The sequence below is a fragment of the Streptomyces sp. NPDC107521 genome (assembly GCF_055598485.1).
Genome location: NZ_JBVKAT010000028.1, coordinates 1 through 94684 on the forward strand (window position 1 = coordinate 1; position 94684 = coordinate 94684).

The 94684-nt window shown below is 74.8% G+C and carries 83 protein-coding genes, 3 pseudogenes and 1 riboswitch; of the genes and pseudogenes, 40 read left to right on the forward strand and 46 right to left on the reverse strand.

Going from position 1 to position 94684, the window contains the following annotated elements; genetic code table 11:
• Window positions 1-115 precede the first annotated feature (115 nt).
• Window positions 116-964 (reverse strand): RNA polymerase sigma factor SigF, encoded by an 849-nt coding sequence (locus ACZ7LB_RS29310; protein WP_471472284.1) that lies wholly within the window; start codon window positions 962-964, stop codon window positions 116-118.
• Window positions 965-1226: 262 nt separating this feature from the next.
• Here ACZ7LB_RS29310 and ACZ7LB_RS29315 point away from each other — a divergent pair, with 262 nt between their 5' ends.
• Window positions 1227-1583, forward strand: coding sequence for a PRC-barrel domain-containing protein (locus ACZ7LB_RS29315; RefSeq protein ID WP_471472286.1), 357 nt, complete (start codon window positions 1227-1229; stop codon window positions 1581-1583).
• Between the two features lie 39 nt (window positions 1584-1622).
• The gene (locus ACZ7LB_RS29320) at window positions 1623-1784 is read left to right on the forward strand and encodes a hypothetical protein (RefSeq protein ID WP_471472288.1); all 162 of its coding nucleotides are present in this window, start codon (window positions 1623-1625) and stop codon (window positions 1782-1784) included.
• 168 nt (window positions 1785-1952) lie between these two features.
• Here the strand turns inward: ACZ7LB_RS29320 and ACZ7LB_RS29325 are convergent, their stop codons facing one another.
• Window positions 1953-2516 carry a Dps family protein gene (locus ACZ7LB_RS29325; protein ID WP_471472290.1) on the reverse strand — a complete coding sequence of 188 codons (564 nt, stop codon included), beginning with the start codon at window positions 2514-2516 and terminating at the stop codon, window positions 1953-1955.
• Window positions 2517-2760: 244 nt separating this feature from the next.
• Between ACZ7LB_RS29325 and ACZ7LB_RS29330 the strand changes: the two genes are divergently transcribed.
• Window positions 2761-4233: an MFS transporter gene (locus tag ACZ7LB_RS29330; protein ID WP_471472292.1), complete on the forward strand. Its 1473-nt coding sequence runs from the start codon at window positions 2761-2763 to the stop codon at window positions 4231-4233.
• Between the two features lie 351 nt (window positions 4234-4584).
• Window positions 4585-5307, forward strand: a complete 723-nt coding sequence (locus tag ACZ7LB_RS29335; RefSeq protein ID WP_471472294.1) for an FAD binding domain-containing protein — start codon at window positions 4585-4587, stop codon at window positions 5305-5307.
• Between the two features lie 85 nt (window positions 5308-5392).
• Here ACZ7LB_RS29335 and ACZ7LB_RS29340 read toward each other — a convergent pair whose 3' ends face one another.
• Complete coding sequence (locus ACZ7LB_RS29340) at window positions 5393-6229, reverse strand: lysozyme (protein WP_471472296.1); 837 nt, start codon at window positions 6227-6229, stop codon at window positions 5393-5395.
• A 1026-nt stretch (window positions 6230-7255) separates the two neighbouring features.
• Here ACZ7LB_RS29340 and ACZ7LB_RS29345 point away from each other — a divergent pair.
• From ACZ7LB_RS29345 to ACZ7LB_RS29365, 5 genes are all read left to right on the forward strand, one after another.
• Window positions 7256-9109, forward strand: coding sequence for an ATP-binding protein (locus tag ACZ7LB_RS29345; RefSeq protein WP_471472298.1), 1854 nt, complete (start codon window positions 7256-7258; stop codon window positions 9107-9109).
• Between the two features lie 94 nt (window positions 9110-9203).
• A complete protein-coding gene (locus tag ACZ7LB_RS29350) occupies window positions 9204-9617 on the forward strand; it encodes a roadblock/LC7 domain-containing protein (protein ID WP_471472431.1) in 414 nt (137 codons plus the stop codon).
• Window positions 9614-9970, forward strand: a complete 357-nt coding sequence (locus tag ACZ7LB_RS29355) for a DUF742 domain-containing protein (RefSeq protein WP_471472301.1) — start codon at window positions 9614-9616, stop codon at window positions 9968-9970. The genes ACZ7LB_RS29350 and ACZ7LB_RS29355 overlap by 4 nt, the downstream gene beginning before the upstream one ends.
• A complete protein-coding gene (locus tag ACZ7LB_RS29360; protein WP_471472303.1) occupies window positions 9951-10577 on the forward strand; it encodes a GTP-binding protein in 627 nt (208 codons plus the stop codon). The genes ACZ7LB_RS29355 and ACZ7LB_RS29360 overlap by 20 nt, the downstream gene beginning before the upstream one ends.
• Window positions 10574-11839 carry a cytochrome P450 gene (locus ACZ7LB_RS29365; protein ID WP_471472305.1) on the forward strand — a complete coding sequence of 422 codons (1266 nt, stop codon included), beginning with the start codon at window positions 10574-10576 and terminating at the stop codon, window positions 11837-11839. The genes ACZ7LB_RS29360 and ACZ7LB_RS29365 overlap by 4 nt, the downstream gene beginning before the upstream one ends.
• Window positions 11840-11952: 113 nt before the next feature.
• On the opposite strand, the gene ACZ7LB_RS29370 is transcribed toward ACZ7LB_RS29365, so the two are convergent.
• On the reverse strand, window positions 11953-13182 hold the full coding sequence (locus tag ACZ7LB_RS29370; protein WP_471472307.1) for a cytochrome P450: 1230 nt from the start codon (window positions 13180-13182) through the stop codon (window positions 11953-11955).
• Window positions 13183-13618: 436 nt separating this feature from the next.
• Here ACZ7LB_RS29370 and ACZ7LB_RS29375 point away from each other — a divergent pair, with 436 nt between their 5' ends.
• On the forward strand, window positions 13619-13885 hold the full coding sequence (locus ACZ7LB_RS29375; protein WP_471472309.1) for a hypothetical protein: 267 nt from the start codon (window positions 13619-13621) through the stop codon (window positions 13883-13885).
• A 494-nt stretch (window positions 13886-14379) separates the two neighbouring features.
• Here the strand turns inward: ACZ7LB_RS29375 and ACZ7LB_RS29380 are convergent, their stop codons facing one another.
• A complete protein-coding gene (locus tag ACZ7LB_RS29380) occupies window positions 14380-14745 on the reverse strand; it encodes a CAP domain-containing protein (RefSeq protein ID WP_471472311.1) in 366 nt (121 codons plus the stop codon).
• 1013 nt (window positions 14746-15758) lie between these two features.
• On the opposite strand from ACZ7LB_RS29380, the gene ACZ7LB_RS29385 reads away from it, so the two are divergent.
• Complete coding sequence (locus ACZ7LB_RS29385) at window positions 15759-19133, forward strand: pyruvate carboxylase (protein WP_471472313.1); 3375 nt, start codon at window positions 15759-15761, stop codon at window positions 19131-19133.
• A 79-nt stretch (window positions 19134-19212) separates the two neighbouring features.
• Here the strand turns inward: ACZ7LB_RS29385 and ACZ7LB_RS29390 are convergent, their stop codons facing one another.
• The 10 genes from ACZ7LB_RS29390 to ACZ7LB_RS29435 all read right to left on the reverse strand — a co-directional run bounded on the left by ACZ7LB_RS29390 (window position 19213) and on the right by ACZ7LB_RS29435 (window position 30191).
• Window positions 19213-19530: an antibiotic biosynthesis monooxygenase family protein gene (locus ACZ7LB_RS29390; RefSeq protein WP_471472314.1), complete on the reverse strand. Its 318-nt coding sequence runs from the start codon at window positions 19528-19530 to the stop codon at window positions 19213-19215.
• A 15-nt stretch (window positions 19531-19545) separates the two neighbouring features.
• The gene (locus tag ACZ7LB_RS29395; protein WP_471472317.1) at window positions 19546-20391 is read right to left on the reverse strand and encodes an endo alpha-1,4 polygalactosaminidase; all 846 of its coding nucleotides are present in this window, start codon (window positions 20389-20391) and stop codon (window positions 19546-19548) included.
• Window positions 20391-21050: a spherulation-specific family 4 protein gene (locus ACZ7LB_RS29400; protein ID WP_471472319.1), complete on the reverse strand. Its 660-nt coding sequence runs from the start codon at window positions 21048-21050 to the stop codon at window positions 20391-20393. Before ACZ7LB_RS29400 ends, ACZ7LB_RS29395 begins: the two co-directional genes overlap by 1 nt.
• Window positions 21047-21973: an NAD-dependent epimerase/dehydratase family protein gene (locus tag ACZ7LB_RS29405; RefSeq protein WP_471472321.1), complete on the reverse strand. Its 927-nt coding sequence runs from the start codon at window positions 21971-21973 to the stop codon at window positions 21047-21049. The genes ACZ7LB_RS29400 and ACZ7LB_RS29405 overlap by 4 nt, the downstream gene beginning before the upstream one ends.
• A 7-nt stretch (window positions 21974-21980) precedes the next feature.
• Entirely contained in the window at window positions 21981-22694 is a 714-nt protein-coding gene (locus tag ACZ7LB_RS29410; RefSeq protein WP_161224308.1) for a nucleotidyltransferase family protein, read from the reverse strand.
• Window positions 22695-22725: 31 nt separating this feature from the next.
• A complete protein-coding gene (locus tag ACZ7LB_RS29415) occupies window positions 22726-23727 on the reverse strand; it encodes a GDP-mannose 4,6-dehydratase (protein WP_471472323.1) in 1002 nt (333 codons plus the stop codon).
• A 402-nt stretch (window positions 23728-24129) separates the two neighbouring features.
• Window positions 24130-25539: a hypothetical protein gene (locus tag ACZ7LB_RS29420; RefSeq protein ID WP_471472325.1), complete on the reverse strand. Its 1410-nt coding sequence runs from the start codon at window positions 25537-25539 to the stop codon at window positions 24130-24132.
• Complete coding sequence (gene pelF / locus ACZ7LB_RS29425; protein WP_471472327.1) at window positions 25536-27047, reverse strand: GT4 family glycosyltransferase PelF; 1512 nt, start codon at window positions 27045-27047, stop codon at window positions 25536-25538. Before pelF ends, ACZ7LB_RS29420 begins: the two co-directional genes overlap by 4 nt.
• Before the next feature lie 43 nt (window positions 27048-27090).
• A complete protein-coding gene (locus ACZ7LB_RS29430) occupies window positions 27091-29229 on the reverse strand; it encodes a hypothetical protein (RefSeq protein ID WP_471472329.1) in 2139 nt (712 codons plus the stop codon).
• 434 nt (window positions 29230-29663) lie between these two features.
• A complete protein-coding gene (locus ACZ7LB_RS29435; protein WP_471472331.1) occupies window positions 29664-30191 on the reverse strand; it encodes a hypothetical protein in 528 nt (175 codons plus the stop codon).
• Window positions 30192-30784: 593 nt separating this feature from the next.
• Here ACZ7LB_RS29435 and ACZ7LB_RS29440 point away from each other — a divergent pair.
• A complete protein-coding gene (locus ACZ7LB_RS29440; RefSeq protein ID WP_471472333.1) occupies window positions 30785-31216 on the forward strand; it encodes a hypothetical protein in 432 nt (143 codons plus the stop codon).
• A 109-nt stretch (window positions 31217-31325) separates the two neighbouring features.
• Here the strand turns inward: ACZ7LB_RS29440 and ACZ7LB_RS29445 are convergent, their stop codons facing one another.
• Window positions 31326-33134: a glycoside hydrolase family 35 protein gene (locus tag ACZ7LB_RS29445; RefSeq protein WP_471472335.1), complete on the reverse strand. Its 1809-nt coding sequence runs from the start codon at window positions 33132-33134 to the stop codon at window positions 31326-31328.
• Between the two features lie 200 nt (window positions 33135-33334).
• On the opposite strand from ACZ7LB_RS29445, the gene ACZ7LB_RS29450 reads away from it, so the two are divergent.
• A complete protein-coding gene (locus tag ACZ7LB_RS29450; RefSeq protein WP_471472337.1) occupies window positions 33335-34471 on the forward strand; it encodes a LacI family DNA-binding transcriptional regulator in 1137 nt (378 codons plus the stop codon).
• 219 nt (window positions 34472-34690) lie between these two features.
• Here ACZ7LB_RS29450 and ACZ7LB_RS29455 read toward each other — a convergent pair whose 3' ends face one another.
• Window positions 34691-35443, reverse strand: a complete 753-nt coding sequence (locus tag ACZ7LB_RS29455; protein ID WP_471472339.1) for a hypothetical protein — start codon at window positions 35441-35443, stop codon at window positions 34691-34693.
• Window positions 35444-35612: 169 nt separating this feature from the next.
• Here ACZ7LB_RS29455 and ACZ7LB_RS29460 point away from each other — a divergent pair, with 169 nt between their 5' ends.
• Both ACZ7LB_RS29460 and ACZ7LB_RS29465 read left to right on the forward strand, forming a co-directional pair.
• Window positions 35613-36056, forward strand: a complete 444-nt coding sequence (locus ACZ7LB_RS29460) for a DUF3093 family protein (protein WP_471472341.1) — start codon at window positions 35613-35615, stop codon at window positions 36054-36056.
• A gap of 114 nt (window positions 36057-36170) precedes the next feature.
• Entirely contained in the window at window positions 36171-37211 is a 1041-nt protein-coding gene (locus ACZ7LB_RS29465; protein WP_471472343.1) for a glycerophosphodiester phosphodiesterase, read from the forward strand.
• A 155-nt stretch (window positions 37212-37366) separates the two neighbouring features.
• Here ACZ7LB_RS29465 and ACZ7LB_RS29470 read toward each other — a convergent pair whose 3' ends face one another.
• From ACZ7LB_RS29470 to ACZ7LB_RS29480, 3 genes are all read right to left on the reverse strand, one after another.
• Window positions 37367-37867, reverse strand: coding sequence for a peptidylprolyl isomerase (locus tag ACZ7LB_RS29470; protein WP_265291814.1), 501 nt, complete (start codon window positions 37865-37867; stop codon window positions 37367-37369).
• An 82-nt stretch (window positions 37868-37949) separates the two neighbouring features.
• Entirely contained in the window at window positions 37950-38948 is a 999-nt protein-coding gene (gap, locus tag ACZ7LB_RS29475; protein ID WP_471472347.1) for a type I glyceraldehyde-3-phosphate dehydrogenase, read from the reverse strand.
• 185 nt (window positions 38949-39133) lie between these two features.
• Entirely contained in the window at window positions 39134-40090 is a 957-nt protein-coding gene (locus ACZ7LB_RS29480) for a GlxA family transcriptional regulator (RefSeq protein ID WP_471472349.1), read from the reverse strand.
• A gap of 370 nt (window positions 40091-40460) precedes the next feature.
• On the opposite strand from ACZ7LB_RS29480, the gene ACZ7LB_RS29485 reads away from it, so the two are divergent.
• Entirely contained in the window at window positions 40461-40988 is a 528-nt protein-coding gene (locus tag ACZ7LB_RS29485; RefSeq protein WP_471472351.1) for a DUF4303 domain-containing protein, read from the forward strand.
• A gap of 89 nt (window positions 40989-41077) precedes the next feature.
• Entirely contained in the window at window positions 41078-42979 is a 1902-nt protein-coding gene (gene htpG, locus ACZ7LB_RS29490) for a molecular chaperone HtpG (protein WP_471472353.1), read from the forward strand.
• A gap of 75 nt (window positions 42980-43054) precedes the next feature.
• Here htpG and ACZ7LB_RS29495 read toward each other — a convergent pair whose 3' ends face one another.
• Entirely contained in the window at window positions 43055-43663 is a 609-nt protein-coding gene (locus ACZ7LB_RS29495; RefSeq protein WP_471472355.1) for an imm11 family protein, read from the reverse strand.
• Entirely contained in the window at window positions 43660-44427 is a 768-nt protein-coding gene (locus tag ACZ7LB_RS29500; protein ID WP_471472433.1) for an aminoglycoside adenylyltransferase domain-containing protein, read from the reverse strand. Before ACZ7LB_RS29500 ends, ACZ7LB_RS29495 begins: the two co-directional genes overlap by 4 nt.
• 65 nt (window positions 44428-44492) lie before the next feature.
• Here ACZ7LB_RS29500 and ACZ7LB_RS29505 point away from each other — a divergent pair, with 65 nt between their 5' ends.
• Window positions 44493-44963, forward strand: coding sequence for a DUF4259 domain-containing protein (locus ACZ7LB_RS29505; RefSeq protein WP_471472358.1), 471 nt, complete (start codon window positions 44493-44495; stop codon window positions 44961-44963).
• Window positions 44964-45053: 90 nt separating this feature from the next.
• On the opposite strand, the gene ACZ7LB_RS29510 is transcribed toward ACZ7LB_RS29505, so the two are convergent.
• On the reverse strand, window positions 45054-46280 hold the full coding sequence (locus ACZ7LB_RS29510) for an erythromycin esterase family protein (RefSeq protein WP_471472360.1): 1227 nt from the start codon (window positions 46278-46280) through the stop codon (window positions 45054-45056).
• 125 nt (window positions 46281-46405) lie between these two features.
• On the opposite strand from ACZ7LB_RS29510, the gene ACZ7LB_RS29515 reads away from it, so the two are divergent.
• A complete protein-coding gene (locus tag ACZ7LB_RS29515; RefSeq protein ID WP_471472362.1) occupies window positions 46406-47125 on the forward strand; it encodes a MerR family transcriptional regulator in 720 nt (239 codons plus the stop codon).
• Window positions 47126-47393: 268 nt separating this feature from the next.
• On the opposite strand, the gene ACZ7LB_RS29520 is transcribed toward ACZ7LB_RS29515, so the two are convergent.
• Entirely contained in the window at window positions 47394-47762 is a 369-nt protein-coding gene (locus ACZ7LB_RS29520) for a hypothetical protein (protein ID WP_471472364.1), read from the reverse strand.
• Between the two features lie 289 nt (window positions 47763-48051).
• Here ACZ7LB_RS29520 and ACZ7LB_RS29525 point away from each other — a divergent pair, with 289 nt between their 5' ends.
• The gene (locus tag ACZ7LB_RS29525; protein ID WP_471472366.1) at window positions 48052-48288 is read left to right on the forward strand and encodes a hypothetical protein; all 237 of its coding nucleotides are present in this window, start codon (window positions 48052-48054) and stop codon (window positions 48286-48288) included.
• 51 nt (window positions 48289-48339) lie between these two features.
• Here ACZ7LB_RS29525 and metE read toward each other — a convergent pair whose 3' ends face one another.
• The 3 genes from metE to ACZ7LB_RS29540 form a co-directional block, all read right to left on the reverse strand.
• The gene (metE, locus tag ACZ7LB_RS29530) at window positions 48340-50661 is read right to left on the reverse strand and encodes a 5-methyltetrahydropteroyltriglutamate--homocysteine S-methyltransferase (RefSeq protein ID WP_471472368.1); all 2322 of its coding nucleotides are present in this window, start codon (window positions 50659-50661) and stop codon (window positions 48340-48342) included.
• Between the two features lie 159 nt (window positions 50662-50820).
• A riboswitch (cobalamin riboswitch) is annotated at window positions 50821-51041 on the reverse strand.
• A gap of 305 nt (window positions 51042-51346) precedes the next feature.
• Window positions 51347-51796 (reverse strand): spore-associated protein, encoded by a 450-nt coding sequence (locus tag ACZ7LB_RS29535; protein ID WP_471472370.1) that lies wholly within the window; start codon window positions 51794-51796, stop codon window positions 51347-51349.
• A gap of 127 nt (window positions 51797-51923) precedes the next feature.
• On the reverse strand, window positions 51924-52562 hold the full coding sequence (locus ACZ7LB_RS29540) for a TetR/AcrR family transcriptional regulator (RefSeq protein WP_471472372.1): 639 nt from the start codon (window positions 52560-52562) through the stop codon (window positions 51924-51926).
• Window positions 52563-52995: 433 nt separating this feature from the next.
• Between ACZ7LB_RS29540 and ACZ7LB_RS29545 the strand changes: the two are divergent.
• The 3 genes and pseudogenes from ACZ7LB_RS29545 to ACZ7LB_RS29555 all read left to right on the forward strand — a co-directional run.
• Window positions 52996-53277: pseudogene (locus ACZ7LB_RS29545) on the forward strand (transposase domain-containing protein); the annotation flags it as partial.
• Between the two features lie 190 nt (window positions 53278-53467).
• Window positions 53468-53692, forward strand: a complete 225-nt coding sequence (locus ACZ7LB_RS29550; RefSeq protein WP_471472374.1) for a hypothetical protein — start codon at window positions 53468-53470, stop codon at window positions 53690-53692.
• Between the two features lie 81 nt (window positions 53693-53773).
• Window positions 53774-54409, forward strand: a complete 636-nt coding sequence (locus ACZ7LB_RS29555) for a transposase (protein ID WP_471472376.1) — start codon at window positions 53774-53776, stop codon at window positions 54407-54409.
• Here ACZ7LB_RS29555 and ACZ7LB_RS29560 read toward each other — a convergent pair.
• Entirely contained in the window at window positions 54406-54975 is a 570-nt protein-coding gene (locus ACZ7LB_RS29560) for an SMI1/KNR4 family protein (protein WP_471472378.1), read from the reverse strand. The two genes, ACZ7LB_RS29555 and ACZ7LB_RS29560, sit on opposite strands and share 4 nt — an antisense overlap.
• A gap of 226 nt (window positions 54976-55201) precedes the next feature.
• On the opposite strand from ACZ7LB_RS29560, the pseudogene ACZ7LB_RS29565 reads away from it, so the two are divergent.
• Window positions 55202-56043, forward strand: a pseudogene (locus tag ACZ7LB_RS29565) (IS5 family transposase).
• A 43-nt stretch (window positions 56044-56086) separates the two neighbouring features.
• On the opposite strand, the gene ACZ7LB_RS29570 reads toward ACZ7LB_RS29565, so the two are convergent.
• Window positions 56087-56644 (reverse strand): GNAT family N-acetyltransferase, encoded by a 558-nt coding sequence (locus tag ACZ7LB_RS29570; RefSeq protein ID WP_471472380.1) that lies wholly within the window; start codon window positions 56642-56644, stop codon window positions 56087-56089.
• 185 nt (window positions 56645-56829) lie between these two features.
• Here ACZ7LB_RS29570 and ACZ7LB_RS29575 point away from each other — a divergent pair, with 185 nt between their 5' ends.
• The 5 genes from ACZ7LB_RS29575 (at window position 56830) to ACZ7LB_RS29595 (ending at window position 60509) form a co-directional block, all read left to right on the forward strand.
• A complete protein-coding gene (locus tag ACZ7LB_RS29575) occupies window positions 56830-57777 on the forward strand; it encodes an alpha/beta hydrolase family protein (protein ID WP_471472435.1) in 948 nt (315 codons plus the stop codon).
• A 151-nt stretch (window positions 57778-57928) separates the two neighbouring features.
• Window positions 57929-58597 carry a DUF5701 family protein gene (locus tag ACZ7LB_RS29580; protein ID WP_471472382.1) on the forward strand — a complete coding sequence of 223 codons (669 nt, stop codon included), beginning with the start codon at window positions 57929-57931 and terminating at the stop codon, window positions 58595-58597.
• 173 nt (window positions 58598-58770) lie between these two features.
• Complete coding sequence (locus ACZ7LB_RS29585) at window positions 58771-59346, forward strand: TerD family protein (protein ID WP_161224332.1); 576 nt, start codon at window positions 58771-58773, stop codon at window positions 59344-59346.
• A gap of 110 nt (window positions 59347-59456) precedes the next feature.
• Entirely contained in the window at window positions 59457-59720 is a 264-nt protein-coding gene (locus tag ACZ7LB_RS29590; protein ID WP_471472384.1) for a GlsB/YeaQ/YmgE family stress response membrane protein, read from the forward strand.
• A 204-nt stretch (window positions 59721-59924) separates the two neighbouring features.
• Window positions 59925-60509, forward strand: a complete 585-nt coding sequence (locus ACZ7LB_RS29595) for a TerD family protein (RefSeq protein WP_471472386.1) — start codon at window positions 59925-59927, stop codon at window positions 60507-60509.
• A 210-nt stretch (window positions 60510-60719) separates the two neighbouring features.
• On the opposite strand, the gene ACZ7LB_RS29600 is transcribed toward ACZ7LB_RS29595, so the two are convergent.
• Both ACZ7LB_RS29600 and ACZ7LB_RS29605 read right to left on the reverse strand, forming a co-directional pair.
• On the reverse strand, window positions 60720-61526 hold the full coding sequence (locus ACZ7LB_RS29600; protein WP_471472388.1) for a GNAT family N-acetyltransferase: 807 nt from the start codon (window positions 61524-61526) through the stop codon (window positions 60720-60722).
• A 120-nt stretch (window positions 61527-61646) separates the two neighbouring features.
• Entirely contained in the window at window positions 61647-61967 is a 321-nt protein-coding gene (locus tag ACZ7LB_RS29605) for a hypothetical protein (RefSeq protein ID WP_471472390.1), read from the reverse strand.
• A 1443-nt stretch (window positions 61968-63410) separates the two neighbouring features.
• Here ACZ7LB_RS29605 and ACZ7LB_RS29610 point away from each other — a divergent pair.
• Window positions 63411-63803 (forward strand): VOC family protein, encoded by a 393-nt coding sequence (locus tag ACZ7LB_RS29610; protein WP_161224338.1) that lies wholly within the window; start codon window positions 63411-63413, stop codon window positions 63801-63803.
• 158 nt (window positions 63804-63961) lie between these two features.
• Here ACZ7LB_RS29610 and ACZ7LB_RS29615 read toward each other — a convergent pair whose 3' ends face one another.
• The 6 genes from ACZ7LB_RS29615 to ACZ7LB_RS29640 form a co-directional block, all read right to left on the reverse strand.
• A complete protein-coding gene (locus ACZ7LB_RS29615) occupies window positions 63962-65038 on the reverse strand; it encodes a UbiA family prenyltransferase (protein ID WP_471472392.1) in 1077 nt (358 codons plus the stop codon).
• The gene (locus tag ACZ7LB_RS29620; protein WP_471472394.1) at window positions 65035-65910 is read right to left on the reverse strand and encodes a methyltransferase domain-containing protein; all 876 of its coding nucleotides are present in this window, start codon (window positions 65908-65910) and stop codon (window positions 65035-65037) included. The genes ACZ7LB_RS29615 and ACZ7LB_RS29620 overlap by 4 nt, the downstream gene beginning before the upstream one ends.
• 13 nt (window positions 65911-65923) lie before the next feature.
• Window positions 65924-67549: a class I adenylate-forming enzyme family protein gene (locus tag ACZ7LB_RS29625; protein ID WP_471472396.1), complete on the reverse strand. Its 1626-nt coding sequence runs from the start codon at window positions 67547-67549 to the stop codon at window positions 65924-65926.
• Complete coding sequence (locus ACZ7LB_RS29630) at window positions 67546-68898, reverse strand: protoporphyrinogen/coproporphyrinogen oxidase (RefSeq protein ID WP_471472398.1); 1353 nt, start codon at window positions 68896-68898, stop codon at window positions 67546-67548. The genes ACZ7LB_RS29625 and ACZ7LB_RS29630 overlap by 4 nt, the downstream gene beginning before the upstream one ends.
• 80 nt (window positions 68899-68978) lie before the next feature.
• Complete coding sequence (locus tag ACZ7LB_RS29635; RefSeq protein WP_471472400.1) at window positions 68979-70187, reverse strand: DegT/DnrJ/EryC1/StrS family aminotransferase; 1209 nt, start codon at window positions 70185-70187, stop codon at window positions 68979-68981.
• Window positions 70184-71341: a DegT/DnrJ/EryC1/StrS family aminotransferase gene (locus ACZ7LB_RS29640; protein ID WP_471472402.1), complete on the reverse strand. Its 1158-nt coding sequence runs from the start codon at window positions 71339-71341 to the stop codon at window positions 70184-70186. Before ACZ7LB_RS29640 ends, ACZ7LB_RS29635 begins: the two co-directional genes overlap by 4 nt.
• Before the next feature lie 314 nt (window positions 71342-71655).
• Between ACZ7LB_RS29640 and ACZ7LB_RS29645 the strand changes: the two genes are divergently transcribed.
• Genes ACZ7LB_RS29645 through ACZ7LB_RS29665 form a run of 5 tightly spaced genes read left to right on the forward strand, consistent with a single transcriptional unit; the run spans window position 71656 to window position 77422 of the window.
• On the forward strand, window positions 71656-72675 hold the full coding sequence (locus ACZ7LB_RS29645) for a Gfo/Idh/MocA family oxidoreductase (RefSeq protein WP_471472403.1): 1020 nt from the start codon (window positions 71656-71658) through the stop codon (window positions 72673-72675).
• Window positions 72662-74884, forward strand: coding sequence for a M20/M25/M40 family metallo-hydrolase (locus tag ACZ7LB_RS29650; protein WP_471472404.1), 2223 nt, complete (start codon window positions 72662-72664; stop codon window positions 74882-74884). Before ACZ7LB_RS29645 ends, ACZ7LB_RS29650 begins: the two co-directional genes overlap by 14 nt.
• Window positions 74881-75999 carry an Ldh family oxidoreductase gene (locus tag ACZ7LB_RS29655; protein WP_471472405.1) on the forward strand — a complete coding sequence of 373 codons (1119 nt, stop codon included), beginning with the start codon at window positions 74881-74883 and terminating at the stop codon, window positions 75997-75999. Before ACZ7LB_RS29650 ends, ACZ7LB_RS29655 begins: the two co-directional genes overlap by 4 nt.
• The gene (locus ACZ7LB_RS29660; RefSeq protein ID WP_471472406.1) at window positions 75996-76961 is read left to right on the forward strand and encodes a Gfo/Idh/MocA family protein; all 966 of its coding nucleotides are present in this window, start codon (window positions 75996-75998) and stop codon (window positions 76959-76961) included. The genes ACZ7LB_RS29655 and ACZ7LB_RS29660 overlap by 4 nt, the downstream gene beginning before the upstream one ends.
• The gene (locus ACZ7LB_RS29665; RefSeq protein ID WP_471472407.1) at window positions 76958-77422 is read left to right on the forward strand and encodes a DUF6917 domain-containing protein; all 465 of its coding nucleotides are present in this window, start codon (window positions 76958-76960) and stop codon (window positions 77420-77422) included. The genes ACZ7LB_RS29660 and ACZ7LB_RS29665 overlap by 4 nt, the downstream gene beginning before the upstream one ends.
• Window positions 77423-77583: 161 nt before the next feature.
• Here the strand turns inward: ACZ7LB_RS29665 and ACZ7LB_RS29670 are convergent, their stop codons facing one another.
• The 7 genes from ACZ7LB_RS29670 to ACZ7LB_RS29700 form a co-directional block, all read right to left on the reverse strand.
• On the reverse strand, window positions 77584-78126 hold the full coding sequence (locus tag ACZ7LB_RS29670; protein ID WP_471472408.1) for an EF-hand domain-containing protein: 543 nt from the start codon (window positions 78124-78126) through the stop codon (window positions 77584-77586).
• A 117-nt stretch (window positions 78127-78243) separates the two neighbouring features.
• Entirely contained in the window at window positions 78244-79500 is a 1257-nt protein-coding gene (locus tag ACZ7LB_RS29675; protein ID WP_471472410.1) for a nucleotide sugar dehydrogenase, read from the reverse strand.
• Between the two features lie 33 nt (window positions 79501-79533).
• A complete protein-coding gene (locus ACZ7LB_RS29680) occupies window positions 79534-79836 on the reverse strand; it encodes a hypothetical protein (RefSeq protein WP_471472412.1) in 303 nt (100 codons plus the stop codon).
• A 258-nt stretch (window positions 79837-80094) separates the two neighbouring features.
• Complete coding sequence (locus ACZ7LB_RS29685) at window positions 80095-81984, reverse strand: class I adenylate-forming enzyme family protein (protein WP_471472414.1); 1890 nt, start codon at window positions 81982-81984, stop codon at window positions 80095-80097.
• Window positions 81981-83783, reverse strand: coding sequence for a CoA transferase (locus ACZ7LB_RS29690; protein ID WP_471472416.1), 1803 nt, complete (start codon window positions 83781-83783; stop codon window positions 81981-81983). The genes ACZ7LB_RS29685 and ACZ7LB_RS29690 overlap by 4 nt, the downstream gene beginning before the upstream one ends.
• A gap of 633 nt (window positions 83784-84416) precedes the next feature.
• Window positions 84417-85337, reverse strand: coding sequence for an ion transporter (locus ACZ7LB_RS29695; RefSeq protein ID WP_471472418.1), 921 nt, complete (start codon window positions 85335-85337; stop codon window positions 84417-84419).
• 314 nt (window positions 85338-85651) lie between these two features.
• Window positions 85652-86155, reverse strand: a complete 504-nt coding sequence (locus ACZ7LB_RS29700) for a lamin tail domain-containing protein (RefSeq protein WP_471472420.1) — start codon at window positions 86153-86155, stop codon at window positions 85652-85654.
• 461 nt (window positions 86156-86616) lie between these two features.
• On the opposite strand from ACZ7LB_RS29700, the gene ctaD reads away from it, so the two are divergent.
• The 3 genes from ctaD to ACZ7LB_RS29715 all read left to right on the forward strand — a co-directional run bounded on the left by ctaD (window position 86617) and on the right by ACZ7LB_RS29715 (window position 89352).
• Entirely contained in the window at window positions 86617-88317 is a 1701-nt protein-coding gene (ctaD, locus tag ACZ7LB_RS29705) for an aa3-type cytochrome oxidase subunit I (RefSeq protein WP_471472422.1), read from the forward strand.
• Between the two features lie 3 nt (window positions 88318-88320).
• Entirely contained in the window at window positions 88321-88893 is a 573-nt protein-coding gene (locus ACZ7LB_RS29710) for a hypothetical protein (protein ID WP_471472424.1), read from the forward strand.
• Between the two features lie 108 nt (window positions 88894-89001).
• On the forward strand, window positions 89002-89352 hold the full coding sequence (locus ACZ7LB_RS29715; RefSeq protein ID WP_471472425.1) for an SCO0607 family lipoprotein: 351 nt from the start codon (window positions 89002-89004) through the stop codon (window positions 89350-89352).
• Between the two features lie 114 nt (window positions 89353-89466).
• Here the strand turns inward: ACZ7LB_RS29715 and ACZ7LB_RS29720 are convergent, their stop codons facing one another.
• Entirely contained in the window at window positions 89467-91371 is a 1905-nt protein-coding gene (locus ACZ7LB_RS29720) for a serine/threonine-protein kinase (RefSeq protein WP_471472427.1), read from the reverse strand.
• A 441-nt stretch (window positions 91372-91812) separates the two neighbouring features.
• Between ACZ7LB_RS29720 and ACZ7LB_RS29725 the strand changes: the two genes are divergently transcribed.
• Complete coding sequence (locus ACZ7LB_RS29725) at window positions 91813-93588, forward strand: phosphatidylglycerol lysyltransferase domain-containing protein (RefSeq protein WP_471472429.1); 1776 nt, start codon at window positions 91813-91815, stop codon at window positions 93586-93588.
• Window positions 93589-93772: 184 nt separating this feature from the next.
• Complete coding sequence (locus tag ACZ7LB_RS29730) at window positions 93773-94594, forward strand: hypothetical protein (RefSeq protein WP_471472437.1); 822 nt, start codon at window positions 93773-93775, stop codon at window positions 94592-94594.
• Here ACZ7LB_RS29730 and ACZ7LB_RS29735 read toward each other — a convergent pair.
• Window positions 94593-94684: pseudogene (locus ACZ7LB_RS29735) on the reverse strand (GntR family transcriptional regulator); the annotation flags it as partial. The gene ACZ7LB_RS29730 and the pseudogene ACZ7LB_RS29735 sit on opposite strands and share 2 nt — an antisense overlap.

Below are 94684 nucleotides of genomic sequence, written 5' to 3' on the forward strand. Positions count from 1 at the left end.
GGGTGGTGTTTCTACCCCCCCCCCGGTTTGTTGGGGGCGAAAATGGAAGGGGCCCAACACCCTTGCCCCCGCCCCCCCCGCCCGGGCGCCCGCCCCCCCGTCTCCCGCGGCGGGCTCAGCCCGTGGTCAGCATGCCCTCCCGCAGTCGGCCCAGCAGCCGGGAGATCAGCCGGGACACATGCATCTGGGAGACCCCGAGGCGCTCGCCGATCTCCTTCTGGGTGAGCTCCTCGACGAACCGCCAGTGGATGATCCGGCGGTCCCGTTCGTCCAGCTCCGCGATCATCGGGGCCAGGGCGTGGAAGTCGTCCACCAGCGCCAGCGCCGCGTCGTCGGTGCCGATGAAGTCCGCCAGCGCCGACTCGCCGTCCTCGCTGCCGTGGATGGCCGCGTCCAGGGAGGCCGAGTTGTAGCCGTTGGCCGCGACCCGGGCCTCCACGACCTCGTCCTCCGGCAGGCTCATCAGCTCGGACAGCTCCTTGGTGGTGGGGTTGCGGCCCAGCCGGCTGCGCAGCTCCTCCGAGGCGCGGGCGAGCTGGACCCGGGCCTCCTGGAGCCGCCGGGGCACGTGCACCGCCCAGGAGGTGTCACGGAAGAAGCGCTTGATCTCCCCCACGATGTACGGCACGGCGAACGAGGTGAACTCCACCTCACGGGTCAGCTCGAAGCGGTCGATGGCCTTGATCAGACCGATCATGCCGACCTGGACGATGTCCTCCATCTCCTCCGGCCCACGGCTGCGGAACCGGCCGGCCGCGAAGCGGACCAGGGACATGTTCATCTCGATCAGGGTGTTGCGCGCGTACTGGTGCTCGGGAGTGCCCTCCTCCAGGTTCGCCAGCCGGTCGAAGAAGACCCGCGACAACTCCCGTGCGTCCCTGGGCGCCACCTTGGACGGGTCCGCGATCTCCGGCATGCCGGTGCTGCGCCGGGTGTCCTCGGTAACCCGCACGGTCGTCGTCATCTGTTCCCTCCCGCGAATCCGGTCGGCCACGCCGCTTTCCTTCACCGGCCGACGCTCACCCGCCTACCCCGGCTCCCCGCCCGCATACCTGCCTCTTCCCGCCCGGCCGCCCGCTCCCCCTCCCGCCCTCCCCGTCCGGCCCCCGCGCCCCGCCCGTCCCACCGGCCGGGGACGGGCCGTGCGACACGGCCGAAGCGGGGAACCCGGCAGGGAAGCGGCGTCCCGGGACAGGGACGGACGGCGACGGAAGGGATGGCGGGACATGTTCGAAGCCGAGAACATCAGGGAATGGCGGGGGCACGACGTCGTCGACAGCGGCGGCCGCAAGATCGGCACCCTGGAATCCATCTACGTCGACACCGCCACCGACCGGCCGTCCTTCGCCGCGGTCACCGTCGGACTGCCGACGCGGCGGCGCCTGGTCTTCGTACCGGTGGAGAAGGCCACCGTCGGACCGGGCTACGTGAAGGTCACCTACGACCGGGGACTGGTCAAGGACGCGCCCGGCATCGATCCGGACGGCGAGCTGCTGGCCGAGGCCGAGAGCGACGTCTTCGCCCACTACGACCTGCCCTACCAGCAGGGCAGCCGGGGCGAGCGCCGGCTCGCGCGGCGCTGAGCCCGCCGCGAGGACGCGGAAGGGGAGACGGGGACGGCCGTGACCCTGTTCCCGCTGTCGCTGCTCGTCGCCGTGGCCCCGGGACTCGTCGGCGTCGTCGTCGAGGGGGCCCTCTGCCTCGTCGTCATCGGCGTCGTCGTCCTGGTGGCCGATCCGGTCCTGCCCGGCGCGCGCGTCGGCCGCCGGGGGCCCGCGCGTTGACCGGCCCGACCGGGCGGCGGCACGGTGGCCCCGGCTCCGGTGGGCGCCCGTACGCGGTGGCCCTCACCTGAAAAGGGGCCACCGCCCGTCGTGCACCGGAACGGGGGCCACCGCTCCGTGCGGGGTGACCACCCCGCACGACGGGCGGTCACCCGGTGCGCGGGGCGGTCAGGAGATCTCCGCGCCGCGCTCGGCGGCCTCCGTCTCGGAGGTGGCGCCGCCCGTCGCCAGGGCGCCGCCCGCGCTCTCCAGGTGCGCCCGCACAAACCACTGGAACTGCTCCAGGTCGCGCAACTGGCCGATCAGCAGGTCCTCCGTGGCCGTGTCGATGTCACCGGCCTCCTTCACCGCGGCGCGCATGCCCTCGACGACCCCCGTGTACACCAGGTCCAGCGCGCCGAGGTGGGCGATGGCGTCGGCCCGTCCGATGGAGTAGTCGTCCCAGGTCCGCTCGGAGACCAGCGCCCCCGGCGTGCCCTGGGCCACCCCGCCGAGCGCCGCGATGCGCTCCGCCACGTCGTCGGCCATCTCGCGGACGCTGTCGACCTGGGGGTCGATCATCTCGTGCACGGCGATGAAGTGCGGGCCGATCACGTTCCAGTGCACGTGCTTGAGGGTGAGGTGGAGGTCGTTGAAGGCGTGCAGCCGCATGCGCAGCACGCCGATCAGCCGCCCGGCGGCCTCGCGCGCGATGCCGGGGACCGTGTACTTCGGGGTCAGATCGTGGGTCATGTCGGACCTCAGCTCCTGATGCGTTGTGTGCGGGTTGTGCCTGTTCACGCGTGCCCCGGTTCGGCGCGGGCAGACATCCCGGCGGCACCGGACGGGCCGGATTTCGGCCATTGGGCGGACGGGCGCCGGGCCGCCGGGGCCCGACCCGCCGGTCACCGGTCCCCGCGGTCCCCGGGTGCCCGGGGCGGGCGCGCGTGGCCGGATCGGGGCGGACGGGGATCCGCGGAGCCTAGGGTGCTCGTTCATGACGGGCTCCCCTTCCCCCCGCGCCGGCTTCGGCGGCGGGGCACTCTGGCGCGACCACCGGTTCGTGCTGCTCTTCGGCGCGCGGGTCGTCTCCGTGCTCGGCAACGGTTTCGCACGCGTCGCGCTGGCCTTCGCGGTGCTCGCGCTGCCCGGGGCCGGTCCCGGCCGGCTGTCGCTGGTCCTCGGCTGCCAGGCGGTGCCGCAACTGCTGTTCATCCTGATCGGCGGAGTGATCGCCGACCGGATGTCCCGCTCGCGGCTGATGGTCCTGGCCGACGTGCTCGGCTGCGGGGCGTACGCGGGACTGGCCGCGATGGTGCTCACCGGCCACGCCCCGCTGCTGGCGATGTGCCTGCTGGCGGTGGCCGCGGGCACCGCGACGGCCCTGTTCGCCCCGGCGATGGAGGGGGTGCTGCCCTCGCTGGTCCCGGCCGACCGGCTCCAGCGGGCCAACGGCCTGCTGCGGATGGGCACCAACACCTCCCTGCTGCTCGGCCTGTCGCTGTCCGGAATCACCGTCGCCCTGGTCGGCGCGGGCTGGGCGCTCGCCCTCAACGCCGCCTCGTTCGCCGTCAGCGGCCTGCTCACCGCCCGGCTGCGGGTGGCGGCGGTGCCCAGGGCGGCGTCCTCGGGCTGGGCCGATCTGCGCGAGGGGCGCCGCGAGTTCTTCTCCCGGCAGTGGCTGTGGGTCGTGGTGGCGCAGTACGCCGTCGTCGTCGCGGCGCTCAACGCCAACGCCGGGGTGCTCGGCCCGCTCATGACCGAGCAGCACCTCGGCGGGGTACGGGCCTGGTCGGTGATTGTGGCCGCGCAGGCCGTCGGCGCCGTCGCCGGCGCGGGCCTCGCCGCGCGGGTGCGGGTGGACCGGCCGATCCTGGTGGCCGTCCTGTGCACCTTCCCGGCCGCCGTGCCGCCGGCCCTGCTCGGGCTCCGGGCCCCGGTCTGGACGATCGCGGCGGCCATGTTCTGCGCCGGGATCGCGGGCGACGTCTTCGGTGTCCTGTGGGCCACGACCGTCCAGCGACGCGTGCCCGAGGAGGCCCTGTCCCGGGTCAGCTCCTACGACCTCTTCGGCTCCCTCGCCCTCGCCCCGCTCGGTCTGCTCGTCGCCGGGCCGGTGGCGCAGGCGGTCGGCACGGCACCGGCTCTGCTCGGCTGCGCGGCCCTGGTCGTGCTGGCCACGGCCGCGGCCCTGCTCTCACCGCAGGTACGGGGCCTGCGCGCCGAGGCGGACCCGGCGCCGGGGGAGCCGCCCTCCGGCCCCGCACCCGCCGACGTCCCGCCGGCCGGCGTCGCGCTCACCGCCGCCCCGCCCGCGGCGGCCCCCCTCACGGCCACCGGGCCCGAGGACGCCGCCCGGACCGGCACGGAGTCCGTCGGGGCGGAGACCCCGGCGGGGGTGCCCCGGGCCCGCGGCGGTGCGGGGCCGGCGGAGCGGACGGAGGACCCGGAGCGTCCGGAGACCCGGTGACGGGGCGGACGACGGGGAGGCCGGGGGCGGGGCGGGACCGACCGATCCGGCCGGTCCGGTGAGAGCGGTGGGACCGGGAGGCACCGGCCTCGGGACGGGGCACTCCGCCGCTGCCGGACCCGCCGCGCGTGCGCCCGCCCCCGGAGCCCGGCCCGCGCTCCTCCGCCTCCGCCGCGCGGGCCCCGCGTCCCCCTGGCGGACGGCTCCGGCGCCCCAGGGCGCACGGTCCGGCGCGCATGAGCCCTGTACGCGCCCCCGGGGAGCCACGGACAATGCGCCGGACCGGGGACCACCCGTCCGGCGGCGGCCCCGGCGCCCCCACCGCCTCCAGGGAAAGGCAGGCCGATCACCGTGCTGCTGCGACTGCCCACGTCCGTGACCGAGGCGAGGGAATGCCTGGCCGACGGAGCCGTGCCCATCGGCGGGGCCACCCTCCTCTGGGCCGCCTGGCAGCGGGACGGCTTCCCCGAGTCGGCCATGTCCCTGCGCGACCTCCCGGAGGCGAACCGTGTCGAACCCGGGGCGCTGGGCGCGGCCGTGGTGCTGCACCGGATCGACGACCGGGTGCCCGACGTACTGCGCCTGGCGGCGGGCTCCGTGGGCACCGGGGCCGTACGGCGCACCGCGACGGTCGGCGGCAACATCGTGGGCAGCGCCCTGCGGTGCCTGCTCCCGGCGGCCCTCGTCCTCGACGCCACCGCCACCGTGCTCGGACCGGACGGCGCGTACGACACCGATCTCGCCGAGGTGGTCGCGAAGCGCGGGCTCCTGCTCGGCCTGCGCTGGAACACCCCCCTGGCCAGCGGCTACGCCAAGGCGTCCGCGGCGGCGGGCGGTCCGCCGCCGCTGGTCGTCGCCACCGCGGTGCACCCGGGGCCCGGGGGCGGGCGGCGGCTGCGGGTGGCCGTCCGGGACGGCTACGACGTGCTCGACGCCGGCGTCCCGTGCGACGGGGGAGCGGAGCGGGCCCTCGCCGCGCTGGACGGCACCGGCCTCGCGGCCCTGCCGTCCGGCGCCCGGGAGATGATGCGCCGGCGGGTCACCGACATCCTCGCGGAGCCGCCCGGACGGTGAGGGGGCCGCCGCGACGGCGGGCGGCCCCGGGGACGGTGACGGCGCGACCCCTCGGCCGCGCCGTCCGTACCGCCGCCCCTCCGGGTCAGCCGTTGGCCAGTTCCTTCACCCGGTCCAGCGAGCCGTTGAACTTGTCGTGGTCACCGACGGTCGGCCCGGACGACGTGTACTGCCACATCGTGTGGAACGACCACCCGGACGGCAGGGGTCCCACCGTCGCGGCGTACCGGGCGATCCACAGCGGGTTGACGGAGCCGAAGCCGCTGTAGTCGCCGGTGCACTGCGTCCACCAGTTGGTGGAGGTGTAGATCACGGCGTCCCGGCCGGTGCGTTCCCGGTAGCGGTCCAGGAAGGCGCGGATCCAGGAGACCATCTGACTCTGCGTCCGGCCGTAACAGGTCGCCCCGTACGGGTTGTACTCGATGTCGAGCACGCCCGGCAGGGTCCTGCCGTCCTTCGACCAGCCTCCGCCGCGGTCGACGAAGTAGTCGGCCTGGGCGGCGCCGCCGGCGGTGTCCGGTGTCGCGAAGTGGTACGCGCCGCGGATCATGCCCACGTCGTACGAGCCGTTGTACTGCTGGGTGTAGTACGGATTGCGGTAGGAGGTGCCCTCGGTGGCCTTCACGTAGGCCCACTTGACCCCGCTGTTCCAGAGGGTCGACCAGGCGACGTTGCCCTGATGGCTGGAGACGTCCACGCCCTCCGTCTGGGTGACCCGGGTCTCCACCGGGAGGCCCCGCACCCCCTCGTGGGCGAGGACGCCGCTGCCCATGTGGGCGGTACCTCGGACGGGGGTCCCGCCGGCATCGCCGGCCGACGCCGGAACGGCGCACAGGGACAACAGGAGTGACGGGGCGGCGAGCAGGGCGCTCGACATGAGGACACGGGAGTGGCGGGAAGCCACGGCTATGGGTTCGCGCATGCCCCCATCCGAGCCGCTGTCGGGCCCGTCCGCATCCGCACTCACCCGGACGGAGGCCCCCGCGCGCACCCGGCGGTGCCCGGAACCCGTCGCCGCGTCAGCGGTGGACGCGTCCGCTCCTGAGGAGGGGTCAGCCGCGTGCGACGGCCCCGGGGCGGTGATCGCGCCGACGGAGGAGGCGTCCGCGGCGACGCCCGCCCCGGACCGGGGAGCGGGGCGTCGCGGACGCCGGGCGGGCCCGGACGGCGACGGCGCGCGAGGCCCCGGCGGGCGTCCCGCACCCGGCCTGACCTGGACGGCCCCGGCCGCGCGCGCCGGTACGGCGGTACGGCCGGGGAGCCCGGCGGGGCGGGGCGGCCCGGCGGAGGCGGGCGCCCGTGGGCGGGGGCACCGCCGGCCGGGAGGGCACCCCGGAGAGCGGGGGAGGGGCGGCCACCGGGGTCCACCGGACTTCCGGCCGCGGGGCTCCGGGCGGGGTCCGGGCCGCGCCGGCGGCGGGGGCGGCACGGTGGTCACCCGGCCGCGCCGCGTATGACCCGGAAGGGTAACGCCACCGGCCCCACGCCTCCGCCGTCCGTTCCTCAGGTGCGCCGCACCGGGCCGCATGTGCCCCGCACCCGCCCGTCAGGTCCGGCGGGTCCGTCGGCGCCCCCGCGCACCCGCGGACCGTGTCCCGCACCCCGTCGCGGCCCCCGGTCGAGCCGCCCGGTCGGGCCGTCGTCGGCCCGGAGGCCACGTGACGGGTGCCCCGGGAACGCGGTGGGCGGGGCGACGCGGCCCCGGGAGCGCATGACCAGAACGCCTGTATCACACCGGTTCGTTCGAGTGCCGAAAATCCGGGGAAGTTCGCTCCTGCGCGGGGGCCTGGGGGCGATCCGGCCACGATGAGCATCCGTCTGACTACCATGAGCCACATCCCGCCGCCCGTGAGTGACCGGTCGCCCGGCGGGACCGCCCGAGCCGCCGCGACACATGCCGAGACGCATGCCGAACGGCCCCGCACTCCAGGACCCGAGGGACCGCGGAATGTCAGCCCCTGCACCCCCCAGCCCACCCCGGACCCGGCACTCCGGCCGCTCCGCGCCCACCCCGCTCCTCGTCGTGCTGCCGGCCGCCGCGGCCGCTGCCGGGGCCGCCTGGGCGGCGGCGCCCGGCGCCGCCAAGGGCTGGACGGCCACCCTCGCCGTGACGTCCTGGCTCTGCGTCGCCGTGGTCGTCGGCCTCAGCTCCCGCCTGATCCGCCGGGCCCACCGCACCGCCGCCGAGCGGACCGCGGAGAACGTCGCGCTCAAGGCACAGCTCGCCCACGAGAACGCCGGCTGCCTGCACCTCGCCAACGTCGTCCTGCCCGGGGTCACCCGGCGGCTGCGCGAGGGAGCGGGCGCCGACGAGGCCGTCGCGGGCGCCCCCGCCGTCCCCGGCCCCCATCTGCGCCAGGTGCTCCAGAGCTACGCCTCGCTCGCCGAGGACGCCGTACGCCGGACCGGGGAGGCCGACTCCCGCCACCGGACCGCCCGGCACGAGCTGACCCTGATCACCACGGAGCTGGACCACCTGACGGGCCGCACCCTGCCCGGGGCGGTGGCCCGCCTGCGCGACGGCACCTCGGCCCAGCACGTACTGGCCGATCTGGACTGGCCGCAGAGCGGCCGGCTGCGCGCCCTGTCCGATCTGTTCGTCCGGGAGCTGGCCCACAGCGAGCGGCGCACCGCCGCGGCGCAGGCCGCCTCCGCCAAGTCCCTCAGCCGCGTCCAGGCCAAGGCCGTCAGCATGCTCGCGGACCTCCGCGAGATGCAGGACCGGCACGGCGAGGACGTCCTCGGGGACCTGCTCCGCCTCGACCACAGCACCTCCCAGCTCGGCCTGATCACCGACCGCCTGGCGGTGCTGATGGGCGGCCGCGCCAGCCGGGCGTGGAACAAGCCGATCGTCATGGAGAACATCCTGCGCGGCGCCGTCGGACGCATCGCCGCCTACCGACGGGTCCGGATGCACTGCTCCACCCGCGCCGCGATCTCCGGGTACGCCGCCGAGGGCGTGATGCACCTGCTGGCCGAGCTGATGGACAACGCCGCCAACTTCTCGCCGCCCATCGACGAGGTCCACGTCTACGTGGAGGAACGTACCGCCGGAATCGTCGTCACCGTCGAGGACAGCGGCCTGCGGATGGCCGAGGCCGCCATGCACCACGCCGAGGAGGCCGTCTCCGGACGCTCCACCGACCTCGCGCAGCTCCAGGGCACCCGGCTCGGCCTCGCCGTGGTCGGACGGCTCGCCGCCAAGTACCGCATCGGCGTCAGCTACCGGCCCTCCTCGCGCGGCGGCACCGGCGTGGTCGTTCTGCTGCCCCCGCAACTCCTCGCCCAGCAGCGCGAACCGGTCCCCGTCGGCGCCGGACGCACCCCCGCCGCGGGCACCCCCACCGGCGCCCGCGGCCGGGGCACCGGTCCCGTCCCCGCCCCCGGGGCCTCCCCCGTGCCCGCCCCGGCCGCCGGGCACCTGCCCGTCATCCCCCGCCCGGCGGCACCGCCGGACAGCGCGCCGCACCCCCTGGACACCGTGCCCCCCGCCCGTCCGGTGCCGACCGGCCTGCCCGAACAGCAGGACCGGCACCACCGCCCCGCCACCCCCGGCGGCCTGCCCGTCCGCGCCCCCGGCCGCACCATGGCCGAGGCCGAGCGCGAACGCGGGCAGCAGCCCCCCGCCGGCTACGACCCCACGGCCCGGTCCCCCTACCCGGAACCGCACGACCGTGTCCCCGCGGTGCCCCGCGACGCGGGCTCCCGCTTCGGCGCCTACCACCGCGGTCGCCTCTCCGGTGCCGCCGGCTCCCCGCCCGGGGGAACCCCGCCGGCCACCGAACCGCCCGCCCCGGCCTGAGGGCCGTCCCCCGGCGCCCTCGCATCCTTCGCGCTCCTGAGAATGGAGGACCGGGCCGGTGACCGCCCCGCGCACCACCGTCCCACCACCCGTCATGCAGACCACCGACAACAGCCTCACCTGGCTCCTGCAGAACCTGCTCGACCGCACCCCCGACACCCGCCACGCCCTGGTCCTGTCCCGGGACGGCCTCAAACTCTGCTGGACCGAACACCTCGCCCTCGACCAGGCCGACCAGCTCTCCGCCATCTGCTCCGGCATCCAGGCCCTCGCCCAGGGCGCCTCCGTGGAGTTCGGCAACGGCACCGGCGGGGTCCGGCACTCCATGACCGAGTTCCACGGCGGACTGCTCTTCATCGTCGAGGCCGGACAGGGCGCGCACCTCGCCGTCATCGCCGCCGAGGACGCCGACCCCGGCGTCGTCGGCCACCAGATGACCGAACTGGTCGACCAGATCGGGGACCATCTGCGCGCCGAACCCCGCCATGCCCGGAGCGCCTCCTCGTGACCCGCAGACCCGTGGACACCGGCGAACCCCAGCGGCTCTACACGGTCACCGGCGGACGCAGCCGCGCCGACGACGCCTTCGACCTCGTCACCCTGGTGGTCAGCGAGTGCGCGCCCACGGCCGGCATGCAGTCCGAGCACACCGAGATCCTCGACCTGTGCCGCCATCCGACGGCCGTCGTCGAGGTCGCCGCCGAACTCGGACTGCCGATCACCGTCGTCCGCATCCTCCTCGGCGACCTGCTCGCCATGGGAACCATCACCGCCCGCCATCCACGCCTGGGGCAGTCCGTCGCGTCGCACCCCGATATCGACCTCCTCAAGGAAGTGCTCCATGGGCTCCGCAACCTCTGAGAACCGGGGAACCGCCGGCGGCCGCACGCCCCTCACCGACGCCGCCGAGACCGGACTGAAGATCGTCGTCGTGGGCGGCTTCGGCGTCGGCAAGACCACCCTGGTCCGCTCCGTCAGCGAGATCCGCCCCCTGAACACCGAGGAGGTGATGACCCAGGCCGGGATCGGCGTCGACGACACCGGCGGCCTCACCGCCAAGACCACCACCACCGTCGCCTTCGACTTCGGGCGCATCAGCCTCAACGACCGGATGGTGCTCTACCTCTTCGGCGCCCCCGGCCAGGAGCGCTTCTGGTTCCTGTGGGACCGGCTCTTCTCCGGCACCCTCGGCGCCGTCGTCCTCGTCGACACCCGCCGGATGGACGACTCCTGGTACGCGATAGACCGGCTGGAACACCACCGCACCCCGTTCGTCGTCGCGGTCAACCGCTTCGACGGGGACCTCGCCCGCCACCCCCTCGACGAGATCCGCCAAGCGCTCGCCCTGCCGGGCCACGTCCCCCTGATCGACTGCGACGCACGGGTGCGCGCCTCCGGCAAGAACGTCCTGGTCACCCTCGTGGACCACCTCTACCAACAGGCCCTCGCGCAGGAGAGCGCATCGTGACCGAGACCCGTCCCGCCCCCGCAGGTGCCCCCGCCCCGGGGTGCCCCGCCCACCGCGACGCCGTGCACCTCGCCGGACTGGAGTACCAGCAGACACCGTCCGAGCTGTACCGCGGCCTGCGCGCCCGGCACGGCACCGTCGCCCCCGTGCTCCTCGACGGCGGCATCCCCGCCTGGCTGGTCCTCGGCTACACCGAGGTCAGCTATGTCACCGGCCACGACGAGCTGTTCGCCCGCGACTCCCGCCGCTGGAACCAGTGGGACTCCATCCCCGCCGACTGGCCGCTCCTGCCCTACGTCGGCCACCAGCCGTCGGTGCTGTTCGCCGAGGGCGAGGAGCACCGGCGGCGGGCCGGCGTGATCACCGGCGCCCTCGCGGGCGTCGACCAGTTCGAGCTGGCCCGCGACTGCCGCCACCTGGCCGACCGGCTCATCGCCGCCTTCGCCGGCAGCGGGCAGGCCGAGCTGATGGGCTCCTACGCGCACGCCCTGCCGATGCGCGCCGCCGTCCGCATCTGCGGCATGCCGCACGGCGGCGCCGACACCCGGCAACTCGTCGACGACCTGCGGATCTCCCTGGACGCCGCCGACGGCGACGACCCCGTGGCCGCCTACACCCGCGTCGGCGAGCGCATCCACCGGCTGGTCCGGGAGAAGCGGGAGCGGCCCGGCCCCGACGTCACCTCCCGGATGCTGACCCACCCGGCGGGACTCACCGACGAGGAGATCGTCCAGGACCTCATCTCCGTGATCGCCGCCGCCCAGCAGCCCACCGCCAACTGGATCGGCAACACCCTGCGCCTCCTGCTCACCGACGAACGCTTCGCGCTCAACGTCTCGGGCGGCAGGCTCAGCGTCGGTGACGCCCTCAACGAGGTGCTGTGGCTGGACACCCCGACCCAGAACTTCATCGGCCGCTGGGCCGTGCACGACACCCAGCTCGGCGGGCGGCAGATCCGGGCGGGCGACTGCCTGGTCCTCGGGCTGGCCGCGGCCAACACCGATCCGCAGATCTGGCCCGAGGCGCACGTCGGCGCGGAGAACTCCTCCCACCTCTCCTTCAGCAACGGCGAGCACCGCTGCCCCTACCCGGCCCCGCTGCTCGCGGACGTCATCGCGCGCACCGCCGTCGAGACGCTGCTGGAGCGCCTGCCCGACCTGGTGCTGGCGGTGGAGCCGGGGGAGCTGACCTGGCGTCCCTCCATCTGGATGCGCGGTCTGGCGGCCCTGCCCGCCCGGTTCACCCCGTCGGTGGTCGCCTGACCCTCCGGCCCCCGCCGCCCGGTCCGGCGGCCCCCGTCCTCCGCCCCGGCGGCCCCGCCCGCCCGTCGCGGTGACGCGGCGCGCCCGGTGCGGGCTCGGGGGCCGGACCGGGTTCAGGCGGCGCGGGGGGTGAACCGCACAGGCAGGGTGTGCGGGCCCCGGGTGAACACCCCGCGCACCGTCACCGCCGCTCCCTCGGCGAGCCGTACGTCCGGCATCGCGTCCAGCAGATGGCCCACCCCCGTCTCCACCTCGGCCTTCGCCAGCAGCGCCCCGACGCAGAAGTGCCGCCCCAGGGCGAACGCCAGGTGGTCGGCGGCGGCCGAGAAGGCGGTCGTCGCGGTGAGGTCCTCCCGGAACACGTCGAAGCGGTCGGGCTCCCGGTAGCGGCGCTCGTCGCGGTTGGCCGCGCCGATCAGACAGGTGACGGTGGCACCGGCCGGGACGGTGCCCCCGGCGATCGACACCTCGGTCGCCGTCTGGCGCATGATCATGTGCACCGGCGGCGACCAGCGGAGCGTCTCGGCGAACGCCCGGGCTATCAGCGTCCGGTCGGCGCGCACCGCGGCCAGCTGGTCCGGGTGCGCCAGCAGATTGGCGAAGATGCCGGCGATGGCCTTGTCCGTCGTCTCGCCGCCCGCCGACAGCAGCAGGCTGCAGAACGCCTTGACCTCCTCGTCGCTCATCCGCACGCCGTCTATCTCGGCGGCGCACAGCGTCGAGAGCAGATCGTCCCCCGGGTTCCTCCGGCGCTCCTGGATGACGGGGATCATGTACTCGGCGAACTCCATCCGGGTGCGCAGCCCGGCCGCCGCGACCTCGGGGTCGCCGGAGAGGTTGCCGAGGAAGGCGACGATCGAGGTGTACCAGTGGTGGAACCGCTCGTACTCGCCCTTGTCCAGGCCCAGCATTTCGGCGATGACGTTGACCGGGAAGCGGGTCGCGTAGTCACCGACGAGGTCGGCCCGGCCGGTGTCCCGGAAGGCGTCTATCAGCTCCCGTGAGTTCCGCTCGATCACCGGCATGAACCGGTCCCGCAGCTCCGACCCCCGGAACGCGGGCGCGACCAGCGCGCGCCGCACCGCGTGCGCGCGCCCGCTCAACTGGAGGATCGTCCGGCCGTGCACGGGTTCAAGCTGCCAGTCGTAGTTCTCGGTGGTGAACTCGCCGTCCCGGTCCTTGAAGACGCGTTCCACGTCCTCGTAGCGCGAGACGATCCAGCTCCGGGTGGCTTCGTGCCAGAAGAGGGGGGCGCTGTCCCGCATCACGCGGTACGCCGGGTAGGGGTCGGCCCCGAACTCGGGGGAGAGGATGTCGATGGCCCGCCGCGTGGTGGTGGACATGGTGCTCCTCGGTCGACAACAGCCTGTACCGCACAGGGTATTGACGACCCGTCGGATCGGACAGACCGCGCGCGGCGCTCCGTGGCGCACGCCGGTGGCGCGGACGGCGCACGGGGCGGATGGGGCCGCGGCGGCGTCCGGGCCGTGCGACGGGCCGCCGTCGCGGGCCGGTCGGCCGGTCGGCGGCCCGCCTTCCGGGGCGCCTCCGGACCGGCCCGGAGGCGCCCCCTCCGCCGCCCCTGCGGGTGTCCGGGGCGGGGATCGGGGCCGGGGCGGCACTCGGTGCGGCCGGGAGGTGTGGGGCGGCGGTCGTCGGGTACTCGCCGTTTCGGATGGTGTGGGTACATGGCGGCACGGCAAGGGACGGCCGTGCCGCCACCCGCGCCCCGGCACCGGTCCGGAGGCGTTGTCAGTGGCGAGTGCGACGCTGGTCGGCATGGATGAGGCGGAGTTCATGCGGGGCCGGGTGTACGGCGCCGACCACGACGATCCGGGGCCACGGGCGGGGCGCAGCTACGCCCAGCTGATCGGCGGCCCGCTGGACGGCCTGCTCCTGGACATCACGCACACACCCGTGGAGGAACGGGGCCGAGGGGTGTCGCTGGTGACGGAACTGAGCCGCTACGGTCCGGGGGGCCGGGCCGCGTACGCTCCCCGGCCGGGCGACCCGGCCCGCTTCGACTGGCGCGGTGACACACCCTGACGCGCGCCGGCGGCACCTGACCGACGGTGGCTCCACGCCCTGCCGGGCGGCGGCCCGCAGGACGCCGGTGGAGGAACGGTGCTCCCCGCGCGCCGGCTTCCGCGACGAGGCCGGACACCGGGCTCCGCGATGGAGGCCCGGTGGGCCGTGGCCGCCCGCTGGGCGCCGAGGGGCGGCCGGGGAGCACGGTTCCGCTCCGCCCCGCTGCCCGCCGGTCGGTCCGCCCCGCTGCCCGCCGGTCGGTCCGCCCCGTTGCTCGCCGGTCCGCTGCGGCTGGACGTCGGCAGGAGGCGTGGCCGACCGCCGGGCCGGTACTGTCCCCCTCCGGAGGTGGCGCGTCGCCGCCCCTCGGCGTCAGGGTCCCGGACCGGCGATGTGCCCGCGCGGTGGGCTCACCGCAGCCGCAGCCGCAGCCGCAGCCGCAGCCGCAGCCGCAGCCGCAGCCGCAACCCGAGCCGGAGGCAGGGTGGAAGCAGGGCGCGGGCGGCCCGGTGTCAGCGGCCCGTGCCGAAGTTCTGGGTCCACCAGGGCCCGCCGTCCCCCGTGTGCACACCGACGCCCAGTTCCTCGAAGGCGCAGTTGAGGATGTTCGCGCGGTGGCCCGGGCTGTCCATCCAGGCCGCCATCACCGAGGCGGCGTCGGCCTGCCCCCGGGCTATGTTCTCGCCCAGCGCGGACCACGCGTAGCCGGCGGCCCCGACCCGGTCGGCCATGGTCGAGCCGTCGGGTCCGGTGTGGGACATCACGCCGCTCGCGGCCATCGCGTCGCTGTGGGCGTCGGCGGCCCGGGCCAGCCGTCCGTTCGCCGTGACCGGTGCGCAGCCGGCCCCGGCGCGTTCCTCGTTGACCAGGACCAGCACCCGTTCCTCCGTGCTGTCGGCCCCGTCCCGCGCTCCCGATCCGGTGCCGGAGTCCGTCCCCGATCCCCCCTCCGTCCCCTTCCCGGTACCCGCTCCGTCGGCGGCGCCCCCGTTCCCGCCTCCACCGCCGCTCGCCGGTGGAGCGGACGGCCGCCGGGCGGGCGGTGCGCCCGCGTCCGGCGGCGCGGCCCCGCCGGTGGCCGACGGGCCCGCCGCCGAGGTGCCGCCGGGTGTGCCGGTGGGAGAGGGCTTCGCGCCGGGGGAGGCGCCTCCGCCCGGTGAGCCCGCGCCGCCGTCGCCCTTGTCCTTCCTCCCGCTCGCGCTCCCGTCCGCGACGGACGCCGACGCGGACGGCCGCGGTGACGGCGGGACCGGGGCCGCCGTACCGTCCCGGCCGCCGGCGGGGCCCTGCGCCCCGGCGACCGCGTTCGTGGTGACCCGCTCCGCCGGACCGCCGTCCCCGTCCCGGGTCACGGCCAGGGTGAGCGCGGCGCCCGTCATGACGACGGCGGCGCCCAGGGCGAGCGCGGCCCCGCGCCGTCCCGGCCGCCGCCTCGGACGCGCGTGGGAACGGGACGGGCGGGCGGCTCTGCGGGAACCCATGCGACGGACACCTCGGCTCGACGGACGGCGGGGGGAGGGGGTGGGGACGGGAGGGAAGCGGGCGACGGGAGTGGGCGGAGGACGGCGCCGAGGAAGGGGGAGTACGGGCGGCGCGGCGGGGGGAGGCGGACGGGAGTCGGGAACGGGAGGGACGTGGGGGACCCCGGTGGACGCGGAAGCGCCCACCGGGACCGTGGGGGGTTGCCGAGAGCCTAGGGCGGGCACCGTGCCGATACGGCCTCCACGGGGCGTTCTTCAAGGAGCCTTAAGAAAGACGCCAAGGTCCGCTGAGGAACGCCGGGACAAAAGGGGGCACAGGTCACACCGGGCGAGTGGCCCGCCTCATATGGCGTACCGGCGGCCCCGACGACACCATGTCCTTGTCACCGGCAGGGCTGAAGGGATCGACAATGTTCCGCAAGGTGCTGGTCGCCAACCGCGGCGAGATCGCCATCCGCGCGTTCCGCGCGGGCTATGAGCTGGGCGCGCGCACCGTCGCCGTCTTCCCGCACGAGGACCGCAACTCCCTGCACCGGCTGAAGGCCGACGAGGCCTACCAGATCGGTGAGCCCGGCCATCCGGTGCGCGCCTACCTCTCCGTGGAGGAGATCGTCGCCGCCGCCCGCCGCGCCGGGGCCGACGCGGTCTACCCGGGGTACGGCTTCCTGTCCGAGAACCCGGAGCTGGCCAGGGCGTGCGAGGAGGCGGGCATCACCTTCGTCGGCCCCGGCGCGGACATCCTGGAGCTGACCGGCAACAAGGCCCGTGCCGTGGCCGCCGCCCGGGAGGCCGGGGTGCCCGTCCTGGGCTCCTCCGCGCCCTCCACCGACGTGGACGAACTCGTCCGGGCCGCCGACGGCATCGGCTTCCCCGTCTTCGTCAAGGCCGTCGCGGGCGGCGGCGGGCGCGGCATGCGCCGGGTCGAGGACCCCGCCCGGCTGCGCGAGTCCATCGAGGCGGCGTCCCGGGAGGCGGCCTCCGCCTTCGGCGACCCCACGGTGTTCCTGGAGAAGGCCGTCGTCGAGCCCCGCCACATCGAGGTGCAGATCCTCGCCGACGGCCGGGGCGACGTCATCCACCTCTTCGAGCGCGACTGCTCGGTGCAGCGCCGTCACCAGAAGGTGATCGAACTCGCCCCCGCCCCCAACCTCGACCCCGAGCTGCGCGACCGGATCTGCGCCGACGCCGTCGGGTTCGCCCGGCAGATCGGCTACCGCAACGCCGGGACCGTGGAGTTCCTCGTCGACCGCGAGGGCAACCACGTCTTCATCGAGATGAACCCGCGCATCCAGGTCGAGCACACGGTGACCGAGGAGGTCACCGACGTCGACCTCGTCCAGGCCCAGTTGCGGATCGCCGCCGGGGAGAGCCTGGCCGACCTCGGCCTCGCCCAGGAGAACATCACCCTGCGCGGCGCCGCCCTCCAGTGCCGGATCACCACCGAGGACCCGGCCAACGGCTTCCGCCCCGACACCGGCCGGATCAGCGCGTACCGCTCGCCCGGCGGCTCCGGCATCCGCCTCGACGGCGGGACCACCCACGCCGGGACGGAGATCAGCGCGCACTTCGACTCCATGCTGGTCAAGCTGTCCTGCCGGGGGAGGGACTTCACCACCGCGGTCAACCGGGCCCGGCGGGCCGTCGCCGAGTTCCGTATCCGCGGCGTCGCCACCAACATCCCCTTCCTCCAGGCGGTGCTGGACGACCCGGACTTCCAGGCGGGGCGCGCCACCACCTCGTTCATCGAACAGCGCCCCCATCTGCTCACCGCCCGCCAGTCCGCCGACCGCGGCACCAAGCTGCTGACCTACCTCGCGGACGTCACGGTCAACAAGCCGCACGGGGAACGCCCGGCGCTGATCGACCCGTTGACCAAGCTGCCGGCGCTGCCCGCCGGGGAGCCGCCGGCCGGTTCCCGGCAGCTCCTGGCGGAACTCGGCCCCGAGGGCTTCGCCCGGCGGCTGCGCGAGTCGCCGACCATCGGCGTCACCGACACCACGTTCCGCGACGCCCACCAGTCGCTCCTCGCCACCCGGGTCCGCACCCGGGACCTCCTCGCCGCCGCCCCGGCCGTCGCCCGCACCCTGCCCGAACTGCTCTCCCTGGAGTGCTGGGGCGGCGCCACCTACGACGTCGCCCTGCGCTTCCTCGCGGAGGACCCGTGGGAGCGGCTGGCCGCGCTGCGCGAGGCGGTGCCCAACATCTGCCTCCAGATGCTGCTGCGCGGCCGCAACACCGTCGGCTACACCCCCTACCCGACCGAGGTGACCGACGCCTTCGTCCAGGAGGCCGCCGCCACCGGCATCGACATCTTCCGCATCTTCGACGCCCTCAACGACGTCGACCAGATGCGGCCCGCCATCGACGCCGTACGGGAGACGGGAACGGCGGTCGCCGAGGTGGCCCTGTGCTACACGGCCGACCTGTCCGACCCCGGCGAACGCCTCTACACCCTGGACTACTACCTGCGCCTGGCCGAGCGCATCGTGGACGCCGGCGCCCATGTGCTGGCCGTCAAGGACATGGCGGGGCTGCTGCGGGCACCGGCCGCCGCCACCCTGGTCGGCGCCCTGCGCCGGGAGTTCGACCTGCCGGTGCACCTGCACACCCACGACACCGCCGGCGGCCAGCTCGCCACCTACCTGGCCGCGATCCAGGCCGGTGCCGACGCGGTGGACGGGGCGGTGGCCTCCATGGCGGGCACCACCTCGCAGCCCTCGCTGTCGGCCCTCGTCGCCGCCACCGACCACACGGCCCGGCCCACCGGCCTCGACCTCCAGGCCGTCGGTGACCTGGAGCCGTACTGGGAGGGCGTCCGCAGGGTCTACGCCCCCTTCGAGGCGGGGCTGGCCGCGCCCACCGGCCGCGTCTACCACCACGAGATCCCCGGCGGGCAGCTCTCCAACCTGCGCACCCAGGCCATCGCGCTGGGCCTCGGGGACCGCTTCGAGGACATCGAGGCGATGTACGCCGCCGCCGACCGGATGCTCGGCCGCCTGGTCAAGGTCACCCCGTCGTCCAAGGTCGTCGGGGACCTGGCCCTGCACCTGGTGGGCGCCGGGGTGGCGCCGGAGGACTTCGAGGAGTCGCCGGACCGCTTCGACATCCCCGACTCCGTCATCGGCTTCCTCCGCGGCGAGCTGGGCACGCCGCCCGGCGGCTGGCCGGAGCCGTTCCGCACCCGGGCGCTGCGCGGACGCGCCGGATCCCGCCCGGTGCCCGAGCTGGGCGAGGAGGACCGCACCGGACTCGCCAAGGACCGCCGGGCGACGCTCAACCGGCTGCTGTTCCCGGGCCCGGCCCGGGAGTTCGACACCCACCGCGCGGCCTACGGCGACACCAGCGTCCTCGACAGCAAGGACTTCTTCTACGGGCTGCGCCCCGGCACCGAGTACAGCGTCGACCTGGAACCCGGTGTGCGTCTGCTGATCGAGCTCAAGGCCATCGGCGACGCCGACGAGCGCGGGATGCGCACCGTGATGTCGACGCTCAACGGCCAGTTGCGGCCCATCGAGGTGCGCGACCGGGCGGCGGCCTCCGACATCCCGGTCACCGAGAAGGCCGACCGCTCGGACCCGGGCCATGTGGCGGCCCCGTTCGCCGGTGTGGTCACCCTCGCGGTCGCCGAGGGCGACGAGGTCGCCGCCGGTGACACCGTGGCCACCATCGAGGCGATGAAGATGGAGGCCGCCATCACCGCCCCGAAGTCCGGCACGGTGAGCAGGCTGGCCATCAACCGCGTCCAGCAGGTGGAGGGCGGCGACCTCCTCGTCCAGCTCGCCTGAGCGCGGCGGGGCCGCGCGGAGACGCAAGGAGGCGGTGGTCACCGGGCCCTCGGGCCGGTGACCACCGCCTCCTCCGCGTTCACTCGCCCTTCGGCGCCGCCTGCTGGGCCACCTCGAAGGACCACAGCGTGGAACCGGTCGCGGCGGGCGCGGGACGGTCGCCACCGCCCTGGTGCGCCTCCTTGCGGGGGCCCTCCATCCACGCCGTGAAGGACTCCTCGTCACGCCAGCGCGTGTACACGAGGTACTGGTCGGTGCCCTCGACCGGCCGGAGCAGTTCGAACCACTCGAAGCCGTCGGAGTTCTCCACGGAGTGGGCCCGGGCGGCGAAGCGCTGCTCCAGCAGCTCGCGCTGCTCGGCGGGGACGGTCAGCACATTGATCTTGACTACGCTCATGGCCTCATCCTGCCATCAGCACGGCTTGCGCCAGGGGTCCAGGTCGGGCTTCTTCAGCATCGAGGACAGCCCCAGGCTGCGCGCCTCGGGGCAGAACCCCCGGGTCGTGCCGGAGTACTCGACGTGGAACACGGCCTTCCCCGCCTCGATGAACGGGGTCAGCCGGTCGCACTCCCCGTACTCGGCGCACTGCTCGTTGACGGCGAAGTCGAACGACTTCACCAGCTCGGGGATCTGCGGCAGGTCGTTCTTGAGCCCCACCGACAGCCCGCGCTCATGAGCGATGTCGGCGATCATGCGGTTGTAGACCAACTGGTCGCGGGCGGTCAGCGGGAAGCCGGACTTGTTGCCGTAGGCCTCCACCAGATCGGGCTCGACCGCGTCGAAGCCCTTGTCCCGGCACATGTCGAAGCGGCGCTCCATGATCGGGCGGAGCACGGAGACCCGGCGGATGTCGAGCCAGCGCTCGCCCGCCCAGCCGTTGGTCCCGCCCAGCACCCGCTCCGGGAAGTCGTCGGCGTCCGGCCGGTAGTCCTCCCAGGCGCCGACGTTGATGTAACAGATCACCTTGCGTCCGGCCCGGTGCAGCCGGGCGACGTCGGCCGCCGAGTTCTCGAAGCCGTCGATGTCGTAGACCGGCACGTCGGCCGTCTCCTGGACCGGCCCGTTGAGCTGCCACTGCCAGGCCAGGCCCGGCCGGGGCTGCCACAGGGCGGACCGCTGGCCGGTCCCCGGCGCCGGGGTGTGCCCGGCGCGGTGGCTCTCCCTGCCGGTTCCGTCATCCGTTCCGGCGCATCCCGCCAGCACTAGGGCCGCCAGGGCGGCTCCCAGCGCCGTGCGTAACCAGATCCGGGGGTTCATCACTGCACTCCTGTCAGTACGGGGGTCAGTCGGGCCCAGGGGTTGGGCAGTTCCCCGGTCACGGGACCGGAGACGGCGGCACCGCGCTCGGCCGCCGTGCGCACGGCGAGCGGCGTCAGTGCCTCGGGCACGCCGTACACCAGATGGCAGAAGCGCTCCGGTGGGTGGCGCTGCGTCCAGTCCGGGCGGCTGAACGCCGATACGTACGTCGTCCACGAACCCTCGAAGGTGACGAGCAGATCCGCGAACCGGGCGTAGCCGGGCGCCGGGTGCACCCCCGGGTTCAGCACGACGGGGTCGGCGCCGTGCCGCCGCAGGGCCCGCACCAGCCGCCGGTACTCCGCCAGCCCCGACTCGGCCGCGCTGACCCGGTCGAGGAAGCAGCCGTCGGTCCCGTACCAGCGCTGGTGCCGGGCCAGGTCCTCCAGCACGTCGGGGGCCGGCCGGGTGCCGTAGTCGGTGTCGACGTAGCCCAGCAGCCGGGCGCCCGCCGCCCGCAGCGCCCCGGCCGCCGCGGTGAACGCCGGGTCGGGCGTGTCGCCCGGGCCGTCGGCCGGGTTGAGCACCACCGCGTAGGTGCGGTCCGCGGCGGTGATCAGCCGGTGCCAGGCGCCGGGGTCCTCGGCCGGATGGACGTACAGCGGGACGAGGAGACTCACGACGTCCGGCCCTCGTCCGCGGGTCCGGCGGCAGGCACGGGGCGGTGCGACCACAGCGCGTCCAGGGACTCGTCGAGCGTGTGCGCGGGCCGCCAGCCCAGGGCCTCGCGGGCGGCGCCGATGTCGGAGCACTGCCAGGACACCTGGTCCGAGCGGGACGAACCGGCGCCCCGCTCCTCGATCCGGCCCCGGAACCCGGCGATGTCCGCGAGCGTGTCCACCAGCCGGCGCACCCGGACCGCCCGTCCGCCGCCGACGTTCAGCACCCGCGGCAGCGGACCGTCGGCGGTCACCGCCCGCTCCACGGCGCCCGCGACGTCGCGGACGTCCACGAAGTCCCGGTACGCCGAGAGGTCGCCCAGTCTGAGCACCGCCTCCGGGCCGGAGCCCGCCTCGCGCAGCAGCCCGGCGACCCTGCCGGGCAGACCGCCCGCCGGGGCGCCCGGCCCCACCGGGTTGCCGACCCGCAGGACCACCGCGTCCAGCCCGGACACGGTCAGGACCACCGTGCCGGCCAGTTTGGTGGCGCCGTAGGCGGTGACGGGCCGGGTGGGCGCCGACTCGGCGGTCGGCACCCGCCCCTCGCCGGGCCCGTACTCGGCCGCCGAGCCGAGGTGCACCAGCCGCGCCCCGGGACGGGACCGGCGCAGCGCCGCGCAGAGCACGGCGGGGCCGCGGGCGTTGACCTCCGCGAGGGAGACCGGGTCACCGCTGACGGCGCCCGCGCAGTTGACGACGGCGTCGGGCGCCGCCGCCTCCAGCAGCGCGGCCAGCCGCTCCGCCGGGACGGTGGCGAGGTCGACGGGGACCTCGGCGTCGGGCGACCGGCCGCCGCCGAGCACCCGCGCGCCCGGCAGGGCGCGCAGCCGCTCGGTGACATGGGTGCCCAGGTAGCCGGTGGACCCCAGGACGAGAATGCGCATGCGGTGGTCAGGCTCCCTTGAGCAGCAGCGCCTTGCGGCTGGTGAACTCCGCGTTGGCCCGGTCGTAGTCGTCGGGACGGCCGATGTCGAGCCAGTAGCCGTCGAAATCGTAGGCGTGCGGCGGGTTGTCCGCGCGCAGCAGATCGAGCACCAACTCGTCGAAGCCCAGGGGCAGTCCGGCCGTGTAGCCGTCGAGCGTGGCCCGGGACAGACCGTACACGCCCATCGAGACCCGGTAGTCCATGCTGGGCTTCTCGGTGAAGCCGACCACTCTGCTGGCGTCGGTGGTGAGCACCCCGAAGTCGATGTGGACCTTGCGGGCGTAGGTGGCGATGGTCAGCGGGGCCCGCTCGGCGCGGTGCCGGCGCAGGACGTCGGCGTAGTCGAGGTCGGTCAGGATGTCCCCGTTCATCACGAGGAAGTGCTCGGGCAGCCGCTCGCGCATGGTGAGCAGCGGCCCCATGGTCCCCAGGGGGCTCTCCTCGGAGGAGTAGTCGACGGTCAGGCCCCACTGGGAGCCGTCACCGACGTAGGCGCGGATGATCTCGCCCAGATGGCCGATGGCGATGGTGCAGCCGGTGAAGCCGGCCCCGGCCAGTTGGCGCAGCACGATCTCCAGGATGGCGTGCTGGTCGCCGATGGGTACGAGCGGCTTGGGCAGCGCCGTGGTGTAGGGCCGCAGCCGGACACCCTTGCCCCCGGCCAGGATCACTGCGTGCATGGGATTCCCCTCGATTCAGTGCCGGTGGTGGTCAGATGTTGTAGATGCCGGTCTTGTAGCGGGCCAGGTTGGCCGGGTCGCGGAAGAACCCGACCGTCTGCGCCAGGCCCTGCTCCAGGTCGTGCCCGGGGCTCCAGCCGGTGGCCTCCCGCAGCCGGGTGGCGTCCGCGACCAGCCGCATCACCTCGGAGGCCGCGGGCCGCAGCCGCTCGGCGTCCTCGCGGACGTCGAGGGAGGTGTCCATCACCTTGCCGATCAGCGCGACGAGGTCGCCTACGGAGATCTCGCCGCCGGTGCCCGCGTTGAAGGTGCGGCCCACCACCCGGTCGGCGGGCGCGGTGCCGACCGCGAGGAACGCCCGCGCGGTGTCCTTGACGAACATGAAGTCACGGGTGGGGCGCAGGTCGCCCAGGGTGATGGTCCGCTCCCCGGCCGCCACCTGGCCGATGACGGTGGGGATCACGGCCCGCATGGACTGCCGGGGGCCGTAGGTGTTGAACGGGCGCAGCGTTACCACGGGGGTGCCGAAGCTGGCGTGGTAGCTGTCGGCCAGCCGGTCCCCGCCGGCCTTCGACGCGGCGTACGGCGACTGGGTGTTGATCGGGTGGTCCTCGGTGATCGGCACGGTCTGCGCGGTGCCGTAGGTCTCGCTGGTCGAGGTGTGCACCAGCCGGGGCGTGCCCTGGGCGCGCACCGCCTCCAGCACGTTGAGGGTGCCGGTGACGTTGGTGTCCACGTAGCTGTGCGGCGCGCGGTAGGAGTACGGGATGGCGATGAGCGCGGCCAGGTGGTAGACGCACTCGGCGCCCTCCACGAGGTGGCCGACGGAGCCGGGGTCCCGGACGTCGCCGAGGACGATCTCGACCTGGTCGAGGACCTCGGGGGAGAGGGTCTCCAGCCAGCCGTAGGAGGAGAAGGAGTTGTACTGGGCCATGGCCCTGACCCGGTACCCGGAGGCGACCAGTGCCTCGGTGAGGTGGGAGCCGATGAAGCCCTCGGCTCCCGTGACGGCGGCGAGCGGTGCGGAGGTCACGCGTGATCCTTTCGATCGGTGACGGGACGTGCTGCGGACGGAAGGGGACGGGGAGGCGGCGGCGCGGCGGGACGGCCCGGTGCCCCGCCGCGGGGAACCGGCCGGGGCCGGTTCCCCGCGCGGTGGTCCGGGACGCGGGTCCGTGGAGGGGACGGCGTGACGCCTCGTGGTGCGGCGGGCGGTGGGGACGGGCCGCGGGGACGGTCGGTGGTGCGCCGGGCGCGGGGACCCGGGGCCGCGGGCGCCACCGGGCACGGGGCCCGGCGGTGCCCGCGGACGACGGAGGGCGGTGCGGTGGTGCGGGGACCGGGGGCCCTGGGGGACGGCGGGACGGGACGCCCCGGTGGTCCCGCGGCGCGGGGCGCCGGCTCGGCGGTGTGGGGCGCGCGGGGGCGCCCGGGATCAGGCATGGGCGGCCGGCCGCCCTAGGGTCCGCACGGCGAGCACCGTCAGGCAGAGCGCCGCCGCGCCGCAGCACAGCGCCAGGACGGTGGCCGCCCCGGAAGCCGGGCCCGACAGCACGCCCGCGGCCGCCCCCGCCGCCGCGGTGAGGCACAGCGCGGCCGGCGGCCAGGCGGTGCCGAACGCCTGGAGCAGCAGCGACACCCACAGGGCCGCCGCCAGCAGGGCCAGGGTGGCGGGATCGGCGTCGACCAGCAGCGCCACCGGGACCAGCGGCCCGGCGTACACCAGCAGGCAGCCGGCGAGGACGGCGGCGGAGCGCAGCCGGAAGCCGGCCGGGGTGGCGGTGGCGCGCAGCGCGGCCACGGACAGTCCCCGGTAGCGGTACAGCAGCCACTCGGCCGGGCCCATGCTCAGGGTCAGCACGATCACCGCCCACGGGAACTGGCGGCCCATCAGGAAGACCAGCGAACCGGCCGCCAGTCCGAACAGCCCGTACGGCAGCGACTGGAGCAGCCTCGGCCGGGCGGCGTCCGGGACCGGCGGTTCGGCCAGCACGGTGCGCAGCGCCCAGCCGGCCGCGGCCAGGGCGCCGAGCAGTGACAGCAGCGGCAGCCCCGCGCGCAGCGCCGTCCCCGGCTCCCACCAGGGCAGTGTCGCGGCGCCGGCGGTCACCGGGGCGAGCGCGGCCAGCAGCAGCCGCTCCCGGCCCAGCACCAGCAGCACCCCGGCCGCCGCGAGGTAGCCGGACTGGACCGCCACGACCAGAGCGGCGGCGCCGGACCCGGCCAGCGGGACACCGGCGGCGACGGCCGCCGCCGCGCCGAGCGGGGCCCCCTTGAGCAGGGTGCGGCCCGCCTCCCGGCGGCCGGCCGCCATCCGCAGATAGGCCCGGTGGCCCAGGGCCTGGTTCCAGGCCCAGGACACCAGTCCGGCCGTCACCAGCGCCGTCACCACTCCGGCGGACGGCAGCAGCCGTCCGGCCAGCGCGTAGGCGAGGCCGGGCAGCGCGAACAGGGCGCCGCGCAGCGCGCAGCGCGCGTGGTCGGGCCGCCAGGGGTCGGCCGGGAGCGGCGGTTCCGGGAACCGGCGCGGTATGCGCGTGTACAGGGCCTCCGCCAGCGAGAAGAGATCGCGGTGCCCGTACCGTTCCCGGATCACCTCCCCGGTGAGCCCCTCGGACTCCAGCAGGGCGGCGACCTCGTAGGCGTGGACGGCGGGGGCGATGCGGTCGGCGAGGTCGGCGGCCAGCCGGTCCACCGCCTCGCGCCGCACCGCGTCGCCGGGCCGGACCAGCGCCAGGGTGTGCTGGTCCGGCAGGTGCAGGGTGAGGGTGCGCTGGTCGGCGAGCCGCAGTGCCAGGGTGTCCTGCTCCGCGCCGCCGGGTTCCAGCGGCATGGGGCCGCTCATCCGGTCGCGCTCCTCACCGAGGAGGCGAACTCCCGCGTCACGACGGCCGCTCCGGTCGCCGGTGCGCCGAACGCGGACAGTTCGAGATAGATCGAGCGGAAGGTGTCGATGGTCTGCCGGAGGGTGAACTGCTCGATCACCCGCAGCCGGGCGCCCTCGCCCATGGCGCGTCGCCGCACGGGGTCGCCGAGCAGCTCCAGCGCCGCCGAGGCCATGGCGGCCGGGTCGCGGGGCGGCACCACCAGTCCGGTGTCGCCCACCGCCTCCCGGACGCCGCCGACGTCCGTTGACACCGTTGCCCTGCCGCACGACATGGCCTCGATCAGGGTGAACGGGAAGCCCTCGCTGATGCTGGAGAGCATCACGACGTTGCCGGCCGCGTAGGCGTCCTTGATGTCGTCGACCCGGCCCTCGAAGGTGACCGCGTCGCCGTGCCCGAGCTGCTCCGCCAGCGCCTCGCAGCGCTCCCGGTACGCCTCGCCGCCGCGCGGGGTGCCGCCGAACAACCGCAGTCGCACGTCGGGGAGTTGGGAACGCACCTGGGCGAAGGCCCGGATCAGGGTCTCCAGGTCCTTGATGGGGTCGACCCGCCCGGCCCAGCTCATCACCGGCCGGTCAGGTTCCGGCCCGGCGGGCGGGAACGCGGCGGGGTCCACCCCGTTGTAGACGGTCCGGATGGCGTTGGGGGCGGCGCCGCCCCGCTCCTCCCAGAGGCGGTTGTAGCGGTTGCCGGGGGTGATCAGGGCCGCCCGCCGGTAGGTCTCCTCGGCCAGCAGCCGGAAGAACCCCAGTACCAGCGCCTTCACCGGCCACCGGTACGGGGCGGTGCGATAGCCCAGATAGCGTTCGCGCAGGTAGACGCCGTGCTCGGTGAGCAGCAGCGGCACACCGTGCCGTTCCAGCGCGGCCAGCCCGGGCAGCACGGCCACACCGCCGCTGACCGCGTGCGCCACCCCGTGCTCGGGTGGCGGCGCGGCCAGCGGACGCAGCGCGTGCTCCAGGAGCGCGGTCGCGGTGACCGCGTCGTGCAGGGTGGGGCGGGCCTCCCGCACGGCCAGCCCCGGCCGGTTCCAGACGGAGGTGAGGACGCCGATCGCCCGGTCACCGCGGAGGAACGGGCTGAGCCCGCCCTCCGCGGCGGCGTCCGCGAGCCGGTACAGGGCGGGACCGAACCCGGCCTCGGCCCGCGGATCCAGCAACGACATCACGAACTGTTCGTAGGCGGCGGCCAGTTGGTTGCCCGCCCGGCCGCGCGGGGCCCGGCCCTCCGGCGCGGGCCCCCACATGGGTACGGACACGACCCGGGAGACGTGGGCGGGCGTGTCCCAGACGACCGGCTCACGGCCGGTGCCGGTGACGGCGATGACGTCGAACCCGATGTCCGGCATGCCGGTCACGAGTTGGTCGCACCAGACGCTCACACCGCCGTGGCTGTGCGGGTAGGTGCCTTCGGTGAGGAGGGTGACGCGCGGCGCGCCGGGGCGCCGCGCGCCGTGGGAAACGTGCATGGATGTGCTCCACGGCCGGGTGTGGGGTGGTCGGTTCCGCGACTCAGCGCTGAGCGCCGTACGGCACCTGTTCGGTCACGCCGGCCGGGACGCGCGTGCGGGGAGCGGCGGGCGTCGGGGCGGCCGTGCCACCGGGGGCGGCGAGCGCGGAGGGACCGGCGGCGGACGTGGGCAGGGTCAGCGAGAGGGTGCCGCCCGCCGGGGAGGTCCAGCCCGAGAGGGTGCCCGCGTAGGCGGCGCCGAAGCCGGAACCGCCGTTGGCGGTGCCGGTGGGCATGGTGGCCGGGACCGCGGTGCCCGCGGGGGCCTGCACCGTCACGGCGTCACCGATGCGGTACGCGGTGACCTGGCCGGAGTCGACGGCCGTCTTCCAGGTGGAGCGGCGCTTCAGCTCGACGCCGATGTCCTTCATCCGCAGGTTGACCACGGGGGTGTTGGCCGCGAAGAGGTCGTCGTAGCCGCCCAGGACACCGTCGAGGACCGGGTACGCGATGCGCTCCTCGGCCAGGTTCGACTGGTGGATGAAGTGCGGCTTGGGGTCGTTGGCGAGCACGTGCCCGAGCGCGATCCGGGTCTCCAGCGGCACGATGTAGTCCGTGTACCCGGTGGCGGTGTTCAGCGGCGCGGACAGGCAGGTGGAGGTGGCGGGGTTGTCCTCGCAGATCCCGCTGCCGCCCTGGGCGCGGCTGGTGTAGATCCAGTTGTACTCGTCGACCTGCTCGGCGGCCTTGCCCGCGTTGTAGAAGACGTTCATCGGGTAGCGGGAGACGGTGGTGGCGGAGCCGACCGTCCGCTGCTGGGGGTCGCGGGAGTTGTCCGAGCCGAGCCAGGCGATGCCGTGGTCGGTGAGGGCCGGGCCGAGGTTGGGGTTGTCCACCGGCTGCTGCGGGAACAGCTTCAGCCCCGAGTGCTCACCGGTGACCAGTTCGTCGTTCTGCAGGGGGAGCTGGGCCGTCTGGCCCCAGGTCCGGTTGAGGGCGATCTCGTCGGAGATCGCGCTGCGGCTGACCCACTGGGTGTTGCCGTTCCGGTCGGTGACGCACTTCCACGGCACCACGCTGATGTCCTGGAGGCAGCCGAGGAAGGCGTGCGTGTAGGTGTGGTTGATCCACCGGAAGTCGTTCCGGTCGGTGATCAGCTTGTCCGCGAGCGGGTCGGCGCCGTTGTTGTCCTCGCGGTGGTCGACGCTGCCGGAGGCGTTGTACGCCAGGTCCAGGGTGATGCCGCGGCTGCTCTGCCAGGCGGCGGCGTGGTCGACGTCGGCCGGCAGCATGCGGATCGGGTTCGGCGTGCCGCCCTCGCCCGGCTGGCAGTCCACGTCGCCGGGCGTGCAGTTCAGCTCGGTGTCCCAGCGGTCGTCCGCGGCGAACACGTCGTCCACGTGGACCGCGAAGTAGTTGCGGCTCGCGCCCAGGTGCACACCGCCGGTCATCCACTCCACGATGCCGCGGGCCAGCAGGCGGAACTGCTGCTGGTACTGGTTGTAGACGAAGGTGACGACCAGCTCGCGGCGCCCGTCGTGCCGGTACTCGCCCACCAGTGAGCCCTTGGTGGTGCGGCCCGGGATCGTCGCCTGGACGTAGGGGGTGAAGTCGGCGCCCGGCGCGGGCGTCGACAGGTAGGCGTAGGACTCGCCCACGGTGGGGGAGTTGTCCTCGAAGGGCACGCCGCCGTCGAGGTAGCCGAAGGGCCCGGCCAGACCGGCGGAGGTCACCTCGGCGCGGGTGCCGTCGAGGCTGCCGGCGTAGCCGGTGCCGACCGCGTACTGGAGTCCGACCTCGGGGCGGGCGTAGGTGTAGGCGTCCACCTGCGGGATGTCGTAGGTCCGCTCGTAGGACGCCAGCGCGGCCATCTCGGCGGAGCCGGCGGGGAACGGGTTGTCGCTCGGCAGGACCACGGCCTGGAACTTGGCGCGGGGGCGGCCGTCCACGGTGTCCGCGAGGAAGCCCGCGTTGATCACGGATCTGGCGGCGTTCTGTAAGTCGATCTTCGTGTAGGGCGTTCCCGCGGTCGCCAGCTCGGCGGCTATGGCGTCGGTGGACGGCCCGCCGTCACTCACCACCAGCACGCGCAGATCGACGCGCGGAGCGGCGGTGTCGGCGTGGGCCGCACCGGCCGGCAGTCCGACCGAGGCGAGGAGCGCCCCCACTGCCAGTGCCGTCGTGCGTATGGTCCGCTTCATTCGGTGAAATCCCCTCCCAAGGGCAGGGGTGGAGCTCGTCGGGAGCTTCCCACCCCATGGCTTCACGCCGCCGCCCCCCTAGACGCCGGTCGTTGCCTCATCCATCGGGTCACATAGTGAGGTCTGTGTGGAGCTTTTGTGTCTCTGCTGCGGAACTTGACGGAAAAGCGTATGTGTCCAGTCCTTCGGGAAACGCGCTGTTCCGGACGTGCGGGGCGGCTCGTCCCCACCGGACCGCTCCGTCCGGTATGCCGCTGCGCTGGGGAGCTGCGGCGATGCCCGCGCCGGAAAGAGTGCGATCCGCGCCGCCGCGGCCGGGGGAACCACTCGCGGAAAGCCGTTCGGCCCGATGTCGAGATCAAGTCACGGCCGGGCGCCGGGGAACACGCCGACGGCCGGCCCCCCAGGGGGGACCGGCCGCGAGGAGGGGGTGCTCAGGCGCAGAGGACCCGGGTCTCGGGGGTGTACACGGGGCCGCTGTTGACGCTGCTGCTGTCGCTGAACTCGGCGTAGTAGTACGAGTAGAAGCCGATGTTGCCGTTGCAGCCGGAGTCGGCGGCGACCTGGAGGGTCAGGGTGACGGTGCGGCTCTGGCCGGGCGGCACCGTGGTGCCGTAGTTCTGGCCGAGGTTGGCCGGGCCGGTGCCGGTGCAGGGGACCGGGCCGGTGGCCGTGGCGAGGCTACAGCCGGTGAAGCTGTACTTCAGGTCGGGCCGCATGGTGGTGAGGTACGTCGGGTCGATCGTCTGGTAGACGAACCAGACGTCGTAGGTGTTGTGGTTGGTGAGCGTCATCGACAGGTTCACCGTGCCGCCGGGCGTGGTGGTGGCCGTGTCGGTGCTGAAGGTCAGCTCGGCCGACGGAGCGGCGGCGGCGCTCGCGGAGGGCGCCATGCCGAAGAGGGCGAGGGCGAGGGCAATGATCGTGGCGAGACCGAAGTGCCTCGTTCGAGAGGATCGCATGGCCCGGGAGACTAAGCACGGCCCCGAGGCACCGTCTGCACCCCCGGTCACGCCGGAAGCGCGACTCGGCCGGAAAGTGTGCGTCCCGTGAAGGACTCGTGAGGGTGTCGCGACGTCGCGGGACGGAGGGCGTCGCCGCACCTGAACGCGGAAGTGCCCCGCGCTCCTGCCGGTGACAAGGACGCGCCGGCGGGCCGGTTGAGCCGTCGCACGGCAATGGCGGATTCCGCGTCGGTGCCTGCGGCGGCGGACGGCCGCGGAACCTTGGCCGCCGCGGCCCGGAGCGGGTCCGTGCGCGACGCGTGCGCGCCGGTGCCGTCCGGGGGCGCACGACGGGCCGGCCGCCCGGCCCGAGGGGCGGGCCGGGGGCTTCGCCACGCACGGCGGGACAGGGAGGCGGTCCGGAACGGGCGCTGGGAGGGCGGCGGTTGAAGGACGATCATGAGGGGAGGCATACCGGAGGATGATGCGGGGCAGTGTCGGAGTGCCCCGCTGTCGGCGGGGTGCCGCACAATGCGGATAGCGAGATCAACACCGGCCGAACCGGGTACGCGGGTCTCGATCGAGTCCCTGCCCAGGAGAGGTCACCCCCGATGCCGCTCATCGCCGTCCACGCCGACGCCCCCATACCGGCCCGCGTCCCGTCCTCCGCCCGCACCCGCCGGGCCGCATCGCCCGCGCCGTCCACCGCCGACGCCGACGTCCTGCGGATCGTCTCCGACTCCCGCACCCCGGTCTTCGTCACCGAACACCCCGACGGGCGGCGCAGATACCGCTACTGGCGCCCGCTGGACTCGGTGACCGGCAAGGGCGGCTGTTATGTGGCGCTGCCCACCGAGACCTGCGAACTCCTGCGCGCCGAGGGCCGGATCGCCCTGGGCGAGCCGCTCACCGATCCGACGCGGACCATCTACCGGGTGAGTTCCGCCCGTACACCGGCGGGCCCCACCCGCACCCCGGCCCGGACCGTCCGCACCCCCGCCGAACCCGTGCGGTCCGTGCCGCCGCGGATGCGCGCCGCCTGAGCCTGCCGGGTCACGGGGCGCCCACCGGGGCCGCCCCGGACGGTGGGGCCAGCGCGCCGAGGGGACCGCACGTCGGCGCGGCGGGGAGCCCGGACGGCCGGGGAGCGGGTCAGAAGGTCTCCACGTACTCCTCGGCGGGCCCCAGTTCGGGCCGGTCGCGCAGCTCGACACGGTCCCCGGAGCGGTGCAGTTCCAGGACGGTGAGCAGATTGTCCCCCGCCCGCAGCAGCGGCGCGGGGACGTACAGGGTGCGCTGCGGGCCGATCTCCCAATAGCGCCCGAGAAGCGTGCCGTTGACCCAGACGAACCCCTTGGCGAAGCCCGGCAGGGCGAGGAAGGTGTCGGCGGTCCGGGCGAGAGTGAACCGCGCCGTCGAGAACCCGCCGGTGTCCCCGCCCGGCGCCGCCGCCACCGCGCGCTCCAGGTCCTCCGGGGTCCAGAGGTCCAGCGGCAGCCCGCGCGCGGTCCAGCCGTGCACCAGGCGCCGTCCGACCGCCACGCCGCCGAGGACGCCCTTGTGCGCGCCGAGCAGCGGACCGTAGTTCACCCGGCCCTGGTTCTCCACCAGCAGCTCCAGACAGGCCCGTTCGCCCCGGCCGGTCACCTCCAGCGAGCCGTCCTCCCGGTCGAGGACGCCGAGCGGGGCGCCGTCCAGGAAGACCTGGGCACGATCGTGCAGGCCGGTGACGGTGAGCGGGTGGGCGCCGTTCGGCAGCAGCGGCTCGGCGCGGTAGAGCACCAGCCCCGACGCCTGCTCCAGCTCCTCGAAGCTCGGCGGATGGGGCGAGGACACCGGCTCGGACACCGCCCGCAGCCCCTCCAGCAGCCCTGCGCCCGCGACGACGGGGACGGAACGGGGCGCCAGCAGCTCCGGATCGGAGGGCAGTTGCCGCACCGGCGCGCCGGTCACCGGACGCAGCAGCTCACGGAGGGCGTGGAACTTCGCTGTCAGCGCGCCGTGTTCGGACACCGGGGCGTCCGAGTCGTAGCTGGTGACCGTCGGCTGGAGGCGCTCTCCGTCGTGGTTGGCGCCCGCCCACAGGCCGAAGTTGGAGCCGCCGTGCGCCATGTAGAGGCTGACCGAGCCGTCGGCGCCGAGGATGCCGGAGAGGGTGTCCGCCGCGCTCTCGGCGGAGCGGACGTGGTGCTTCTCGCCCCAGTGGTCGAACCAGCCGTTCCAGAACTCGGCGCAGAGGAAGGGTTCGTCCCGGCGGCGCGACCGCAGCAGCGCGGCGGCCTCCTCCGCGTGCGAGCCGAAGGTGGCCGTCGCCAGGTGGCCGGGCAGAGCGCCGCCGTCCTGCATCAGCTCCGTCGGCCCGTCGGCCGTGTACAGAAGCTCGGTGATGCCGCGTCCGGTGAGGGCGTCCCGCACCCAGCGGAGGTACTCCCGGTCGTCGCCGTAGCTGCCGTACTCGTTCTCGATCTGCACGGCGACCACCGGCCCGCCCCGTGAGCACTGCAACGCGGCCAGGCGCGGGACCAGTTCGTCGAACCACCGTCCGACCTCGTCCAGGTACGGCCGGTGGGAGCAGCGCGGCCGCATGCCGGGCCGGCCGGTCAGCCAGACCGGCAGCCCGCCGTTGTCCCACTCGGCGCAGATGTACGGGCCCGGCCGGACGATGACGTCGAGGCCGGTCTCCTGCGCGGTCCGGACGAACCGCTCCACGTCCTGCCACCCGGTGAAGCGGTACCGGCCCGGCCGGGGCTCGTGGAAGTTCCACGGGACATAGGTGTCCACCGTGTTGAGGCCCAGGGCCGCGATCCTGCGCAGCCGGTCCGCCCACTGGCCGGGATGGACGCGGAAGTAGTGCAGGGAGCCCGACAGCACGCGGTGCTCACGCCCCTCGCGCAGCAGTCGGCCCCCGGGATGGGTGAGGACCGGCGTGTGATCGGGTGCCCTCGGTGTGATCGATGCCATCCGTTCCTCCCTCGGACTCCGGGCCGCCTCGTCCCGAATGAGCAGGGTGTCCTCGGGTCGGCGCTACGGCCCCGGCCGGAACTATGGCAGACGATGTTATCGATGCCAATGGCCGCTCGACGGCCGTACACTGCGGGGCATGGGCGGCGGTGCCCGCACCGCCGCGCTCCGCGCACGCACCGCCCGCCGGGAGGGACACGATGGCTTCGACGACGCCCGGGACCGCCGGGGGCCGGGCGGAGGAACGGACCGCGCCGGAGGGCGGCGCCGCCCGCCCCCCGGGCATGACCGATGTCGCCCGGCTCGCCGGGGTGTCGGCGCAGACCGTCTCCCGGACCCTCGCGGGCCACCCGCACGTCCGCCCCGAGACCCGCGCCAGGGTGCTCGCCGCCGTCGGGCAGCTCGGCTACCGCAGGAACAACGCGGCCCGCGCCCTCTCCTCGGGCCGCAGCCGCACCATCGGCGTGGTCACCCTGCGGACCACCTTCGCCTCCCGTGCCGGCCTCGCCCTCGGCGTCGAGTCGGCGGCCCGCGCGGCGGGCTACGCCGTCTCCGGTGCCACGACCGCCTCGCCGGACGCGGTGGCCGTGGCGGAGGCCCTGACCCGGCTGGTCGACCAGGGCGTCGAGGGCGTCGTCCTCTGCGTCCCGCTGGTGCGGGCGTCCCCGGCGCTCGAACGACTGACCCGCGCCGTGCCGACGGTCACCGTCGACGGGGCGCGGACGACGGCCACCGAGGTCGTCGCCGTCGACCAGGCGCTGGTGGCCCGGCTGGCGACACGGCACCTGACCGACCTGGGCCACGAGAGCGTCTGGCACGTGGCCGGGCCGGGGGAGTGGCTCGACGCCTCCGCCCGCCGCACGGCCTGGCAGGACGCGCTGCGGGAGCGGGGCCTGACCGCGCCTCCGGTGCTGGAGGGCGACTGGACACCGGAGTCCGGATACCGCCACGGGCTGGTCCTCGGCCGCATCCCCGAGGCGACCGCGGTCTTCGCGGCGAGCGACGAGATGGCCTTCGGGGTGATCCGCGCCCTGCGCGAACTCGGCAGGCGGGTGCCGGAGGACGTCTCCGTCGTCGGCGTGGACGACATCGCCCTGGCCGCCTACTGCGCGCCCGGCCTCACCACCGTCGCCCAGCCGTTCACCGCGGTCGGCGCGCTGGCCGTGGCGCGGCTGCTGCGTCGCGTCGGGGGAGCGGCGGAGGCCGCCGGACCCGTCCGCCCCGAACCGGTGCTGGTGGTGCGCGCCAGCACGGCACCGGCGGCCCGCCCCGGCCCGCGGACGGCCCGCCGGAGCGGCAGAAGCGGCGGTACGCCGGGCGACCGGCCGGGCGGCTGACGGAACGCCCGGCCGGTCGGTCGTCCGTACGGACCGGCCGGGAGGACCGGCCGGGGATCCCGGGCCGGAGCGGGGGGCACGCACGCGGGGCCACGGCCGCGGCGGGAGCCGCTCCGGACGTGCCCGGTCCCGCGCGGGCCGGGGTGCGGGCGGGCGGCCGGCCGGTCCGGGGAAGTGGCCCGGAGGAGGGGCCCCGGGGAAGGCACCGGGATCCCCGGGTCACGCCATGCCGTCCCGCAGCGCCGACTCCGGCCCCATGACGACCACCGGCCGCTCCGCCGGGTCCAGCGCGAGCAGCAGTTCCCGCATGTGCTCCTCGCTCAGGGAGACACAGGCGTTGGTGGGTCCGCCGTGGTCCACATGGAGCCACACCCCGCCGCCCAGCTCGTCGCCCATCGGCCGGTCGGGGTCCAGGGGGGTCGTGCCGGGGACCCGGTTGTAGTCGATGGCGATCACGAAGTCGAACGACCCCTCCAGGGGCTCACCGAGATGACCGTCGCCCTCCACCGTGAACGCCGGGTCCTCGTCGTACGGCAGCCGGGTGCCCGGGTCGGGCAGCCTGCCCCCGGCGTCCGACAGCCCGAAGACGCCGACGGGTGTGCGCAGATCGCCCTCGTGGTGGTCGTCGGTCCAGCCGCGCAGCCCGTTGTGCGTCGGCCAGGGCCCGGCCGCGGCGCTCCAGCCCCGCTCGGGGTCCCGCTCGTACAGCACCGCTCGCCCGCGGGACGCGTCCTCCGTCGCCGCCCGGACCATCAGCACCTGCCGGGTGGCGGCCGGGATCCGCGCCAGCATTCCGGGACCGAGCCCGGGCAGGGGGCGGAAGACGACGGCCGGGGGACCGGGATGGGCCGCCGCCGTCCGTTGCGGCGCGGGCGACGGATCCTCCCGCGACGGCGGGGCGCACCCGCCTCCCAGCGCACCGGCGCACACGACGGCACTGACGACGAGCACCAGTGCTCTCCTGACGGGCATACCGACCTCCGACTCCGTACGTGGACACCTCATTGCTTGACCACATACGCGAGCGGGTGCCCCGCCGCCTCCCGCTGTCCCCCGTTCGGCGCAGCCCGGACGGGGCGGAGGGCGGCGCCGGGGCCGGGGCGGTGCGCACCGCCCCGGACGGAGCTGACAGGCTGACGGCATGCGTCTGTACGAAGAGCGACTCGGCGTGCCGAGGACGTGGCACTGGCTCGCCGCCCTGCTGGCCGTGATGACCGGCCTCTTCCTGCTGCCCCTCGGCCCGGTGGCCGCCGCGGCCGGACTCGGCGCCGCGGCGGCCCTGGCGGCCCTCGGCCTGTACGCCTACGGGGCGGCCGGCATCGTGGTGACGGGCGGTCACCTCACGGCGGGCTCCCACCGGTTCCCGCTCGCCTCCCTCGGACTCGCGGAGATCCTGGACGCCGAGGAGGCGTTCCTGTGGCGCACCCGGCGGGCCGACGGGCGGGCCGCGATGCTGCTGCGCGGCTACGTCCCCACGGCGCTGCGCATCGAGCTGCACCACCCCGGCCATCCGGCGCCCTACCTCTATCTGTCGACCCGTCAGCCGATCACGCTGCTCGCGGTGTTGGCGTTCGCCCGGCGCTGAGCGGCGGGGGGTCCGCCCGCCCGCCGGGGTTCGGGGCGCCGCCATGCGGCGGCGGGGCGCCCGTAACCTCCGGCCGAAACGCTGCCGGGAGTCCAGCGGACCCGGGAGGCCGGCATGGGACGGACGAGTGGACGGCGTGACGGAGTGGTCGTGGCCCTGCTGAGCGGCCTGGCCCTGGCGGTGGCACCGACGGGCGCCCACGCCGCCGGAGCGATGGGGGAGCACGGGGCGGTACGGGTGGACCGGGGGCCGACCGCCGCGGCCCCCTCGGACACGGCCCCCTCGGACACGGCCGGGCCGGGCGCGGCGGGACCCGGGGGCGCGCGGCCCGGTGTCCCGCGGCCGGAGGCCGGCGCGCGGCGGCCGGACCGCGTGGCGGGGCCGGACGTCATCGCGCACCGCGGGTCGTCGGGCATGGCGCCCGAGAACACGGCCGCCGCCGTCGGACTGGCGGTCGCGCAGTGGGCGGACTTCGTGGAGATCGACGTCCAGCGGACCAGGGACGGCCGCCTGGTCGACTTCCACGACTGCACCATGGAGCGCACCACCGACGTCGAGGAGGTCTTCCCCGGCCGCCCCCGGTACCGGGTCTCCGACTTCACCTGGGCCGAACTGCGGCGGCTGGACGCCGGGTCCTGGTTCGACCGGGACTTCGCGGGCGAACGGATCGTCACCGTGGACGAGGTGATCGCGCGGCTGGACGGCACCCGCACCGGACTGCTCGCCGAGATCAGCCCCTGCTCGCACTACACCGGGCTCCCGGCGGACCTCGCCGGCGAACTGCGGCAGCGTCCGCGCTACCTCCGGCAGGCCCTCGCCCGGCACCGGCTCGCCGTGCAGTCCTTCCGGCCGGAGGACGCCCGGGACTTCCGCTCCCGGCTGCCCGCTGTCCCGGTCGGCCTCCTGGACGCCGAACGGCCGTCCGACGCGGAGCTGGTCCGGTTGAGCCGGTGGGCCGACCAGGTGAACGCCCAGTACACGGTGACCGACCGGCGGCTGGTCGACCGCGTCCACGCACTGGGCATGGAGATCAACGTCTGGACGGTCGACGAGCCCGGCGCGATGCGCCGCATGGCCGCGCTGGGCGTCGACGGTGTCATCACCGACTTCCCCCAGTCCCTCACCCGGCACCCCGGCCTCCGCACGGAGCACTGAGCCCCCGGGGCACATACGGGGGAACACGGCGAGGACCCGCCCGCCGGGCGGCCGCCGGGGTGCGGCGGGCGCCCGGCGGACGGGTCCCGGACGGGCGGAACGCCCCGGGGTCCGTCACGACCCCCGGGGCGTTCCCGGTCACTGGTGGTACGCGGTCAGTCCTTGACCAGGCCCGAGTCGCGGACCGTGATCTTCGCGGAGGTGCTGCCCGACGGGGAGCCGAGGCCCTCGATGCGGTCCACCACGTCCGTGCCCTGGATGACCTTGCCGAAGACGACGTGCTTGCCGTCCAGCCAGGGGGTGGCGACCGTGGTGACGAAGAACTGCGAGCCGTTGGAGTTCGGGCCCGCGTTCGCCATGGAGAGCAGGTACGGACCGGTGTGCTTCAGGGTGAAGTTCTCGTCGGCGAACTTCGCGCCGTAGATGCTCTTGCCACCGATGCCGGTGCCGTGGGTGAAGTCGCCGCCCTGGAGCATGAACTGCGGGATCACACGGTGGAAGGGCGAACCCTTGTAGCCGAAGCCGTGCTCGCCGGTGGCCAGCTCGATGAAGTTGCGGGCGGTCTTGGGGGTCACGTCCTCGAAGAGTTCGAAGACGATCCGGCCCGCGTCCTGGCCGTCGATGTCGATGTCGAAGAAAACATGGGAATTGCTCATCCACCCATTGTGACCTGTGGACCCCGGCGGCCGGAAACCGGCTGCCGGGGTCCACCCCCGGACGGGCCGCGATGTCGCCCGGTCAGCGGGCGGAGAGCAGCTCCAGCGTGTCGATCACCCGGTTGGAGAAGCCCCACTCGTTGTCGTACCAGGCGACGACCTTGATGTGCCGGCCGTCGACGCGGGTCAGCTCCGAGTCGAAGATCGACGAGGCCGGGTTGCCCGTGATGTCGGCCGACACCAGCGGGTCCTCCGAGTACTCCAGGACACCCGCGAGCGGCCCCTCGGCGGCGGCGCGGTACGCGGCGAGCACCTCGTCGCGGGTCACGTCGCGGGCGACCGTGGTGTTCAGCTCCACGATCGAGCCCACCGGCACCGGCACCCGGATCGAGTCGCCGGACAGCTTCCCGTCGAGCTGCGGCAGCACCAGGCCGATGGCCTTCGCCGCGCCCGTCGTGGTCGGCACGATGTTGACCCCGGCGGCACGGGCCCGGCGCGGGTCGCGGTGCGGGCCGTCCTGGAGGTTCTGCTCCTGGGTGTAGGCGTGCACCGTCGTCATGAAGCCGTGCTCGATGCCGGCCAGCTTGTCCAGCACCGAGGCCAGCGGCGCGAGCGCGTTGGTCGTGCAGGACGCGTTGGAGACGATGGTGTGCAGCTCCGCGTCGTACGCGTCGTTGTTGACGCCGTAGGCGAGCGTCACGTCGGCGCCGTCCGACGGCGCGCCGACCAGCACCTTCCTGGCGCCGGCGTCCAGGTGGGCGCGGGCCGCCTTGGCCGAGGTGAAGCGTCCGGTGGCCTCCAGGACGATCTCCACGCCCAGCTCGGCCCAGGGCAGCCGGGCCGGCTCGCGCTCGGCCAGCACCCGGATGCGGCGCCCGTCGACGACGAGGGTGTCCCCGTCCACGGTCACGGGGCGGCCCAGCCGCCCGGCCGTCGTGTCGAAGGCGAGCAGCCGCGCGAGGGCGGTGGGGTCGGTGAGGTCGTTGACGGCGACGACCTCAAGGGAGCTGTCGCGCTCCAGCAGGGCGCGCAGCACATTGCGTCCGATGCGGCCGAATCCGTTGATGCCGATGCGAGTCATGATGGAGTCCCTTCGGTTCCCCACCAGCCTCGCCCGGCGCCGCGGCCCGTGGCAGCGGCAGGAGCGCCACGGTTCGCAAGGATCGCGCCACGCCCCCCGGAGCGCTGTCGTGAACGGTCCGGAAGACCCTCCGGGGCACCCGGAGGACCCGTCGGGGGCGCTCCGGACGCTCCCCGGGCGCGCGCTCACTCCCCCCGTGCGAAGGTGCGCCGGTACTCGCTCGGCGTGGTGCCGAGGATGCGCTGGAAGTGCAGCCGGAGGTTCGCGCCGGTGCCCAGGCCCACGTCGGCGGCGATCTGCTCGACGCTCAGCTCCGAGCGTTCCAGCAGCTCGCGGGCGACGTCGATCCGGGCGCGCATCACCCACTGCATCGGTGTGTACCCGGTGTCCTCCACGAACCGCCGCGAGAAGGTGCGCGGCGACACCGCCGCGTGCCGGGCCAGCGCCTCCAGGGTGAGCGGCTCGCCCAGGCGCCTGAGCGCCCACTCCCGGGTGGCCGCGAACCGCTCGCCCAGCGGCTCGGGCACGCTGCGCGGCACGTACTGCGCCTGGCCCCCGCTGCGGTACGGCGCGGCGACCAGCCGCCGGGCCGCGTGGTTGGAGGCGGCCACCCCGAGGTCCCCGCGCAGGATGTGCAGGCACAGGTCGATGCCGGAGGCCGCGCCCGCCGAGGTGAGGACGCTGCCCTCGTCGACGAAGAGCACGTTCTCGTCGACCCGCACCAGGGGGTGCTTCGCCGCCAGGGCCCGTGAGTAGTGCCAGTGGGTGGTGGCGCGCCGCCCGTCGAGCAGCCCCGTGGCGGCGAGCGCGAACGCGCCGGTGGAGATCGCCGCCAGCCGCGCGCCCCGCGCGTGCGCCGCCGCCAGCGCCTCGACCACGGGCCGGGGCGGATCGTCGCGGTCGGGGAAGCGGTAGCCGGGGACGAAGACGATGTCGGCCCACGCCAGCGCGTCCAGTCCGTGCGCCACGTGGTACGACAGCCCGTCGCCGCCGGTCACCAGCCCGGGGACCGCGCCGCACACCCGCACCTCGTACGGCATGCTGGCCCGGGTGGTGAACACCTGGGCGGGGATCCCCACGTCGAGCGGCTTGGCACCCTCCAGGACGAGGACGGCGACACGATGCAGACGGGCGGCACACACGCCCACCAGCGTACGCGGGCCGGGCCGGTCGCCCGGCGGTGCGGTGACGTCCCGGCGGGGCGCCGGCCCGCGCGGCGCGGCCCCGTCCCGGCACCCGCTCCGGACGCGCCTCGGGCGCCCCCGTCCCCGGCCCGTCCGGCCCTGTCCCGTCCGGACCTCACCGGCCCCTTCCGGCGGACCTCACCGGGCCCGGCCGACCGCGGCCGGCGCGGCGCGTCCACCCGCCGCCGTCGGACGCACCCGCACTCCCGCCCTCCGGCGCACCCGCCACCGCACCCGCCACCGCACCCGCCACCGCACCCGCACTCCCGCCCTCCGGCGCACCCGCCACCGCACCCGCCCCTCGACCCCCGTCGCGAAAGGCCCCGCCGTGGTCCGGGCCGAGGACGACCTCGCCGACGCCGTGCACCGGGCGGCCCGCGCCGCCTTCACCGACCTCTTCCGGGACCACCCGGACCACCGCTTCCACCACCGCGCCCTGCTCACCCCCGGCGAGGCGTACGGCCCGGCGCGCTCCGCCCGGTCCCGGGAGGCGCTCGGCGCCGGGGCCGCCCGCGACCCGCTCGACCTCACGTGGTCCTGGACCGACTCCCCGCCCACAGCCGGGGCGAGCGCCACAGGGCCCCCGTACGGCCGCTGTTCACGGCCAGGGTCACGCTCCACGAGATGCCGGACGGCGAGGCCGGGGCCGAGTTCGCGCCGCGGCCGCGTGCCATGGAGACCGCCAACGCCCGGCTCGACGCGGAGGGAGGGACTCTTCGGCACCGGAGCCGACCGCCTCGTCGTCGCCGTCGAGGCCGTCCCGCCCGACACGGGCGACGACGAACGGATTCCGCGCCTCGACCCGCCCGGCGCCCTCACCGCGTGGCCGGAGGAGGCCGCCGTGCCGGACGACTGACCGGAACGCCTGCGGAATCCGGGGGCGGCTGTTTTAGAGTGGCCTCCGCCAGTACGGATCACCGCGGACCTGTGAGGTAGCCACCCGCCATGTCGACCGAAACGTTTGAGTTCCAGGTAGAGGCCCGTCAGCTCCTGCAGTTGATGATTCACTCGGTCTACTCGAACAAGGACGTCTTCCTCCGCGAGCTCGTCTCCAACGCCTCCGACGCGCTGGACAAGCTCCGCCTCGCCTCCCTGAAGGACGACGCGCCCGACGTCGACGTGTCCGACCCGCACATCGAGATCGACGTCGACCGCGAGTCCCGCACCCTCACCGTGCGGGACAACGGCATCGGCATGTCGTACGACGAGGTGACCCGGCTCATCGGCACCATCGCCAACTCGGGCACGGCCCAGTTCCTGCGCGAGCTGCGGGAGCGGGACGGCGCGGGCGCCGACGGGCTCATCGGCCAGTTCGGCGTCGGCTTCTACTCCGGCTTCATGGTGGCCGACGAGGTCACCCTCCTCACCCGGCGCGCGGGCGAGGAACACGGCACCCGCTGGACCTCGCGCGGTGAGGGCACGTACACCCTGGAGCGGGTCGAGGAGGCCCCGCAGGGCACCTCCGTCACCCTCCACCTCAAGCCCGAGGACTCCGAGAACCAGCTCCACGACTACACCTCCACCTGGAAGATCAAGGAGATCGTCAAGCGGTACTCGGACTTCATCACCTGGCCGGTCCGCCTGCTGCCCACCGCGGCGCCGGGCGAGGACGGCGAGACGCCCGAGGCCGAGACGCTCAACTCGATGAAGGCGCTGTGGGCGCGCCCGCGCGACGAGGTGTCCGAGGACGAGTACCACGAGCTGTACAAGCACATCAGCCACGACTGGCGGGACCCGCTGGAGACCGTCCGTCTCCAGGCCGAGGGCACCTTCGAGTACCAGGCCCTGCTCTTCATCCCCTCGCACGCCCCGCACGACCTGTTCACCCAGGGCCACCAGCGCGGCGTCCAGCTCTATGTGAAGCGCGTCTTCATCATGGACGACTGCGAGGAACTGCTCCCGCCGCACCTGCGCTTCGTCAAGGGCGTCGTCGACGCGCAGGACCTCTCGCTGAACGTCTCCCGCGAGATCCTCCAGCAGGACCGCCACATCCGCATGATCCAGCGCCGCCTGACCAAGAAGGTCGTCTCCGCGGTCAAGGACATGATGGCGTCCGCGCCCGACCGCTACGCCACCTTCTGGCGGGAGTTCGGCGCCGTCCTCAAGGAGGGCCTGGTCACCGACCCCGACAACCGCGACGCGCTGCTCGCCGTCTCCTCCTTCGCCACCACGCACGACGCCGAGCGGCCCGCCACGCTCAAGGAGTACGCGGAGCGGATGAAGGACGGGCAGGACGCCGTCTACTACCTGACGGGCGAGTCCCGCCAGGCCCTGGAGAACTCCCCGCACATGGAGGCGTTCACCGCCCGGGGCATCGAGGTGCTGCTGCTGACCGACCCCGTCGACGAGGTGTGGGCCGACGCCGTCGGCGAGTACGACGGCAAGCCGCTGCGCTCGGTCGCCAAGGGCGAACTCGACCTCACGGAGGGCGAGGACGCGGCGTCCGACGAGGAGAAGGACAAGCGGTCCGAGGAGTACGCCGGACTGCTCGGCTGGATGACCGAGCACCTGGGCGAGGATGTCAAGGAGGTCCGGCTCTCCGCCCGGCTGACCGTCTCCCCGGCCTGTGTCGTCTCCGACGCGGACGAGCTGACGCCCGCGCTGGAGAACATGTACCGGGCGATGGGCCAGGAGATCCCGCACGCCAAGCGCATCCTCGAACTCAACCCGGAGCACCAGCTGGTGAAGGCCCTCAACCGCGCCCACACCGGCGGCGGGGACCGCGGGGAACTCACCGACACCGCCGAACTGCTGTACTCCCTCGCCGTGCTGGCCGAGGGCGGCCGTCCGAAGGACTCGGCGCGGTTCGTGAAGCTGGTCGCCGACCGTCTGGAGCGCACCCTGTAGGCGCCCCCGGGCCCGCCGCGGCCCGGAGCGGGCGGGCCCCCGCCGCCCTCCCGGGCCGCGGGGCCCGCCCTGTCGCTACCCCCAGAACCCGGCCTTGGTGTAGCCGGTGACGTCCCGGAACCCGAGGCCCAGCAGACCGGCGTCCTCGCAGGCCCGCTTGAACGCGTCCCCGCACACCAGCGCGTGGTCGAGGTCGGGGCAGCGGAAGGCGGCGGCCCGCGGGATCCTCGCCGGGTCGACCACGAAGGCGTCGACGGACAGCAGGACGGGGAAGGAGGGGAAGTGCCGGTGGTACAGGGGTTCCCCGGTGACGAGGTCGGTGTCGACCGTGTACGCGGACGCCTCCCGGTCGACCACCGAGGCCCACTCGGACCACAGCAGGTAGAAGTAGCGCTTCGCCGTGGGCACCCCGCCGGACAGCAGGACCCGGACGGGAACCGGGGTCACCCGGAGCCCGAACCCCCGGCAGATCCGCACGAAGTCCTCCGAGGCCATCCAGTTGACCCCCCAGTGGTCGACGTCGAACGTCCGGTGCCGCGTGGTGAGCACGTAGTCCCCGGGCGGCGTCGCCGACGGCGGCGCGGGATCGTGGACGTTCCACGCCCACGGCCGGTTCAGCACGCCCTTCAGCACCCTCGGGCACCCTCGCGGTCCGGGGGCGTGCTCGACGATCCACAGCGTCATCGGTCCTCCCCGCGCGCCGCCCGGTCGATCCCGGCGAGCATCAGCTCCACGTGCGGGCGCACCCCGTCCCGCAGGGCGCCGCTCCAGCTCTCCCCGGCGTAGGGGTGGTGGAGGTAGAGCCGCCTGGCGTGGGCCAGGGGCGGGCGGTGCTCGGGCGGCAGCCGTGGCAGGGCCCAGTCGGCGGCGGCGTCCTTGGGCATGATCCGCCCGGTGGCGAGGGTGGCCCGGATCCGGGCGAGGGTCAGCAGGACGTTGCGGGTGTCGTCGGCCAGGTCGTCGAGCAGGGAGGGGACGCCGGCCAGGCTCGCCCGGACCACGTCGGCCCACGGCACCGGGGCCAGGACCTCGCCCGGGGGCGGACCGGTGAGGGGGCGGTCACCGGCCAGCGCCATGGTGATCAGCAGGGCCAGATCCGGCATCGGCTCCCGCCCGGGGACCAGCCCGGCCCGGTAGTCGGCGCGCAGCCACTCCCCGTAGAGGAAGTCGCAGACCGGCGGGTACCGCCACGGCCGGACCTCGGACCGCACCACCACGGCCAGCTCGACCGGGCGCGCGCCGTTCGCGTCCCCCGAGATGCCGAGCAGGCCCCCGAGCAGGGCCCGCCGCTCGTCCCCGCCCAGCCGCCGCCGGGAGACGACCAGCACGTCCACGTCGCTGGCCGGGCGGAGGCCGCCGAGCACGGAGGAGCCGTGCAGATACATGCCGACGACCTCGGGGCCCAGCACCTCCTCGACCAGTCCGACGACCCTCTCCGTCAGGTCCACCACACCCGTGTCCTCCGTTCTTCCGGCCGACCGCACCGTGACGGCCGTTGTCAGTGGCCGGTGCGATGATCACCGCACATCGACCCGAGGAGTACACCATGGGCACCTGGGACATCGGCCCCTTCGAGAACGACACCGCCGCGGACTTCGCCGGCACCCTGGACGGGACGGACCGGGAGGGGCGCGCGGAGTTCCTCCGGATGACCCTCCAGCGGGCCGCCGGGGCCGTGGAGTTCCTCGACAGCCCGGAGGCCGAGGAGGCCGTCGCGGCGGCCGCGCTGATAGCGGCCCAGTGCCCAGGCGGCGAACCGGTCAGCACCGGCTACGGGCCCGCCGAGCCCCTGCCGCCCTTCGGCGACGACCTCCGGCGGCTCGCCGCGGACGCGCTCACCCGGGTGCTGTCCGAGGAGTCGGAACTCGCCGAGCTCTGGGACGAGACGTCCGACGCGGCGGAGTGGCGGGAGGGCGTCCGGCGCCTTCGCGCCGTCCTGGTGCCCGGCCCCGGCGCCGGGGAGGAGGCGCCCTGTGCGTCCTGACGGGCGCCCCCGGCGGGCACCGCCGGTCACCGGGCGGAGCCGGGCGCTCCCGGCCGCCCGCTCCCCGGACCGGCCGCCCCGCCCGGAAGCCTACGGCGCCGCCGCCCCGGGCGGGGGAGGGGCGAGCCGGGGGAGGAACAGGATCGCGTCGTAGTCGTCGAGACCGTCCGGATCGAGCGGGAAGTACGCGAAGTCGTCCGTCCTCCGCGCCGTCAGGTCCCCGGACTCCGCGCGCAGCCGGGCCAGTTCGCCGCCGGACACCAGCCTCGGCTCCGGCGAGGCCGCGCACAGCCGACCCTCCACGCTGTCCGGGGGCGGCGCGTCGATCCCCAGGTGCGGTGCGGAGCCGATCGCCAGCGCGATCACCACGTACTCCGGCCCCAGGGCGCGGTCCAGGTGCGCGCCCGCGGGGCTCCAGGCCGGCCGCACCCCGGTCATCCGCACCGAGGCGACCCCCCGGCGCAGATGCTGGGTGTGGGCGAAGACGAGGAGCGGACCGCGGCCCCGCTCACGGTCCGCGAGGGCGGCCAGGTTCTCCGCCATCATCGTGTCCCGCAGTCCCAGCGCCCGGGACATCCGGTCCTCCGGACCGGTCTCCGCCAGCACCCGGTGGTAGGCGAGGAGCCCAGCCGCGGTGCGCGCGCCGAGTTCGGCGTCGCTCAGGGCCCCGGCCGTGTCCCCGGCGGCGTACCGGGGCGCCGCCCCGGCCAGCAGCCGGCGGAGGTCGTCGGTGATCACCCGCAGCTCCCGGGCGTCGGCCGTGTCCCCGACCGAGCGGGACGGCTCCCACATCACCCGGGGATGGGTCCAGCGCGCGTCGTCACCGAGCAGGGCGTCGATCCGTTCCCAGGGATGGGGCACCGACGGGGCGTGGTCCGTGAGGAAGCCGTGCAGCAGGCGCAGGGCCGCGCGGGGGCTCTCGGCGCCGGTGATCTCCATGGGGGCGTCGAACCCGGCGAACCGCACCGCGTCCTCCGGGCCCGGGCCGCGGTTGCGGGCGCCGAGCCACTCCACGAGGGCCCGGTTCGAGGGCCAGTCCCCCCAGCCGTGGCTGAAGCCCCGGGACATCGTCGGGCCGAGCGCCGTGCCGTCGCCGCGCACATGGGTGTCGACCATGCGGCCCCTGAGGCAGTCCGACTCCAGGGCCACCAGGCGGGTCCCCCGGTGCTCGACGAGCCCGCGCAGCAGGGCGTTGCGCAGCAGCGGGAAGGTCTCCACGCCGTGCCGCGGCTCGCCCAGCGCCAGCACGCGCGGCGGGCGGGGGCGCCGGGCCAGGAACCGGTCGACGGCCGGGTACGGGAAGTCATCCGTCATCATGGCTTCGACGCTATCGTTGACGCGACGGTTGAGGGTTCGGACGCCGGACGACCCGGAAACGGCCCGTGGACAAGGGCCGACCAACCGGATGACCTTCAAACGGAGCGACACCTGGAGGGGATGCGATGCGACCCGTCGACCTCGCGCGGCCGCACGGACTGTCCGGACAGGCGGTCCGCAACTACGAGGCCGCCGGCATCCTCCCGGCCGCCGACCGCACCCCCACTGGCTACCGCCGCTACACGCCCCTGCACGCGGCGGCGCTGCGCACCTTCCTCGCCCTCGTCCCCGCCCACGGCCACGCCACGGCACGGCGGATCATGACGCTGCTCAACACCGGGGCCACCGAGGAGGCGCTCACCGCCCTGGACGTCAGCCACGCCGACCTGCTCGCCGACCGCCGGACCCTGGACGCCATCGAACGCGCCCTCGCCGAGCTGACCCCCGGGCCCGCTTCATCTCCGGCCCACCGCTCCACCACCGTCGGCGCCCTGGCCCACCGGCTCGGCCTGCGCCCCGCCACCCTGCGCCGGTGGGAGCGGGCCGGACTGCTGCGCCCCGGGCGGGAGCGGGAGACCGGGTACCGGACCTACACGGCCGACGACGTCCGCGACGCCCACATCGTGCACCAACTGCGCCGGAGCGGTTACCTGCTGGCGCAGATCGCGCCGCTGCTGGACGAACTGCGCGGGGCCACCTCCCCCGACTCCGCGTCCGCCGCCATCGCGGAGCGGCGGCGGCGCCTGCACACCCGGGCCCTCGCCATGCTCAACGCGTCGGCGGAGACCGGACGTTACCTCGGCGAACTGGGCGGGGCCGGGGGCGCGGACGGCCCGGCGGGCTGACGCGCCGGGCGCAGCGGCGCGGGGACGGACGGGGTGCCGGAAGGAGCCGGAGACGCGGCCGGGGGCCGGCGGGGACGGGACGGCGGCAGGGAGCGGCGGCCCCCTCCGCGCGTTTCCGCGCGTTTCCGCGCGTCTCCGCGCGGGGCCGTGCCGGGAGTGCGGGGAAGCGCGGTGGGGGTGCGGGGAGGGTCCCGCACATGCGGCCCGGGTACCGGTCCTCAGGAACCGGCGACCCGGTCCGTCCCGCTCCCGAGCCCTCCGGGCCGGGTCAGCCCGCGGCCGAGCGGATCCGGTAACTGACCGCCGCGTACGGGAAGTTGCCCTGACCGAGGGTGCCCGTGCGGAAGTACAGGTCGCCCGTTTGGCCGGGAGCGCCGGTCACGCAGTCCTCGTTGAAGAAGACGTCGACGGCCTGGTTGGACAGGGCGAGGAAGGAACGGGCCGGGGTGTCGAGTTCCTGGCACACGCCGACCTTCGCCAGGTCGAGCCGGACGGCCGTCCCGGCCCGGTCGGCACCCGTGTAGAAGGTGACGCTGCCGAGCGGGGCGGCCTGTGCCTGGCTCGCCCCGGCCAGGCACAGGGCCGCCGCGGCGGTGGCGACGGCGGTCCTGCCCAGATGCCGGTGATACGGCCTCATACGCGATACCTCACTTCGTGTCGTACGGCGGGAAACGCCGGGGGGAGGTCCGTTCGCGGGCCGGGCGGCCCGGGACCCCGAGCCACTTTGCTTCATAGTTCAATGAGAGGGAAGGGGGTCGGCCGTCCCGGAACGCCCGCGGCGGTCATCTTCCGGTGGCCCCCCGCCGCGCGGTGTCGGGGTTCGGCCGGGCTGGTCCCCGTTCCTCCCCGGACCTCCGTCCCGGCGGCTGTCACACGTTTGGCGCGGTCGGCGTTTCCCCGTGGGGGGAGCGGTCGTTGGGGCGGTCATGGTCAAGCGATTCGTGTGTGTCCCCGTCCTGTCCGCCGCGCTGCTGGCGTCCGCCGCCACCGCCACCGCCGCGCCCGCCGCCCCGGCGGACCCCGCCGTTCCGGCCGCCTCCGCCCTGCCCCTGCCGGGCGCGCCCGGGGTGCCGCTGCTGGAGGGGGTGCTCGGATCGCTGGAGGTGGGGCACCCGGTCACCTCCCTGACGGCGCTGCTGCCCGACGGCGTCCGCGCCCGATGAACCCCGTGTGCGGGGGACGGCCGCCCGGCCGTCCCCCGCACACGGACGTGGTCAGGACCCGGCGGGCACCTCCGCGCGGACCGTGCGGGCGGCGGCGACCATGTTCTCCAGCGAGGCCCGCGTCTCGGGCCAGCCGCGGGTCTTCAGCCCGCAGTCGGGATTCACCCACAGCCGCTCGGCGGGGATGGCCCTCAGCCCGGCGCGCAGCAGCTCCGCCGCCTCCTCGGCGCTCGGGACGCGCGGCGAGTGGATGTCGTACACCCCCGGACCCGCCTCGCGCGGGTACCCGTGGGCGGCCAGTTCCCGGGCGACCTGCATGTGGGAGCGGGCCGCCTCCAGGCTGATGACGTCGGCGTCCAGGTCGTCGATGGCCTGGACGATGTCGCCGAACTCCGCGTAGCACATGTGGGTGTGGATCTGGGTGTCCGGCCGCACCCCGCCGGTGGTGAGGCGGAACGCCTCGGTGGCCCACGCGAGATAGGCGGAGCGGTCGGCCTCCCGCAGGGGCAGCGTCTCGCGCAGCGCGGGCTCGTCGACCTGGATGACCGCCGTCCCGGCCGCCTCCAGGTCGCCCACCTCGTCCCGGAGTGCGAGGGCGACCTGCCGGGCGGTGTCCCCGAGCGGCTGGTCGTCGCGGACGAAGGACCAGGCGAGCATGGTGACCGGCCCGGTGAGCATGCCCTTGACCGGGCGGTCGGTGAGCGACTGGGCGTACGAGGTCCAGCGCACGGTCATCGGTGCCGGCCGCGAGATGTCCCCGGCCAGGACCGGCGGGCGGACGTACCGGGTGCCGTAGGACTGGACCCAGCCGTGCTGGGTGGCGAGGTAGCCGGTGAGCTGCTCGGCGAAGTACTGGACCATGTCGTTGCGTTCGGGCTCGCCGTGGACCAGGACGTCGATGCCGGTCTTCTCCTGGAAGGAGACGACCTCCTGGATCTCCGCCCTGACCCGCTCCTCGTACCCGGCGGTGCCGATGCGGCCGGCCCGCAGGTCGGCGCGGGCGACGCGGAGTTCACCGGTCTGCGGGAACGATCCGATGGTGGTCGTCGGCAGCAGCGGCAGCCCGAGGCGGGCGTGCTGGGCGGCGGCCCGGTCGGCGTACGGCAGGGACCGGCGGGTGTCCGCACCGGTGACGGCGGCGGCGCGGGCGCGCACGGCCGTGTCGTTGGTGAGGGGGGAGGCGGCGCGGGAGGCGAGGTCGGCCTGGTTCGCGGCCAGTTCGGCGGCGATGGTGTCGGTCCCCAGGGCGAGGCCCCTGGCGAGGGTGACGATCTCGGCGGTCTTCTGCCGGGCGAAGGCCAGCCAGCGCAGGATCTGCGGTTCGATGTCCTTCTCTGCGGCCGCGTCCAGCGGGACGTGCAGCAGGGAGCAGGAGGCGGCGACGTCGACGCGGTCGGCCAGCCCGAGGAGGGTGCCGAGCGTGGAGAGGGACCCCCGGAGGTCGTTGATCCAGATGTTGCGGCCGTTGACGACCCCGGCGACCAGCCGCTTCCCGGGCAGACCGCCGACGGCGGCCAGGTCGTCCAGGTTGGCGGCGGCGGACTCGGTGAAGTCCAGCGCGAGCCCTTCCACCGGGGCCTTGGCCAGCACCGGGAGGGCGTCCCCGAGGCGGTCGAAGTAGGAGGCGACCAGCAGCCTGGGCCGGTCGGTGAGGGTGCCGAGGTCCCGGTAGGCCCGCTCGGCGGCCTTCAGCTCGGCCGGGGTGCGGTCCTGGACGAGGGCGGGCTCGTCGAGCTGTGCCCACTCGGCCCCGGCGGCGCGCAGATCGGCCAGGACCTCCGCGTAGACGGGGAGCAGCCGGTCCAGCAGGGTGAGCGGGTCGAAGTCCGCCGCCACACCGGGGGCGGGCTTGGCGAGCAGCAGGTACGTCACCGGGCCGACCAGCACGGGACGGGCGGTCAGGCCCAGGGACAGGGCCTCGGTCAGCTCCGCGACCTGCCGGCCGGAGTCGGCGGTGAACACCGTGTCCGGACCCAACTCGGGCACCAGATAGTGGTAGTTGGTGTCGAACCACTTGGTCATCTCCAGCGGCGCCACGTCCTGGGTGCCGCGGGCCATCGCGAAGTAGCCGTCGAGCGGATCGGCCTCGACGGCGGCGCGGTGGCGCTCGGGAACCGCGCCGACCATGACGGTGGTGTCGAGGACGTGGTCGTAGTACGAGAAGTCCCCGGTGGGGACCTCGTGCACGCCGGCTCCGGCGAGGCTCCGCCAGTTGGCGCGGCGCAGTTCGGCGGCGGTCGCCCGGAGGACGTCGGCGGTGACGCGGCCCTTCCAGTACCCCTCGACGGCCCTCTTCAGTTCCCGGTTCGGGCCCTGGCGGGGGTAGCCGTACACGGTGGCCCGTGCCGCCGCGGCTGCGGACTTGCTGGTCACGGAGATCTCCTTCGCGAGATGAGTCCCTGAGATCCCGGAGACGGGACGAGGACGCGAAGGGTGACGCACCCGGGGGAGGGGGCGCGCGAGGGCGCGGCCGACCGCCGGGTGTGCACGCCGACCCGCCCACGAGGTCACCGGAATGTCCGCGCGCGGGGGCTCCGCGCACGGGCAGTGGCAGGTCTTCGGACTCGCGGGCACGCCCTCCGTCCGGAGGACACCTACTGGCCGTCGCTTCCCGCGCCCGTCTCCCGGGCGCAGTGCGTATGACGGCGGTCGTTCCCGCTCACCGCTGCGGGGCAGTCCCGGATTTCCACCGGGTTCCCTCTTGCGACACCCCGCCTGGCGGACGGGGCGAACCAGCTGCACCTCACAGCCTACGGGGTGCGGGAGACGGGTGGGACGGTGCGTCCACCATCCGGATGGTGAGACGAGACGGGGCGGGGCGCGGCCGGGCGGGGCGGGGCGGAGCGGCGGGGCCGGGCGGTGACGGGGCGGGGGCGGCCGGTGCCGCCGCGCCCCGTCACCGGCGGCCGTGCCGCGGCGCCGGCCGCCGGTCGCGCGGCCGGTCCCGCGCGGCCGGTCCCGCGCGGTGGGTCCGGCGCGGTGGGTGCGGTGCCCCGGGGCGGGAGGGTCCGTCGGACCCCCTTCCCCGGGGCGCCGTGCGCCGTCCGGGCCCGCGGGGTCAGCGGGTGTAGGTGACCACGTGCTCCTTCAGCGAGCCGCAGTTGGAGCCGTACACCTGCACGTACACGTTGTCGATGCTGCCGCCCCAGTCGACACAGCGGCCCTTGCCGTAGACCTGGACCGGACCGGCGTACGAGGTGTAGCGCCCGAAGTCGTCCGCGCCCTGGTCGGTGCCGTTGACGTACAGCCACGCGGACATGTCGAGCACCGTGCCCGGGTTGCTGCGGATGGTGACGACACAGTTCTTGCCGTTCGTCGCGTTGTAGGTCAGGTACAGGGTGCCGAGCGCGCCCACGGGCTGGGAGTTGACGGTCTTGTAGGCGGTGCCGCAGAGCTTCTGCGGAGTCGTGTCGGGCGCCGCCGAGGCGGGCGCGGCCAGGGCGGTCGTGGCGCCCAGCGACAGCGCGGCCAGGGCGGCGGCGGTCAGGACGGAACGAGTGGCGATCATTGTTCCCCCTTGCGAAGTCCGAAGGTGTTTCCTCCTGTCCGGTGTGACCCATGACATTCGTCAATGGTTGTGCCCCGTCGCGCTGTTGACCGGTGGAGGCGGTCCCGCACCGCGCGGCGCGCGGCGGTCAGCGCCGTTCGCGCACCCCCTCGACCAGCAGCGCGACCAGGCGGCGGGCGTCGTACCGGGGGTCGCTGTCGGCGCCGATGCAGAGGTTCCCGATGCCGCGCATCAGGTGGTAGGCGTCGATGTCGGACCGGATCTCGCCCGCCGCGCGCGCGGCGTCGAGGAGCTCAGCGCAGACGGGCAGGAGCCGGTCGAGGAAGTGGCCGTGCAGCGCCTCGAACCCCTCGCTGTCGCTGCGCAGCACGGAGGCCAGGCCGTGCTTGGTGACGAGGAAGTCGGTGAACAGCTCCGCCCACCGCCCGAGGGCGGCGTGGGGCGGGGTTCCGGCGGCCAGCAGGGCCGGACCGGCCTCGGCGCACGCCTCCACCTGGTGCCGGTAGACGGCGACGACCAGATCCGCCCGGGTGGGGAAGTGGCGGTAGAGGGTGCCCGGTCCGACCCCGGCCCGCGCGGCGATGTCCCGCACCGGCGCCTCCACGCCCGAGGCGGTGAAGACCTCGGCCGCCGCGTCGAGCAGCGCCTCCTGGTTGCGCCGGGCGTCCCGGCGCCGGGAGGGGGGCGGAGCCGTCCCGTGGCCCCCGGCCGCCGCTCCGCCCCCGGGGGTCGAGCGGCCCGTGCCGCCGTCGCTGCCGTTGTCCATCGGATCGGTTCCTTCCCTCGTGGACGTCCTGCCGCCGACCGGGCCCCGGGCGGGGACCCGGTGCGTCCCGCGCCGGTCCGGCGGCCGTCCCTCGCCCGCGGCACGCGCTTGTCAAGCGGAACAGTGTTCCGTATCGTCGTTTACGGAACAGGGTTCCGTTTCTCCCATGATGGCAGAACGGGGCCGGTGGCGCGCCGTCGGCCCGCCCGGTCCCGGCCGCCTCTTCCCCCTCCCCGCTCTCCCCAACCTCCCGCTCCCGCCCAGCCACGCGATCGGAAGTACGCCCATGCCCATGTCCGACCGGGCCGCCACGGCCACCGGTTCCGCCTCCGGCGCCGAGGCGCCGTCCACCCCCGGAACGGGGGCCATCTCCGGCCAATGCAGTTGCCTTTGAGCTGAGGAGATCGTTGCCCCGCGTGTGACGGGGTGGGACGTGGGCCAGCGGGTACGGATCGGGATCCTGACGAAGGTGTTCACTGCCGAGCTGGTGGACGCGGCAATAGCCAAGCACGACCGGGCCGAGCGGCGCCGCCGACTCCTGCCGGCGAGGCTGGTCGTGTACTTCGTCCTGGCCCTGTGTCTGTTCGCCCGGGAGTCGTACGAGGAAGTGCTGCGGGTGCTGACCAGCGGCATCCCGGGCAGCCGGGCCCTCGCGCGGGTGAACCGGTCGTCGTTGTGCCGGGCCCGCGCCCGCCTCGGCGAGGACGTGCTGGAAACCGTGTTCCGGCAGATCGCTGGCTCGATCGCCACCAGGGACACGCCTGGCGCGCGTGGTGACGGGGGCTGCGGCTCCTCGCCCTGGACGGCACCCAGTTCGATCTCCCGGATTCGACGAGCAACGGCGACACCTTCGACGGCCCCTCCACCACCGGCGGCGTCCCCTTCGGGTTCCCCAGGTCAGGGCGGTGGTCCTCGCCGAGATCGGAACGCACGGAATCCTCGACGCTCGCCTCGGTGGCTACCGCGACGGCGAGCGCAGCCTCGCCTACCCGCTGGCCGGCTCCACCGGCTCCGGAGACCTGGTCATCGCCGACCGCGGCTCCTGGTCGGTCGAGTTCGCTCACGTCTTCACCATGGCGGGCGCGGATCTGCTCGTCAGGCTCCAGTCCAACCACATCGGCACCGTCTAGGAAGAGCTTCCGGACGGCTCGTACCTGTCGATGGCGCGACCGGGCAAGGAGGTCCGGCTCCGAGCCGCGCGAGAGGGCCGCATGCTGCCCAAGCACGTGATCTACCGGGTCATCACCTTCGCCAAGGGCGACAAGGTCGCCTACCTGGGCACGACGCTGCTGGACCCCGAGCAGTACCCGGCCGCCGAGCTGGTCGCGCTCTACCGGGAGCGCTGGGAGATCGAGCTGGCCTTCGACGAGATCAAGAACCACCTCGGTCCCGGCGGGCCGATCAGGTCACGGACACCGGAGGGCGTCCGGCAGGAACTGTGGGCCTACCTCGCAGTCCACCACGCCATCCGCGAGTTCGCCCACACAGCCGCACTCGCCCGCCCGACGGTGGACGCCGACCGTGTCTCCTACCTGAAGTGCGTCCGCATCATCCGCCGCAGCATCCCGTCCCAACTCGGAGCGACCGCCACCAAGCTCACCCGCTCCTTCACCGAGGCCAGGCGGGAGGCGCGCGTACGCCTCCTCCCGACCCGGCGCAACCGGGACTGTCCACGCGCGATCAAGAAACCGAACCGTTGGCCGGTGCTGAGGACCCGAGCCAGACGCGGCACGGTCCAGCCCGGCCGCTGGGCCCACAACCCGACCTCAAAGCCGAAGAGCACCCGCCGGGCAGGACGGCCGGCGCAGCAGAATGCGTCTACTCTGCCACCGCCCGATCGCCCCTAATCGAGTAGCGCCAAGGCTTCGTCCCAGACGTTGCCACCGTCTGCCCAGGTCCACAGCCATTGGCGCAGAGATGGCGCGGCATAACGCAGGCCGTCATGAGGGTCCTGGCCCCAGTCCGGTTCCCATCCGTCGGCATCCCAGAGCAGCACCGGGTGGTCAACCGCTATCAGCGAGACGTACCACTCCATGGTGCAGCCGCTGCCAGTCAAGAAGAACCACGACGCCGGCGCCCCCCACCCCGCCCGCTGGGTGTGGATGGTCGTCGCGCAATGCCAGTCCGGCAGATGCCAATGTGGAACACGGCGCGGTGTCAGCGACGCGAGGCCGCCTTCCGGCCCGAACCCTCCGTCGCCGACCTCGGTGTAGATACGGCGGAGCAATCCAGGCAGGGGATACCCGAGGCTGCGTTCAGCAACGTCCACTTCTGCCTTCGTGAGAGGCGGAAACGGCTGATCTGGGAGAAGTCCAGGAGAAGTGGGCACACTTGTCGAGCCCCACGCGAGGGCGTGCAGCCTCTCCAGAAGCGCGTCGTCGTCCGCAGCAGTGCGGTGCGCAGCATCGGTCACAAGCCGGGACTGTAGTCGCGCTACTCCCTGGTCAGCTCGCCGGGCCAGCTGAGACGCGCGTCAGCATGGCCCGGCGCCAACCGCCGAAGGTCGAAGCTGGGCTGCCTCCAGTTATGCAGCCCTAAGAGGCCGCGCAAATAGGCGGGTCGGGGGTGCCGGGTGGCGAGGCGGGCACAGATCTCCGTGATCACGGAGTTGTTGACGCTCTGTGATCGCTGGGGGATCTCTGCCCGTGCTGCCATCATGGCTGACCGACCCGCTGTGGGACCAATTCCGGGCGCTGCTGCCCGAGCGCCCCGCGGTCGATCCGTCGCACCCGCTGGGCTGCCATCGGCCCCGGATTGCGGACCGGATCGTGTTCGACAAGTTGCTTCAGCTCCTGCGGTTCGGCTGCTCGTACCAGGCGATCGCGGACACGACGTGCTCGGCCACCACGATCCGCAACCGTGTGACGAGTGGATCCGGCTCGGCGATTTCGCGCGGCTCAAGCAGATCGCGCTCCAGTCCTACGACCACATCGTCGGGCTGGTGCTCGAGCAGATCGCCGTCGACGGCTGCATCACCAAGGCCCCCGGCGGTGGTGAGGTCGCGGGTCGCTCCCCGGTCGACCGCGGCAAACAGGGCCTGAAGCGCTCGGGTATGATGGACGGCTACGGAATACCGCTCGGCCGGGTCCTGGCCGGCGCCAACCGCCACGACTCGCCACTGCTCGCGCCGACGCTGGACCTGCTGGACGAGCTCGGGCCGTTACCCGACGACATCACGGTGTACCTGGACGCCGGCTACGACTCCAGCAAGACTTGCACCGAACTGGCCACCCGCGACCTGCACGGCCGCATCGCCCACAAGGGCGAGAAAGCACCGATCCAGGCCAGCCGGCGCTGGCACGTCGAACGCACCCACGCCTGGCAGAACGCCTTCCAGCGACTCGCCCGCTGCTACGAACGCCGCGCGACCGTCATCAACGCCTTCTTCGACCTCGCCGACACCATCATCACCGTCCGCAGCCTCATCCGCCGCGCCTGGACCACCCACCGCTGGGACACCCGCCCGAGGCGCCGCCCATGACCGCCCGCGAAAGTCATGACCACGGACGGCCACGCACGGCCCGCTACAGGGGAGAGCGGCCGTTGAGAATCCGCTGGAACAGCACGTGGTCACGCCACTCGCCATCGATGTGCAGGTACTGCGGCGCGGTGCCGATCACGTCGAACTCACACTTTGCAAGCACTCGCTGCGAGGCCTCATTGGCGAGCACCGTTCCTGCCTCAATCCGGTGCAAACCGAGTTGCTCGTCAGCCGCCTGACAGGCCGCACGGACGGCTTCGGTCGCCAGGCCGCGCCCTACGTGCTGGGCATCAACCCAGTACCCGAGATTCGCGCTCCGGAAAGGCCCGAGCGCAACATTGGACAACGTCACCGCCCCGACCACCTCGTGCCCAACGGCCAGCACCCACGGGACCAGGCGCCCTGCGTTTTGCTCCTTCAGCTGGCCACGCACACGGTCGGCCTGCCCCCGCTCCGTGAAGAAGTCCTCGCTTCTGCGCGGCTCCCATGGCCGCAGGTGATCGCGATTGCGCAGATAGGCCCGACACAGCTCCTTGAAGTCCTCCTCCTCCAAGGGGCGCATCAGCACCTCGCGCGTAACGGCTAAAGGGAATGTGATCATCGCGCCACTTTACGCCGGAATCCAGGCGAAGCGGCCACCGGGCACCTTGCATCAGTCGCCCACGGCCATCACCGTCCGTAGCCTGATCCGCCGCCCCCGGACCGGCCACAGTCGATCCCGCACTCCGGCGCGGATAGGGAGCCACCAGTCCTACCTGCGCGGCCTCTAAGGCAACTGCATTGGCCATCTCCGGCCCCCGGCAGGAGGTCGTGTCACCGGCCACCCTCCCGGTCCCCGCCCCCGTCGTGTCCGTGAAGCCGGTCGTCCTTCCCGTGCCCGGGCGCGGGGACGACCTCAGGATCCGTGTCTCCGCGCCCCTCACCGGTGACGCCCTGCCCGTCGTGGTCCTCTCGCACGGCTTCGGCGAGTCGATGGACGGCTACGCCCCGCTCGTGGACCACTGGGCGGCCCACGGCTTCGTGGTCGTCCAGCCCACCCACCTCGACTCGCGCACCCTGGGCCTGCCCGCCGACGACCCCCGCACCCCGGACATCTGGCGCGTCCGCGTGGCCGACGTCCGCCGTGCCGTCGACGCCCTCGGCATCCTGGAGGCGGCCGTGCCCGGACTGGCCGGACGCGTCGACCGGAGCCGGATCGCCGTCGCCGGGCACTCCTGGGGTGCCCAGACCGTCGGCACCCTGCTGGGCGCCCGCGTCCTCGGCCCCGACGGCGAGCCCGGCGAGGACCTGTCCGACCCGCGCGTCACGGCGGGCGTGCTGCTCGCCCCGGCGGGCCGGGGCGGCGCCGACCTGTCGCCCTTCGCGGCCGAGCACTTCCCCTTCATGAACCCCTCCTTCGCCACCATGACCGCGCCGGCGCTCGTGGTCGCGGGCGACCGGGACCGGTCGCCGCTCACCACGCGCGGACCTGACTGGTTCACCGACGCCTACGTCCTCGGGCCGGGACCCAAGAGCCTGCTCACCCTCTTCGGGGCCGAGCACTCGCTCGGCGGCGTCTCCGGCCACGGCGCCGCCGAGACCACCGACGAGCACCCCGGGCGCGTCGCCCTGCTCCAGCGGCTCACCCACGCCTATCTGCGCGCCGCGCTGCACCCCGGCGACGAGAGCTGGGCCCTCGCCCGGGCCGAACTGGAGCGTGATCCCGCCCCGTTGGGCTTCCTGCGCCACAAGTAGCCGCACCGCCGACCCCGTTCCGGGCGCGCGTGCCCCGGCCCCGGGAGGGCGGACCGGGGTCGCCCCTCCCGACATGTTCCGCGCACCGGGAACATCCGGGCGGTCCGGCGCGTTCCACGGGTCCATCCACGTCACCGGCCCCAGGAGTACCGTGCCCGGCACCGCGTCCGCCGCCCCCGCCCTCCTCCCCTCCCTCGACGTCCAGGCCGAACGGCTCATCGAGGAGGGGGTGCACGAGATCGCGGGGCTGTCCGCCACTGAGATCCGCGCCTTCGCCGCCACCGCCGGGCCCCTCGCGGAGGACGGCGGCGCCCTCCTCGCCGTCCACCCCGGCCGCGCCCCCGCCTCCGCCCTGGCCCCGCTGCTCCGGCGCGGTGCCAGGCCGGGGTTCGTGGTCGCCGACATGGCCGATGTCGACCGCTTCGCCCCGCACGCCGCCGAGCTGCCCGACGCCCCCCTCTACCTCGTCACCGGTCCCGACCGGGGCGACCACCTCGCCAACTGGAGCCCCGAGGAGGCGCTGCCGGAACTCACGGGGCGGGGCCGCACCCCGCTCGTCCTCACCGAGGGCATCCACTGGGTCCTTCAGCGGCCCGAGGTCCTGGAGCGCAACCACTGCTTCATGACCATCGGCTCCCGGCTGGTCAAACCCGACGGCACCCCGGACGCCCGCACCCCCGCCCTCTGGATCAGCAACGGCACCGGCCGCGACGGCCGCGAGCGGCGCGACGCGCCCAAGGTCGGCTGGTGCTGGTGGGGCAACCGCCACACCTGGCTGGGCTTCGCCTCCGCGGCGGCCCGTCGCGGCCCCGGCGCGTGAGCGGGCCGGCCACCACGAACACCGGGCGCCGCGAACACCGGACTCGGCGGACACCGGGCACCGCGGACGGGAACCGGGCGGGCCCCGGAGCGCTTCTACATTGTTGTAGATTCGACTCGCGTTCCGCGCCGTGGACCGTGACCCCATCCCTCGACGCAGAGAAGGAGTACACAGTGGGAGTTTCCCTGGCCAAGGGTGGCAACGTCTCGCTCAGCAAGGAGGCACCCGGCCTGACGGCCGTGCTGATCGGCCTCGGCTGGGACGTGCGCACCACCACCGGCACCGACTACGACCTGGACGCCTCCGCGCTGCTCCTGGACGGCTCCGGCAAGGTGCCCACCGACACCCACTTCGTCTTCTACAACAACCTCACCAGCCCGGACGGCTCCGTGGAGCACACCGGTGACAACCTCACCGGCGAGGGCGAGGGCGACGACGAGAGCATCAAGGTCAACCTCTCGGCCGTGCCCGCCGGGATCGACCGGATCGTCTTCCCGGTCTCCATCCACGACGCCCAGAACCGCGGCCAGAGCTTCGGCCAGGTCCGCAACGCCTTCATCCGCGTCGTCAACCAGACGGGCGGACAGGAGATCGCCCGCTACGACCTCTCCGAGGACGCCTCCACCGAGACCGCCATGGTCTTCGGCGAGCTGTACCGCCACGGCGCCGAGTGGAAGTTCCGCGCGGTCGGCCAGGGCTACGCCTCCGGACTGGCGGGCATCGCCGCCGACTTCGGCGTCAACGTCTGACCGGACCGTCCGGTCCGCCGTCCGGCGGACGGTCCGGCCCCGCCCCCGAACCGGGGGCGGGGCCGGAGAGATCGCAGAGAGCCGGCAGGGGAAAGGTCGGGCATTCGGGCATGGAGATATCCGGCATCATCAGCGCCGTCGTCATCGGCGCCGTCATCGGTGTCCTGGGGCGGCTCGTCGCCCCAGGACGGCAGCGCATCGGCCTCCTGCGGACCATCCTGGTCGGCATCGTGGCGGCCCTCGTCGGCTCGGCGCTCGCCGCCGGGCTCGGTGTGGCGGACACCAAGGGCATCGACTGGATCGAGTGGCTGATACAGATCGCTCTCGCGGCGGTCGGCGTCACGGCCCTCGACCGGGCCATGTCCCGCCGCTGACCGCGCACCACCCCGCCGACGCCCGGCACGACGGGCGCCGGCGGCCCCCGCGCACCCCGGGGCCGCACTCCGGGACCGGCCGCGGACACCCCCGCGGCCGGCCGGGGCGCGCCACCCCCATGGCCGGGACCCGCCGGACGGGCCCGGCAGTACGCCAGGCAGACTTTGCGTGGTGTAGTTCCGATGACGGAGGATGACCCACGCATGATCACGCTCACCAAGGAAGACGGCCCGGCGGACCTGGACGGTGTGACGCACCTGTCCATCGGTGTCTCCTGGGACCCCACCGCCGGAAGCAGCGGCGGAGTGATGGGCAAGCTGCGCCGCAAGACCGGCACCGACCTCGACCTCATCGCCATCGCGATGCAGAACGGTGAGCCGGTGCGCCTCGCGGGCCTCGACTCGCTCGACCCCATGGGCAACGGCTCGGTGCTGCACAGCGGCGACAACCAGACCGGCCACGGCGACGGTGACGACGAGACCGTGACCGTCGAGTTCGCGCGCATCCCGCCGAACATCACGGCCGTCGTGTTCGTCGCCGCCGCCTACAAGAAGGGCAGCTCCTTCCAGAAGGCGCGCAACATCAGCTTCAAGGTCTACGACGCGACCGGCGGCAGTTCCCAGCAGGTCGCCGACATCTGGCCCAGCCTCCTGACCCAGGACAACGGCTGCGCCGTGGCCAAGGCCCTGCGTGTCGGCTCCTCCTGGAAGCTCCAGGTGATCAACGAGACCGGCAAGATCAAGCAGGGCGACGAGCACGCCCTGATGCGCTTCGCGGTCAGCAAGTAACGCGCGGACGCGGGGGAACGCGGCCGTCGCGGACGGCCGCTCGGGGGCGCCGGAACGAACGGCGCGCCCCGGCCCCGGCCCGCGAGGTCCCCCGGAGCGCCGCTGCGAGGGGCACGGGCCCGTCTCCCGCTGGCGAGCCCCCGCGCCCGTGCGCTCCCGCGTGGTGCCGCAGCGGGTGGCACGGCCGGCGGATGCCCGGAACCGGGCCGCTCAGGGGGCCTCCCGGAGGGCGTAGAACCCCATCGGGGAGTTCGGCACGAAGCCGATGCGCGGATAGACCGGCGCCCCGGCGGCGGTGGCGTGCAGCACCGCCCGCGTCGCCCCCGTGGCCCGCCCGCCCTCGTACAGCGCCTTGCGCGTCACCGCCTCCCCGTAACCCCGCCGCTGCCGGCTCGGGTCGGTGGCGACCAGCAGCACGAACAGCCGCCCCGCGGACTCCACCGTGGCCGCGCAGGACACCGGTTCGCCCTTCCGCAGGGCCAGGTAGGCGTGCGTCCGCCGGGTCCACAGCGTGGAGGGGAGGAGACCGTCGCGGCCGTCCTCCAGCGGGAAGCCGTAGGCACGGGAGTTGAGGTCCGCGAAGGCCCGCAGTCGCTCCGCGTCGGTCACCCGGACGAACTCCAGGTCGGGATGGGCCGGTTCGGCGAGCGGCAGCAGATCGCCCGCCATTCCCGTGCCCGGGAAGGCGTGCACCAGGCCGGACTGCTCGGCCGCCGCCCCGAGTCCCGCGCGCGCCTCCTCGTCGAGCAGGTCCTCGAAGACCCAGAGGAACCCCGGGCGCCGCTTCCCCCGCATGATGGCCGCGGCCTCGTCCAGGCGTTCCTTGAGCAGGCCGGCGCCCGTTCCGGAGCCGGTCAGGGTGACGCAGTTCCAGAAGGCGAACCGGCAGTCGGCCCAGCGCACCGCGATGCCGGGTAAGTCCCGGACATCGGCGCGCGGATCACGGTCGAGCACCATCGTCCGCCAGACGGCGGCCAGTTGCTCCATCGATTCCAGCGAGTCGGTCAGATCGCGCATGCGTCGTCCTCGGGTCGTCTGTGCGGGTGCGCGCGGCGGCCGGACGGGGCCGTCCGCCGCCGCGCCGTACGGTGCCCGCCCGAGGGCGGGCACCTGGCCCGGCCCGCTCCCCGGACGGGGTCAGCCTGTCACGCCCGGCGCGTCCGCCCGGGAGGCGAGCAGGGCCAACTGGTCCTCGATCCAGGGGTCGTGGACGGCGAGCCGCTGGGCGGCGGCCGGGTCGAAGAGGCGCAACTGGTCCAGGACCCAGGGGTCGATGTGCCGCTGCGCACCGCCGGACGGGGTGCCGGCCGCCGAGGGCCGAGCGGCGGGACGCGGATCCTGGTCCGCGGCCGCGCCGGCGGCGCCGCCACCTGCCAGGAGTACGCCTCCGGCGACCGCGGCGGTGAGACAGGCGGCGGCGGGGCGGCGTACCGGTGTCCTCTTCAGGGGCTTCCTCATGGTCGTACCTCCAGCTTCCCGCTACGGAGGGTGAGTCATGGTGTACGGATCACCACGGCCCTCCGGGCGGAATGAGTTGATCCGGTTGATGCTGCTACCCGGGTCCGCTCCCGGTACACCGCCGGACCCCGCCCGCTGAGCGGTGGGCGGCCCGCCGCTCAGCCCCAGGCCCGATGGCAGAGCCGGACCAGATCCGGGTCCGCCACCCCGTCCGCACGGTGGCACAGGATGCGCATCCGCCCCGGACGGACCGGCGCCGGTTCGACCGGGGCGGGACGCGACGGCGCCTGCGGAGGGTGCGGAGTGCGCGGGGCCTGCGGACGGGCCGCGTGGGGAGCGCTCGGCGCCGCCCGCGGGACGCGGGGGGTCCGCGGTACCGGCGGGCGGCGGGGCGCCGGGCGGACCGGATCGGCGGACCGCGGCTCTCCGGGCGGCGCGGAGCCGTCGCCTTCCCCGCCCTTCCGCCCGCCGTCCTCCCCGTCCCCCGGACGGTCCTGCCCGGCGCCGGTCCGCACCAGGGCCGAGTGCTGCGGGGGTGCCGCCGGGCCCGGCGGCTCCTCGGTTCCCGGTCCGGGAGAGGGCCGCGCGGCGACCGGGACGCCGTGCGCGCCCTGGGGGCGGTCGTCGGGCGGGGGAGCGGGCGTCACGGTGGTGCAGCCCGCGATGCCCAGCAGCACCAGGGGCAGAAGGGTCAGTGATCGACGAGGCACGGGCCCACTCTGCGTCACCGGTGAACCTCCACGGGGCCGACCACGCGGCCGGTCACCCGCACGAGGGCATGCGACGGGCCCTGGCTGACGATCATCACGGACCTTTCGGACGGAACCGTCCGGCCGCGGTGCGGCGCCTGCTGGTCCTGCGGTCCCCCGAGGCCCGGACAGGGGGTGACCGGACCCCGCCTCGGCCGGGAGCGCGGGACGGAGCGCGGGCGGGCGCCGGACGGAGCGCGGGATGGAGCGCGGGATGGAGCGCGCGCGGGGCGAGGGCGGGGCGCGGGCGGGGTGCCCGCCCGTCCCGCACCGTCGCGAGGGCCGCCTCCCCGCCCGCACCGAGCCTCCTTCCACCGGTGGCGGGTCCCTGGCCCGTCGCCGGGGCCCGGTGGGTTGGGAGGGCACAGTGTCCGGGCAGGGCCGGTGACGGGTTCGCAGACGGGTCCGCCCCCGGTGGACAGGACGGCACGGCGTCGTCGCAGGCCACGACACGACAGCCGGGCCCGGGCAGTCGTCACCCCTCCCGGTCACGTGGATGCGGGCATGACGTCCGAGCGCGCCCCGGGGGCGTGGCCCCGTCGACGGGCCCCCGGCAGGGCCAGGGCGGACACTGGGGGGAGAGCCCGCTCGGGAGAGAGCGGCCGGAAGGGCGGCAGGCGGTGGGCGGAGGCCGGAGCGCGGGCCGACCGGAGCCACCGGCTCCCGCCCGCCGCCCACCGGACCGGAGGGGACCATGAGGATCCATCTGACCAGCGTCTTCGTCGACGACCAGGCCAAGGCCGAGCAGTTCTACACCGGAATCCTCGGCTTCGTGAAGAAGCACGACATCCCGGTGGGAGGCACCGCCCGGTGGCTGACGGTGGTCTCGCCCGAGGAGCCGGACGGCGCCGAACTGCTCCTGGAGCCCGCGGGCCATCCGGCGGCCCGGACCTACCGCGACGCCCTAGTGAAGGACGGCATCCCGCTCGTCCAGTTCGCCGTGGACGACGTCCGGGCCGAGCACGAGCGGCTGACCGGCCTCGGCGTCCGGTTCGCCCAGGAGCCGATGGAGGCGGGCCCGGTCACCGTCGCCGTCTTCGACGACACCTGCGGCAACCTCGTCCAGATCGTGTCCCCGGCCGAGTAGCCGGCGTCCCGGAGCGGGTCGGGTCCTTGGCATCCGGCGGCCGGGCCGCCGTGGGCCGGGCGGCAGGGCCGGTGCGGTGGAACGGGCTCCGGCACGGCAGTCGCGGGACCGGTCCCGCGACTGCCGTGCCGGCCGTCACCCGATGGTGGAGCCGTGTCTCATGACGTGAGCCCGAGTACCAGGTGGGAGACCACCATCAGGACCACCCCGACCCGGTGGACGGCGAAGCCGACCCGGCGGGCGCGCATGATGTCGCCCCCGCGGAACCCCAGGAGGTACTGGCGCAGGCGCAGCAGACTCGCGGGCAGCATCAGCGGCAGGAACCACCACGGCGCGGTCCCGGTGGCCGAGGCGACCGCGACGAGCAGGAACTCCGCCAGGGACAGGGCGCCGATGAAGCGGGCGTTGCCGCGCTCGGACAGCAGGGCGGCCACCGTGGGACGTCCCACCGACCGGTCGCCCTCCACGTCGTTGGTGTTGGAGTACACCCCGAACATCAGCGGGCCGAAGCCGAAGAGGACCGCCTGCACCAGCAGGAGTCCCGTCGCCCCGCCGGTGATCATGCCGTAGGGCAGGACGACCAGCGCGAAGCCGAGGGCGACGAGGTAGATCTCCTGGAACCCGTGGTAGCTGATCCTCACGCCGTAGGAGTACTGGAGCGCCGCCGCCCACAGCACCGCGAGCCCGACCGCCGTCCAAAGCGGCCGGTGCGGGGCGAGCGCGTAGGCGGCCGCGAACAGCAGCGCCGCGGCGACGGCGCAGCACCAGGCGAACCGCAGCGCCTGGGGGACGGTGAGGGTCCCGGCCACCAGGGGCTTGCGCCGGACGTTGCGCAGCGGATGGTCCGGGCCGTAGTTGGTGATGTCGCTGCCGTCGCGGAACCCGGTGACGTCGTCGAAGGCCACCAGGGCCATCAGCAGGCAGACCTGGGCGACCAGGAAGACGCCGAGCAGCAGGCCCGCGCGCGCGGTGATTCCGGCGCCGGGCGCCAGTACCGCCGCCAGGACGACGGGGACGCCCAGGTAGTAGTCGTAGACGTCGAGTTTGCCCAGCCGGGCGTAGCGGCGGAGTGGGCCGTCCGCCGGTGCCGGCCGGGACGGCGGCCGGGGGCTCTCCGGCCCGCCGGGTTCTTCGGCGGGGCGGGGCCCGTCCGCCGGGCGGGGGCCCGTCGCTGCGTCCGGCCGGTCCGGCCGTGCGCCGGTCACCGCGGTCGTGGTGGACGTTCGGTCGGTCATGTCGGTTCGGGGTTTCCTTCGTTCGCTTCGGATGCCCGTGCCGGGGGTGCCGCGCGCCGGGTGTCCGGCAGCGGGGGACGGCGGGCCTGGACGGAGTAGAGGACACCGGTGGCGGCGGCGAACCCCGGATCGTCCAACAGAGCGCGCAGTTGGGCCAGTTCGGCCGGGGTGAAGCCGTGCTCGGCCAGCCGGGGCGCGAGATGGGCCAGATGGTGGAGCTGCAGCCCGAGGGCGGGGGTGCCGGGGGCGCGGACCAGGACGTGCGGGCGGATGCCGATGGCGGTGAACCCGGCGTCGCGCAGGGCCCCGGCCGCCCGGCGGCCCCAGCCGGGGTCGCCGCCGGAGGCCCGCATCAGCGCCGCCTTGGCCGTCGTGAACCGCTCGTAGAGCCGGGCGTCCTCCTCGGTGGGGGCGAGCAGGCACGGCTCGTGGTCGGCGTCGAACTCGTCGATCTGGATGAGGCCGCCGGGCCGGAGCGCCCGCGCCAGCCTGCCGAGCACCTCCCGGCGGCGCGGGAGGTGCTGGAGCACCAGCCGGGCGACCACGACGTCGTACTCCGCCTCCGGCAGCGGGTCGGTGACGATGTCGTGGGCGAGGACGGTCAGCCCGGGGGCCGGGGCGATGCGGCCGGGCTTGAGGTCGGTCGCCGTCACCCGCCCCCCGGGTGCCACCAGCCGGGCCAGGGCGCGGGCGACGCTCCCGGCGCCCGCGCCGACCTCCAGGCAGCGCATGCCGGGCGCGACCCCGGCCCCGGTGAGCCGGTCCAGGGTGAGCGGGTCGAGGGCGTGCTCCAGGTGGCGGTGGTGGTCGGCGCTGTGCGGGCTGTCGTTGTCGAAGACATAACCCCGCGGCGGGGCGGCGGTGTGGGGCACGGCGCGCTCCCGCTCAGGTCCAGCGGCCGGTGCCGCAGGTCGCGGCCTCGCCGGTGAGCCGCCGGAGCAGGGCGGTGCGCCGGACCTTGCCGGTGCCGGTGCGGGGCACCTCGTCCCAGGTGAGCACCACCGGCTCGGCCAGCGGCGGCAGTTCGCGCACCGCGCGGTGCCAGCGGCCGGGATCGAGCCGGCCGTCCTCGGTGACCACGACCGGCAGCGGCCGGTCGCCGGGGCGGCTGAGGACGACGCACTCCAGCGCCTCCGGCACCCGCTCCTCCAGGGTGTCCTCGGTGTGCAGGCAGCTCAGCCCGGGGGAGTGGTCGACCTCGCGGTCCAGCAGCCGGACGGCGCCGTCCCGGGCGACCGACCCGATGTCGCCGGTGCTCCACCAGCCGCCGTGCCGCTTGGCGTCCCAGCGGTCGGGCTCGCCCACGTAGCCGGGCGCGATGGCGCCGGTCCGGCACAGGACGAGCCCCGGCTCACCGGACGGGACCCGGCGGAGGGTGAGCGGGTCGACCACCTTGAGCCGGGTCCGGAAGGGCACCGGACGGCCCAGCTCGCGCATCCGGGTCGTCCCGTCGGCGGCGCGGGCCACCGAGCGGCGGGTGTGGAAGGCGAAGGTGAGGGGGCCCGTCTCGGTCTGCCCCCAGCCCTGCATCCACAGCGCCCGGCGGTGCCCGCTCGCGGCCAGGTAGGAGCGGACGACGGGCGGGTGCACGGCGTCGTAGGTGCTGATGAAGGTGCGTACGTCCCGGAACGGGTTGTCCAGCCGCCGGGTGAGCGGCCGAAGCCGCACGTACCGGGCGGGCAGCGCCTCGACCACGGTGGGCGGATGGGCCCGCAGCAGCAGGTCGGTCCGGTCGGGCCGGTCCTCGGCGGCGATGCTGATGTGCCGGGGGGCGAGCACCGGCGCCACATGGGTCCAGCAGAAGGTGCGGCCGTGGGCGTAGGAACTGGCGTTGAAGAGGCTGTCGTCGCGCCGGACGGCGAGCCGGGGGATGGGCAGCGTCTCGAAGCGGGCGAGGCCGTTGATGATGGTGCGGGTGGTGTGGCAGACCAGTTTCGGGGTGCCGGTGGTGCCACTGGTGTGGATGATGACCAGTGGTTCGTCGTCGGCACGGCGGCGCGGACCGGGGTCGGGGCATCCCCGCAGGTCGTCCAGGCGCAGGGCGCCGGGGGGAAGCTCGCCGTCCCGGTCGAGGACCACGGTCGTGCCGCCCTCCTCCGTCAGCCCCTCGGTGGTGCGGCCGTCGGCCGTCAGCCGGTCGAGGACGCCGAGGTCGGTCACCAGGACGTGGGGCGCGCCGCGGCGGAGCAGGACGCGCAGGGTACCGGCCGGGAGGTGACCGGAGATCTTGACGGGGACGGCGCCGGTGCGGATCGCGGCGCAGGCGATGAGGTCGTAGTCCCAGTGGTTGGCCTTGGCGATGGCGACCCGCCTGCCCCGGCCCGCCCCGGCCGCGGCGAGGGCGCCCGCGATCTCGGCGACGAGCGCGGCGAGTCCGGGCACCGTCCACTCCGTCGGGGAGCCGGACGCACCGCCGCGCGCGGCGTCGAGGGGCCGGTCGAGGTGGAAGCGGGTGGTGACGCCCCGCGCGGCGAGGTCGTCGAAGAGGGCACCCGGGTCCTGTGGCTTCATGCGGCGGTCTCCTGCGAGGGGGCGTGAGGGGTGTGCGCGGCCAGGCGGGCCAGGACGCGGGAGGCGGCGAGCGCGCCCGAGCGGGCGGCGCCCTCGCTGGAGGGGCGGGCGGCGACCCAGTCCCCGGCGTACTCCACGCACCGCGCGGGCCGGTCCAGGAAGGCGCCGCGCCGGGTGAGCGCGCGGGGGGTCAGCTCGGGCATCGCCTCGGCCCAGTGGTGCACATGGGTGGTGACGAGCGCGTCCCGCAGCCCCGGCACATAGCGTTCGGCGGCCCGGGTCATGAAGCGTACGGCGGTCGCCGGGTCGGCGGCGGCGAGTTCGGGGACGCGGCGGGGCGAGGCCAGCAGACTGACCAGACCGCGCCCGGCGGGCGCCCGGTCGGGGCACTTGAGGTGGTCGGCGATGACGCAGGACAGCAGCGGCTCCTCGTCCTCCGGGGTGAGCAGGACGTAGTTGCCGCCGCGCGGGGCGAGCGGCCGGTCCAGGGCGCAACTGACCTTGAACATGGGCCGGTAGGAGGAGGCGGTCAGATAGCCGGCCGCCTCGGGGGCCGGGTCCGGCTGGAGCCGCAGCGCGGCGGGTGCCGGGAGGGCCAGCACGAGGGCCCGTGCGGTCAGCGGGGCGCCGTCCACGATGAGCCGGGCGTGCGTGCCGTGGTCGGTGACCTCCTCGGCCCGTGCGCCGTAGCGGACGTCGAGGGGTTCCGCGAGGCGCCGGGCGAGCAGGTCCATGCCGCCCCGGTAGACCCGCCAGGAGGAGACCGGCCCGACCGCGAGCAGCAGGGCGACCAGGGGCGCCGCGGCGCTGCGCTCCGGGTCCCAGCCGAAGAAGGCCGAGGACAGCGGCTGGAACAGATGGTCGTAGAGGTCGGGATTGTAGCGGCGGGCCATGGCGGCGATGGTGTCCGTGCCGAGCGGGGTGTCCTCGGCGTGGTCGTGGTCCAGCCCGGCCCGGTGCCGTCCGCCCCAGGCGAGGAACCGGGCCAGCGACGGACGGGCGGTGGCGGACAGCCCCGCCCCGGTGAGCACCGCGCGGGGGTCGCCGACGCCGTTGTGCGGGCGTCCCGCCCGCCACATCGCCATGGGGCGGCCGATGCGGGGCACGTCGGCGGGGCCCAGTCCCGCGCGGCGCAGCAGCTGCCAGGTGGCCCGGTAGCCGCGGGCCGAGATCTGCTCGGCGCCGGTGTCCATCAGATAGCCGTCGCTGCGGAGGCTGCGCATGCGCCCGCCGGGGCCGGCGGCGGCCTCGAAGACCCGTACTTCACGGCCGTGGCGGCGCAGTTCGTGGGCCGCCGCGAGGCCCGCCAGTCCGGCGCCGACGACGGCGATGTCGAGATCAGTGGACACGGGGCGGCTCCGGGCGGGGCGACGGTGCGGGGTGCGGACGGGCGGGGCGGAGGGGGACGGCGGGGGCCCTGCCCCCGGGGTCAGCCGGTGCGCGGCGCATGGGCGCGAACGGCGTCGGCGACGTGCTCGACCTGGGCGTCGGTGAGCATGTGGTGGACCGGCAGCGACAGATGGCGGCGCGCGGCCCGCAGGGCGTGCGGCCAGGGAAAGCCGTTCGTCCCCCCGGCGGGGGCGTCCTCCGGGCCGCGCGGGCGGCCGGTCGCGGGCGGCGCGGCGAAGGGGGCGAAGGCGGCCTGCTCGGGCAGGAGGCGGGGGTAGTAGACGTGGGTTTCCACGCCCTGCGCGGTGAGGTGTTCGCGCAGCGCGTCCCGGTCGTCGGTGAGGAGTGTGTACACGTAGTAGCAGCGGCCGTCGGTGCCGGCCGGGGGCGCGGTGATGCCCGGCAGCCCGGTCAGCCGCTCGGTGTAGTGGGAGGCGATGGCGGCGCGGCGGGCCAGCCGCGCGGACAGCCCCGGCAGCCGGTGCGACTGGACGGCGGCCTGGATCTCGTCGAAGCGGCTGTTGTGGCCGACGAGGTGGTGGAGGAAGCGGTGGCGGCCGTCCTGTCCGTGGTTGCGCAGCATCCGGACCCGCTGGGCGGTCTCCTCGTCGTCGGTGACGACGGCTCCGCCCTCGCCGGGCATGCCGAACGACTTGACCTGCACGAACGAGTACACACCCGCGTCGCCCCACAGCCCCGCCGGGCGTCCGGCCAGGGTCGCGCCCTGGGCCACGGCGGAGTCCTCCACCAGGCGCAGACCGTACTCGGCGGCCAGGGTGTTGAACGCGGGCATGTCCGCCATCACCGAGAACATGTGGGCGGGCATCAGGGCCCGGGTCCGGCCGGTGACCCGCCGGCGCGCGTCGGCGGGGTCCATGGTGAGGGTGTGCGGGTCGATGTCGGCGAAGACGGGCACGGCCCCCGTGTGCAGCACGGCGGCGGCGAGCGGCGCGCAGCCGAAGGCGGGGACGACCACCTCGTCGCCCGGCCCGACGCCCAGGGCGGTCAGCACCAGTTGGAGCGCGCCGGTGCCGGAGGCGCAGGTGACCACGTCGGCGGCGCCGAGCCGCCGGGCCAGCTCCGTCTCGAAGCGGCGGGTGTGCTCGCCGAGGATGAACTTCTGCTCCTCCCCGGTGCCCAGCTCGTACAGGAGCCGCAGCACGGTGTCCCGGTCCTCGTCGAAGAGGTCGGGCGGGAAGAACGGGACGGGAGCGGTGACGGGGGACGGGCGCCCGGTGGCGGGGGTCATGCGGGCACCTTCCGCGTGAGGAACGCTTCCACGGCGTCGCAGACGCGGTCCGCCTGCTCGTCGGTGAGATCCGGGTAGAGCGGCAGCGCGAGGGCGCGCCCGGCCGCGGCCTCGGCGGCCGGGAAGTCCCCGGGGCGGTGTCCGAGCCGGGCGAAGCAGGGCTGGAGGTGCAGGGGCCGCGGGTAGTAGACCTCGGTGCCGATGCCCCCGGCGGCGAGATGGCCGGCCAGGGCGTCCCGGTGGTCGGCCTCGATCAGGTAGACGTAGAAGACCTCGTCGGGGGCGCCGGTGAGCCGGGGCAGCCGGGTGATCCCCGGGAGGCCGCGCAGCCGCCGGTCGTAGCGGGCGGCGAGGTCGGCGCGGCGGCGGATGTCCCCGTCGAGGACGGTGAGCCTGGCCAGCAGGACCGCGGCCTGCAGGTCGTCCATCTTGCTGTTGTGCCCGGGGAGCACGCTCTCGTGGGAGATGCCCGGGAAGTGGCCGAGGGTGCGGCCGGTGCGGCCGTGGTGGCGCAGCGCGGCGACCCGTTCGGCGATCCCGGGGTCGTCGGTGAGCACCGCCCCGGCGTCGCCGAGCGCCCCCAGCGTCTTGCCCGGGAAGAAGGACAGCACCCCGCCCCGCCCGTGCAGCCCGGCGTGGACGCCGTCCTGGCGCATGCCGATGCCCTCCGCGCTGTCCTCGACCAGCTCCAGCCCCCGCGCGGAGGCGAAGGCGGTGAGCGCCGCCATGTCGGCCATCCGGGAGAAGAGGTGCACCGGCATCACGAACCCGGTGCCGTCCAGCGCACCGTCCGGCACCCGGGCGGGATCGAGCGCGTAGCTGTCCGGATCGATGTCGGCGAAGACGGGCTCACCGCCCGCGTGCACGACGGAGGTCGCGGTGGCGACGAAGGAATAGGCCGGGACCAGGACGCGGTCGCCCGGCCGCAGTCCGCAGGCCTTGAGGAGCAGGACGAGGGCGTCGGTCCCGCTGTTCACGCCGATGACGTGCCGGGCGCCCGTGTAGGAGGCGAGAGCCTGTTCGAGCGCCCGCACACGGGTCGAGTGGGAGAATTTGCCGTCTTCGAATACCTCTTCCACCTGTGACCGAATGTCCGGCCAGATCCGTTCGAACGTCCTGGCCTGGCTGAAAAAGGGAACGGTTAATCGCGTCACGCGGAAACAATTCCTCTCGGCCGACCGGGCGCCGACGCCGCGACGGACGGGTTCCTCCCGCCCCGGCTCCGGCGCCACCTGCGGCAACGACAGAGAAACGACAGAAATGCGACAGAAAAAGGGGACGGCGCGGCCCCATCGCCGAACGCCTCCCGAAGTGACTGCCCGAGAACGTAACAGCCGTCAGAAGCAAGTCTCAAATGACTGGAGGAACTTCATACCTTCCGGTGACAACCCCCGGAAATTTCTTGACCGGTGTCACGCGGAACGGCGAGATTCGCTGCTGCCCGCACCGTTCGGCCGGAGGGAACGCCATGAGACAGCCCCTGATCATCGGACTGGGACGCTCCGGATCCGGACTCCATGTGCGGGCCCTGCGCACCGCCCGCGCCGCCGCCCCCGACCTCTGGGACGGCCCGATCGTCGCCGTAGACCCCCGCCCCGGCGCGGGCGGCCCCGGCGCCGACGGCGTGGCCCGCACCCGCACCCTCGACCAGGCCCGTCCGCTGCTCACCCCGGACACCACCGTCGCCCACGTCTGCACCCCGCCCGACACCCGGGCCGCCGTCATCGCCGACCTCGCCGCCCACGGATTCCGCGACCTCGTCGTGGAGAAGCCACTCGCCGCCGACGCCGCCCAGCTCGCCGCCGTGGAACGGCTGCGCGCACACCACGACCTGCGCATCACCGTCGTCGCCCCCTGGCCCGCCGGGGAACTCGCCCGCAGACTCCGCCGACTGATCGCCACCGGCCAGCACGGCCGGCTGCTGCGCATCGAGGTGGCCCAGCACAAACCCCGTTTCCAGCGCTCACTGCGCCACGGCGACGGCCACCCCACCGCCTTCGACGTGGAGATGCCGCACTCCCTCGGCCTCGTCCTCGACCTCGCCGGACCGGCCACCGTGACCGGCGCCCGCCTCGCCGACCTGCACTGCGGAGAAACGGTCCGTCCCCATATGGGCTCCGCCCGGATCGACCTGCGCCACACCAGCGGCGTCCACACCCGGATCGTCTCCGACCTCGCCGCCCCCGTCCGCGAGCGCAGCGTCACCCTGTTCCTCGAACACGGCACCGTCGTCGCCCACTTCCCGCTCGCCGCCGACGACGACCACGCCCAGCTCATCACCGGCGAACGGCGCGACGTCTTCCGCGACGACGCCCTCGCCGCCTTCATGACCCGGGCCTACGACCGCTACGCCACCGTCGCCCCCCACCACCCCTCCTGGAAGTCCGGCTTCGACCTGCACGCCGACGTCGTCCGCCTGCTCGACACGGCCAAGACCCGGTGCGGTGCCCACCGCGGCGAGGAGGAGGCCCCCCGTGCCGCCGTATGACAGCGTCGCCGCCCGGGTCACCGGCATCGGGGACGAGGCCGCCCCCGACCTGGCCGGTCAGATCGGGACCGCCCTCCAACTCGGCTGGACCGCGCTGGAACTGCGCACCGTCGACGGCACCGCGCTGGCCGACCTCGACACCGGCGCCGTGCACACGCTGGCCGACCGGCTGCACACGGCCGGCCTCGGCGTGGTCTGCCTGGACTCCCGCATCGCCAACTGGGCCCGCCCCGTGACCGGTGACCCCGCCGCCGACCTCACCGAACTGGAACGGCTCGCGGCCCACGGCCGCGTCCTGGGCTGCCGCAGCGTACGCGTCATGTCCTGGCCCAACGACGGCCTCGGCGAGGACGCCTGGGCCCGCGAGGTGATCACCCGCATGCGGCGCCTGGCCCGCCGCGCCGAGGACCTCGGCCTCGAACTGCTCCACGAGAACTGCGCCGGCTGGGCCGCCGCCAGCGCCACCCGCGCCCTCCGCCTCCTCGAAGAGGTGGACAGCCCCGCCCTGCGCCTCCTCTTCGACACCGGCAACGGCGTCGCCCACGGATACGACGCCGTCGCCCTGCTCACCCCCCTGCTGCCGCACGTCGCCCACGTCCACGTCAAGGACGGCGTCCCCGGCCCGCGCCCCGGCGAGGCCGCGTACACCCTGCCCGGCGACGGCACCGCCCGCGTCGCCGACTGCCTGCGCCTCCTGGAGGACCACGGCTACCGGGGCGCCTACTCCCTCGAACCCCACCTCGCCGTCCTGCCCCACGAAGGACTGCGCCGCCAGGGCGTCGACGCCCGCGACCTGTTCGTCCGCGCCGCCCGCCGCCTGGCCGGCCTCCCCCTCGGCCCCCGCCCCGGCACGCCCCCGGCCGCCGCACCCCGGACCCGGCCGCCCGCCGTCGACACCGGACTGCTGTTCCACCTGCTGCACACCCCCACCGCCGGGCCCCTGGAGACCGGCCCCGGCGCCCCCCACGCGCTGCGCGCCGCCCAGCACGCCTACGCCACCGCCGCCGCCCGCCTCGGCCTGCGCACCCTCTCCCACCGCCCGGCCCACCCAGGGGAGGTGCTCCGCGAGGACACCCCCGTCCGGGTCCGCGACGCCGTCACCGCCGACCCGGACTTCCTCGCCGCCCAGCCCAGCCTGCTGCTGCGCCTCGGGCCCGAACGGCCCCGCGACCGCACGGTGATGTTCAACGTCCACCTCGACACCGTCGCCGGGGGGCCCGCCCCCGCCTTCGACGGCAACCGGTTCACCGGCCGCGGGGCCGTCGACGCCAAGGGACCCGCCGTCGCCCTCCTGGCGGGCATCGCGCGGGCCGCCGCCGACCACCCCGCCGTCGGCCGCGACGTCTCCGTCCTCGTCCAGGCCGTCGCCGGGGAGGAGGGCGGCGCCCTGGGCACCTTCGGCACCCGGCCGCTGACCGAGGCCGGCCACATCGGCCGGGTCAACGTCTTCTGCGAACCCACCGGGCTGCACCACCTGCCCCGGGCCACCGCCGCCTCCACCGCCCGGATCACGGTCACCGGCGACGACGCCGTCGACGACCGGCCCGGGGCGGGCCACAACGCCACCCTGCTCCTCGGCTTCCTCGCCCAGCATCTTGCCACCGCCCTCGCCCCGCCCTCCCCGCACGCCCCGCCGGTCACCCTGTGCCTCGCCGGGCTGCACACCGGCAGCCTCCACAACAAGGTCCACGGCACCGGCGCCCTCGCCCTCAACCTCGCGCACACCCGGGCCGAGGACGGCGCCGCCGCCGAACGCGCCGTCGCCCGCGCGCTCGACGAGGGGCTGCGGGAGTTCACCGCCCGCTACCGGGACGTCCCGCTCTTCGCCCGCACCGCCGCCGACGCCGCCCGCATCACCCGCCTCGACTGGGACAAGCGCGGCATGCCCGCCCTCGGCGCCCAGCCCGCCTGGGGCGACGCGCTGATGGAACGGGCCGGCATCCCGCGCCGGCCCGCCGACGCCCCCGCCTTCACCTGCGACGCCATCTGGCTGCACGCCGCCGCCGGCACCTACACCACCGTCCTCGGACCCGGCTCGCTGGACACCCACCACGCCCATGCCGAGGGCGAGTTCGTCGAGCTGGCCGAGCTGGAGGCGTTCGCCTCCCAGATCGCCGCGCTGCTGGCCGCCTTCGCCTCCGAAGCCACCACGGCCACCACGGCCCACGGCCCCACCCCGATACGCACCGAGAAGGCAGGAACCGCATGACAGTCGCACCGCCCTCCGTCGACCGCCGCGAGGAGGTGAGGGTCCCCTACCCCACGCTGCTCTCCGAGACGGCCGCCTGCTTCGCCCGCCTCGGGGTCCCCGCAGAGCGGGCCCGCGTCGCCGCCGAGGCCCTGTGCTACGGCGACCTGACCGGCATGGACTCGCACGGCGTCTTCAACCTGGCCCGCCTATACGTCCCCCTGCTGGAGTCGGGGCGCGCCGACCCGGCGGCGGAGCCCACCACCCTGCGCGACCTCGGTGCCTGCGTCCTCGTCGACCACCGCCGGGCCCTGGGCCTGTGGGCCGCCTCCCAGGCCGTGGACCTCGCCGCCCGGCGCGCCGCCGACCACGGCATCGGCCTGGTCACGGTCCGCGGCGCCACCCACTTCGGCTGCGCCGGGGCGCACGCGCTGCGCGCCGCCGCCCAGGGCATGATCGGCGTGGTGGCCTCCAACTGCGGCGGCCAGCGCATCGCCCGCCCCCCGCACGGCGCCGCCGCGCTGCTCGGCACCAATCCGCTCAGCGTGGCCGCGCCCGCCGTGGAGGGCCGTCCCTTCGTCCTGGACATGAGCACCACCGTCGTCCCCACCGGCAGGGTCCGCACCGCCGCCCGCGACGGACGGCCCGCACCCGAGGGCTGGCTCACCGACGACACCGGCGGCGCGGTCACCGACCCGGCGGCCTTCGACCGGGGCGAGGCGTGGCTCGGCTGGCTCGGCGGGCGCCCGGAGACCGGCGCGCACAAGGGCTTCGGGCTCGGCCTGACCGTGGAACTGCTGGCGGCCCTGCTGCCCGGCGCCGCCACCGGACCCGCCCGTGCCGCCCTCGACGGCGACGGGCGACCCGGCGGCACCGACGACGACATCGGCTTCCTCGCCCTGGCCATCGCCCCCGGAGCGCTCCGCGACGGCTTCCCGGACGACGCGCGGGACCTCTTCGCCACGGTGCTGGACTGCCCGCCCCTGCCCGGCCGCGACCGCGTCCGCTACCCGGGCCACCTGGAGGCCGAGCGGGCCGCCGAGCGCCGCCTGTCCGGGGTGCCGCTGCCCGCCTCCCTGCACACCGAGCTGACCGGCCTCGGCCTGGACCTGCCCGTCCTGGAGGCGGCCCGATGACCCCTCCCGCCCCGGGGGTCCGGCCGCGCCGACTGGGCGTCATCGGCCTCGGCGTGATCTCCCGCTTCTACCTGGCCGCCGCCGAGACCCTGCCCGGCTGGACCCCGGCCGCCGTCTGCGACCTGCGGGAGGAGACGCTCGCCGCCCACCCCGGCGGCGCCGCCCGCCACACCGACCACCGGTCCATGCTGGCCCGGGAGGACCTGGACGCCGTGGTCGTCGCCGTGCCCAACCACGCCCACGCCGAGGTCTGCGCGGACGCCCTGCGGGCCGGTGTGCCGGTCTGCGTGGAGAAGCCGCTCGCCCTGAGCCCCCCGGAGGGCGCCGCGCTGGCCGCGCTCTCCCGTGAGCGCGGCGTGCCCCTGTTCACCGCCTTCCACCGCCGCTACAACGACCGTGTGCTCGGCCTCGCCCGCGCCCTTCCGCCGCCCGGGGCGCCCCGGGCCGTGGAGTCGGTGCGGGTGCGGTACCTGGAGCGCATCGAGGACCACATCGGCGCCGACACCTGGTACCTGGACCCGGACCGGTGCGGGGGCGGCTGCGTCGCGGACAACGGCCCGAACGCCTTCGACCTCGTACGGCTGCTGCTGGGCGAGCCGTCGCTGACGGTCGTCTCGGCGGAGGTGGCCCGGGAGGACGGCGTGGACCGGCGGGCCGTGATCGGCCTGGAGGCGCCGTCCGGTGCCCGGGCCGGGGTGGAGCTGGACTGGTCGCACCCGGGCGAGGTCAAGGACGTCGCGGTGCGGCTGACGGACGGGACACTGCTGGAGGCCGACATGCTGGCCGGACGGCCCGGTTTCAAGGAGTCCCTCTGGCACGAGTACGAGGGCGTGCTGCGCGACTTCGCCCGGGTCTGCGACGAGGCGCCCGCGGGGGCGGCGGAGGGCGGTGTGGCCGCGCTGGAGCTGGTCGCCGCCTCCTACGCGCTCGCCGGGGCGCCGGTGTCCGGGGCGGCGCGATGAGCCCGGGGGCCGCCGCGGCGCCGGCGCCCGCCTCGCTGGACTCCGGGGCGGGCGAGAACGGCGCCAAGCGGGCCGTGCGCGGCGCCCTGGTCAAGGTGCTGCGGCACAGCCGGACCGACCGCGGGATGACCCTGGAGCCGTTCGCGAGCCGCTGTGTGCGCCGGGGGGAGGTGCACGAACTGGTCACCACCGACCAGTGGAGCGACGTGCCCGGGGCCCGGGTGGACCGGGTCGGCTTCCTCGGCTTCGCCGAACTGGCCTGCGGGGGTGTGCTCGACCGGGGCGACACCCTGCTCCTCGGCGGTGAACCGGTGGGCACCGTCCTGGGCTTCGACGGCTGCCATCTGCCGAACCACTACAACATCCTGGTCCACACCCCGAGGCTGCTGACCGGGCCCTGTCTGTCGCTGGCCCCGGAGACCGCGGTGCTGTTCGCCCCCCGGGCCGTCCCGGGGGAGTGAGGCGGCCGGCGCCGCGGCGGTACCGGGCTCCGGGCCCGTGCCGCCGCGGCGCCCGCTCGGGGTGATGTCCTGTGCCTGTCCGACTGTCCGACGCGGGCACGCCGACCGGCGGCCCCGAGGGGGCCGCCGGTCGACGCGCGTGTCCGGCGAAGGGGTTTCGCTCAGCCGAGCAGCTCGAACTCCAGCCGCCCGAAGTGGAACTCGCGGATGGCCGCGAGCAGTTCGTCCTCGCTGAGGGTGCCGTTGCCGTCGGCGTCGATCTGGCGGAACGCCTCGGCGGCGGCGGCCTCGTCCAGACCGGCCACGGCACGGAGCCAGCCGGCGAACTCGGAGGCGTCGATGACGCCGTCGTCGTTGCGGTCGCACAGGCCGATGATGCCCTTGGCGACGGGGCCGAGGACGGTGTTGAACGCGGCCTCCCCGCCCTGGAACAGCTCACCGGCGGCGGCGTGGAACTGCTCCCGGTCCAGCGGACCCTGCGGGCTGACGCCGGCCCGGTCGGCCAGCGCCTCGAACATGGACTGGAAGGCGTCGCGCAGGGCGGCGCCCCGGGGGGAGTCCGGGGCCTGGCCGAGGGCCGCGGCGATCTCGGCCGCCTCGGCGACGAAGTCCGAGGGCTCCAGGACGCCGTTGCCGTCCTTGTCCCACTTCTCGAAGCGCTTCGACAGACGGGCCTGGGCGGTGTTGTCGGCCACCATGGTCATGTAGGTGTCTCCTTTGTGCGGCGTGGCGCCCGGACCGTTGTCCGGGTGCCGGTTCCCACGGCGGGCGCGTGCTCGGCACTCCCGCCGGGAGTCTTGTGGGCCGGGGCGCGGCCGGGGTCAGAGCCGGGTGACCCGGGTGCCCCTGGCCGTTCCGCGGGTGTCCAGGACCAGGCACGCGGCCCGGTCCCACGCGAAGGCGCGGTAGTCGTCCTCCTCCTGGAGCACCAGGACGAGGTCGCTGTCGGCGCAGGCGTCCTCGGGTGAGGCCCGGCGCGGCACCGGCACGCCGTCCACGACGAACCGGTCGACCCGCCGGTCGTGGTAGGCGAGCCGGGCCCCGGAGGCGCGCAGGGCGCGGGCCACGGGGAAGGCGGGGGACTCGCGGACGTCCGAGACGCCCGCCTTGTAGGCGACGCCGAACAGGGTGACCCGCGCCCCGGCCGGTTCCGTGCCGTGCTCGCGCAGCAGCCGGCAGGCGCGGTCGGTGACGTGCCCGGGCATGGCGTCCAGCACGTCGCGCGCCGCGTCGAGGGTGCGGAAGGTGAAGTCCTGCTGCTCGGCCCGTGCCATCAGATAGCGCGGGTCGACCGGGACGCAGTGCCCGCCGACCCCGGGGCCCGGGCGGAAGGGCGCGAAGCCGAAGGGTTTGGTGCCGGCGCAGCGCAGCACCTCCCAGATGTCGATGCCGACCTGTCCGCAGTACAGCGCGGCCTCGTCGGCGAGCGCGATGTTGACGTAGCGGTAGGCGTTCTCCAGCAGCTTGGCCATCTCCGCCTCGCGGGTGCCGGAGGCGACGACCACCTCGTCGACGAGCTGCTGGTAGAAGCCCTCGGCGTGTTTGGCGCAGAGGGTGGTGCAGCCGCTGACGATCTTCGGTGTGGTGCGGAAGGAGAAGCGGTCGTTGCCCGGGTCGATCCGCTCGGGGGAGTAGGCGAGGTGGAAGTCCTCGCCCACGCGCAGCCCGCTCTCCTCCAGCAGCGGCCGGACGATCTCCTCGGTGGTCCCCGGGTGGCTGGTCGACTCGACGCACACCAGGGTGCCGGGGGTCAGGTGCCGGGCGACGGTGCGCACGGCCGCCGTCAGCGGCCCGAGGTCGGGCGTGCGGTCGGCGGCGAGGCCGGTGGGGACGCAGATCACCACCGTACGGGCCCCGGTCAGCACCGCCGGGTCGGTGCTCGCCCGGAAGCCCGCCGCGCGCATCGCCCGGACCTCCGCGTCACCGATGTCCCCGATGTGGGAGCGGCCCGCGGTGAGGCCGTCGGTCACGGCCGCGCTGATGTCGAGGCCGACCACCCCCAGGCCCGCCTCGCAGGCCCTCCGGGCCAGTGGGAGTCCGACGTAGCCGAGCCCGACCACGGCGAGTTCCGCAGACATGTTCCCCCCTCGTTCCCCCTCGGCGCCGGCCGGTCAGACGCTGAAGCTGCCGCTGCCGGGGGCCACGTGCGATCCGTGTCCCGGGGGGACGACGAGCGAGGGGCCGAGGCAGAACGGGTCGCCGTAGATGCGCACCGGGCGGTCGGTGGTGTTGTTGAGGACATGGGCGGCGGCCGGGAGCTTCCGGCAGCCCGCCGGGTCCTTGTAGACCGTCAGCGGTTGCAGCTCCGTCTGGAAGACGGTGACCTCTCCATCGGCGGCGGCGGCCGGACCCGCGGCCAGGCCCACCCCGGCCGCGGCCGCGAGGAGGGCACAGGTGATGAACGAGCGACGCATGACGGGTTCCCCAGTTCTGCTGTACGGCCCAACGCCCGTGGTTCGCACGGAAGTTGAGGCTCTTGTTCCGCTTCCGGGATCAGCATGCCATGGGAATCGCCCCGGGGAATTCCCTATGGGAAGAATGACCCATATGAGTGAACGCTTTTCGGTCTGGCCCTCCGGGCGGAATCCCGCTCCAGGCGGCCCCGGGGCCTCCTGGCCCCTGGGGGTGCCCGGGTGCGCCGGGGGCGGACCCGGGCACCCGGGGGCGGTCGTTCAGCCGTCGCCGGACGCGGGCGGGGAGACGGTCACCGTGCCGTCGGAGGCGCCGCGCGGGCCGGGTGTCCGCGCGCCGTCGAGCCGTCCGGCGCGCAGGGCGTCCACGGCGTCGGCGGCGACGGTGCGCCGGCAGACCTTCCCGGTGGGCCCCAGGGGCAGCGCCTCGGCGAGCATCAGGTACTCGGGGAACTTCCGCCGTTCCAGGCCGCGTCGGCGCAGGTGCTCGGTGAGCCCGGGGAGCGTGGGCGGGGCCGCGCCGGGGGCCGGACGGACGCAGGCGCACAGGCGCTCCCCCAGCTCCTCGTCCGGCACGGACACGCAGACCACGTCCGCGAGGGCCGGATGGGTGCCCAGTTCGCGCTCCACCTCGGCCGGGCTGATGGTGTACCCACCCCGGATGACCACGTTCCTGAGCCGTCCCAGGACCCGCAGCCGCCCCCGGCCGTCGAGCGCGCCGAGGTCACCGGTGCGGACCCAGCCGGTCCCGGTGCGGTAGCGGGCGTCGAGTTCGGGGGCGCCCACGTAGCACATCGGCGACATCGGCCCCTTGGCGAGGATCTCCCCCTCCGTGCCGGATGGCGCCGGGGTGCCGTCGGGCCGGACGATGCGCAGCTCGGCCACGGCCGGGTCCGGAGTTCCCGCGGTGCCGTCGGCGGGGGCCCCGGGGGCGGCCGTGTGGCAGTTCACCCCGTCCGAGGACCCGTACACGGCGATCACCGGCCGCCCGAACCGCTCCCGGCAGGCGGCGGCCGTGGAGTCGGGCAGCGCCGCCCCGCTGGAGACGAGCGCGCGCAGGCCGGAGAGGTCCTCGTCCGGGGCGGGCGGCAGGTCCGCGATCCGGCGCAGCATCGTCGGCACGCCGAACACATGGGTGGGCCGGTCGGCGGTGACCGCGCGCAGCGCGTCCGGGGCGTCGAACCGCCGCCGCACGATCAGGGTCCCGCCCAGGGCGGCGAGCGTGACGGGCACGCCCAGCGAACCGAACGAGGAGGCCAGTGACACGAGCACCAGATTGCGGGGCACCGGTCCGTCGGAGGGCTCCGGTCCCTCGGGGGGCGTCCGTCCGGCCGCCGTCCGTCCGGGCCCCTCCGCGCCGTGCGGGGGCGCCGGAGGGCAGGGCTCCGTCCCCCGGTCCGCCCGACCCGCCGGGGCCGCCACCGGGTGCGCCCCGCCGGGCACCCCGGGGGCGCCGTCCGGTCCGGGCGGGCCGGGGTGCCGGGCGAGCGCCCGTACGTAGGAGGCCCGGCCGCCCGCCAGGGACTGATGGCTGTAGGCCACCATCTTCGGCTCGGCCTCGGAGCCGGACGACACCAGGATCCTCGCCGGGGCCCACGGGTCGGCGCACCGCTGGGCCGGGCAGTGCGCCGGGCCGCCCTGCCCGGACGCCAGCTCGTCCGCGCCGAACACCGCGCGCAGACAGGTGAGTCCCTCCGCGGCCAGCGCGTCCGCCGGTTCCGAGAAGACGGCACCGGCGGCCCGGGAGCGCCGCAGCAGCGTCAGCGTGTCGCGCACCCCGCCGCCCAGCGGATAGGGGAGGGCCACCGCGCCCAGGGCGTAGACGGCGAGTTCGGCCGCGGCGGCCAGCCGTCCGTTGGGCAGCCGCAGGGCGATCACGTCCCGCGCGCCGAGCCCCGCACCGGCGAACCGGGCCGCGACGCGCAGCGTGTCCGTGTACAGCTCGGCGTACGACACCGTGCCCTCGTCGTCGACCACGGCGTCCCGCGCGGGATGGGCGGCCACCTGCCCCCGGAAGAGCGAGAACAGGTCGGCGTCGGGGCACAGCCCCCGTTCCTGCCAGGCCAGCCGGTCGGCGTACGGCACCCGGTCCGGGAAGACCAGCCCGCTGCGCGCCCGCCACACGGGCCCCTGGCCCCCGTCCCGCGTCACCGGTCCCCCCGGGAGAAGTCCCAGGGGCTCGCGGGCCGGGCGTGGGCCACCTCGGCGTCCGGCGGCAGTACCGCCTTCGCGAAGGCCGGGTCCCCGGCCGTCGCCGCCAGATCGGTGCGCACGGGCACGGACGGCAGCCCGGCCTCCCGCAGCGCGTCCAGCCACCCGGCCGTGGACCCCTCGCGCAGCCGGTCCGGGACCGCGGCCGGGTCCGGCGCGCCGACGGCGGCGGCCACCGCCGTCGGGTGCGCGCGGGCCCGTGCCCCCAGGTGCAGCAGTCCGTCGGCGGTGGCGAGCGGGACGTCCAGCGCCGACAGGACGGTCCGCCGCGCCGGGCGGGGCACCAGGGCGGCGGCGGACAGCAGGGAGGAGTCGGCGCGGCAGCCGTGGCCCGTGCCCTCCCTGAGCGCCAGTCCGGCGAGCGCGGCCTGCGCCAGCACGAGGCCGCCGAGGACGTCGGTGACGGTCATCAGGGAGGGCGCGGGCGGCTCGTCGGCCGGGCGCAGGGCGGCGGCGAGCCCGCCGTGCACCTGGGCGAGGTAGTCGGTGCCGATCGGCGGCCGGGGCCCGAGGGCGCCGCCGAACCCGGAGGCCGAGGCGTACACCAGTTGCGGGCGCACGGACCGCAGATCGTCGGCGTCGAGCCCGTACCCCTCGGCCTTGCCGGGCGCCCAGGTGTGCAGGAAAACGTCGGCGCCGGAGGCCAGTTCGCGGACGGCGGCCTGGCCCCGGGGGGTGGAGAGGTCCGCCTCCACCACCGACTTGCCGGCGTTGAGCGCGGAGAACCGCGCCGAGCAGTCGCCGGCCATCGGGGCGAGCCAGCGCATGGGGTCGCCGCCGGGCGGTTCCACCCGGACGACGTCGGCGCCGAGCAGGCGCAGGACGTGTCCGGCCATCGGGCCCTGCACGCGCCGGGTCGACTCGACCACCCGCAGCCCGGAAAGGGGCGGCGGTCCGCCGCCGGCCTCCCGCCGGTGACCGCGCGGAGCGGGCGGACGGAGGTGCGGGACATCGGCCGGCGCGAGGGTCCAGGGATCGAGGACCGGCGCCGTCGTGGTGGCCCCGATCTCGGCGAGCGCCACCCCGTGGCGCGCGGCGGTCGCCCGGACCGCCCGCAGGGGGGTGCGGCGCAGGGCGGTGCGCAGCTCGCGCGGCAGCGGGCAGACGGCCGTCCCGAAGCGGCTCTGGAACGGCCCCCAGCCCCGCCCGGTGGTCCGCGGGTCGACCCCCAGCTCCTGCCAGAACCCGGCCCAGGCCAGCGGGTCCAGGGTCTCGATCTCGACGGACACCTCGTCGGCGGTCGTGAGGGCGGCGAGTCCGACGCCTCGCGCCCCGCCGGAGACGGCGCCGGGCGCGGTCGCGGCGGCGAGGTACTGGGTGAGGGCGAGCAGCGCCCCCTGCGCCAGGGAGGTCCCGGAGCGCAGCCCGCCGTGCCCGCGCAGCCGGGCGACCAGGCAGGCGGTGGCGCCCTGGGCGGCGAGCACCCCGGTGACGGCGGAGACGTAGTCGGCCGTCAGCGGACGGGGGCCGCCGGTGGCGCGGCCGTGCACCAGCATGATCCCGCAGGCCGCCTGGACGGCCCGTTCGTCACCGGCGTCGATCCCGACCGGCCCCCGGCCGCCGATGCTCCGGGCGGCGTCCGGAACCCCGTCGACCGGGAGGCCGTGGTCGCGCAGCGGCAGCAGGGTGCGGTGGAGCAGCCGGGACGCCACCTCGACGGCCGCGCCGGGCGGCCGCTCCCCGGCCTCCTCGCCCGGCGACACCGGTAACGGCCCACGGTCCTGGTGGCGTTGAAGCATGGGGTTCGGCCTCACTGTTGCGATGATCTTCCGAGGGGACAACCCCACCGGTGCGACCGTGGACACGGTGGGAGGGCCCGTTCATTCCGAATGGCCGGAACTCGCGGGCGCGTACGGCCGTTTCGACGCCCGCCCGGCTTCGGAGGGGACCGGCGGGCGCGGGGCGGCCGGTCCGCGTCGTGCCGTCCGGCCCCGGACTTCCCCCCGGGTGGCGGACGGTACCGCGCACCATGTGCCCGACGCGGTCGGCCTTTTCGTCAACGCGACGTGTTCAGGAGGCACTTGGCCGAGTCCGGCGGGCGCGCCGCCTTCACTCGGGCGCGTCTTCCTGCTCCGGGGACGGGGGCGCCGGTGGAGTGCGAATCCGGGGGACGCCCCGGGGCCCGACGGGCATGGGTGCCGGGGCCGGGTGGAGAGGGGCGGAGCAGGGCCCGAGGGCCCCGGCGTACCGCCCCGGCCCGGGCGACGCGCGTCGCGCCGTACGCCGCCCCGGGGCCCGTTCCGAACCGCTCGCCCCCGCCTCCGTACTTCACGGACAGCGCCGGATCGGCCGGCAGCGGGAACCGTCGATCCCCCCGTCCCCGGTCATCGGCCGCTGCGGGAAGGGTGGTCGGAGGGCGGGAGGCACCTGAGTCAGGTGGCCCGCTGTCCCGCCGTCACGGCGGTGTCCCTCTCCTCCTCGCGTCGCGCTCCGCTCCGGGCGAGGTCGTCCTCCAGGTCGTCCAGGGCCCGCCGGGCGGCCTCGATGCGCAGGCGCAGCAGGCCGTCCTCGTCCGCCGGGCGCGGGGCGCGGCGCGGCCGGGGCGGTCCGGCCGCGGTCCCCTCCAACTCCCGTGCCTCGTCCAGGGAGGTGAGGACCACGCCGATGAGCACGTTCACCAGGACGAAGGACGCGAGGAGCACGTACGAGGCGTAGTAGACGAGGCTCCACCGGGAGATGCCGAGCCCGGCGTGGACGGCGTCGCCGATGCCGTCCAGGGTCATCAGCAGGAACAGCGTCAGCATCGCCCGGCCGATGGAGCCGTAGTGCTCGGGGTCGTCGTCCCCGAAGAAGACCCAGCCCACCATCGCGTAGACGTACAGCAGCAGGGCGCCGACGAGCAGGAAGCTCAGGGTGCCCGGGAGGCTGCGGACCACCGCCACGAGCAGGACGCGCAGTTGGGGCAGGAAGCGGGCGGTGCGCAACACCCGGGCCAGCCTCAGCAGCCGCAGCACGGTGGTGTTCTCCCGGATGACCGGCAGGAACGCGCAGAGGACCACGGCCAGGTCGAAGAGGTTCCACGGGTCCTTGAAGAACTCCCGGGGGCGGTCGGCGTGGGCTGCCAGGCGCAGCGCGATCTCGGCGGTGAAGGCGGCGAGGCAGAGGTGTTCGGCCAGACGTAACCCGTCGTGCCACTCGACGGCCAGTCCGGAGTACGTCTCCAGGCCCAGGAGGGCGGCGTTGACGAGGATCACGGCGATGACGGCGAGGGCGAACCAGCGTGCCTCGACGATCTCGCCGCACCGCCGTGCCAGGGCCGCGCGGGCCGTGCGAATGGGGTGGTGCTCGGACATGCTGCCGACCTGTCTCCTTCGCCTGTGTCATCCGACCCGGCCGGCTCGGCGGAGCGGCCCCCAGGGTGAATGATCTTGCTCTTGAAGACATTTTCTACAGCACTGTAGTGAGCGCCGCGCGCGCGGACCCGTCTCCGGGCGTCCGGACCGGCGGACTGCCCCACCATCGCACGCCCCAGGGGGACTTCGGGGCGCGGGGACGGTGCTCGCCGGTGCGTTGGCGGCGGACGTCCGGTACCGGGACGGCGGGGCCCCGGGCCGCGGCCCCGGGGCTTCGGGACCGTGGTGCCGAGGGCCCCGCCGGGGCTCAGGTGTCAGCCGTGGTACGTGATGTAGCCGTTGCCGTCACGGTCGTCGGCCTTCTTGGTGTAGGAGTGCACATCGGCACGGGCACCGGAGGGCTTGGACAGGTAGATGGTGTCCTTGTCGTTGTTCCAGATGAAGTTGCAGTTCTGGCGGAAGACGACGTTCCCCGCGTCGGAGTCCTTGCCCTTGCCCCCGCGCAGCTTGACGTAGTCGCCGGGCTCCAGGGTGTGGTTCGCCGTGAAGACGAACTTGTTGCCGGTCGCGTCCTTGACCACGTACCCCTTGAGGTTCACCTTCGCGGTGCGCGAGTAGTTCTTGATGGTCAGGTACTCGTCCTTGGTGTTGCCGCCGGAGCACTTGTTGGAGTCCGGGCCGGGGGCGTCGTACTGGACACCCTTGATCTTCAGCGCCGAGGAGTACTCGGCGGCCTGCGCCGGAACGGCCACGACGAGGCCGAGAGCGGCGGCGGACGCGGTGGTGACGGCGGTGGTCAGGGTGCGGCGGACGCGCATGAGGATCTGTTCCCCCCTCAGTGGTGCGAATAGAGCGTCCGGAGCATACCGAAAATATGATCAGCCAGAGAGTGAAACGTGAAGGAAGTGTGCGCCCCTCGTGAGTGGATGCGCCCCCTCGCCCGAACCCCTCTCGCGGCCCCCGCGTGGCCCTTCCGCGCACCCCCACCCGGCACCCCCATCCGGCACCCCGTCCCGCGCTCCTCCCGGCACCCCGTCGTCACCCTCCCCGCACCGCGCCGTACCCCGGCACGGGCCGTCCCGGCGGCCACCCGGCCCTGGTCACAGGGGGGCCGAAGGTCCCCGGGCCGGACCGGGCCGGGGACCGTTCGCCCCTACCCGCCCCCCGGGGCCAGCGGACGATCATGTGGCGGCGGCCGGGAACGCCGCGCCGTCCACGCCGTGCGCACCGCGTTCCCGGCCCCGCGACCGACAGGAACAGATGGGGAGGACGCCGTCCGATGGACGAGGCGCAGCACAACCAGGTGGGCCCGGTGAAGGAGGTGCCGCCGCGCCCCGTGGGCCACGGGGACGGGCCGGCGGTCGCCGGGGCGGCGGCCCGGCCGACCTGGACGGACTGGCTCACCACCACCGACCACAAGAGGATCGGGACGCTCTATCTGGTCTCCGCCTTCGTGTTCTTCGTCCTCGGCGGCGTCATGGCCCTGATGATGCGGGCCGAACTCGCCCGGCCGGGCCTGCAGATCATGTCGAACGAGCAGTTCAACCAGGCGTTCACCATGCACGGCTCGATCATGCTGCTGATGTTCGCCATGCCGCTGTTCACCGGCTTCGCCAACTGGATCATGCCGCTCCAGATCGGCGCCCCGGACGTCGCCTTCCCCCGGCTGAACATGCTCGCCTTCTGGCTCTTCCTGTTCGGTTCGCTGATAGCCGCCGGCGGCTTCCTCACCCCCGGCGGCGCCGCCGACTTCGGCTGGTTCCTCTACGCCCCGCTCTCCGACGCGGTGCACTCGCCGGGAGTCGGCGCCGACCTCTGGATCATGGGCGTCGCGCTGTCCGGATTCGGCTCCATCCTGGGCGCCGTCAACTTCATCACCACCATCATCTGCATGCGCGCGCCCGGCATGACCATGTTCCGCATGCCGATCTTCACCTGGAACGTGCTGCTGACCGCGCTGCTGGTCCTGCTGGTCTTCCCGGTGCTGGCCGCGGCCCTGTTCGCGCTGGAGGCGGACCGCACGTTCGGCAGCCATGTCTTCGACCCGGCCAACGGCGGGGCGCTGCTCTGGCAGCACCTCTTCTGGTTCTTCGGCCACCCCGAGGTCTACATCCTGGCGCTGCCGTTCTTCGGCATCGTCTCCGAGGTCATCCCGGTCTTCTCCCGCAAGCCGATGTTCGGCTACATGGGCCTGATCGCGGCCACGATCTCCATCGCGGGCCTGTCGGTGACCGTGTGGGCGCACCACATGTACGCCACCGGCGGCGTGCTGCTGCCGTTCTTCTCGTTCATGACCTTCCTGATCGCGGTCCCGACCGGGGTGAAGTTCTTCAACTGGATCGGCACCATGTGGAAGGGCAGTCTCTCCTTCGAGACGCCGATGCTCTGGACGCTGGGCTTCCTGATCACCTTCGTCTTCGGTGGTCTGACCGGTGTCATCCTCGCCTCGCCGCCGCTGGACTTCCACCTCACCGACTCGTACTTCGTGGTCGCGCACTTCCACTACACCGTGTTCGGCACGGTCGTGTACGCCATGTTCGCCGGGTTCCACTTCTGGTGGCCGAAGTTCACCGGCAAGATCCTCGACGAGCACCTCGGGAAGATCACCTTCTGGACGCTCACGGTCGGCTTCCACCTGACGTTCCTCGTCCAGCACTGGCTCGGCACCGAGGGGATGCCCCGCCGCTACGCCGACTACCTGGCCGCCGACGGGTTCACCGCCCTCAACACCCTGTCCACCATCGGCTCGTTCCTGCTGGGCATGTCGCTGCTGCCGTTCTTCTACAACGTCTGGAAGACCGCCAGGTACGGCGAGCCGGTCGGCGTGGACGACCCCTGGGGCTTCGGCCGCTCGCTGGAGTGGGCGACCTCCTGCCCGCCGCCGCGCCACAACTTCACCTCCCTGCCCCGCATCCGCTCCGAGTCCCCGGCCCTGGATCTGCGCCACCCGGAGATCGCCGCCGCCGAGTTGGTGAAGTGAGCCGTGGCGCACCCCGTCCTCGCCCTGGGCACGGCCCTGGCCACCGCGTCCGGCTGCGTCTGGTACCTCCCGGCCCTCTTTGAGGTCCGCGCGGGAGCCGACCGCCCGGACTCCCGGCGGAGCACGGCCGCCGCCTGTCTGACCGGCTGGAGCACGGCCGGGTGCGTGGCCCTGCTCCTGCTGCTCACCGAGGCGTGGCACTGGCCCGCCGCAACGGCCTCGGCGGGGGCCGCCGTCACCACCGGGATGCTGGTCCGCGCCGCCGTCCAGCACCGCCGGGAGGCCCGGGAGACCGCCCGTGACTGGGCGGGTCTCGACCTGGAGCCCTACCGTCCGCCCGCGCTCCGCCCCCTCCTGGCCGCGCTGCTGGTCGCCGTCCTCGCCGCGGCGGCGGCCACGGCCGTGCTCCTGGCGGCGGGGCCCGGGAACGGCGGCTCCTGGGCCGTCGTCACGCTGCCCACCGCGCTCCTGGGGCTGGTCCTCACCGCGGTGACCGTCCGGGCCGGTGCGGCCCGCAGACGGTACCGGGCCGGCGGCGGTGACCCGGACCCCGCCACCGTGCCCGGCGCCCGGTGAGCACGCCCGCGCGCGGCCCTGAGTACGCGTACTCACGCCGCCGCGGGCGCCCGGCTGTGAGAGTGGGCGGCGTACCGAGCGACCGGTGACCCACGACTGGAGACGACCATGCGCACCCCCCGCGGCACGAACCGGACCCGCACCGCCACCGCCCCGCGCCGCCGGCGGCCCCGCCTCCTCACCGCCGCCCTGGTCTGCGCGGCCGGGGCCGCCGCGGTCACCGGATGCGCCGGCCTCGAGTACCGGGAGGCGAGCTGCGCGGGCGGGGAGTACCCGGTGGTGGCCGTGGGCGGCACCGGCAGCGCCTGTGTGCCCGACGGCGAGGCGCCCCCGGAGGGCTTCCGGACCTACCCCCGGGGCAAGGTGCCGAAGTACGTCGACGACAAGTGGGACGTGTACTGGCGCACCCACGTCGTCGACGGGGACGGCACCATCTCCGAGGCACCGGACGAGGGCTGACCCGCGGCCGGCCGGGACCCCGGGCCGCCCGGCGGCCTCCCCCGGGGAGCCGTGGGGGTGTGCGCCGCGCGCCACGCCCCGGCGGGGGGAGGGGCTCCCGGCGGCCCGGCGGCCTCAGCACGAGGTGAGTTCGGGCTCCTCCGGCGCGGGGCGGTTCATCAGCGGCCGGAGGTGGCGGTCGTAGAGGACGGACCAGCGCGAGGGCTGCCCCGAGGACCGGTCCATGACCGCCGCGAGCGCCTCGCACACCCGGCGGTGCAGCTCCGGCTTCCGGCGGTCCACCGCCACCCCGTAGCCCTCCTTCGAACCGCCCATGCTCTCCAGGGCCTTGGTCTTCACGGAGTACTTGTGGGCGAGCCCCGCGACGATCACGTCGTCGGTGGCCACCGCGTACACGGCGGACTTCGGGTCCAGCAGGTCCCGGACGCAGTCCTCGTACCCGGTCCGCAGCGTCATCTGCCCGCGGAGGCCCTCCTGTTCGATCCACGGGACGTAGACCGACCGCCGGGCGGTGCACACCTGCGCGCTCGGGTCCCGCTGGAGGTCGCTGACGTCGTTGTACCGCCGGTTCTTGCGCACCAGCATCCCCTTCAGCGCCTCGAAGTAGGGCCCGGCGAAAAGCACTTCGTCCTGGCGCTCGCGCTCGTCGCTGATGCTGTAGGTGGCGACGACCAGATGGACCCGTCCCGCGGTGAGGTAGGCGCTGCGGTTGTCCGAGGTGACCGGGTAGAAGGACACCTGATCGTCGGTGTAGCCCATCTCGCGGGCGAGGGCCCGGGCGAGGTCGACCTCGAAGCCCCGGTGGACGCCCCCGCTCCGCACGCTCAGCCCCGGCTGGTCCTCCTTGACGCCGATCCGCAGCTTGTTCGGCGAGTTGGCGGGAGCGGGCTCCCCGGGCTTCTCCTCCGACGCGCCCCCCGCCGCCGGTCCGGACCCCGCCGACCCGCCGTCCAGCTGCTGCCAGACGAACCACCCGGCTCCCGCGAGCAGCGCCGCGCAGACCACGGCCGCGGCCACGCGCAGCGGCCCCCGGCGCCGCCCGGTCCCGCCCGGACCGGTGGCCGGACCACCGGTCCCGGGCTCGGCCGTCTCCGGCGGCACGGGCCCCGGACGGACCGGCGCGGCCCGCGCTGCCGGGGTGTCCAGCGCCGCCGCGTCGTCGGTGACCGCCTGGAGCATCCGGTCGGCCTCGGCGGCGTCCGGGCGCCGGTCGGGGTCCTTGTCCAGGAGCGCCTCGATCAGCCCGGCGAGCGGTCCCGCGTACTTCATCGGCGGCACCGGCGCGTCCCGCACGGCGATGAGCACCTCGAACCCGGTGGCCCCCTCGAAGGGCCGCCTGCCCTCCACCATCTCGTACAGGGTGACGCCCAGCGACCAGAGGTCGGAGGCGGTGGACGCCGGACGCGGTGTGGCCGGGGTGTGGCTGAGCAGCTCCGGCGCCAGGTACTGGGGCGTCCCGATGATCTCGTGGGACCGGGTGACCTGGACGGCGCCCTCGAAGGTGGCGATCCCGAAGTCCATGAGCAGGGCGCGCCCGTCCGGACGGAACAGGATGTTGTGCGGCTTGACGTCCCGGTGCAGGACGCCGGACTCGTGCACCGCGGCCAGCCCGCGCAGCACCTGGAGGCCGATGCGCGCGGCATGCGGGACGGACAGCAGCCGCTGCTCGCGCAGCAGGTCCGCCAGCGACCGGGAGTTCAGCAGCTCCATGACGATCCAGACCTGGTTGCCGTCCTCGATCACATCGTGGACGGCGACCACGTTCTGGTGCCCGATCCGGGCGATGGCCTGCGCCTCGCGGCGCGCCCTGCTCACCCAGGTGGCCTGCGCCGAGGGGTCCGCGGCGCCGGGGTACAGCAGCCCCTTCACCGCCACCTTGCGGTCCAGGCTCGCGTCCAGGGCCTCCCAGACCACGCCCATCCCACCGCGTCCGAGCTGGCGCTGCAGCCTGTAGCGGCCCGCGATCACCGTGCCCGGACCGTCGCCCGACCCGCCGCCGGCCGTATCCTCGCTGCGCATCCGACCCCCATTGATTGTCGATACGGACAGCAACAGTAGACGCCCCGTCAGATGACCCGGTTCCGGACGGCGCGTCCGCGCACCGGCCGAACGGGACCGGGACGGCCGCAGCCGGCGGCGGCCCGCCCGCCCGGGGGCACGGGAGCGGCCCCGGGGCCGCCGGACCGGCCCGGGGGGACCGCACGGCCGGCCCGCCCCGCGAGGCCGGCCCGGTACGGGCCGGACGCCGTACGGACGTGCGGCAGGCCGCCCGCCGTGACCGGTCCGGAAACCCCCGCCCGGCCACCCGGCCGGGAGAGGTGAGGGGCACGGCGGGGTGCCCCGTGTCCCGGCCGGGGCGCCCGCCCGGCCCGGCGGTCCCCGGCCCGGCGCGGGTCCGGCAACTCACCGACGAAGCCGTGAAGCGGGCGGGCGGCCCCCCGGGCTCCTATCGTCACGTCCATGGAGCGTGAGCGGCCGGACGGGCGGCGGGCGGGACGGGACCGGGGAAGCCGGTCGCGGCGCTGCTACCTGGGGGCCGTCTGGTACCTGCGGGCCGTGGCGTTCGTCAACCTCCTCGCCGGGGTGTGGGTCTCCTTCGGCAACGACATCCGGCGCCACAACGACGACGAGTTCTTCACCCCCTACCTGCTGACCGCGGGCTTCTTCTCCGGCTCCGTCTCGCTCCTGCTGGCCGTCACCATGCGGCGCCGCAAACGCGCGGCGTGGCTGCTGAACCTGGTCCTCGCCTCCCTGCTGCTCGCCCTGGGCGTCGTGGCCCTGGGGCTGCCGGTCTACCGGCGGCACGCGCAGAACTGGGTCTCCGTCGTCGTCACCGCGCTCTTCGTCGCCTGTCTGGCCGCGGGACGCCGCGAGTTCCGCGCCCGGGGCGACCGCGCCAACCCGAGGCTGGCGGCCACCGTCGCGGCGGCCGGGTTCGCGGTCTGCTCCCTGACCGCCGCCGCGCTGGTCTCCGCCTCCAACACCGACCCGGACGCCCGGCGGGCCACCTTCTTCCAGCAGTGGCACTACGGCGTCCTCCGGATGCTCTCCCTCGCCTACGACGACGTCCACTACGGGGACATCAGCACACCCGCGGGGATCAACGTCCTGATCAACATCATGAGCACCGCCCTGGTCCTGCTGGTCCTGTACGCGGCGTTCCGCTCCCGGCGCCCGGTCGACGCCATGACGGACGAGGACCGGCGGCGGCTGCGCGCCCTCCTGGAGCGGCACGGGGAGCGCGACTCGCTGGGGTACTTCGCGCTGCGGTCCGACAAGAGCGCCGTCTGGTCCCCCACGGGAAAGTCCGCCGTCACCTACCGGGTGACCGGCGGTGTGTCCCTGGCGTCCGGCGATCCGATCGGCGACCCGGAGGCGTGGCCCGGCGCGATCGGCCGCTGGCTCGCCCAGGCCCGCGAGCACGGGTGGACCCCGGCGGTGATCGGCGCCAGCGAGGAGGGCGGCACGGTCTACGCCCGGCACGGACTGGACGCCCTGGAGCTCGGGGACGAGGCCGTCGTCGACCTCGACGACTTCACCCTGGAGGGCCGCGCCATGCGCGGGGTGCGCCAGGCGTACCACCGCATCGGCCGGGCGGGGTTCACCGTCCGCGTCCGCCGGCACGAGGACATCCCGCCGGACGAGATGGCCGCACTGGTCCGGCTCGCGGACGACTGGCGCGACGGCGAGACGGAACGCGGCTTCTCGATGGCGCTGGGCCGCCTCGGGGACCCCGGGGACGGCCGCTGCGTGATGGTGGTCTGCTACGACGGGGAGCGCCCGCGCGGGCTGCTCAGCTTCGTGCCCTGGGGCGGTGACGGGCTCTCCCTGGACCTGATGCGCCGCGACCGCCGTTCCGAGAACGGCCTCTTCGAGTTCATGGTGCTGAAGCTGACCGAGCACGCCGGGGAACTCGGCATCCGGCGGATCTCCCTGAACTTCGCCATGTTCCGCTCCGTCTTCGAGCGCGGCTCCCGGCTGGGCGCGGGCCCGGTGCTGCGCCTGTGGCGCTCGCTGCTCGGCTTCTTCTCCCGGTGGTGGCAGATCGAGTCGCTGTACCGGGCCAACGCCAAGTACCGGCCGGTGTGGGAACCGCGCTACCTGCTCTTCGAGAAGAGCGCCGACCTGCTCCGCATCACCGTGGCCAGTGCCCGCGCCGAGGGCTTCCTCACCCTCCCCGCCCTGCCGGAACGGCTCGGCGGGCGGCGCGCGCGGAGCACGGTGCCCGAGCCGTGAGCGCCCGGACGCAGGACCGCCCGCCCGGCCCGGTGCCCCCGGGGCCCGGGGCGTGCGCCGGCGACGGCGCGGAGGGGAAGGCCGGGTGACGGGCGGTCGTCCCCCGCGGGACGGCGGGCGGGACGAGGGGGACGCGCGCCCCGCGCCCACCGGGTCCCCCCGGGCCGCCGGCGAGGGCGGCGGGATCACGCGCCGCACGGTGGAGGCGACGGCGGGCTTCGCGCGCCGGGAGTGGGGTCCCGTGTGGACGGCCGTGCGGGCCGGGCTGGCCGGACGGGGTCCGCGGGCGATCCCGCTGACCCTCGTCTCGCTCTGCCTGATCGTCCTGCTCCAGGCCGCCCAGCGGCGGAGCCACTCCTGGAGCCAGGGGCTGGTGGCGGACCTCGGCTTCGTCCGGGCGGGCGACCCGTGGTGGCTCGCGCTGGCGCGCACCCCGCTCTCCCTGTTCGTACCGGCCGCGGACCTGCCGGTGTGGGGGGCCCTGGCCCAGGTGCTCGTGGTCCTCGGGATCGCGGAGATCACCCTGGGGGTGCGGCGGACGCTGCTCGTCGCCTACGCCTGCACCCTCGCCGGGGTCCTCTACGCCCGGATCGGGGTGGCGACGGGACCGGGCGGGCTCCTCGGCCTCCCCGCATCCGACGCCGGGGTCGTCGACACCGGGCCGTCCAGCGCGGTCGTCGGCCTGGCGCTGGTGCTCTGCTGCCGCTTCCGCGCCTGGTTCACGGGGACCCTGGTCGTGGTGCTGATGGTGGTCGAGGCGGTGCTGAAGCCCAACCTCGCGGGCAAGGAGCACCTGGTGGCCGTCGCCGCGGCGGCCGCGCTCTGCGCGTTCCCGGCCCTGCGGGGGCGGCGCGGCGGAGGCGGCGAAGGGCCCGGCGCGGCGGGCCGCCGCCCGCGCCGGACCGCCCGGCTCACCGCCGCAGCAGCAGCGAGGTCACGCGGAGCCGTCCGCTGTGGATCCAGACGTCGGAGTATTCGACGGGGCGGTCGTCGGCGAGGTAGGTGACCTGCTGGAGGTACTGGACGGGGGCGTGCTCGGGGAGGTCGAGGGCGTGGGCGACGTCGGGGGTGGCGGCTTCGGCGCTGAAGGTGCGGC

Excerpts from the sequence above, each read along its gene's own strand:
- ACZ7LB_RS29520 (WP_471472364.1), bottom strand. The coding sequence starts at position 47,762 with ATGAGGCCGTATCACCGGCATCTGGGCAGGACCGCCGTCGCCACCGCC.
- ACZ7LB_RS29655 (WP_471472405.1), top strand. The coding sequence starts at position 74,881 with ATGACAGTCGCACCGCCCTCCGTCGACCGCCGCGAGGAGGTGAGGGTC.
- ACZ7LB_RS29370 (WP_471472307.1), bottom strand. The coding sequence starts at position 13,182 with ATGTCCACCACCACGCGGCGGGCCATCGACATCCTCTCCCCCGAGTTC.
- ACZ7LB_RS29350 (WP_471472431.1), top strand. The coding sequence starts at position 9,204 with ATGCAGACCACCGACAACAGCCTCACCTGGCTCCTGCAGAACCTGCTC.
- ACZ7LB_RS29610 (WP_161224338.1), top strand. The coding sequence starts at position 63,411 with ATGAGGATCCATCTGACCAGCGTCTTCGTCGACGACCAGGCCAAGGCC.
- ACZ7LB_RS29340 (WP_471472296.1), bottom strand. The coding sequence starts at position 6,229 with ATGCGCGAACCCATAGCCGTGGCTTCCCGCCACTCCCGTGTCCTCATG.
- ACZ7LB_RS29605 (WP_471472390.1), bottom strand. The coding sequence starts at position 61,967 with ATGAGGAAGCCCCTGAAGAGGACACCGGTACGCCGCCCCGCCGCCGCC.
- ACZ7LB_RS29700 (WP_471472420.1), bottom strand. The coding sequence starts at position 86,155 with ATGCGCGTCCGCCGCACCCTGACCACCGCCGTCACCACCGCGTCCGCC.
- ACZ7LB_RS29420 (WP_471472325.1), bottom strand. The coding sequence starts at position 25,539 with ATGAGCGGCCCCATGCCGCTGGAACCCGGCGGCGCGGAGCAGGACACC.
- ACZ7LB_RS29510 (WP_471472360.1), bottom strand. The coding sequence starts at position 46,280 with ATGATGACGGATGACTTCCCGTACCCGGCCGTCGACCGGTTCCTGGCC.
- ACZ7LB_RS29385 (WP_471472313.1), top strand. The coding sequence starts at position 15,759 with ATGTTCCGCAAGGTGCTGGTCGCCAACCGCGGCGAGATCGCCATCCGC.
- ACZ7LB_RS29460 (WP_471472341.1), top strand. The coding sequence starts at position 35,613 with ATGCGTCTGTACGAAGAGCGACTCGGCGTGCCGAGGACGTGGCACTGG.
- ACZ7LB_RS29375 (WP_471472309.1), top strand. The coding sequence starts at position 13,619 with ATGGATGAGGCGGAGTTCATGCGGGGCCGGGTGTACGGCGCCGACCAC.
- ACZ7LB_RS29345 (WP_471472298.1), top strand. The coding sequence starts at position 7,256 with ATGTCAGCCCCTGCACCCCCCAGCCCACCCCGGACCCGGCACTCCGGC.
- ACZ7LB_RS29615 (WP_471472392.1), bottom strand. The coding sequence starts at position 65,038 with ATGACCGACCGAACGTCCACCACGACCGCGGTGACCGGCGCACGGCCG.
- ACZ7LB_RS29505 (WP_471472358.1), top strand. The coding sequence starts at position 44,493 with ATGATCACCGCACATCGACCCGAGGAGTACACCATGGGCACCTGGGAC.
- ACZ7LB_RS29555 (WP_471472376.1), top strand. The coding sequence starts at position 53,774 with ATGCTGCCCAAGCACGTGATCTACCGGGTCATCACCTTCGCCAAGGGC.
- ACZ7LB_RS29360 (WP_471472303.1), top strand. The coding sequence starts at position 9,951 with ATGGGCTCCGCAACCTCTGAGAACCGGGGAACCGCCGGCGGCCGCACG.
- ACZ7LB_RS29690 (WP_471472416.1), bottom strand. The coding sequence starts at position 83,783 with ATGCTTCAACGCCACCAGGACCGTGGGCCGTTACCGGTGTCGCCGGGC.
- ACZ7LB_RS29310 (WP_471472284.1), bottom strand. The coding sequence starts at position 964 with ATGACGACGACCGTGCGGGTTACCGAGGACACCCGGCGCAGCACCGGC.
- ACZ7LB_RS29540 (WP_471472372.1), bottom strand. The coding sequence starts at position 52,562 with ATGGACAACGGCAGCGACGGCGGCACGGGCCGCTCGACCCCCGGGGGC.
- ctaD (WP_471472422.1), top strand. The coding sequence starts at position 86,617 with ATGGACGAGGCGCAGCACAACCAGGTGGGCCCGGTGAAGGAGGTGCCG.
- ACZ7LB_RS29570 (WP_471472380.1), bottom strand. The coding sequence starts at position 56,644 with ATGATCACATTCCCTTTAGCCGTTACGCGCGAGGTGCTGATGCGCCCC.
- ACZ7LB_RS29465 (WP_471472343.1), top strand. The coding sequence starts at position 36,171 with ATGGGACGGACGAGTGGACGGCGTGACGGAGTGGTCGTGGCCCTGCTG.
- ACZ7LB_RS29670 (WP_471472408.1), bottom strand. The coding sequence starts at position 78,126 with ATGACCATGGTGGCCGACAACACCGCCCAGGCCCGTCTGTCGAAGCGC.
- ACZ7LB_RS29625 (WP_471472396.1), bottom strand. The coding sequence starts at position 67,549 with ATGAAGCCACAGGACCCGGGTGCCCTCTTCGACGACCTCGCCGCGCGG.
- ACZ7LB_RS29495 (WP_471472355.1), bottom strand. The coding sequence starts at position 43,663 with ATGACGCTGTGGATCGTCGAGCACGCCCCCGGACCGCGAGGGTGCCCG.
- ACZ7LB_RS29525 (WP_471472366.1), top strand. The coding sequence starts at position 48,052 with ATGGTCAAGCGATTCGTGTGTGTCCCCGTCCTGTCCGCCGCGCTGCTG.
- ACZ7LB_RS29660 (WP_471472406.1), top strand. The coding sequence starts at position 75,996 with ATGACCCCTCCCGCCCCGGGGGTCCGGCCGCGCCGACTGGGCGTCATC.
- ACZ7LB_RS29665 (WP_471472407.1), top strand. The coding sequence starts at position 76,958 with ATGAGCCCGGGGGCCGCCGCGGCGCCGGCGCCCGCCTCGCTGGACTCC.
- ACZ7LB_RS29635 (WP_471472400.1), bottom strand. The coding sequence starts at position 70,187 with ATGACCCCCGCCACCGGGCGCCCGTCCCCCGTCACCGCTCCCGTCCCG.
- ACZ7LB_RS29470 (WP_265291814.1), bottom strand. The coding sequence starts at position 37,867 with ATGAGCAATTCCCATGTTTTCTTCGACATCGACATCGACGGCCAGGAC.
- ACZ7LB_RS29430 (WP_471472329.1), bottom strand. The coding sequence starts at position 29,229 with ATGAAGCGGACCATACGCACGACGGCACTGGCAGTGGGGGCGCTCCTC.
- ACZ7LB_RS29440 (WP_471472333.1), top strand. The coding sequence starts at position 30,785 with ATGCCGCTCATCGCCGTCCACGCCGACGCCCCCATACCGGCCCGCGTC.
- ACZ7LB_RS29455 (WP_471472339.1), bottom strand. The coding sequence starts at position 35,443 with ATGCCCGTCAGGAGAGCACTGGTGCTCGTCGTCAGTGCCGTCGTGTGC.
- ACZ7LB_RS29645 (WP_471472403.1), top strand. The coding sequence starts at position 71,656 with ATGAGACAGCCCCTGATCATCGGACTGGGACGCTCCGGATCCGGACTC.
- ACZ7LB_RS29390 (WP_471472314.1), bottom strand. The coding sequence starts at position 19,530 with ATGAGCGTAGTCAAGATCAATGTGCTGACCGTCCCCGCCGAGCAGCGC.
- ACZ7LB_RS29680 (WP_471472412.1), bottom strand. The coding sequence starts at position 79,836 with ATGCGTCGCTCGTTCATCACCTGTGCCCTCCTCGCGGCCGCGGCCGGG.
- gap (WP_471472347.1), bottom strand. The coding sequence starts at position 38,948 with ATGACTCGCATCGGCATCAACGGATTCGGCCGCATCGGACGCAATGTG.
- ACZ7LB_RS29315 (WP_471472286.1), top strand. The coding sequence starts at position 1,227 with ATGTTCGAAGCCGAGAACATCAGGGAATGGCGGGGGCACGACGTCGTC.
- ACZ7LB_RS29720 (WP_471472427.1), bottom strand. The coding sequence starts at position 91,371 with ATGCGCAGCGAGGATACGGCCGGCGGCGGGTCGGGCGACGGTCCGGGC.
- ACZ7LB_RS29715 (WP_471472425.1), top strand. The coding sequence starts at position 89,002 with ATGCGCACCCCCCGCGGCACGAACCGGACCCGCACCGCCACCGCCCCG.
- ACZ7LB_RS29395 (WP_471472317.1), bottom strand. The coding sequence starts at position 20,391 with ATGAACCCCCGGATCTGGTTACGCACGGCGCTGGGAGCCGCCCTGGCG.
- htpG (WP_471472353.1), top strand. The coding sequence starts at position 41,078 with ATGTCGACCGAAACGTTTGAGTTCCAGGTAGAGGCCCGTCAGCTCCTG.
- ACZ7LB_RS29435 (WP_471472331.1), bottom strand. The coding sequence starts at position 30,191 with ATGCGATCCTCTCGAACGAGGCACTTCGGTCTCGCCACGATCATTGCC.
- ACZ7LB_RS29410 (WP_161224308.1), bottom strand. The coding sequence starts at position 22,694 with ATGCACGCAGTGATCCTGGCCGGGGGCAAGGGTGTCCGGCTGCGGCCC.
- ACZ7LB_RS29330 (WP_471472292.1), top strand. The coding sequence starts at position 2,761 with ATGACGGGCTCCCCTTCCCCCCGCGCCGGCTTCGGCGGCGGGGCACTC.
- ACZ7LB_RS29590 (WP_471472384.1), top strand. The coding sequence starts at position 59,457 with ATGGAGATATCCGGCATCATCAGCGCCGTCGTCATCGGCGCCGTCATC.
- ACZ7LB_RS29725 (WP_471472429.1), top strand. The coding sequence starts at position 91,813 with ATGGAGCGTGAGCGGCCGGACGGGCGGCGGGCGGGACGGGACCGGGGA.
- ACZ7LB_RS29695 (WP_471472418.1), bottom strand. The coding sequence starts at position 85,337 with ATGTCCGAGCACCACCCCATTCGCACGGCCCGCGCGGCCCTGGCACGG.
- pelF (WP_471472327.1), bottom strand. The coding sequence starts at position 27,047 with ATGCACGTTTCCCACGGCGCGCGGCGCCCCGGCGCGCCGCGCGTCACC.
- ACZ7LB_RS29450 (WP_471472337.1), top strand. The coding sequence starts at position 33,335 with ATGGCTTCGACGACGCCCGGGACCGCCGGGGGCCGGGCGGAGGAACGG.
- ACZ7LB_RS29515 (WP_471472362.1), top strand. The coding sequence starts at position 46,406 with ATGCGACCCGTCGACCTCGCGCGGCCGCACGGACTGTCCGGACAGGCG.
- ACZ7LB_RS29405 (WP_471472321.1), bottom strand. The coding sequence starts at position 21,973 with ATGCGCATTCTCGTCCTGGGGTCCACCGGCTACCTGGGCACCCATGTC.
- ACZ7LB_RS29535 (WP_471472370.1), bottom strand. The coding sequence starts at position 51,796 with ATGATCGCCACTCGTTCCGTCCTGACCGCCGCCGCCCTGGCCGCGCTG.
- ACZ7LB_RS29595 (WP_471472386.1), top strand. The coding sequence starts at position 59,925 with ATGATCACGCTCACCAAGGAAGACGGCCCGGCGGACCTGGACGGTGTG.
- ACZ7LB_RS29600 (WP_471472388.1), bottom strand. The coding sequence starts at position 61,526 with ATGCGCGATCTGACCGACTCGCTGGAATCGATGGAGCAACTGGCCGCC.
- ACZ7LB_RS29445 (WP_471472335.1), bottom strand. The coding sequence starts at position 33,134 with ATGGCATCGATCACACCGAGGGCACCCGATCACACGCCGGTCCTCACC.
- ACZ7LB_RS29325 (WP_471472290.1), bottom strand. The coding sequence starts at position 2,516 with ATGACCCACGATCTGACCCCGAAGTACACGGTCCCCGGCATCGCGCGC.
- ACZ7LB_RS29675 (WP_471472410.1), bottom strand. The coding sequence starts at position 79,500 with ATGTCTGCGGAACTCGCCGTGGTCGGGCTCGGCTACGTCGGACTCCCA.